This is a genomic window from Pedobacter sp. AC402 (genome assembly GCF_979252805.1).
The window spans coordinates 173,015-288,357 of record NZ_CEEDAI010000001.1 but is presented as its reverse complement, the minus strand read 5'-3'; the positions used below and the strand labels follow the sequence as shown (position 1 = coordinate 288,357).

The 115,343-nt window shown below is 36.7% G+C and carries 99 protein-coding genes and 7 pseudogenes (1 of these 106 cut by a window edge); 53 read left to right on the top strand and 53 right to left on the bottom strand.

The genetic code is table 11. The features are described 5' to 3' along the window. The 3 genes from AC0IWE_RS01255 to AC0IWE_RS01245 all read right to left on the bottom strand — a co-directional run. Positions 1-169, bottom strand: partial view of a FecR family protein gene (locus AC0IWE_RS01255; RefSeq protein ID WP_471791604.1) — the start only. Its footprint begins 854 nt before the window's first position; 169 of the gene's 1,023 nt are visible here — the first part of the coding sequence; it begins with the start codon at positions 167-169; the stop codon falls past the left edge of the window. A gap of 106 nt (positions 170-275) precedes the next feature. Next, entirely contained in the window at positions 276-362 is an 87-nt protein-coding gene (locus tag AC0IWE_RS01250; protein WP_471791690.1) for a hypothetical protein, read from the bottom strand. 46 nt (positions 363-408) lie between these two features. Beyond that, positions 409-837: an RNA polymerase sigma factor gene (locus AC0IWE_RS01245; protein ID WP_471791603.1), complete on the bottom strand. Its 429-nt coding sequence runs from the start codon at positions 835-837 to the stop codon at positions 409-411. A 260-nt stretch (positions 838-1,097) separates the two neighbouring features. Between AC0IWE_RS01245 and AC0IWE_RS01240 the strand changes: the two are divergent. The 3 genes and pseudogenes from AC0IWE_RS01240 (at position 1,098) to AC0IWE_RS01230 (ending at position 3,474) form a co-directional block, all read left to right on the top strand. Beyond that, positions 1,098-2,042 (top strand): annotated as a pseudogene (locus AC0IWE_RS01240) (NAD-dependent epimerase/dehydratase family protein). A gap of 73 nt (positions 2,043-2,115) precedes the next feature. Continuing rightward, a pseudogene (locus AC0IWE_RS01235) lies at positions 2,116-2,846 on the top strand (YebC/PmpR family DNA-binding transcriptional regulator). A gap of 151 nt (positions 2,847-2,997) precedes the next feature. After that, positions 2,998-3,474 (top strand): transposase, encoded by a 477-nt coding sequence (locus tag AC0IWE_RS01230; RefSeq protein ID WP_471791602.1) that lies wholly within the window; start codon positions 2,998-3,000, stop codon positions 3,472-3,474. A gap of 233 nt (positions 3,475-3,707) precedes the next feature. Here the strand turns inward: AC0IWE_RS01230 and AC0IWE_RS01225 are convergent, their stop codons facing one another. The 10 genes from AC0IWE_RS01225 to AC0IWE_RS01180 form a co-directional block, all read right to left on the bottom strand. After that, positions 3,708-3,998: a hypothetical protein gene (locus tag AC0IWE_RS01225; protein WP_471791601.1), complete on the bottom strand. Its 291-nt coding sequence runs from the start codon at positions 3,996-3,998 to the stop codon at positions 3,708-3,710. Positions 3,999-4,020: 22 nt separating this feature from the next. Next, positions 4,021-4,389, bottom strand: coding sequence for a carboxylesterase family protein (locus tag AC0IWE_RS01220; RefSeq protein ID WP_471791600.1), 369 nt, complete (start codon positions 4,387-4,389; stop codon positions 4,021-4,023). A 201-nt stretch (positions 4,390-4,590) separates the two neighbouring features. Further along, positions 4,591-6,888 (bottom strand): beta-glucosidase BglX, encoded by a 2,298-nt coding sequence (bglX, locus tag AC0IWE_RS01215; protein ID WP_471791599.1) that lies wholly within the window; start codon positions 6,886-6,888, stop codon positions 4,591-4,593. A gap of 147 nt (positions 6,889-7,035) precedes the next feature. Then, the gene (locus AC0IWE_RS01210; protein ID WP_471791598.1) at positions 7,036-8,781 is read right to left on the bottom strand and encodes a discoidin domain-containing protein; all 1,746 of its coding nucleotides are present in this window, start codon (positions 8,779-8,781) and stop codon (positions 7,036-7,038) included. Positions 8,782-8,796: 15 nt separating this feature from the next. Beyond that, positions 8,797-10,176: a glucoamylase family protein gene (locus AC0IWE_RS01205; RefSeq protein WP_471791597.1), complete on the bottom strand. Its 1,380-nt coding sequence runs from the start codon at positions 10,174-10,176 to the stop codon at positions 8,797-8,799. Between the two features lie 64 nt (positions 10,177-10,240). Next, on the bottom strand, positions 10,241-11,713 hold the full coding sequence (locus tag AC0IWE_RS01200) for a RagB/SusD family nutrient uptake outer membrane protein (protein WP_471791596.1): 1,473 nt from the start codon (positions 11,711-11,713) through the stop codon (positions 10,241-10,243). 11 nt (positions 11,714-11,724) lie between these two features. Next, positions 11,725-14,736 (bottom strand): SusC/RagA family TonB-linked outer membrane protein, encoded by a 3,012-nt coding sequence (locus AC0IWE_RS01195; protein ID WP_471791595.1) that lies wholly within the window; start codon positions 14,734-14,736, stop codon positions 11,725-11,727. A 355-nt stretch (positions 14,737-15,091) separates the two neighbouring features. Next, entirely contained in the window at positions 15,092-17,971 is a 2,880-nt protein-coding gene (locus AC0IWE_RS01190) for a triple tyrosine motif-containing protein (RefSeq protein WP_471791594.1), read from the bottom strand. A 265-nt stretch (positions 17,972-18,236) separates the two neighbouring features. Beyond that, positions 18,237-19,172: an oxygen-dependent tRNA uridine(34) hydroxylase TrhO gene (gene trhO, locus AC0IWE_RS01185; protein ID WP_471791593.1), complete on the bottom strand. Its 936-nt coding sequence runs from the start codon at positions 19,170-19,172 to the stop codon at positions 18,237-18,239. A gap of 192 nt (positions 19,173-19,364) precedes the next feature. Further along, a complete protein-coding gene (locus AC0IWE_RS01180) occupies positions 19,365-21,812 on the bottom strand; it encodes a DUF5686 and carboxypeptidase regulatory-like domain-containing protein (protein WP_471791592.1) in 2,448 nt (815 codons plus the stop codon). Positions 21,813-22,058: 246 nt separating this feature from the next. On the opposite strand from AC0IWE_RS01180, the gene kbl reads away from it, so the two are divergent. The 4 genes from kbl (at position 22,059) to AC0IWE_RS01160 (ending at position 25,423) form a co-directional block, all read left to right on the top strand. Next, entirely contained in the window at positions 22,059-23,246 is a 1,188-nt protein-coding gene (kbl, locus tag AC0IWE_RS01175) for a glycine C-acetyltransferase (protein ID WP_471791591.1), read from the top strand. 149 nt (positions 23,247-23,395) lie between these two features. Beyond that, positions 23,396-24,436, top strand: a complete 1,041-nt coding sequence (gene pheS / locus AC0IWE_RS01170; RefSeq protein ID WP_055912403.1) for a phenylalanine--tRNA ligase subunit alpha — start codon at positions 23,396-23,398, stop codon at positions 24,434-24,436. Continuing rightward, the gene (locus AC0IWE_RS01165; protein WP_235526166.1) at positions 24,436-24,846 is read left to right on the top strand and encodes a Rieske (2Fe-2S) protein; all 411 of its coding nucleotides are present in this window, start codon (positions 24,436-24,438) and stop codon (positions 24,844-24,846) included. The genes pheS and AC0IWE_RS01165 overlap by 1 nt, the downstream gene beginning before the upstream one ends. Position 24,847: 1 nt before the next feature. Then, positions 24,848-25,423: a TetR/AcrR family transcriptional regulator gene (locus AC0IWE_RS01160; protein ID WP_029274048.1), complete on the top strand. Its 576-nt coding sequence runs from the start codon at positions 24,848-24,850 to the stop codon at positions 25,421-25,423. Positions 25,424-25,582: 159 nt separating this feature from the next. On the opposite strand, the gene AC0IWE_RS01155 is transcribed toward AC0IWE_RS01160, so the two are convergent. From AC0IWE_RS01155 to carA, 5 genes are all read right to left on the bottom strand, one after another. Further along, positions 25,583-26,266 (bottom strand): XAC2610-related protein, encoded by a 684-nt coding sequence (locus tag AC0IWE_RS01155; protein WP_055912399.1) that lies wholly within the window; start codon positions 26,264-26,266, stop codon positions 25,583-25,585. Positions 26,267-26,321: 55 nt separating this feature from the next. Further along, positions 26,322-27,278 carry a Fic family protein gene (locus AC0IWE_RS01150; RefSeq protein ID WP_471791590.1) on the bottom strand — a complete coding sequence of 319 codons (957 nt, stop codon included), beginning with the start codon at positions 27,276-27,278 and terminating at the stop codon, positions 26,322-26,324. Positions 27,279-27,406: 128 nt separating this feature from the next. Next, a complete protein-coding gene (locus AC0IWE_RS01145) occupies positions 27,407-28,528 on the bottom strand; it encodes an ABC transporter permease (protein WP_471791589.1) in 1,122 nt (373 codons plus the stop codon). Positions 28,529-28,603: 75 nt separating this feature from the next. Next, complete coding sequence (locus AC0IWE_RS01140; protein WP_055912395.1) at positions 28,604-29,368, bottom strand: ABC transporter ATP-binding protein; 765 nt, start codon at positions 29,366-29,368, stop codon at positions 28,604-28,606. 228 nt (positions 29,369-29,596) lie between these two features. Next, entirely contained in the window at positions 29,597-30,709 is a 1,113-nt protein-coding gene (carA, locus tag AC0IWE_RS01135; protein ID WP_055912393.1) for a glutamine-hydrolyzing carbamoyl-phosphate synthase small subunit, read from the bottom strand. A 35-nt stretch (positions 30,710-30,744) separates the two neighbouring features. On the opposite strand from carA, the gene AC0IWE_RS01130 reads away from it, so the two are divergent. The 4 genes from AC0IWE_RS01130 (at position 30,745) to AC0IWE_RS01115 (ending at position 33,180) form a co-directional block, all read left to right on the top strand. Beyond that, complete coding sequence (locus tag AC0IWE_RS01130) at positions 30,745-30,939, top strand: hypothetical protein (RefSeq protein ID WP_471791588.1); 195 nt, start codon at positions 30,745-30,747, stop codon at positions 30,937-30,939. Between the two features lie 91 nt (positions 30,940-31,030). Continuing rightward, positions 31,031-31,846: a 3-methyl-2-oxobutanoate hydroxymethyltransferase gene (gene panB / locus AC0IWE_RS01125; protein WP_463496528.1), complete on the top strand. Its 816-nt coding sequence runs from the start codon at positions 31,031-31,033 to the stop codon at positions 31,844-31,846. A 103-nt stretch (positions 31,847-31,949) separates the two neighbouring features. Next, positions 31,950-32,636 carry an RluA family pseudouridine synthase gene (locus tag AC0IWE_RS01120; RefSeq protein ID WP_108198402.1) on the top strand — a complete coding sequence of 229 codons (687 nt, stop codon included), beginning with the start codon at positions 31,950-31,952 and terminating at the stop codon, positions 32,634-32,636. Between the two features lie 115 nt (positions 32,637-32,751). Beyond that, entirely contained in the window at positions 32,752-33,180 is a 429-nt protein-coding gene (locus tag AC0IWE_RS01115) for a hypothetical protein (RefSeq protein ID WP_471791587.1), read from the top strand. 115 nt (positions 33,181-33,295) lie between these two features. Here the strand turns inward: AC0IWE_RS01115 and AC0IWE_RS01110 are convergent, their stop codons facing one another. The 13 genes and pseudogenes from AC0IWE_RS01110 to AC0IWE_RS01050 all read right to left on the bottom strand — a co-directional run bounded on the left by AC0IWE_RS01110 (position 33,296) and on the right by AC0IWE_RS01050 (position 46,265). Then, complete coding sequence (locus AC0IWE_RS01110; RefSeq protein WP_471791586.1) at positions 33,296-33,769, bottom strand: hypothetical protein; 474 nt, start codon at positions 33,767-33,769, stop codon at positions 33,296-33,298. A 118-nt stretch (positions 33,770-33,887) separates the two neighbouring features. Then, entirely contained in the window at positions 33,888-35,336 is a 1,449-nt protein-coding gene (locus AC0IWE_RS01105) for a glycoside hydrolase family 30 protein (RefSeq protein WP_471791585.1), read from the bottom strand. Positions 35,337-35,597: 261 nt separating this feature from the next. Further along, a complete protein-coding gene (locus AC0IWE_RS01100) occupies positions 35,598-37,013 on the bottom strand; it encodes a RagB/SusD family nutrient uptake outer membrane protein (protein WP_471791584.1) in 1,416 nt (471 codons plus the stop codon). A gap of 11 nt (positions 37,014-37,024) precedes the next feature. After that, positions 37,025-37,219 (bottom strand): hypothetical protein, encoded by a 195-nt coding sequence (locus AC0IWE_RS01095; protein WP_471791583.1) that lies wholly within the window; start codon positions 37,217-37,219, stop codon positions 37,025-37,027. Between the two features lie 74 nt (positions 37,220-37,293). Then, positions 37,294-38,025 (bottom strand): TonB-dependent receptor domain-containing protein, encoded by a 732-nt coding sequence (locus AC0IWE_RS01090; RefSeq protein ID WP_471791582.1) that lies wholly within the window; start codon positions 38,023-38,025, stop codon positions 37,294-37,296. Continuing rightward, a complete protein-coding gene (locus AC0IWE_RS01085; RefSeq protein ID WP_471791581.1) occupies positions 37,931-39,880 on the bottom strand; it encodes a SusC/RagA family TonB-linked outer membrane protein in 1,950 nt (649 codons plus the stop codon). The genes AC0IWE_RS01090 and AC0IWE_RS01085 overlap by 95 nt, the downstream gene beginning before the upstream one ends. Before the next feature lie 345 nt (positions 39,881-40,225). After that, the gene (locus AC0IWE_RS01080) at positions 40,226-40,360 is read right to left on the bottom strand and encodes a hypothetical protein (protein ID WP_471791693.1); all 135 of its coding nucleotides are present in this window, start codon (positions 40,358-40,360) and stop codon (positions 40,226-40,228) included. Between the two features lie 174 nt (positions 40,361-40,534). Further along, a pseudogene (locus AC0IWE_RS01075) lies at positions 40,535-40,582 on the bottom strand (hypothetical protein); the annotation flags it as partial. Positions 40,583-41,004: 422 nt separating this feature from the next. After that, positions 41,005-42,033: pseudogene (locus AC0IWE_RS01070) on the bottom strand (7TMR-DISM family protein); the annotation flags it as partial. A 159-nt stretch (positions 42,034-42,192) separates the two neighbouring features. Then, on the bottom strand, positions 42,193-43,497 hold the full coding sequence (locus tag AC0IWE_RS01065) for a sensor histidine kinase (RefSeq protein WP_471791580.1): 1,305 nt from the start codon (positions 43,495-43,497) through the stop codon (positions 42,193-42,195). A 60-nt stretch (positions 43,498-43,557) separates the two neighbouring features. Then, entirely contained in the window at positions 43,558-44,235 is a 678-nt protein-coding gene (locus AC0IWE_RS01060; protein ID WP_055912373.1) for a response regulator transcription factor, read from the bottom strand. Positions 44,236-44,334: 99 nt separating this feature from the next. Continuing rightward, positions 44,335-45,525, bottom strand: coding sequence for an aspartate aminotransferase family protein (locus AC0IWE_RS01055; protein ID WP_471791579.1), 1,191 nt, complete (start codon positions 45,523-45,525; stop codon positions 44,335-44,337). Between the two features lie 29 nt (positions 45,526-45,554). After that, on the bottom strand, positions 45,555-46,265 hold the full coding sequence (locus AC0IWE_RS01050; RefSeq protein ID WP_471791578.1) for a LytR/AlgR family response regulator transcription factor: 711 nt from the start codon (positions 46,263-46,265) through the stop codon (positions 45,555-45,557). A 241-nt stretch (positions 46,266-46,506) separates the two neighbouring features. Here AC0IWE_RS01050 and AC0IWE_RS01045 point away from each other — a divergent pair, with 241 nt between their 5' ends. From AC0IWE_RS01045 to AC0IWE_RS01025, 5 genes are all read left to right on the top strand, one after another. Further along, complete coding sequence (locus tag AC0IWE_RS01045; RefSeq protein WP_471791577.1) at positions 46,507-46,740, top strand: hypothetical protein; 234 nt, start codon at positions 46,507-46,509, stop codon at positions 46,738-46,740. A 227-nt stretch (positions 46,741-46,967) separates the two neighbouring features. Then, positions 46,968-47,738 (top strand): GLPGLI family protein, encoded by a 771-nt coding sequence (locus AC0IWE_RS01040; RefSeq protein ID WP_471791576.1) that lies wholly within the window; start codon positions 46,968-46,970, stop codon positions 47,736-47,738. Next, a complete protein-coding gene (locus tag AC0IWE_RS01035; RefSeq protein ID WP_471791575.1) occupies positions 47,738-48,268 on the top strand; it encodes a peptidase associated/transthyretin-like domain-containing protein in 531 nt (176 codons plus the stop codon). The genes AC0IWE_RS01040 and AC0IWE_RS01035 overlap by 1 nt, the downstream gene beginning before the upstream one ends. Before the next feature lie 176 nt (positions 48,269-48,444). Further along, a complete protein-coding gene (locus AC0IWE_RS01030) occupies positions 48,445-49,806 on the top strand; it encodes a TonB-dependent receptor (protein ID WP_471791574.1) in 1,362 nt (453 codons plus the stop codon). Further along, positions 49,803-50,378, top strand: a complete 576-nt coding sequence (locus tag AC0IWE_RS01025) for a hypothetical protein (protein ID WP_471791573.1) — start codon at positions 49,803-49,805, stop codon at positions 50,376-50,378. Before AC0IWE_RS01030 ends, AC0IWE_RS01025 begins: the two co-directional genes overlap by 4 nt. A 43-nt stretch (positions 50,379-50,421) precedes the next feature. Here AC0IWE_RS01025 and AC0IWE_RS01020 read toward each other — a convergent pair whose 3' ends face one another. The 9 genes and pseudogenes from AC0IWE_RS01020 to AC0IWE_RS00980 form a co-directional block, all read right to left on the bottom strand. After that, positions 50,422-50,862: a hypothetical protein gene (locus tag AC0IWE_RS01020; protein ID WP_055912368.1), complete on the bottom strand. Its 441-nt coding sequence runs from the start codon at positions 50,860-50,862 to the stop codon at positions 50,422-50,424. Between the two features lie 85 nt (positions 50,863-50,947). Further along, a complete protein-coding gene (locus tag AC0IWE_RS01015; RefSeq protein WP_471791572.1) occupies positions 50,948-51,604 on the bottom strand; it encodes a hypothetical protein in 657 nt (218 codons plus the stop codon). 33 nt (positions 51,605-51,637) lie between these two features. Beyond that, positions 51,638-52,199: pseudogene (locus AC0IWE_RS01010) on the bottom strand (RNA polymerase sigma factor). 91 nt (positions 52,200-52,290) lie between these two features. Then, on the bottom strand, positions 52,291-53,247 hold the full coding sequence (locus AC0IWE_RS01005; protein ID WP_055912362.1) for a transketolase family protein: 957 nt from the start codon (positions 53,245-53,247) through the stop codon (positions 52,291-52,293). Between the two features lie 76 nt (positions 53,248-53,323). Continuing rightward, a complete protein-coding gene (locus AC0IWE_RS01000) occupies positions 53,324-54,169 on the bottom strand; it encodes a transketolase (RefSeq protein ID WP_471791571.1) in 846 nt (281 codons plus the stop codon). Positions 54,170-54,225: 56 nt separating this feature from the next. Then, positions 54,226-54,690: a thioredoxin-dependent thiol peroxidase gene (gene bcp / locus AC0IWE_RS00995; RefSeq protein WP_055912357.1), complete on the bottom strand. Its 465-nt coding sequence runs from the start codon at positions 54,688-54,690 to the stop codon at positions 54,226-54,228. A 136-nt stretch (positions 54,691-54,826) separates the two neighbouring features. Then, positions 54,827-56,308: a M23 family metallopeptidase gene (locus AC0IWE_RS00990; RefSeq protein ID WP_471791570.1), complete on the bottom strand. Its 1,482-nt coding sequence runs from the start codon at positions 56,306-56,308 to the stop codon at positions 54,827-54,829. Between the two features lie 256 nt (positions 56,309-56,564). Then, positions 56,565-57,176 carry a fumarylacetoacetate hydrolase family protein gene (locus AC0IWE_RS00985; RefSeq protein WP_471791569.1) on the bottom strand — a complete coding sequence of 204 codons (612 nt, stop codon included), beginning with the start codon at positions 57,174-57,176 and terminating at the stop codon, positions 56,565-56,567. A gap of 75 nt (positions 57,177-57,251) precedes the next feature. Continuing rightward, complete coding sequence (locus AC0IWE_RS00980) at positions 57,252-57,734, bottom strand: T9SS type A sorting domain-containing protein (protein WP_471791568.1); 483 nt, start codon at positions 57,732-57,734, stop codon at positions 57,252-57,254. Positions 57,735-57,962: 228 nt separating this feature from the next. Between AC0IWE_RS00980 and AC0IWE_RS00975 the strand changes: the two genes are divergently transcribed. After that, entirely contained in the window at positions 57,963-59,942 is a 1,980-nt protein-coding gene (locus AC0IWE_RS00975; protein ID WP_471791567.1) for a KUP/HAK/KT family potassium transporter, read from the top strand. A gap of 195 nt (positions 59,943-60,137) precedes the next feature. Here AC0IWE_RS00975 and AC0IWE_RS00970 read toward each other — a convergent pair whose 3' ends face one another. Together AC0IWE_RS00970 and AC0IWE_RS00965 are read right to left on the bottom strand one after the other, a co-directional pair. Continuing rightward, the gene (locus tag AC0IWE_RS00970; RefSeq protein ID WP_471791566.1) at positions 60,138-60,692 is read right to left on the bottom strand and encodes a transposase; all 555 of its coding nucleotides are present in this window, start codon (positions 60,690-60,692) and stop codon (positions 60,138-60,140) included. Between the two features lie 4 nt (positions 60,693-60,696). Further along, positions 60,697-62,646, bottom strand: a complete 1,950-nt coding sequence (locus AC0IWE_RS00965; RefSeq protein ID WP_471791565.1) for an amino acid permease — start codon at positions 62,644-62,646, stop codon at positions 60,697-60,699. A gap of 290 nt (positions 62,647-62,936) precedes the next feature. On the opposite strand from AC0IWE_RS00965, the gene AC0IWE_RS00960 reads away from it, so the two are divergent. After that, positions 62,937-64,154: an MFS transporter gene (locus AC0IWE_RS00960; protein ID WP_471791564.1), complete on the top strand. Its 1,218-nt coding sequence runs from the start codon at positions 62,937-62,939 to the stop codon at positions 64,152-64,154. Positions 64,155-64,157: 3 nt separating this feature from the next. Here the strand turns inward: AC0IWE_RS00960 and AC0IWE_RS00955 are convergent, their stop codons facing one another. From AC0IWE_RS00955 to yihA, 4 genes are all read right to left on the bottom strand, one after another. Then, positions 64,158-66,581 (bottom strand): TonB-dependent receptor, encoded by a 2,424-nt coding sequence (locus AC0IWE_RS00955; protein ID WP_471791563.1) that lies wholly within the window; start codon positions 66,579-66,581, stop codon positions 64,158-64,160. Positions 66,582-66,952: 371 nt separating this feature from the next. Further along, entirely contained in the window at positions 66,953-68,659 is a 1,707-nt protein-coding gene (locus AC0IWE_RS00950) for a M3 family oligoendopeptidase (protein WP_471791562.1), read from the bottom strand. An 81-nt stretch (positions 68,660-68,740) separates the two neighbouring features. Next, a complete protein-coding gene (locus AC0IWE_RS00945; protein WP_471791561.1) occupies positions 68,741-69,598 on the bottom strand; it encodes a UbiA-like polyprenyltransferase in 858 nt (285 codons plus the stop codon). Between the two features lie 241 nt (positions 69,599-69,839). Next, positions 69,840-70,463, bottom strand: coding sequence for a ribosome biogenesis GTP-binding protein YihA/YsxC (yihA, locus tag AC0IWE_RS00940; protein ID WP_471791560.1), 624 nt, complete (start codon positions 70,461-70,463; stop codon positions 69,840-69,842). A 350-nt stretch (positions 70,464-70,813) separates the two neighbouring features. On the opposite strand from yihA, the gene ubiE reads away from it, so the two are divergent. The 14 genes from ubiE to AC0IWE_RS00870 all read left to right on the top strand — a co-directional run bounded on the left by ubiE (position 70,814) and on the right by AC0IWE_RS00870 (position 85,285). Further along, the gene (gene ubiE, locus AC0IWE_RS00935; RefSeq protein ID WP_200912327.1) at positions 70,814-71,545 is read left to right on the top strand and encodes a bifunctional demethylmenaquinone methyltransferase/2-methoxy-6-polyprenyl-1,4-benzoquinol methylase UbiE; all 732 of its coding nucleotides are present in this window, start codon (positions 70,814-70,816) and stop codon (positions 71,543-71,545) included. After that, positions 71,542-72,339 (top strand): type IX secretion/gliding motility protein PorT/SprT, encoded by a 798-nt coding sequence (porT, locus tag AC0IWE_RS00930; RefSeq protein ID WP_471791559.1) that lies wholly within the window; start codon positions 71,542-71,544, stop codon positions 72,337-72,339. The genes ubiE and porT overlap by 4 nt, the downstream gene beginning before the upstream one ends. A gap of 90 nt (positions 72,340-72,429) precedes the next feature. Next, complete coding sequence (locus AC0IWE_RS00925) at positions 72,430-73,191, top strand: SDR family NAD(P)-dependent oxidoreductase (protein WP_471791558.1); 762 nt, start codon at positions 72,430-72,432, stop codon at positions 73,189-73,191. A 99-nt stretch (positions 73,192-73,290) separates the two neighbouring features. Further along, positions 73,291-73,737, top strand: a complete 447-nt coding sequence (locus AC0IWE_RS00920; protein ID WP_471791557.1) for a GatB/YqeY domain-containing protein — start codon at positions 73,291-73,293, stop codon at positions 73,735-73,737. Between the two features lie 182 nt (positions 73,738-73,919). Then, complete coding sequence (locus AC0IWE_RS00915; protein WP_055912324.1) at positions 73,920-74,684, top strand: alpha/beta fold hydrolase; 765 nt, start codon at positions 73,920-73,922, stop codon at positions 74,682-74,684. Continuing rightward, positions 74,684-75,346, top strand: a complete 663-nt coding sequence (locus AC0IWE_RS00910) for a CBS domain-containing protein (RefSeq protein ID WP_471791556.1) — start codon at positions 74,684-74,686, stop codon at positions 75,344-75,346. Before AC0IWE_RS00915 ends, AC0IWE_RS00910 begins: the two co-directional genes overlap by 1 nt. 9 nt (positions 75,347-75,355) lie before the next feature. Beyond that, complete coding sequence (locus tag AC0IWE_RS00905; protein ID WP_055912320.1) at positions 75,356-76,237, top strand: NAD kinase; 882 nt, start codon at positions 75,356-75,358, stop codon at positions 76,235-76,237. 2 nt (positions 76,238-76,239) lie between these two features. Beyond that, positions 76,240-77,037 (top strand): type IX secretion system protein PorG, encoded by a 798-nt coding sequence (gene porG, locus AC0IWE_RS00900; RefSeq protein WP_463496502.1) that lies wholly within the window; start codon positions 76,240-76,242, stop codon positions 77,035-77,037. Between the two features lie 19 nt (positions 77,038-77,056). Next, a complete protein-coding gene (locus tag AC0IWE_RS00895; RefSeq protein WP_055912316.1) occupies positions 77,057-77,797 on the top strand; it encodes an isoprenyl transferase in 741 nt (246 codons plus the stop codon). Positions 77,798-77,949: 152 nt separating this feature from the next. Beyond that, positions 77,950-80,493: an outer membrane protein assembly factor BamA gene (gene bamA, locus AC0IWE_RS00890; RefSeq protein ID WP_471791555.1), complete on the top strand. Its 2,544-nt coding sequence runs from the start codon at positions 77,950-77,952 to the stop codon at positions 80,491-80,493. A gap of 98 nt (positions 80,494-80,591) precedes the next feature. Continuing rightward, a complete protein-coding gene (locus AC0IWE_RS00885; protein WP_055912314.1) occupies positions 80,592-81,122 on the top strand; it encodes an OmpH/Skp family outer membrane protein in 531 nt (176 codons plus the stop codon). A 62-nt stretch (positions 81,123-81,184) separates the two neighbouring features. Beyond that, positions 81,185-81,763, top strand: coding sequence for an OmpH/Skp family outer membrane protein (locus AC0IWE_RS00880; RefSeq protein WP_055912311.1), 579 nt, complete (start codon positions 81,185-81,187; stop codon positions 81,761-81,763). Positions 81,764-81,987: 224 nt separating this feature from the next. Further along, on the top strand, positions 81,988-82,803 hold the full coding sequence (gene murI / locus AC0IWE_RS00875; RefSeq protein WP_471791554.1) for a glutamate racemase: 816 nt from the start codon (positions 81,988-81,990) through the stop codon (positions 82,801-82,803). A 580-nt stretch (positions 82,804-83,383) separates the two neighbouring features. Next, positions 83,384-85,285, top strand: a complete 1,902-nt coding sequence (locus AC0IWE_RS00870; RefSeq protein ID WP_471791553.1) for an amidophosphoribosyltransferase — start codon at positions 83,384-83,386, stop codon at positions 85,283-85,285. Between the two features lie 365 nt (positions 85,286-85,650). Here AC0IWE_RS00870 and AC0IWE_RS00865 read toward each other — a convergent pair whose 3' ends face one another. Further along, complete coding sequence (locus AC0IWE_RS00865; protein WP_055912305.1) at positions 85,651-86,277, bottom strand: LysE family translocator; 627 nt, start codon at positions 86,275-86,277, stop codon at positions 85,651-85,653. Positions 86,278-86,420: 143 nt separating this feature from the next. On the opposite strand from AC0IWE_RS00865, the gene AC0IWE_RS00860 reads away from it, so the two are divergent. From AC0IWE_RS00860 to AC0IWE_RS00835, 6 genes are all read left to right on the top strand, one after another. Beyond that, complete coding sequence (locus AC0IWE_RS00860; RefSeq protein WP_055912303.1) at positions 86,421-87,857, top strand: MFS transporter; 1,437 nt, start codon at positions 86,421-86,423, stop codon at positions 87,855-87,857. A gap of 63 nt (positions 87,858-87,920) precedes the next feature. Beyond that, a complete protein-coding gene (locus tag AC0IWE_RS00855; RefSeq protein ID WP_471791552.1) occupies positions 87,921-88,379 on the top strand; it encodes a deoxycytidylate deaminase in 459 nt (152 codons plus the stop codon). A gap of 219 nt (positions 88,380-88,598) precedes the next feature. Further along, a complete protein-coding gene (gene guaA, locus AC0IWE_RS00850; RefSeq protein WP_055912301.1) occupies positions 88,599-90,128 on the top strand; it encodes a glutamine-hydrolyzing GMP synthase in 1,530 nt (509 codons plus the stop codon). Positions 90,129-90,238: 110 nt separating this feature from the next. Beyond that, complete coding sequence (locus AC0IWE_RS00845; RefSeq protein WP_471791551.1) at positions 90,239-91,450, top strand: ABC transporter substrate-binding protein; 1,212 nt, start codon at positions 90,239-90,241, stop codon at positions 91,448-91,450. Between the two features lie 27 nt (positions 91,451-91,477). Beyond that, positions 91,478-92,371, top strand: a complete 894-nt coding sequence (locus tag AC0IWE_RS00840; protein WP_471791550.1) for an RsmB/NOP family class I SAM-dependent RNA methyltransferase — start codon at positions 91,478-91,480, stop codon at positions 92,369-92,371. Then, positions 92,337-92,648, top strand: coding sequence for a hypothetical protein (locus AC0IWE_RS00835; protein WP_471791549.1), 312 nt, complete (start codon positions 92,337-92,339; stop codon positions 92,646-92,648). Before AC0IWE_RS00840 ends, AC0IWE_RS00835 begins: the two co-directional genes overlap by 35 nt. A 391-nt stretch (positions 92,649-93,039) precedes the next feature. Here the strand turns inward: AC0IWE_RS00835 and AC0IWE_RS00830 are convergent, their stop codons facing one another. The 4 genes from AC0IWE_RS00830 to AC0IWE_RS00815 all read right to left on the bottom strand — a co-directional run bounded on the left by AC0IWE_RS00830 (position 93,040) and on the right by AC0IWE_RS00815 (position 98,950). Then, positions 93,040-93,606 carry a MarC family protein gene (locus AC0IWE_RS00830; RefSeq protein ID WP_029274105.1) on the bottom strand — a complete coding sequence of 189 codons (567 nt, stop codon included), beginning with the start codon at positions 93,604-93,606 and terminating at the stop codon, positions 93,040-93,042. A 79-nt stretch (positions 93,607-93,685) separates the two neighbouring features. Then, complete coding sequence (locus AC0IWE_RS00825) at positions 93,686-95,035, bottom strand: porin (protein WP_471791548.1); 1,350 nt, start codon at positions 95,033-95,035, stop codon at positions 93,686-93,688. A gap of 78 nt (positions 95,036-95,113) precedes the next feature. Next, positions 95,114-96,589, bottom strand: coding sequence for an amino acid permease (locus tag AC0IWE_RS00820; RefSeq protein ID WP_055912294.1), 1,476 nt, complete (start codon positions 96,587-96,589; stop codon positions 95,114-95,116). Between the two features lie 114 nt (positions 96,590-96,703). After that, positions 96,704-98,950, bottom strand: a complete 2,247-nt coding sequence (locus AC0IWE_RS00815) for a sodium-translocating pyrophosphatase (protein WP_471791547.1) — start codon at positions 98,948-98,950, stop codon at positions 96,704-96,706. A gap of 248 nt (positions 98,951-99,198) precedes the next feature. Here AC0IWE_RS00815 and AC0IWE_RS00810 point away from each other — a divergent pair, with 248 nt between their 5' ends. The 15 genes and pseudogenes from AC0IWE_RS00810 to AC0IWE_RS00740 all read left to right on the top strand — a co-directional run bounded on the left by AC0IWE_RS00810 (position 99,199) and on the right by AC0IWE_RS00740 (position 113,968). Continuing rightward, positions 99,199-100,644 (top strand): APC family permease, encoded by a 1,446-nt coding sequence (locus tag AC0IWE_RS00810; protein ID WP_471791546.1) that lies wholly within the window; start codon positions 99,199-99,201, stop codon positions 100,642-100,644. Positions 100,645-101,624: 980 nt separating this feature from the next. Further along, positions 101,625-102,185, top strand: coding sequence for a hypothetical protein (locus AC0IWE_RS00805; protein ID WP_471791545.1), 561 nt, complete (start codon positions 101,625-101,627; stop codon positions 102,183-102,185). Between the two features lie 6 nt (positions 102,186-102,191). Then, on the top strand, positions 102,192-102,803 hold the full coding sequence (locus AC0IWE_RS00800; protein ID WP_471791544.1) for a hypothetical protein: 612 nt from the start codon (positions 102,192-102,194) through the stop codon (positions 102,801-102,803). Between the two features lie 143 nt (positions 102,804-102,946). Further along, the gene (locus AC0IWE_RS00795; protein ID WP_471791543.1) at positions 102,947-103,993 is read left to right on the top strand and encodes a contractile injection system protein, VgrG/Pvc8 family; all 1,047 of its coding nucleotides are present in this window, start codon (positions 102,947-102,949) and stop codon (positions 103,991-103,993) included. Then, positions 103,878-104,753 (top strand): phage baseplate assembly protein V, encoded by an 876-nt coding sequence (locus tag AC0IWE_RS00790; RefSeq protein WP_471791542.1) that lies wholly within the window; start codon positions 103,878-103,880, stop codon positions 104,751-104,753. Before AC0IWE_RS00795 ends, AC0IWE_RS00790 begins: the two co-directional genes overlap by 116 nt. Before the next feature lie 2 nt (positions 104,754-104,755). Then, complete coding sequence (locus AC0IWE_RS00785; RefSeq protein ID WP_471791541.1) at positions 104,756-105,694, top strand: hypothetical protein; 939 nt, start codon at positions 104,756-104,758, stop codon at positions 105,692-105,694. Next, positions 105,691-106,647 carry a hypothetical protein gene (locus tag AC0IWE_RS00780; protein WP_471791540.1) on the top strand — a complete coding sequence of 319 codons (957 nt, stop codon included), beginning with the start codon at positions 105,691-105,693 and terminating at the stop codon, positions 106,645-106,647. The genes AC0IWE_RS00785 and AC0IWE_RS00780 overlap by 4 nt, the downstream gene beginning before the upstream one ends. A gap of 171 nt (positions 106,648-106,818) precedes the next feature. Next, positions 106,819-107,403 (top strand): DUF8188 family protein, encoded by a 585-nt coding sequence (locus tag AC0IWE_RS00775; RefSeq protein ID WP_471791539.1) that lies wholly within the window; start codon positions 106,819-106,821, stop codon positions 107,401-107,403. Positions 107,404-107,654: 251 nt separating this feature from the next. After that, entirely contained in the window at positions 107,655-108,026 is a 372-nt protein-coding gene (locus AC0IWE_RS00770) for a DUF8188 family protein (protein WP_471791689.1), read from the top strand. Then, entirely contained in the window at positions 108,023-108,601 is a 579-nt protein-coding gene (locus AC0IWE_RS00765) for a DUF8188 family protein (protein WP_471791538.1), read from the top strand. The genes AC0IWE_RS00770 and AC0IWE_RS00765 overlap by 4 nt, the downstream gene beginning before the upstream one ends. An 86-nt stretch (positions 108,602-108,687) precedes the next feature. Next, complete coding sequence (locus AC0IWE_RS00760; protein ID WP_471791537.1) at positions 108,688-109,197, top strand: DUF8188 family protein; 510 nt, start codon at positions 108,688-108,690, stop codon at positions 109,195-109,197. A gap of 341 nt (positions 109,198-109,538) precedes the next feature. Further along, positions 109,539-110,486: pseudogene (mnmL, locus tag AC0IWE_RS00755) on the top strand (tRNA modification radical SAM protein MnmL/YtqA). A gap of 345 nt (positions 110,487-110,831) precedes the next feature. Next, positions 110,832-112,240, top strand: a pseudogene (locus AC0IWE_RS00750) (ammonium transporter). A 37-nt stretch (positions 112,241-112,277) separates the two neighbouring features. Next, positions 112,278-113,297, top strand: coding sequence for a porin (locus AC0IWE_RS00745; RefSeq protein ID WP_471791536.1), 1,020 nt, complete (start codon positions 112,278-112,280; stop codon positions 113,295-113,297). Positions 113,298-113,389: 92 nt separating this feature from the next. Further along, positions 113,390-113,968 carry a DUF4468 domain-containing protein gene (locus tag AC0IWE_RS00740; RefSeq protein WP_471791535.1) on the top strand — a complete coding sequence of 193 codons (579 nt, stop codon included), beginning with the start codon at positions 113,390-113,392 and terminating at the stop codon, positions 113,966-113,968. 10 nt (positions 113,969-113,978) lie between these two features. Here the strand turns inward: AC0IWE_RS00740 and AC0IWE_RS00735 are convergent, their stop codons facing one another. Together AC0IWE_RS00735 and AC0IWE_RS00730 are read right to left on the bottom strand one after the other, a co-directional pair. Continuing rightward, positions 113,979-114,446 carry an SRPBCC family protein gene (locus AC0IWE_RS00735; RefSeq protein ID WP_055912805.1) on the bottom strand — a complete coding sequence of 156 codons (468 nt, stop codon included), beginning with the start codon at positions 114,444-114,446 and terminating at the stop codon, positions 113,979-113,981. 296 nt (positions 114,447-114,742) lie between these two features. After that, positions 114,743-115,216 (bottom strand): ribonuclease H-like YkuK family protein, encoded by a 474-nt coding sequence (locus tag AC0IWE_RS00730; RefSeq protein WP_055912259.1) that lies wholly within the window; start codon positions 115,214-115,216, stop codon positions 114,743-114,745. Positions 115,217-115,343: the final 127 nt, after the last annotated feature.

The following is a 115,343-nucleotide window of genomic DNA, read 5'->3' as shown; positions in this document are numbered from 1 at the left end:
TGTTAAGCCAAACATTCGTTTGCATTTCTTCAAGTGCTGTAGAAGAAAGATCCTTAAAGTTTTTATGATTCAAATTATGATACCATTTATCTACCCAGTGCTTTTCGGCTTCTGTACAGTTTCCGTTTTCATAACGGCTGAGTAAATCGTAAAATGATTTTTGGTTCATAAGAAAGAATATTTGGCTTTATACAATACAAGTAACACTGTGGAGGGGAACCCCTAAAGCTAATCGACAAAAAAGAGGAAATTAAATGTAATTAACTGATAATCAGTTATAAAAAGATATAAAAGTTTTTGATATATTCTTTTATCCGCTTAATTGAGCGGGTAATGTGGTATTCGACCGCTTTTTCTGAAATGTTTAACCCGTTAGAAATATCTTTAGTGGATTGATGTTGGTAGCGGCTAAAGTCTGAAAACTTCCTGTGTTTTTTCTGGTAACGAATTGATGCCTTTTTCGATGATGGAGGATAAATCGTGCAGATCTACAAGGTTCGCTGTATCCTGGTGGTTTTCTGAGTAAGTTAGGGTTTGGTACGCCATGTATTTATTTTCCATCACCATACTTCTGATGTGGTTGATCACACTTAATTTTAAAGCACCAAATAAATAAGCCTGCAAGTTGTTGATATGTGCTTCCTGCCGTTTTTCCCAAAGGGAAATGAAAATATTTTGCACAAGCTCCTCTGCGATTACCCTATCGCCTGTTTTTTTGTAAGCCGCCAATAATAATTCTTTACTGTAGGTAAAATATATTTTTTCGTAAGCCTGCTTGTCGCCCTTTTTTAGGCGGCTCAGTAAATCAGAAGATTTTTCAGGCTCAAAGGGAGTCATTGGTTATTTGGTTATGCAGGTACGTGTAGTAAATGTATAAAATTAATGTCGAAATGTTTAAAGCCGGTTTGCAGTTACTCCATTCAGTTGATCGTTAGCAATTCTCAATTAATCATTTAAAAACAATTAACCTGTACCGTTTACAGTTTGCAATTCACATGCATCAATTTATCCAGTTAACCTGCTCTTCACATACTAAGTATAAATATTTTAGTGCGTTTTATCTCATTTTTTTACCTTTGCTCAATCTCATAAAAAATATGCAAGAAAAAATTGTTGTTTTAGGCTCTAACGGGCAAATTGGTACCGAATTGGTAACGATGTTACGCAAAATATATGGAGATGATCATGTAGTTGCATGCGATATACGCAGGCCGGATTACGACATTAAAAATTCTGCTCCTTTCGAATTTGTGAACGTACTTGATAAAGAAATGATCAAGGGTATTTTTCACAAATACAAACCTACTCAGGTATATCTTTTAGCCGCATTATTATCGGCTACAGGAGAGCAAAACCCAAAGCTGGCCTGGGATTTAAACATGAATGGTTTGCTGAACGTTTTGGATCTGGCATTAGAATATAAAACAGCCAAAGTATATTGGCCAAGTTCTATTGCTGTATTTGGACCGAATTCTGCCAAAAGATAATACCTCACAATATTGCATTATGGACCCGAATACAGTTTACGGAATCAGTAAATTGGCAGGGGAGCGTTGGTGCGAATATTATAATCAAAAATATGGATTGGATGTGCGCAGTATCCGTTATCCGGGTTTAATTAGCTGGAAGGCTGCTCCGGGTGGTGGAACTACAGATTATGCGATCCACATTTTCCACGATGCATTAAAAAAAGGCAGTTACCAGAGTTTTTTAAACGCAGAAACAGAATTGCCAATGATGTATATGGACGATGCCATCCGCGGAACCATCGAACTGATGGATGCACCTGCAGATCAGATTTCGGTTAGGAGCAGTTATAATTTTGGAGGCGTGAGTCTTACCCCGAAGTATTGGCCGCAGAAATCAGAAAACATATTCCAGATTTTACATTAACTTACGGCACTAATGATCCACGGCAGCAAATTGCAAACAGCTGGCCACGTTCTATAGATGATAGTTATGCAGTAAAAGATTGGGGTTGGAAACCAGAGTTCGATTTATCGAAACTGACAGCTGACATGTTAAATAATTTAAAAAAATAATATAAAGGTAGGGGGTTTTAAGGTTGAAGGCGTAAGGTCTCATATCTCATACCTCATATCTCAATACTACAAAATGGGAAGAGCATTCGAATTTAGAAAAGAGAGAAAATTTAAGCGTTGGGCCAAAATGGCGGTTCAGTTTACGCGTATTGGTAAAGATATTGTAATGGCAGTTAAGGAATCGGGGCCTCACCCTGAAACCAACTCGCGTTTACGGACAGCTATGACAAAATGCGAAGGCTGTAAATATGCCAAAAGATAGGGTAGAGGCTGCTATTAAGCGTGCTTCTGATAAATCGATGGCCAATTATGAAGAAATTGTTTACGAAGGTTATGCCCCTCATGGCGTTGCAGTTTTAATTGAAACGGCCACTGATAATACCAACCGTACCGTAGCAAACGTGCGTAGTTATTTTAACAAAACTGACGGAAGTTTAGGTAAAACCGGATCATTAGACTTTGTTTTTAACCGGAAATCTGTTTTTCGTTTTGTACCTGCAGAAGGTTTGGATCTTGAAGAATTGGAATTCGAATTAATTGACGCTGGTTTGGAAGAACTATATGTTGAAGCTGATGAAGAAGGAAACGATATCGCAGTTGCACAAGGTGCTTTCGAAAACTTTGGTTCTTTGCAAAAAGCATTAGAAGAGAAAGGCATTGAATTAAAAAGTTCAAAATTAGAGCGGATCGCTTTATCTCATCACGAGGTTACCGAAGAGGCAGGCAGCTGATGTATTGAAATTAATCGATAAATTAGAGGAAGATGACGATGTACAGGCGGTATATCATAATATGGCTGAGTAACAGCATCTGATAATTATTAAACAAAGTCCCGTTTGCATATAACGGGACTTTTTTATTTTCTTGGCAAGTTGATACCTCGCAGGTTTTTAAAACCTGCGAGGTCTGAGTATATTGGTATTTGATTTTTCTGAGAATTTATTTAAGTTTAGGAATGATTAAGACAATTCCTTTAGAATGTGAAACTTACTATCATGTATATAACAGAGGGAATAATCGTGAGATCATTTTTCGGGAGGAATCAAATTACCTTTACTTTCTGAAATTATTAAGGAAGTATATTTTACCTGTAGCAGATGTTTTTGCCTTCTGTTTATTAAATAATCATTTTCATCTTTTAATTAGGATAAAAGAAGAACATAAAATTACTGTGAGCATTGAAAAGAGTTTTTCTAATTTATTCAATGCCTATGCCAAAGCCTTTAATAAACGATTTGATCGTACTGGGAAACTTTTTGAAGAAAGGTTTAAAAGGAAGAAAATTGAGGACGAATCTTATATCACCGAACTGATCTATTATATTCACTCTAATCCTCAAAAGCATAAATTATTAAAAGATTTTAGAGTCTATCCGTATTCATCATACAATATTATTTTGTCGGATAAATTTACTGCCTTAAAAAAGAAATGATGTTGTTGATTGGTTTGGAGGATTATCTTTTTTAAAGAATATCACGAAAGGAAACATCAACAATTAATCGATGAACTTGAGGATTAAAGCTATTTTAGACCTCGCAGGTTTTAAAAACCTGCGAGGTTGCTTCCTATTTCTTATGCGAAAACAACCAACTTAACAATTCAGGTTCGGCAAAGGCACTATCCCAACTATTGTGGTTTGCGTTAGGGTAAAGCGTAAATTTCACTTCATCTCCCACTGTTTTTAAACGTTCGGCAATGGCAATTGTCAATGCGCCGGATCAACAATATCATCTTTTGCACCATGGAAGATCCAAAGTGGTATTTTTTGGTATTTTTTAATGTTATTGGTGTTGTCGCCACCACAAATGGCAATAGCAGCGGCAAATTTACGGCGTCTCTTCTTAAAAGTTCGTAAGTGCCCATACCGCCCATTGATAAGCCTCCCACATAAACCTGCTCTTTATTTACATAAGGCTTTTTAAGGAAATCTTTAACCATTCCCTGCAGTGCATGCATAATTTTGGTTGGTTTTCCACCTTCAACAAAAACTTATTTTCCTTTTGCCACTGGCATCTTTATCGAAATTGGCATTTGCCCAAAAATCGTTTGATGGGCACTGAGGAAAAACTACAATGGCAGGGAAGTTTTTACGTACATCATTTTTTAAGAACAATTTACCACCATGCACCAGCTGACTGTCATTATCATTACCTCGCTCTCCGCTTCCATGTAAAAAGAAAATAATCGGATATTTTTGATCGGGATTAAAATTTTCGGGAAACAGAACTCTGTAATAAATCGAATCCTTTCCTTTTATGAAACTCCCCCTGTCGTATTTTTTTAAGTCTTGAGCGTTTAAAAAAAGTACTGAAAAAAGAATGCAGATGGTAAAAAATATCTTTTTCATCCGTTTAGTTATTAATGCGTTGCTAATTATTTTTAATGGGATAATGGGTTGCAAGCCGGGCTTGATTTTAATGGTAATGACTTCATCATAACTTGTTATTCCATGTATATTTTGGAAAACTATGATGGTTTCATTCAACAAAAATAAAAAACCCTGGCTACTTTACAATAGCACAGGGTTAATAAACAAACCTAATTATTTTTATTTCAGGCTGAAAGATGCTTCTTTTACATCTTTTGAATTTGTGCCTATAAATACTTTAAAATCACCGGGTTCTGCTGCGAATTTTAATGCAGAATTGTAAAATTTAAGGTCATTTTCTGATATGTTAAAAGTGATCTTTTTGCTTTCTCCAGCTTTTAAACTCACCTTTTGGAATCCTTTCAACTCTTTAACCGGACGGGTAATACTGCCCACTAAATCCTGAATGTACAACTGAACCACCTCTTTACCATCATATTTACCTGTATTGCTTAAGGTAACCGATGCAGTGATTGATTTTCCTTTGCTTAAGCTGTTCGAACTTAGCGTAATGTTGCTGTAGCCAAATGTGGTATAGCTTAAACCAAAACCGAAAGGATATAATGGATCGTTGCTTACATCTAAATAGTTAGAACGGAACTTTTCGAACCATTTACCTTCTGCCAATGGCCTACCGGTGTTTTTATGTGCATAATATAGCGGTACCTGACCTACATTTTGAGGAAAAGTTGCACTTAGTTTTCCTGATGGATTAACATCACCAAAAAGTACATCTGCTATGGCACTTCCAGCTTCGCTACCCGGAAACCAAACATTCAATATTGCTGGAATATTTTCCTGTTCCCAGTTTAAGGCCAGCGGGCGACCTGTAAATAGCACCAAAACAATTGGTTTACCTGTTTTTGCCAACGCTTTTAAAAGGTTTTTTTGTGTTTCAGGAATCTGGATATCAGTTACGCTGCTGCTTTCGCCGGTAAATTCAGAACCTTCACCAATTGTGGCCACAATAACATCTGATTTTTTGGCAACCTCTAAAGCTTCTTTAATCATTTCGGCCTCAGTGCGGGGATCGCGTTTGTAAGTAGGGTTGTGGATGTTTACATAACGGTGCTCCATTGTAGAATCTGCAAGGAAATTTGCACCACGAGCTGTTAAAATTTTCGCATCGTTACCTAAGGCATTTTTTAAACCCTGAAGCACAGTTACCGATTTATCAAAAAGTGCTGCCACACTCCAGGTACCATACATATTGGCTGTGTTATCTGCTAATGGACCGATTAAACCAATTGTACCTGATTTTTTTAATGGAAGTAAATTGTTATTGTTTTTAAGCAATACAAAACTTTCTGAAGCAACTTCACGCGCAATCTGACGGTTAGCCGCACTAAAAACCTCTTTTTCTGCTCTTTCAGGGTTACAGAATTTATAAGGATCGGTAAACAAACCCAATTTATATTTGGCCTGAAGCACCAATCTGCAAGCCCTGTCTATCTGGGCAAGAGCAACTTTTTTCTCAGCCAGCGATTTCTTTAAAGTTCCCAAAAACCCTTCGCCTACCATATCCATATCAACACCAGCATTTAAGGCCAGGGCAGAAACAGTTTGTAAATCGCCCATTCCGTGCGCAATCATTTCAGGTATACCGGTATAATCGGTTACCACAAAGCCTTTAAAACCCCATTGGTTACGTAGAACATCGGTCATTAACCATTTACTCCCTGTTGCCGGAATACCATCAACCTCATTAAAAGATGCCATTATACTGGCCGCTTCTGCATCAACCGCAGCTTTGTAAGGAGGGAAATATTCGTTGTACATGCGTACTTTACTCATGTCGGTGGTATTGTAATCTCTACCAGCTTCGGCAGCACCGTAAAGTGCATAATGCTTTACGCAAGCTAAAATTTCATTGTTTGCCTGCAGTTTCCCTTGATAACCTTTTACCATGGCTGCGGCAATTTGTGACCCAAGGTAAGGATCTTCTCCACTTCCTTCTGAAATGCGGCCCCAGCGTGGATCTCTGGAAATATCAACCATCGGAGAAAATGTCCAGTTGATGCCACTTGCACTAGCTTCAATGGCGGCAACCCTGGCTGATTTTTGAACTACATTCATGTCCCATACGCAGCTCATTCCCAAAGGAATTGGAAAAACAGTGTTGTAACCATGGATAACATCCATTCCAAAAAGTAATGGAATTTTCATGCGACTATTTTCAACCGCAATTTTTTGAACAGCTTTAATCTTATCTACACCTTTGATATTAAATAAACCACCAACTTGGCCGGCCTTAATTTTTTTAGAAATGTCGCTGCTGTTGGCTTGTCCGGTAGTGATATCACCAGAACTTGGTAAGTTCAACTGACCAATTTTTTCATCAACAGTCATTTTCGCCATCAGGTTGCTGATGAAAGTATTCATCTTTGCATCTTCTGCCGAAACAGGTTTTTTGTTTTGTGCCGATCCGTTCAGCACAAGCAGGGTTAAAAAAACAACCAGGATATTCGCTCTCTTCATTATATGTGTGTTTTACTCTTTATTAATCAAATTTTACTGATCGTTTAAAAAGATTGGTTATTTCCAAACCGTTTAAAACGATTGTGGGTGATTTCTTATTAATTTGCTGGTATGTGTTTCCAGCGTTGCCTAAATAAAAATGTTTATTTAATCAACTTTTTTTACTTCAGTTTTTGCCGATACACCATTCTCATTTATGGCCTCAATAGAAAAATAATAAGATTTTTGACTGTCCATTGCTTTAAACCAGTATTCGTTAAAATCGTGTATCATGATACAATTGTAAAGCTTATCTGGTGCTGTGCCATAGTAAAGGTTGTAGGCAAAGGCATTATCTACAGGTTCCCATTTAATGTAGGCACTGCGTTTATCTTTTTCTGTGCGGAGTACAATCAGATTTTTCACTTTAGTTGGTTTTTCCCCGTTTCCGTTACCAAAAATGCGTAAACCGCTAATGGCAAATTTTCCGGTAGGCATATGGATGTTAACCATTTTGATAAACCTCGTTTTTACAGGGTTTGGGAGCTCAATGTAATCATGTGGTACATCGGTTTTATTTTGGCTTTTATCTACCAGGGTTGTCCATTTTTTACCATCAGTGGAGGATAGGATTTTATATTGGTGAAAAATCCCGGTCTGTTTACCAAGAAATTCTGCATCCTGATCGGCATAATTGATCTGGATGGCATTAACTGTTGCCAGGCTACCCAAATCAGTCTGAATCCATTCGCCGTTGTTTGCTGTTTTAGCGCTCCAATACGTTTTAATGTTTTCATCAACGGCATAATTGGCATTAAAACTTCCCAATGTTGAAGAAACGGTTACTGGCTTTTTATAGTTGATGAGCATCCAGCCTGGGCCTGCCGGGTCACCTTCTTTTCTTTCGGCAGGTAAATAAAGTGGGTAATCGCCAAATGCGGTGTTGGTCCACATTACATCATCTTTATCAAAACCAGTCGGCCAAATGCCAATTCTGCGTTCCCAGGTGTTTTTTACACAGATGATACTGGTAGAAATGTGCCAATAATTTTTGCTATTGTCTTGAAATGTGGCGCCATGACCAGCACCTCTTGAAAAACCACCTCCTTTATAGCTCAAGGGATCGGATTGTGGAGTAGATGGATTGTCGTAAAACAAGGGTTTGTTGCCCACTACCACTTCGTCAGAATATCCACTAAATTCCGTTCCGGGTGCACCATATTGAAAGTAGTATTTACCATTATGTTTAGTCATCCAGGCACCTTCTGCAAAAGGATCAAGGAAGGTATTGTCCATATATTCTCCAAAACGTTGCCAGCCATACCGCCAGCTCTCCAGTAAATACATTGGTGTACGGGTACCCTTTGGCTGGAAAGTTTTGCGGTCTAATTCTACTCCATACATAGGATAATTGTTGCTGCTTCCGTTGTACATGTAAAATTTGCCATCATCATCGGTAAAGAATGATGGATCCCAACCTCCAATTTCTAAAGAATCTACCAATGGGAACCATTTATTGCCTTTAGGATCTGTACTTCCCCATAAGGTGAAGTTTTTGGTATACGTGCTGCCAAAAACAACCATGGTATCGCCAACAATGCCAACACCAGGTGCGCATAGTTCATCTTTAGTTTTATTCCATGGGCGAAGGAATTTTCTTTCATGAAATTTCCAGTTCAGCATATCGGCACTGTGCCAGTAGCCCCATTGGTTGGTACTAAAAAGATAAAAATCCCCTTTATAATTTACAATTACAGGATCGGCAGTTGCGCGATGTTTTCCCCACTCGGTGAAAGATTCGAAAGGTGTATAACCGTAATCGATATTAATCGGGTTACAATAGGTTTTCTGTTTTTGAGCAAGTACCGCTAAAAATGAAGTGAAAAAGAAAATTGTAAGTATAGTTTTTCTCATTTTATTGGCTTTAAATTATTTTATTTCCGGGCTTTCAAAGCCGAGTTTGGTTAAGCCATTTTTTACATCGGTATTTTTCATAAATAACTTCCAAAGCAGCCCTGATCTGTAATTTTCGATCATCACTACCATTGGTCCCTGATCTATGCCTAAATATCTTTTTGGGTACCAGTTGTCGGTTTCAGAAAAGGCATCATAAAAGCCATATTTACCCCAAACTTTATCGCCCAGGTCTTCATAAAGGTGTCTGATTACCTTCATCGATTCTTTAGGAGTATAAGGTATGGATGAAATTGCAGCAGTAGGAGAAATAACGCCCAAATCTTCCTGAAGGCTATGGGCTGCATAACCTTTTACTGAATAACTAGCGGTTAAACCCCAGTTATTTTCACCATAACCTTTAAATTTCTTCGGATTGGCCACACAGTAATCGTGGATAGCCAATGTTTGATTTACATTATTTTGCCAATAATCAGCATAACGATCTTTTAAACCTTTCGGGTTTAAGCCTAAATATGAGTAATGTGCCCAAAATAACGGACCCACAGAATTTTTTGCACCTTGATAATCTAATGGAATATGATGACCATACAGATCGAAATTCGCTTTAATTGCGCCACTCCTTGCCCAACCTTCGTGGTATACTTCGGCAGGAACGCCATGGGTAGGGGATGAGACTGCCATAACATACATAATTAAACATTCATTATAGCCTTTTACAGGAAAGTTCATTTCCCAGTTGTATTCTGGCGACCAATGCCAGTACAATACATTTTGCCCATTGCGGAACCAGTTAAAATCGATGCCTTTCCAAAGCTCATCTGCTTTTTTTGCCAGGGCTTTTTCGGGTTCGGTTCCATTTTTATAATATTCGTTGATGCAGATTAAAGCCTGCGCCACAAATGAAGTTTCAACTAAGTCGCCTCCATTGTCTTTTTGTCCGAATGGACGTACTTTTCCAGTCTCGCCATTTATCCAGTGAGACCAGGCTCCATGAAAACGATCTGCTTTGGATAGGAAATCCAATATTTTGTTTAATCTTTCCAAACCCTCTTGTTTGGTTACATAGTTTCTGTCAATACCACTTAAAATAGCCATCAACCCAAAACCTGTTGCCCCTGTAGCAACTGTGTTTTTATCATTTTCAGGATAAACGTTATCTACGTGAAAACGCTCCCTGCCAGCACCTGATGTTGGCTCGGCTCCATCCCAAAAGTATTGGAAGGTTTGTTTCTGAACGAGATCCAATAACTCAACATCTGATAGGTTTTTCTTGATGGTGAGATCAGGGGTATATTTGCTGTTTTTATGCTTTGAACAAGCACTTACAAGTAAAAAAGAGCCTAATGTGGCTGCAAATATTAAAGTAATTTTTTTTAGGTATGTTTTTGACATGGTACGGAACAAAGGAAATAAAGGCTGTCGGTTTTAGCCGACAACCTTTATTTAGATTTAAGTTTTAATAGCCAGGATTTTGTTTTAATAATCCACCGCTTAAGTCAATTTCATTCTGAGGAATTGGCCAAACTTCATTTTTATTTGCTTTCCATCCTTTAGGACCAAAAACTGTTGCTGCTCTTCCCTGACGTATAACATCAAAGTAACGGTCGTTTTCCATTGCAAGTTCAACCTGTCTTTCTTTCCAGATCGCTTGACGCAATGCATCCTTATCTGTGGTGGTTACATTTGGAAGGATATTATTATTTCCACCTCTTGCACGTGCACGTACCTTGTTTAGTGAGGTTAATGCTTGCGAAGGATTGCCCAATTCATTGGCAGCTTCTGCGTTCATTAAAAGAACATCGGCGAATCTCAATACCCTGAAATTCTGTTGCGCACCTTCGTTAAAGCCAGATACCCGTGTTGCAAATGGAACATACGATTTTTGATTGTATCTTTCGTTTGGTACAGTAGTAGGGACTAAATCGCCTTGAGGGGTAGTTTCTCCTTTAAATAAAATAGTTGCATCTCTGCGTGGATCTCCTGGTTCAAAAGCATTTGCTAGTGCCTCAGATGGTGTATTGAAACCCCATCCCATAACACCGGCTACACCCTGAACCTGGCTATATTGCGAATTTGAAGCATCTGCATTACTCTGTAATAATTCTGCCTGTACTTCAAATAAAGACTCAATATTATTTTCATTTTGTGTTCTGAAACCTTTCTCAAAATCTGGAAACAGATCATATCCTAAGCCCATTACCTGGTTGGTAAGTGCAAGTACATCTGCCCATTTGTTTTGATACATGGCAACTTTAGCTTTCATGCCAAGTGCTGCACCTTTTGTAGCCCTCCCTAAATCTGCAGAACCGTATGATTGTGGTAATACAGCAGCTGCTTCTGTCAGGTCTTTTTCAATTTGAGCATATACCGCAGCTTTCTCAGCTTGTGGAATATTAAATTCTGTATTTTCTTTAGGCACTGTTAGTCTTAAAGGAACTCTTCCATAAGCTCTTACAAGTCTAAAGTAAGAATATGCCCTGATAAATTTTGCTTCAGCTAAATATCTGGCTTTAAGTGCGGCATCCATATTGATATTTGGAACATTATCTAATACCTGGTTGCAAAGATTAATGTTTTGATACTGACCTGTCCAGAAATCCTGTAAGGTGCCATGTGTAGCGGTAACCGTAAACTGATCATACAAATTGAAAAAGGTTGCATCTGTAGGTGTACTACCTTTATCGGCTTCGTCAGATCCGGTACTTTCTATAGCAATTGCATTAAAGGCCACATTGTTCCAGCTGCGTAAATTGGCATAAATTGCATTTACACCTTTTAAGGCATCATCCTGGTTTTGCCAAAACGTAGCAGAAGGCTGTTGACCTTGAGGGGGAACATTTAAAAATTCCTTTTTACATGATGCTGTAAAGAGCATTGCGCCAAGCGCGGCTGCAATTACGCATGATTGTATATTTATATTTTTTTTCATTTTGATGTCGATTAGAAAGTTACGTTAACGCCGAAATTATACGTTGCGAATAATGGATAAACGTTAGTATCTATGCCTGCATTTGTAGGTGCTCCACCAACTTCAGGGCTAAAGCCTTTATATCCGAAGATGTTAAGTGCATTTTGGGCATTTGCAAATACTCTTAAACGCTGCATTTTCATTTTACTGCTTATGGCGCTTGGTAATGTATAACCCAGTTGGATATTTCTTAACCGGATATAGTCACCTTTTTCTACATAGAAAGAATTTGGTGCATTATTTAATCCACCAGCTAAATCAGCAGATGAATATGTATTAGATGTTCCAGCACCCGTCCAACGGTTGTTGATAAAATCTTTAGTGAAATTCTCATTACCAAAACGGTTACCCAAGTTCGCGTTATATACACTAACATCAGCAACGCCTTGAATATCTAATGTTAAATCGAAATTTTTATAGGCAAAATTAGTGTTTACACCATAGGTAAATTTAGGATTTGGATTTCCAAGTACTACCCTGTCTCTTAAATCAATCACGCCATCGCCATTAGTATCAGCGTATTTAAAATCGCCTCTTTTAAAACCTGGCCAAGCTGCGGCTTCAGCATCTGTTTGGAAAACTCCTTCAACTTGATAACCATAAAACTCACCAATCGGACGATTATTCACTGTTCTGGTTGATAAGTATCCACTGGTTAATCCTGCGCCTCCTCTGTAAATTGGATTTGCTCCAGATGTTACGTTGATCACTTTGTTTTCATTCATGCCAACATTTCCACTGATGGAATAAGTAAACCCACCGTCTGTTTTATCAGCCCAAGTTGCAGAAAATTCAAAGCCTCGGTTTTGGATATCTGCTTGATTTGCAATAAGAGTTGGGGTTTCAGCACCTGTATTTCCTAATATTGGAATATCAAATATTGATTGCTCAGTTTTTCTGTTATAATAATCTGTTTCGATGGTTAATCTGTTATTCAGAAAACCCATTTCTAAGCCAATATCAGTACCTGCACTTCTTTCCCAATATAATGTTGGTGGAACAAATGAATTAATACTGGCACCGGTATAAGGAATGCCATTAAAAAAGGCAATATATCCAGGACTCTGATCTACTCTTAATACAGTAGGGTTAATTGGAACACCAGCATTTCCTACTTTACCCCAGCTTCCTCTAAGTTTTAAATTACTGAATATTTTTTGATCTTTCATGAATTCCTCATTACTGATCACCCATCCTGCACCAATAGAAGGGAAATTCCCCCATAAGTTATTCGTGCCATAAAACTGTGAAGCACCATCTCTTCTTATAGAGGCATTTAATAAATACTTGTTTTTATAAGAATAATTAACTCTTCCGAAATACGAAGCAAAGGTTGATAATTCACCTAGATCTGTAACGTTTCTGGTAGACGCATCGCCAAGTGCTAAATACAAATCTCCTTCTGATGAATAAGGAACGTTTAATGCATCTGCATTGATCGTATACATTTTATTACGCTGGGCAGTTTGTCCTACCAACACTGTTAAACTGTGGTCGTTCCACTTTTTATCGTAAGTTAAAGTGTTTTCTATAATCCAGTTTCTGTTTTCAACACGATCAATATCCAATTTACTATTGGTATTTTGTTGGGTATTGCTTGCTTTGTACACCGGAATATAACCTCGAACTTCGTCCTGACTAAAATCACCACCAAAGCTTGTTTTAAATGTGAAGTCTTTCAAAAACTTCAACTCTGCAAATATATTTCCGGTAACCTTGTATTTTGTGGTTTGCTGATTAAAGAAATCCAATGTAGCTTGAGGATTCATGTTACTGCCATTACCCAAGTTAAATGCATTAGGATCGCCATAAGTTCCATCAGCATTAAATACCGGAACAACAGGAGAGGCTGCGTATAAGGCCCTGAATATAGATGATGGTGCATCTTTAGACTTGCTTGAAGCTGCTGTTACATTATATCCAATTTTTAATGGTTTGAAAATCTGGAAGTCGTTTGATAATCGGGCTGTATACCTTTTATAATTGTTGTTTTTAACAATTCCGTCCTGATCCAAATAACCTAAAGATAAGTTATAAGTAGATTTTTCGCTTCCACCACTAACAGAAAGCTGGTGATTGGTAATCAAAGCATCTCTTAAAACTACATCATACCAGTTGGTTCCTTCTCCAAGGTTGGTATTTGAAAATAATGGAGCAACAGCAGGGGTTTGAAGTGCATAGGCCTCATTTACTGCAGTAGCATATTCTGAAGCATTTGCCATCTCAACCTTGTTAGTCACCTTCTGGAAACCCACGGTACCATTGTAATTGATTACAGCATCACCTTTTTTACCTTTATTTGTTGTTACCAGAACTACACCATTGGCAGCCCTGATACCATAAATAGATTGCGCAGAAGCATCTTTTAAAATACTAATATTTGCAATGTCAGAAGGGTTTAAAAAGTTAATATCATCATACCATACACCGTCTACTACATATAATGGTACTGTTTTACCATAAATGGTACCGGTACCTCTGATGGTGATGGTTGGTGAACCGCCTGGCGTACCAGTATTGGTAATGGAAACACCTGCTACTTTACCTTGTAATGCACCAACAGGATTTGTTGAAATCTGTTTTGAAATATCTTCTCCCTTTACTGAAGCTACAGATCCTGTAACATCAATTTTTCTCTGCGTACCATAACCCACAACCACAACCTGCTCTAATTGTTGTGTTGATGATGCTAGGGATACATTAAGGGTAGTTTGATTATTTACAGCCTGCTCAAGTGCTGTATAGCCTACAAAGTTAAATACTAATGTGGCATTAGCCGGCGCGCTAATGGAGTAGCCGCCGTTTACATCTGTTTGCGTGCCAGTTTGTGTGCCCTTAACTAAAATAGTTACGCCAGGTAAAGGTGTTTTATCACCCCCATCAATTACCTTACCTTTTATGGTAATGTTTTGCGCAAATGCTACGTTAATTGTTAGCAAACAAAATGCAGCGAGAACAGAAATTCTTGTAAAGATTCTTTTCATGCTTTATTATAAATTTAGTTTAATTGTTAGTTAAATGTGAGGTTGTTTTTGATGATGTGCAAGTGTTTCTACCTCTACATTAATACATCATGAAAACCAATTTGGTTTAGTTAACGATTAAACCAAATGCCATTTTAGGTCAAAAACACAGTTTTATTGGATTTTAACATAATATTAACATATGGTTAAGTGTATAAATAACACTAAGTGATTTGTGGGGCATAGAAACCCGGTATGAGAGGTAATGATGTAGTGCTGATTTGATGTTTAATAGCAAATAATCCGCAAAAAGCGTTTTTCGCACAAATTTTTCCGTGCTACTCTGATTAAGTTTTTGCTTTTAAAATGAGGTAAATTAAAGCTCCATTAAAAACTCAGTTAAGTTTTTATCATGTGGCACTTCGAGCTTTTTACGCAAACGGTAGCGGCGTATTTCTACACCTCTTAAACTGATATTAAGTAGTGACGACATTTCTTTGCTACTCATATTCATCCTTAGGTAGGCGCAAAGTTTTAAATCGTTCGGAACAAGATCCGGGTGCTGTGCTTTTAATTTTTTAAAGAAACTTTCGTGTGCTTCATTAAAGCTGTTTTCGAATAAATGCCAATCCCGTTCATCATTCATTCCATCGTTAATAACCTTCTGGATTTTTCGGGTTTGATCATCCGAAAGCTTTTTGCCATTTTCGTCTTTAAGTTTGGTTATTTCATCACTTAGTTTCTGTAGCAACTCATTTTTGTACACTAAAGTCATGGCAGAGTTGGCCAATTCTCTGTTTTTGGAAGCCAGTTCGGCCTGTAGTTTCTCCGTTTGCAACTTAATGATCTGCTTTTCATTAATTTCAGCTTCTTTTCTTAATTTCTCTTCTTGCTCAGCTTGTAAACGGTCACTTATTTTTTTACTATCCCTATTAAGTTTTCGCTCGTAAAGTTTTTTGCCTAAAATCAACACGATTACAAATAAGATAGTGTAGCTCAATAATGCCCAGTTATTAAGGTACCAGGGGCGCAAAATGGTAAAAGAATAGGTTGTTTCCTGGCTTACTGTATTATCATCTATTTTGGCCCTAACTTTAAAAACATAATTACCTGCACTTAAATTGGTAAAATCTTTCTGTGTGGCGTAACTCCAGTCAGACCATGATTTTGAATAACCTTCTAAATAAAATTGATATTTAACCTTAGCCTGGCGGTAATATGGCAATGCATAAGAAATTCTGATGTTATTTCTGCTGTTTTGAATCTCCGTTGTTTCCTCATTATTTCCTGATTCGCTTATGAGTGAAAACTTATCGGTAATGTCTTCAACACGACGGATCAGCACAGCCGGAAGCTTCTGCTTCTGCATATTCAGCTGGGCAGTTGGATTATAAATCACAAAACCATCATCAACACTGATCAGGTAAATTGAATTGCTAATTCGGCTGATGTTTTCATAATATTGTACCATCCGGCCATCTAAAATGCTAAACTGGTTCGAATCTATCTCTACCTTTCCAGGCTCGCTAAAATTAACGAGGGCCGTTTTTCCATGGTTAATAAACCAATATTTTTTACCACCAGCATTAATAATTTTATTGGAAGATTGAAAAGAGCCTAGTTCCTTATTTAACGCTTCATATTTGGTAAATTTATTGCTCAGCTCATCGTAGGTGTAAAAACCTGCATCAGAAGAAAAAACAATCTTATTTTCTAAATTGAAAATGTTGATGTTATAATTACCCGGCAAACCATTCTTTTCATCGAAATATTTAGTACTCGTTACACTGGTATAATTTGCACTTAAAGTTAGTTTAAATAAACCTTTGTACGCATGTGCAACCCAAATATCTCCTTTATTATCTTGTTCAACATACCTGGATGGAGCATCAAATCCTGTAACATTCGTCACAAATTTTAAACCCGATGCCGAAGATTCTGTAAAAAGCGAAAGCCCGGTGTAAGTACCCTGAACCAGGTAATTTGGATTTGTATTGAGTTTTTTAATCGTCCAACCGCCGGCAGATCTTGAAAGCCAGTCGATCTTATCTCCGTTTACTTTAAATGTACCACTATTATGCCCGCAAATGAGTTCATTGTCAATAATGGTGAGTTCCCATACCTGGCCCTGCGAATTGGGAATTAACCGGAAATTAAAAGGTAAAAGATTATCCGGCGACCAATCACTATAAAATAAACCCTGGTTAGTACCCAGATAAATTTTATTGTTGAAAATAATACTGGAATACACGGTACCGAACTGACCAGTTTTATCAAAATAGAAATATAAAGGCGAATTAAGTTCAATCCTGTCGATCCCGTTATCCAATCCCGTCCAAAGATTCTGTTCATTATCTGCGTATAAACTTAAAACAGTGTTGTTTTGTAAACCGCTCGATTTATTAATGCGTTGTACAACCCTTCCATTTTCGTCAATAATGATCAATCCGTTCAGAATGGTGCCGTAAGCAAAGTATTTACCCAGCAAGCTAACACCATTGTTGAGTTGATAAGTTTTAAGGTAACTGTTGGCAGGAGTGTTCAATGGTGTAAAATCTTTCCCGTCATAAGTAAAAAGCCCATTTTTACTGGTGCCGATTATCAATCCATTGGTTTTATAAGGAAGGATGGACAGAATCCCTTCTTTGCCAAGTTTTTCACTATTTGGGATATGAATCAGTTTATTTCCAACAAGTTCGAAGAGCCCTTTTTCAAGTACCTCTATAAGGTATCGGTTATTTATTTTATGCAGAAAGAGAAATGAAGATGGCGATTTTACCACCTCGATTTTGTTATTTTTATAGATGAAAATTTTAGAAAAGGATTGAAAGATCACCCGATCCTGATCTACATAAATTTTCCATACCTCATCATTTATTTTTATGCCTTTAGGTAATAAACTGATAAGCGAGTTATAACTTAATTTATTGTTTTTAATGGCCCAGTAGCCAAATTCGCCAAAGCTACCTGTGTAAATACGCCCCTTATTATCAGTAGCTACCGATCTTACAATCTGCCTGTTGGGCATCTGGTATTTTTGCCAATAGCGGCCATCAAAAGTTAAAAGTCCTTCAGCGTTACCAAAGTACATTACGCCATTTTTATCTTTTGTGATGCTCCAGTTTTGGTTTCCTGATGAATAAACCGATTTGGGATAATTTTCTATATAGGGTACGCCAATGCTTTTAATCTCTGAGGCATAGCAGTTAATCGTAAAACTGGATAAAAGTATTAGGAACCGGAAATAGTTTAGCATAAAATGGCAATTGGGTAAACCCATTATTACACAAAGTAAATGAAAAATTGTTTAATAAGGGCGATACACCGCACAATCGTCTTGCTGAATTTATTTCAGCATCTATTGTTAAGATATGCTCTAAAATGAATTCAGGTTAACAACACTAAAAACCAATACAACCGTCTTGCTGAATTTATTTCAGCATCTCTTGTTAGGATATGCTCTAAAATGATTTCAGGGTAACAACACTAAAAACCAACACAAGCGTCTTGCTGAATTATCTTTAGGCCTTAACCGCTACCGGCTGAGGAACCTTCACATAATAGCCAGTACCATCATATGGGCGTTTACGAGGATTTGTAGTGCACGCTGTTGAGCAGCAACCCTGAAGTTCTTCTCCGCATTCATCACATTGAGTAATGTGCTCATTACATTCCGGATTGGCACAATTGATCATTTTTGGGGTAGTTTTACCGCAATTATAGCAAACCGAAACTATGGTTGGATTTACTTCATTTACATCAACAGCAATACGGTTATCAAAAACATAACATTTACCTTCAAAATCTTTTCCACCCGCTTCTTTACCGTATTTAATAATCCCGCCATGCAATTGGTAAACATCATTAAAACCGTGATGTAATAGTAATGCAGAAGCTTTTTCACACTTAATGCCACCAGTGCAATAAGTCAGTATTTTCTTGTCTTTATATTGTGCAAGCTGATTAATCTGCTCCGGAAAATCTCTGAAATTCTCGATATCTAGTGTTACTGCGTTTTTGAATTTCCCGAGGTTATGTTCATAATTAGAGCGTACATCAAGGATAATAACATCCTCGTCATCTTTCATTTTCATGAAATCAACCGGTTCTAAATGTTTTCCTGTTTTTTCATTGGGATTGATAATCGAAGTATCCCTTAAACCCGAATGCACAATTTCAGATTTATAACGGCAGTGCATTTTAAGGAAAGAAGGCTCTTCAACATCGTCTATTTTGAATTCGGTTTTAGCGAAACGCTCATCCGCATGTACCGCTTTCATGTAAGCTTCGCAAGCTTCAGCCGTTCCCGAAACGGTTCCGTTCAAACCCTCATCAGCAACGATAATGCGGCCAACTAAATCCAGAGATTTACAAAATTTAAGGTGATCGGCAGCAAATTGTTCTGCCTCTGCTATGTAACTATAGCAATAGTAAAGTAGTGTTTGATATTTTTTCATAACGCTGTTGATACCGTTGCAAACGGCGTTTAAAGCGGGGCAAAGATAGTAAAAAAGGATGAAGATAGAAAGGCTGAAGGCAGAAAGGTTGAAGGCATTTATGCCCTAAACTCTTCATCAACAAACTTATCATCGATTTGAAAATTTAGGTGTATTTGCGCTAAAATTTCCTGCCCTCTACCTTCAACCTCATTAAAAGCCGTAAGAAATTCTAAATCCTTGCGTTAATTTGGTGCCGCCATCATAAGCAAAACCATAACTTGCCCTTAAAACCAAGCGTTGAATACCAAAATAAAACTCTTTATAATTCCTTTTTTCAGGAGAGGAAAGATAACCCCCACCAATAAATTCTTCCAGTTTAGCTTTACGCAACAATGGAATTTTGTTCATGAAAAAACCTGCAAAATTATGCTCCAAATGTGCTTCAAAATATTGCTGGTTGGTACTGAACTGGTAAAAATCCAAATATTGGAACTTTCTTAAGTTAGGAGGGAAAATTGTAGAAATATTACCCGCAAAGTGTTTAAAATCAGGGTAATACATTTTATCATTATTTAAGAACTTGCCAACACCTGCCAGAAAAGATGTATAACCCCATAATCCCAATCCGATTCTGTCTTGAGAAACCTCCAGCTTAACAAAATCATAGTCAATATCGCTATTTAAGACACCATGAAATCCCTTTTTATACAATACCGTAATTTTAGGAAAGCGCGATTCTGTATAAAACTTACCATCAGGGCGTGTAATGTATTTTTGCCCCATGGTATAAGTTAAACTTGCGGTTGCACTAAGTGAATTATAAGTTGGGAAAAGTGGTGTCTCAACAGTCGGACTAAAAGGATTGTTCGAAGTAAACTCCCTGTCTTTTGCATCTATAAACTTAAATGTAGTGCTATTACTTAAATTCTTGTTATGGCTGTAATCAACACTTACACTTGCTTGTAAACCTGTGGCCAATTCGCGGGTGGTGTTGATGTTGATGAAATTCTTTTCGTAAAATTTAGAGAAGTTTTTCTCATAAAACAAGGAGTTGATAGAATTACCCAGAGCCGTCATAGAGCCCAGGTTGTTCAAGTCGAAAATTCCGTTTCCGAAAGATGCACCTACACTGGCTCTTTTAAGTGGGTTGTAATAATAACTTCCTGTTAAACTTCCTGTAAGTTTTTGATTTGCAAAGCCATACCTCAATTCTGGTCGTATGGAGTAAGATCGTCTATTGGCGAATTCTTTACGGTAAGTAACGCCATATTTAACGGCAAACCCTTCTACAGTATTGTAAAATATTGCCCTAAGCACAGGGTCGAACGACCAATATTCTTTATCATAACGATCGTTAATGCTATATCCCCTGAGCAACAGTTTGCCAATTCCGAATTTGTTGTTGTCTTTTTCTAATGAATCAAGATACTTTTTCGATTCTTTAAGTTTGGCAATACTATCCTTTTTAACATAATTAAGCTTTTCATCACCTGTTAACGGAATAGGCCGGTTATTGGCCCAGTAAGCAGAATCTTTCTTGTTTACCATTTCGGTAATTTTCAAAATTTCGCCACTGAAATAGTTTTTAGGGAATTTTGGATCAATGTTGTAATTGTTATATATCCCAACGTAATAGCCAGCAATTTTAAAGCCCAATACATTACCGGCAAATTGAAAGTTAATGGCCGTTGGCATATAAAGATCTTTAACCTTGGTAAACTGTTGACTGATGTTTAGAGTGTCAATAAAGTTGATGCCGGCGTTTTTGGTAAGGTAAACATCGGTGTTGTATATTCTCCAGCTTTCATCTATAATGTAAATAATCCCTCTAAAAACAGGATCGTTTTCACGGCGTGGAATTACCTCAATTTTATGAATAAGCTCCCCATTTTCTTTGCTTTCGCCAAGCAGCTTATATTTATAATAAAATAGTGCATTATCTGCAATCGGAGAAATAAATCCCCTTGCACTCAATTTATTTTCGAGCAGGTAATTGTCGTAAAAATTAATAATCAGATCCGATGCTTTGTTAAAGCTAAAAGCATTATTCCTTCCAGCAACTTTTGACGAAATCATTTCTTCATGTACATCATTTGGTCTTCTGAAATTAAACTTACTCTGTGATTCTGAAAGATAAATAATCCCTTTTCTATTGGTGTCGAGTTCTAACACTTTTTGAATATCCTGACCAAAGAATTTTTTTGGAGCACCCTTTAAGCGTTGCACACCTTTAATATAAACATCGCAACTAAAGGCCTTAACTTCTTCTAAATGTGTTTTTCTTTGTTTAATTGCCTTACGGATAATGGCATAAGCAGGATCTTCGGCATTTGCCCTGATATTTACATTTTCTAAAGTATAACTTTCGGATGTAACGGTTACATTAAGGGTTAAATCATCCTTAAGGTTAATAATGTGATCCTGCTGCTTGTAGCCTACTGCCCTGAAACTTAAGGTATATTCTCCGCTTTTTAGCTTCATCGAATATTTTCCATCAACATTTGCAGAAGTTCCGGTAGTGGTGTTTTTTAGATAAACAGAAGCAAAAGGAACAGGCTGACCGCTGCTATCTTTTACTGTTCCTGTAATGGTAAATTGTTGAGCTAAAACAAAATTGGTGAGGCCACAAAAAAATAGGAGCGCGCAAATTTTTATCATAAGTTAGATTAGTAAGCTATAAATATCGAATAACTTTTAAGACTATACATATAGGGGTGTGTTAAAGTTTGTTAAGATCGAAAAAAAATAATTTGCATAAACCGATTTACTTACCGACTTAAAATTTTCACAGATTATACAATCGATCAAACGTTTGTGTGTAAAATATAGGGATAAAATTGCGTTTTTAGGTCGGAGAAGACTTTTTTTTATAACTTTGGGCATAAAATCAACCATAAAAAGGCCATGTATAAAACATTACAACCTGTTCTTCAAAAAGAACTTGAAGAAATCGAAAACGCTGGATTATTTAAACGCGAACGTATTATTATTACCCCTCAGGGTGCCGATATTAAAGTAAGTGGCGGTGCTGAAGTAGTTAACTTTTGTGCAAATAATTATTTAGGGCTTTCTTCTCATCCAAAAGTGATAGAAGCAGCTAAAAAAGCAATCGACGATCATGGTTACGGAATGTCTTCAGTGCGTTTTATCTGTGGTACACAAGATGTGCATAAAGAACTGGAAGCAAAGATTTCTAAATTTTTAGGTACAGAAGATACCATTTTATATGCAGCTGCATTTGATGCAAACGGCGGTGTTTTTGAGCCATTGTTTAATGCAGAAGATGCCATTATTTCTGACGAATTAAACCATGCATCGATCATTGATGGTGTAAGGTTATGTAAAGCACAGCGTTTCCGTTATAAAAATGCGGATATGGAAGATCTTGAAAAACAATTAATTGCCGCTAAAGATTGCAGACATAGAATTATTGTTACCGATGGAGCTTTTTCGATGGATGGATCTGTAGCCCCATTGGATAAAATTGCTGATTTGGCTGATAAATATGAAGCTTTGATCATGATTGATGAATCGCATTGCACTGGCTTTATCGGTAAAAATGGTCGCGGAACGCACGAACATTTTAAAGTGATTGACCGTATCGATATCATTACAGGTACATTGGGTAAAGCTTTAGGTGGTGCATCAGGAGGTTTTACCTCTGGAAAAAAAGAAATCATCGATATGTTGCGTCAGCGCTCACGGCCTTATTTATTTTCCAATACATTGGCTCCGGCAATTGCAGGCGCATCTATCGCCGTATTGGATATGTTGAGCGAAACCACTTCTTTAAGAGATAAATTGGAAAACAATACCAAATATTTCCGTGAGAAAATGACGGCAGCCGGTTTTGATATTAAACCTGGCTTTCACCCGATTGTTCCGGTAATGTTGTATGATGCTAAAATTGCGCAACAATTTGCAGCAAAAATGTTGGAAGAGGGTATTTATGTAATTGGCTTTTTTTATCCGGTTGTACCGCAAGGCAAAGCAAGGATCCGTGTGCAGTTATCTGCCGCTCATGAACAACACCATTTGGATAAAGCGATTGCCGCTTTTACCAAAGTTGGTAAAGAATTAGGTGTGATTTAAAACTTATAGATCTAACGTAAACAACAAAAGCCGCTTTATGTGGCTTTTGTTGTTTACGGGTTCATTTTCTTTTATAAGGATATTGTAAACAGATTATTTGAACCCGGCAACTTTAAAAATATTAGATAATTTGCCGTATATTTGAAGCCATGTTACAGGACAAAATAACACTATATACCGATAAAATTAATGCTTTCGTAACCGAAAAAGCAGACGAGTTAGAGCAATTCCGCATTAAATACTTAGGAAGCAAAGGCATTATCAAGGAGATTTTCGACGAATTTAAATCTGTTTCTGTTGAAGAAAAAAGATCATTAGGAAAGGTTTTAAATGAGTTTAAACAACTTGCCGAATCTAAATATTTAACATTAAAGGAATCTACAGAAAGTACTGAAACCAATACAGAAAGCGCTCAACTGGATTTAACTTTACCAGGTGAAGGTTTCGAAATTGGTTCGCGCCATCCATTGGCCCTTGTGCGAAGAGAGATTGTAGAAATATTTGCCAAATTGGGTTTTACGGTAGCAGAAGGTCCTGAAATTGAAGATGATTGGCATAATTTCTCCGCTTTGAACTTCCCTGAAGAACATCCGGCAAGAGATATGCAGGATACTTTCTTTATTAAAAAAGGTGGCGAAAAAGGCGATATTGCTTTGCGTACACATACTTCTTCCGTACAGGTACGGATGATGGAGCAGGGCCAACCACCATTCAGGGCAATTATGCCTGGTCGCGTTTACCGTAACGAAGCCATTTCGGCACGTGCACACTGTTTTTTTCATCAGGTAGAAGGTTTGTATGTTGATGAAAATGTTTCATTCGCAGATTTAAAGCAAACCTTGTTTTATTTTGTTCAGGAGTTATATGGAGAAGGAACCAAAGTGCGTTTCCGTCCATCATATTTTCCTTTTACAGAACCATCTGCAGAGATGGATATTTCTTGTACCATTTGTAAAGGAGCCGGTTGCCAGTTTTGTAAATATAGCGGCTGGGTAGAGATCTTGGGCTGCGGTATGGTAGATCCTAATGTATTGGAAAACTGCGGTATAGATTCTAAAAAATACAGTGGTTTTGCATTTGGAATGGGAATAGAGCGTATTACCAACCTAAAATATGAAATTAAAGATTTGCGTTTATTTTCAGAAAATGATTCACGTTTTCTGAAGCAATTTAAATCGGCTTTAATTTAATGATGAAGCATTTATACAGCATATTGTTTGTGCTTGTTTTTGCCACAGCTTGTGGTAAAGATGAAGGTTACATTCCGGATGTGCCTGTTAATTATAATGTTACCTTAACAGAATTCAGTATAAAAGCTGTAAATAATGTATTGGTGGTTTCTAATTATGGTGTTGGTGGCTTGTTAATTGTTAAAACGCCATTGGGTACTTACGTAGCCTTTGATCGTTGCAGTACTGTAAATCCAGAGAAAATTTGTAAGGTAGCTCCGGATGAGAGTGGCGTAACGGCTACTGATGCATGTTCGGGTGCTAAATTTTCACTGCTTGATGGCAGTCCGCAGAAAGCACCAGCCGAAAGAAGCTTAAAAGCATACAATATTTCGTTGCAGGGCAACACACTATTACACGTAAGCAATTAAAATGGAAGCTGAAAAAATAAAAGAAACAGTAAAAAAAGCTGCCAAAGAACTATTCAGAAAGTATGGTTATCATAAAACCAGCGTAAACGAAATTGCTAAAAAAGCGCGTATAGCAAAAGCAACCATTTACAAATATTTCGAAAGTAAAGAGCAGGTTCTGGATAGCATCCTTATGGATTATCTTGATCAGAACCTTCACGAAATTCTGCATAATAAATTAAGCTATGCTTCAGAAGAGGAGCATTTAAAGGCCTTAGTGATGAAAACCAGCCGTTTATCGTTTACAGCCTGTAATGAGTTTATCGGTTGGGATTTTGTACGCGAAAATGCCAATTCACAAGAGTTTTTAAAGCATCTTTCTGATCAGTTGGAGGCCTTATTATTGGCCGCTTACCTTCAGTTGGATAACTTTAAGAATAATCCTGCAAGGAGAGAAGGGTTAGCCTTTTTGCTAAAAGCGAGTAAAAGCATTGTATTTTCGTTCGCATTTACTTCGGTGAGTGACTCGGATGTGCGCAAAAACTTTGTAAGCTTTCAAAAAGAGATTTTGCCATTTTTGGTAAAAGCTGCACTTTAAACTATTTAGCTAGATAAGCTGATCGTTATGCTGAATTTATTTCAGCATTTTTTTTGCGATATAGACTCTGAAATATATTCAGAGTGAGCACTTTAGGTAATACATCTTTAGAGAGTTTTTTCTAAAAGCGAGCTTTAATTTGAAACGAGGTTAATAGATTTACTGATTATAATAATCTTTCATTTTAAACTTTTGCACAGTTCTTTTCATTTTGCCATCAACCAGTTTTTGCGTAATTACGGTAACATTATCGGCAATACTTGAGTCTTCAATTACCGATGAATCTTCGTAAAGCAAGCTTTTAGCATCATATTTATAATTAATGGTTTTGTCAAAACAGCATCCATCTTTTTGGTGTGTGGCAATCTGTTTGGCTTTTTTATCTACATCAAACATGCCCAGGTTTTCGCTTGCAAGTTTGGTGAGTTCGCTATTCAAAACAAACTTGTTGTCTTTTGAGGATAAATAAACATTATACGAGGGACTGGAATAAGCACCATTGTTTCCATTTCTAATGGCGATATCTTCAAATCCATCAAAGTTAAAATCGCCAAAAATAAGTGGAGTTTGGTATTTACCAAGTTCAAGCCAGCCAAGTTTCGCGTTCTGTGTTTCCGTTAAGCCAAAATCAAGGTCTTCTGAATGGAAAGTATCAATTTCCCTGTCTGATATTTTATCATAAATGATAACAGTTGCTTTTCCGCTGCAAGCGTTACCTTCGCATTTATCTACGAAAATTTTTGCCTTATACTGATTGGAACTGTTGTTAGCTAAAAACTTAAATTGGGCTTTCGAGGTACTGGCAATCAATAAAATACTGCAAAAAATGATTAAATTTTTCATTAAATATTTTTTGGTAAAATTACATCAATATCACAGGGTAAAAAGTTAAAAAAGGTTAACGTTTTCTTTTACGCGTTTTGATATAACTTTGCACTGCCGACTTTGTTGTAAGCCAATCTTTTCCTTCCTTATAGGCATCTATTTTACCTTGCCTGGCCAATAAACTCACGTATTCTTGCCCATATGGAACATCAGGCTCTGAAACAATATGTGATATCGGCTCATAATCTCCGTAAGTGTTTCCAGGCAAAGCATTGATGTAAATGTTAAGTGAACGTTCTAAAGCTTGTAACATCAATAAGCAAAGTTTATAATAACTGCCTTTATTTGCCTGGTTAAGTGCTTCGTAGTATTTTTTTCTGTCGTTTTTAAGGATAATTGCAGGAGGGAAGCCATTTCTCATAAGCAATAAATTCATGGCTAACCTTACTGTACGGCCATTCCCATCGAAAAAAGGATGGATCCAAACAAGTTTATGGTGAAAAATAGTAGACAATAGTACATCGCTTAAGCTTAAAGTGTTATGGTTTATAAAATCGATTAATTGATCCAATAAATCAGAAACCTTATTTGCATTTGGCGGAGTAAAATTTGCCCCAACAATACGAACCCCACCATTTCTTAAGCGGCCGGCAAAATCATCTTCGATGCTTCTCAATACTAAGCCATGCAGCGATAAAATATCAATACTTCTAAGCGTGTAGTTTTTATTGATTAGGGTATAAAGGTAATCTATCGCTTTTTCGTGATTATAGGCTTCAAAATGCTCCCTTAACGATTTTCCTTTAACAGTCATTCCTTCCTGTAAAACCATTTGGGTTTCTTTTAAGCTCAAAGTATTGCCTTCTATACTATTTGAGTTATACGTCCACTCTAAGGTAAGGTCTTGTTTAATGCGGTGTAGAGCGCTATTTGGCAATGGCCTGGAGGTTTCTAGCCGTGCCTTTTTATTATAAAGCCTGTTTATCTGCGGTTGCAGCTCTTCTAAATCCCTTAAATCAAATTCCCACATATTCAAATGTATTAAATATCGGTAGGATATAAAAATAAACTTATCCGATATTAACAACTTTTTAAAAAGTAGGTATAACACAATCTTAAGCCTCCGCTGAAAATTGCTTTACATAAACTTAAGATAGGCTATTCCCATTTAAATACCTTTATTGCTACAGCATAGATTCCGATGCCCCAAAGCAATAAAATCATAATCTGGAATTTCACATCCCACAAACCCGAACCTTCGAAAGCTACCTTACGCATGGCATCGTTTAAATAGGTAAGTGGTAGGGCTCTGCTAATGGGTTGTAACCAGCTTGGAAAAGCCTCAATGGAAAAGAAAGTACCCGATAACAAGAATTGAGGTAAGGTAACAATGTTCGAAATAGGAGGTACCATACTTTCGCTTTTGGCTATGCCAGAAATGATAAAACCAAAACCCATAAATACAATAATACCAAGCGTGGCCAGTATAAGCATATTAATGACCGTTATGGCACCATTTACGAGTGTAAAGCCAAAAAAGAAATGACCAATCAGAATAATAAACAATGCGCCCAGCAAAGCAAAGCCGATACGGGCAATACCCTCGCCAATTACAATACTCGAACGTTTTACCGGAGTGGCAAAAAAGCGTTTAATTACCAGGGTTTGGCGCAAGCTTAAAAATACAAATGCTGTTCCGAAAACCCCCGTGCTTAATAGAGAAAAACCCAATTGCCCTGGGAGAATAAAATCAATGGTTTTATATTCGCGGCCTGTAATGGTGCTTTCTTTTATCTCTGCAACTGTTGATTTTAGGTTTTTATCATAAAAAACATTGTTCAAAACCGATTTTAAAATTCCGCCTTTATCTCTTGATGCTGAAGTGTAAACCACATTTACCGAATAAGCTGTAGAATTTACTTTTTTATGCACATCAATCATTGCATCAACATTACCTTTTTCGAGTAATTTATCAAAATCCGCTTTCGTTTTATCCTTGATGAGCCTAATCATACCCGTTTTCGCTAACATCCCAATCACAGGGTTGTTAATGTCAGATCCTGGCGTAACACCCACATCGATATGGGTGCCACCACCGCCTAAAAACCCAAATACAAGGATAAATATTAAAGGAAATGCAAGCGTAAATACCACTGCCGAAGGGCTCCGCATAATGGATCTGAAACTTGCTTTGGCAAGGGCAAGTGTTGCTTTGGTATTGCTATATCGCCCAACCGCTGTTGCGGAGTTTGAATCTCTTTCTTGTATATCTTTTTGCATGTTGGTTCTGCTGGTTTTTTTTAAAAATGTTTTAAGCACTGGATTTCGGGTTCCCGATTAAGAATTTACAATGAATTATTCTCTCCATTCCTGTCCGGTAAGGTTAATGAAAACGTCTTCCAGATTGGCTTTTTTAACTTCTTTTTTACGTTCGAAACCACTGCTTACCAGTTTATCAATTAAATTATCAGGGGTATCGAGAGCGATAATCTGTCCGCGTTCTACAAAAGCCACACGATCGCATAATTGCTCGGCCTCATCCATGTAATGGGTGGTAATTACAACTGTTGTGCCTGCATTTCGTATTTCGATAATCAAATCCCAAAGGTTTCTTCTCGCTTGTGGATCTAAGCCTGTTGTAGGTTCATCAAGAAAGATGATTTTAGGTTGGTTGATTAGTGTGGTGGCGATAGAGAAACGCTGCTTCTGGCCTCCTGAAAGTGCCTTATATTTCGCTTTTGCCTTATCCTGAAGGTTTACTTTCTCCAGCATTTCCATCGGTTTGATATTAGCGCCATATAAACCGGCAAAAAGTTCGATCAGTTCAATCAGGTTTAAATTTGGGTAATAGCCCGCTGCCTGTAACTGTACTCCAATAATCTGCTTAATGTTGTGTGGTTGTTTATCCACAGAAAAACCGTCAACAATAATTTCGCCTGAGGTTTTTTCCCGTAAGGTTTCGATAATTTCGAGCGTGGTGGTTTTGCCAGCACCATTTGGTCCGAGTAAACCAAAAATCTCATGTTCGTATACCTCAAAACTAAGGCCTTGAACAGCCACAAAATCATCGTACTTTTTTACCAGATCTGTAACACTGATAATGGCTTTTTTTGTTTCCATATTGCGAATGTAAGGAGCTTTACATGAATTGAAAATGAATTATGAAAGAATAAATGAAAATGTCGGTAAAATGATGTTTTAAGCAGGCGAAAAATGGTAAAAAAACAAATCTGCGGACCGGCAGCCTTAATTTTGCCGCAAATCCGCAGATTATATTATTGATTTTTGTTAATTGTTAAAATGCTTTGATTTAAGCTTTAGCTCCAAATCTCAGTATTTTATATCAATCTACCAGCTTAATTCACCTTTCATTACTTCAACAAAATCATCGAATAGGTAACGAGAATCATGTGGGCCTGGAGAAGATTCAGGGTGATATTGAACAGAAAATGCTTTTTTACCTTTAACACGGATACCTTCGATAGATTTATCGTTTAAATTAACGTGTGTAATTTCTACTTTATCTGAGTTTCTAACTTCATCCGGAATTACACCAAATCCATGGTTTTGTGAAGTAACCTCGCAGTGGTTTTTGATGATGTTTTTAACAGGGTGGTTTAATCCACGGTGGCCGTTAAACATTTTCATTGTACCAATATCATTGGCTTCTGCCAGTAACTGGTGACCTAAGCAAATTCCGAACAAAGGTTTATCTACAGCTAAAATATCTTTTATAGTTTCTACTGCATAAGGCATTACTGATGGATCGCCGGGGCCGTTGGAAATAAAATAACCATCTGGATTAAATTTTTCCATTTCGGTAAAAGTAGTTTTTGCAGGGAAAACCTGCACATAAATATCACGGTTTTCGAAACTGCGTAAAATGTTCTTCTTAATGCCCAAATCTAAAGCTGCAACTTTTAAGCTGGCTTCAGGGTTACCATAAAAATAAGGTTCTGTTGTACTTACTTTAGAAGAAAGTTCCAGCCCATCCATTGAAGGCACCTCAGAAAGTTTTTGTTTTAATTCGTCAAGATCAGTAATTTCTGAAGAGATAATCGCGTTCATGGCACCTTTATCTCTAATGTGGCGAACCAATGCACGTGTATCAATGTCGGATATGGCTACAAGGTTATCATTCTGGAAATAATCCTGAATAGATTCTGTTGCCTCTTTACGGCTATAAGTGATGTTGTAATTTTTACAAACTAAACCAGCAATTTTAATCGAACCCGATTCGATTTCATCTTTATGGATTCCGTAGTTACCAATATGCGCATTGGTGGTAACCATGATCTGTCCGAAATAACTTGGATCAGTAAAAATTTCCTGGTAACCTGTCATCCCGGTATTAAAACAAATTTCGCCAGTAGTAGTGCCAATTTTTCCGGCCGCTTTGCCGTAAAAAACCGTGCCATCGGCCAGTAATAAAATCGCAGGTAACTTGGTGTAGTTAGTCATAGTGATTACAATATGGATTTTGATTTAAAAAAGAGTTGAAAAAAGAATGGCTTCCGGCATTAAAGCCGTTTTTGCTGGATGCAAAAAAAGATGAATATATCCCTTCCATTTCGGGGTACAAAGATAGGCGTTTAGATTGGAAATGTAAAGAGAAAAGTGAAATAAGGTTGAGCAAAAAAGCTCAGAGACCAATGCTGAAAGCGATGAAACCAAATTTGCATAAAAAATGATTTTAGTTTGAGATTGCTTTGGTGTTTTACCTTTGGTGTTTCGGCTTAATTAAAGAAAAAACAATACTTTTGGCAACACAAAACAAATCCCATGTCGGTACATAAAGAAATCAAACGTATCACCACACACATTTTACAAGAAATGAAACAACGTGGTGAAAAAATATCTATGCTAACAGCTTACGATTATTCGATGGCTACTATTTTAGATGATGCAGGATTGGACGTTTTATTGGTTGGCGATTCGGCTTCTAACGTAATGGCTGGTCATGAAACTACCTTGCCAATTACGCTGGATCAAATGATTTACCATGCTGCATCTGTAATTAGGGCAGTTAAGCGTGCTTTTGTTGTGGTGGATCTTCCTTTCGGATCATACCAGGGGAACTCTAAAGAAGCATTAAATTCAGCTATTAGAATCATGAAAGAATCTGGAGCTCATGGTGTGAAGCTGGAAGGTGGCGAAGAAATAATCGAATCTGTTCAGCGGATTATTACTGCCGGGATTCCTGTAATGGGCCACCTGGGTTTAACTCCGCAATCCATTTATAAATTCGGAACGTATACCGTTCGTGCAAAAGAAGAAGAAGAAGCGAACAAATTGAAAACTGATGTGCTGGCTTTACAGGCTGCAGGTTGCTTTGCCATTGTTTTAGAGAAAATTCCGGCTGCTTTAGGTAAAGAAGTTACAGAAAGCCTGCATATTCCAACCATTGGTATTGGTGCAGGCCAGGCCTGTGATGGACAGGTTTTGGTAGTTAACGACATGATCGGTTTAACAAAAGGATTTAAACCACGCTTTTTACGTCAGTATATTAATTTATACGACGATATTTTGGGTGCTGCGCAAGCATATATCCGTGATGTAAAAGGAAACGATTTCCCGAACGAAAAAGAACAATATTAACCCCAAACCCCTAAAGGGGCTTTATTACATGAGGTTAATATTTGAAAAAATAAATCAATATATAATTAAAATTTAAGTTCCCCTTTAGGGGCGGAGGGGTTAAATGCCAATTACCGATAACGACATTCTCTTTGAAGATAATCATTTAATCGCCATTAATAAACGGGCTGGTGATATTGTACAAGTGGATGAAACCGGCGATGAGCCTTTGGATGAGCAGGTAAAAAAGTACATCGCTAAAAAATACAATAAACCAAATGGTGCTTTTTTAGGCGTTGTGCACCGTTTAGATCGCCCCGTAAGCGGTGTGATTTTGTTTGCCAAAACCAGTAAGGCGTTGGAACGGATGAATGCGGTTTTTAAAAACAGGGAGGTAAAAAAAACCTATTGGGCAGTAGTGAAGAATAAACCAGAGAAAGAATCTGCAACTTTAATTCATTGGCTGGTTAAAAACCCTCAAAAAAATGTAGTTTCTTACTACAATACAGAGGTCACTGGTAGTCAGCGTGCCGAGCTTTCTTATAAAGTAAAGGCCAAAGTTGGTGATTATTACCTTTTAGAGGTTGATCCGCTAACGGGGCGTTCGCATCAAATCAGGGTGCAGCTATCATCAATGGGTTGCCCCATTATGGGCGATAATAAATACGGTTACCCTCGCGGAAGCCGAAAGGGAAGTATTTGTTTACATGCACGCCGTTTACAGTTTATACATCCTGTTAAAAAAGAACCTGTAAATATTTTTGCCAAATTACCAGTGGATGGTTTTTGGGAGCGTTTTGAAGACTTATAAAGCGTTAAACATATAAACAAAGAGAACATCCGGTTACAATATTTTTTATTTGACCGGATTTTTTTATGATTTGGCATCATATTTCGTCTATCCCAGACTAAAAACCAAATTAATCATGAAAAACACAATTTTATCTATTGCTGCCGCAGGTTTATTGGCATTGGCATTGGTTTCGTGCGAAAGCACCAAAAAAACTGAAACGACTAAAGATTCAAGCGAAATTTCTGCTAATGGAGACACCATTATAAAAACTACAACGAAAACAACTGAAATAGTTAAAACCGGTGTACCAACTTTTTCAAGTGAAGAGGTAAATAAAGGGCTCGCAGATTATGTAAAACTTAAGGATGAGTACGTTGCAGCTGTAAAAAGTAAAAATGCTACCGAGATTAAAGCAATTAATGATAAATATACTGCCTGGGCGAATAAAGCTACGGGTTGGGCCAGCAAGTTAAAGCCGGATGAAATACAGAAATATTCTGATTATGTGCTAAAACTAACTGAAGATTGGAGCGCTGCAGCAAAGGATGCTGTGAGTAAATAAAAGCTAAGAAAAGTCGTCATTTTGAATGAAGCAGCGAAACGGAGAAATCTTTTAACTATTTGAAAGATTTCTCCAGTGCCGTCGAAGTGACGATTTATGGACTGAAGACGATGTATTATTTACAATCTATTTTGTCAAAAACCATCGAGCCATCAAATTTTAGCTTACTCAAATCCTTGTATTTTGTTTCTCCATTAATCTCATGTATATCGCCATAACCTTCTTTTAACTGATCGCCCTGCTTCAAAAAAACAACCTCTCTAACTGATTTCTGGCCTTCAGATTGAAAAGTATAACTCGCAATAATGGTGTCGCCTTTCACTAAACCGGCAATGGTGCCTGCGTTTTTATCTTTTTCGTATAGGTTGTAACCTAAATCACCTGTTACCTTATTGGCTTCTGTTTTAAGCGTGAGCGTAGCCGTATCACGGTTTTTAATATACTTATAGCATTGAACAGCATCTGGCCTTGCTGTGCTATTGGTTATAATTGTAGAATCTATTTTGGCTTGTGTTTTTTTTGCTGTACCGCCTTGGCACGAAGCCATAAATAATGCGGCAACTCCTAATAGTGGAAAGATGTTTTTCATTTGGATTGGTTTTCTTAATGGATTTGATTTTAATGTGTACTGCAAAGTACCTGCCAAAATTGTTGTAAAATAGAAAACCCCGCAATGCGGGGCTGACTAAACAATTAAACTATAAATTTTACCAAACATAAGTACCAACAGCGCCTTTATCTAAACTGCTGGTTACTGTTTTTCCATTATATTTGATATTAAAAGCTGTTTCTGCATTGTTGTTATTACAAACAATAAGTACATTTTTGCCTTCAGGCGTTTTAAAAGCAACATTCTGTAGGTTACTGGTAATGTTTGAGGCAATTCTTACCGAACCAGGCTTAACAAATTTAGAAGCATGGGCAATTACATAATAAGCCACATTTCTGCTTACTGCAGGCGAAATTGTAATTGCACCTAAACAGCTTGTACAACCACCTTTATCGGTATGTGGATTGTAATTTTGATCGGCAGCTAAATTCCATTCCAAAACATTACGGCTCCAGTTACGTGTTGCACCAACAATCAGGGTAGATACATGCCATTTTAAATCTTCAGCAAAATTGCCTGGCCCACCAACCCATTGTTCAGTAAAATAAACATTGCGATCGGGATGTGCATCATGCACCTGGCTAAGCGCAGTAATAGGACCTGCATAAAGGTGGAATGCGGAGCCATCAACATATTTTTTAGCCTCTGCATCATTCAAAATTGTGATTGGATATTCGGGTTTATCCGCATTATGATCATAAACAATAATTTTTGTTTTAATCCCATTGCTTTGAAATATTGGTCCCAAAGCAGTTTTAATGAATGCTGCCTGATCCAAAGCAGTCATGTACATACTTGGGTTGTTTCCAGGATGAAGTGGCTCATTTTGAGGAGTTATTGCGTCTATTACAATGCCTTCTGCTTTCATGGCCTGAATGTACTTCACAAGGTATTTCGCATAAGTTTGGTAGTATTCAGGTTTTAAACTGCCACCGATAAAACTTTTGTTTGTTTTCATCCAGGTTGGGGCTGTCCAGGGTGAACCTAAAAATTTTATTGAAGGGTTTATGGCTACAATCTTTTTTAATACCAGAATTAAATCTGCCTGTTCTTTAGCGATAGAGAATTTTGTTAAAGTCTCATCCGTTTCTCCATCTGCCAGGTCGTTATAAGTAAAGGGCACAGCACTTAAATCTGAAGCACCGATGCTGATCCGAAGGTAACTTACAGCAATGGCATCATTTGTGGCTGCAAAAAGTTCTTTTAACAGTTTATCCTGTGCTGCGGCTGGTAAAGCATTAATTAGGCTTGCGCTTCCGCCAGTTAAGGTATAGCCAAAGCCATCAATACTTTGAAAAGTGGTTGCAGGATCAACTTCGATTGTTGGGTAATTATTAGTTGCTGCTGAAAAGTTTAATGAAACATTTTGTTGTTTTAAAAGTTGCGACTGATCACCCTTGGTTAGCCAAAATGCAACGTCGGTTTTAACGGGCTGGGTAGATGGTGGGTTTTCTGAAGTACCACTGCCTGCCTCCGGGCTTTTACTGCATGCACAAGCAACAATTAAGATGCTCAGCGCAGTGCCAAGGTTATAAAAAGGTTTCATAATTATGGTTTTGGTTAGTGTTTTCAAGGTATTTCGCATTGTAAAAAAAGGGTAGTTAAAAGAAGCAAAATCGTTTAAGTAAAATCATCATTATCAATTTTCCAATTCATTAAATAATGTGGTATAAATGCTTTGATGATTTTTCTATAAATCAGGATGGCAATTGTATACAATAAAGGATTGTCGATTCGCCGCTTCTGTTATTTTTTAAAAAAATGATTTTATAACAAAGGCGACCGTAGCCGCCTCTGTTTTAATAAATTAACGTACGTTAGGGTTTTTGTCTAACTCATCTTGAGGTATTGGGAAGTATAATTTTGAAGCAGATATGTTGTAATTCAGGTTTGCACCTGTACCATCAACTTGTGCGTTCATTACCGGAATTACCCTGTTTGTTCTCAATAAATCAAACCAACGGTGACCTTCAAAGGCCAATTCTAACCGGCGTTCGTTTTCGATAGCTAAACGCATCGATGCCTGATCAGTAGCTGTTGTTGCTCCTAAATTAACACGACTTCGAACCTGGTTAACCAAAGTTGCTGCAGAAGACCATCCTGATGCACTTAATTCATTCAATGCTTCTGCTTTCAAAAGAATGATATCGGCCAATCTTAAAATATAGTTGTCAGATTTATCGTCTGCACGGTATTTATTGATGTAAGGATAACTGGTTTTTGACCAATATGAATCACTCCATCCTTCAGATACTACGTTGTTAAATTTAATGCTAGAGGCTTTACGCACAGCATCACCAGCATCATCGAATGCTTTTGATAAGCTGTTGGTAGGAGTGTTAAATCTTTTCCATCCTGTACCTACCAATACGCTTGGCATCCAGTTTCCGTGCAAACCACCATAGCCATCATATTGCATTTCCCAAATGGCTTCTGTATTGTTTTTGTGGTTAGAATCCCATAAGAAATCGTAGTTTGATACCAGACTATATCCTCCGTTTATTACTGCATCGCAATAGGTGCTAACCTTGGTCCAATCTGGAGTAGTTTTGCTTGCATATACTTTAGCCAGTAGAGCATTAGCCACGCCTTTTGTCATAATACCTTTGTTTGGAGCAGTAGCGCGGGCATTTGTTGCGCCATACTCTAAATCGCTGATGATTTGTGCGTAAATTGCATCTACACTGGCTTTCGCAGGATAAAATTCGGCATCGGTTGTAGGTACTTTAACAACTAATGGAACCGAACCCCAAGTTCTTACCAGGTTAAAATACATGTAGGCTCTTAAAATACTGGCCTCGGCAAGAATTTGTTTTCTTCTGTCGCCCACATCAAGTTTGGCATCTACAATATTTGGAACGTTGGTTAAAATCAGGTTACAGTTTTTAATATCACTGTATAATGCATTCCAATCCCTTGTTACGTTTCCATTGGTAGAAATTACGGTGAATAAATCTAACTGAATGTTTGCAGGATTGTCTCCTCCAGCATAAGCATTGTCTGATCTTACGTCACCATTGGTCATGTAATCCCAGATGTGGTAATCGTTGTACATACCATCGTAAGCACCTTGAATTAATTTTTCTGCAGCAGCTGCATCAGCAAAAGCTACATCAGGACCAACTTGCGTAATTGGATTTTGATCTAAGAAATCTTTTTTGCAGCTGCTTAATGCTAAGGTAAGGGTACCTGCTGCGATTAATGAATATATTTTAAGTCTCATTTTTGTCTGAATTAAAAGCCTACGTTAACACCAAATAAGAAAGTTCTCGATTGCGGGTAAGTACCGTAATCGATACCCATTGATGGTCCGTTTGCAGAGTTTTGGTTAACCTCAGGGTCGAAACCTGAATAATTGGTAAAGGTTAACAGGTTATAAGCACTGGCATAAACCATAAATTTGCTCATTTTAAGTTTGCCTAATGCCATGCTGCCAAAATTGTACGATAATGTGGTTGTTTTTAAGCGCAGATAAGAACCATCCTCTACAAAACGGCTGGATGTTAAGGTATTGTTATGTTGTCTTTTATCGCTTTAGGTACATCGGTAATCTGTCCTGGAGTAGTCCATCTGTTTAGTACAACTGCCGACTGGTTTTTCGAATCGTTCATTCCTTCAAGTTCCATTCTTGAAGCATTAAACATTTGGTTACCCTGCACACCCTGGAACAAGAAATTTAAACCAAAGTTGCCATAAGTAAAAGTGTTGTTTACACCATAGGTGAATTTCGGTTGTGCAGAGCCGATAAATGTTCTGTCGGAGGCATCAATTGTTCCATCACCGTTTAAATCCTGGTAAACAATATTTCCGGTTTGAGGGTTAACGCCATTTGACACATAACCATAGAAACTGCCCAGCGGACGGCCCGGAACCACTCTAATAGCTGCATCACGCTCATAAATATCACCAAAATTAATTGAACCTACTTTGTCGCCTAAACTGGTTACTTTATTGCGGTTTAAAGTAAAGTTGATATCGGTAGTCCAGGTAAATTTATCTTTAACAAAGTTTTTAGTAGTTAAAACAAACTCCAAACCTTTGTTTTCCATATCACCAACGTTAGATGCGATACTTCCAAAACCAATTGAATTTGGTAGTGGCTGGTTAATCAATAGGTCTTTTGTTTTTTTCAAATAAGCATCAGCAGTAAAAACCACGCGACTGTTGAACATTGATAAATCTAAACCGATATTGGTTTGTGTGGTTTCTTCCCATTTTAACCCTGGGTTTGGCAATTGAGAAAATACATAAGAACCTTGAGTCGTTGGTGTGTAAAGCTTCCAGGTATGAATAATCTCCAATTCCTTCATCATTACCTACTTTACCCCAGCTTGCCCTTAATTTTAAATCGTTGATTGATTTTACATCTTTTAGGAAATTTTCACCAGAAATTCTCCATCCAACTGATGCCGATGGAAAATAACCATATTTATTTTCAGGACCGAAACGTGATGAACCATCTGCCCTGAAATTTGTGCTGAATAAATATTTGCTGTCGTAAGCATAAGTTAAGCGGGCTAAATATGAACGTTTAGACCATTGAGAAGCTGTAGGAAGCTGTGCTGGAATTGACGTTCCGCGATCTAATAATTCGCCATTAGGGCCGATAAAATTCTGCTCGTTATAATTTAATTTATAATATTTAGATTCTTGCAAAGTCATACCACCTGTAGCGGTAAATGCATTTTTACCCCAGTTTTTGGTGTAGTTTAAAATGTTTTCATTTAGCCAAACGTGGTCGGTACTAAAGTTAGAGTTGATAATCCCTTTTTGCGTTCTGCCATAATCTGTAGAATATGGATCTAAGAAATAAGCATAACGGTTATCGTTATTGTTTGTGCTAATGCTCGATTTGAATGAAAAGTTTTGGGTAAATTTTACTTCAGCAGCAAATGCACCCAAGAAACGAAAATTTCTATTGTTATTTTTTGCTGCCATCGCATTGGCAACCGGGTTTTCTGATCCACCTTTGTAAGGGTTAAAGGCATAAGTTCCGTTTGCAGCATAAATACCAATGGTTGGTGGGGTAGTTAATGCCGATAAAATGGTTCCACCTCTTGCAACGTTGGCATTATCACTAACATCTACTGAGTTGCTTTGTGTAATTGCAGCATTTCCTGTTAGCTTTAACCATTTGGTTATGTTTTGCTGCCCATTAAAGTGGATGGTATATTTATCCAGTTTAGCTGGTGATACCACGCCTTTATCTTGTTGATAACCAGTTGATAATGAATATTGACCGCCTTTAACTCCGCCTGAAATTGAAGCCTGGTAGCTGTTTTGAGTACCTGTACCGAAAGTTAAATCTTGCCAATCGGTATTTTGATTACCCAGGCCTTGTGTATCATAACCAAGTTCTTTCATCAGGGCGATGTATTGATCTTTATTTAATACATCCTGTTTTTGCCAAAGGTTAGAAAAACCTGTAAATGCATTAAATGTTGCCCGGATTTTATCAGACGAACCTTTTTTGGTTGTAATCAGAATTACACCATTTGCACCGCTCGATCCATAAATGGCTGCCGCAGAAGCATCTTTTAAAATGGTTAAGCTTTCAATATCCGTCGGATTTAAAAAACTTGCATCGCGTGAAGTAACACCATCAATTACATAAAGAGGGCTATTTGATGCATTAATTGAAGTATTACCACGAATGGTAATTGCAACACCTGCCCCTGGTTTTCCTGATTGTGAACTGATCTGCACACCAGCAGCTTTACCTTGAATGGCTTGCAGTGGATTGGTTACCGGCTGGTTTTCGATATCTTTTGATGATAATGAAACTACAGCGGTGGTTAAATCTTTTTTGGTTGTAGTACCATATCCAATTACCACCACCTCATTTAATTGTTGGTTATCATCAGATAATGTTACGTTTACTGTTGTACGGTTATTAACTGCCTCTTCAATTGTTTTGTAACCAATAAAGGTAAATTCTAATGTCGCATTTTGAGGTGCGCTAATGCTGTATGCACCATTGTCTGTTGTGGAAGCACCCTGGTTAGTTCCTTTCACTTTTACAGATACTCCAGGTAATGGTAAACCTTGTTTGTCTTTTACCAGACCTTTTACAGTTATATTCTGTGCCATACTCAGAGAGATACCGCATAGCATACACACTATAAGCAATGTAAACTTTTGTCTCATAATTTTTGCTCTTGTTAATATTATGCCGTAAAGTTAACACTCATTTAATGTTAAATACAAGTGTTTTGGTTGATAATTTTTATGTAACTATCTGATATTTAGGTTTTTGTGATGATTTCGATACGCTTTAATACCATGGCCTAAATGGCTATTTTAAGCCTGATAATCAGCGCATAAGTAGCTAAGATGAGGCCAGGTACGGATAGAAAATGATACGCTTAAATACCTTAGAAATTTCTTTAATTAAAGCTTTAAACAAACAAATTTGTGACTGATAAAACCTCGGTTTTATTCAATTACGAGCTGACTCCAGCCGTTTTTAGCTGTTTTTTTCAAAGTTTTCTTGCGGTCATCCATCACTTTTTTAATCCGCGATCCGAATGTCCAGCAAGTACTTTGCCTGATGGAAAGAAGCTCTGACAATTTATGAGAAGATATTTTGCCTTTAGAAGAGTAAATCAGAAAAATCATGTAAAATGCCTTGTTAATCGGTATCCTGGTGTTATGGAAAATGGTATAAGTGGTTACCGATTCTTCATACCCGCATTTACTGCAGCGGCGGCTATATAAAATGTGTCCGTTAAAATAATGATCGTTGCTGCACTTCCGGCAATGGTAACCATTGCTCCATTTAAGCTCAGCCAAAAACTCGTAACAGGCTTCTTTGTCGGGTAAATTTTACTAAACTCTTCAAAATCTACCTCTGTAGACATTACGCGGTCTCTGGTAACCTTTTCTACACTTGTTTGCAGCTCTTCATTGTCATGCTCCAACAACACATTCATTCTCGAAATTTCTTCTGCCTGCTGCTGTAGCAAAGCATTTGCTTCTTCCAAAGCCTGATTTTTGCTTTCGATGATGAGCGATTTATGGTAAACCTCGCGTGTACGTTCTTCAACTTTACTTTCGAGTTCCTGGTTAATACTATCTTTAAGTTTGGCATTTTCAGCCATTTGCCTGATGATTTTCTGCTGTGCTTTATCCTTTTTTACTTTCAAAATCCGTACTTTATCGCCAATTGCAAACGATAAAAAGATCATTTCGAGCACAAAGCAGAAGCTCAAACTGTAATAACTAACTGCCCCAAAATTAAGCCAGCCTATGCCAAGCATGATCAAAAACTTTAGGGTAAAGCCAGCAAACAGGAAGCTATAGCCCAAAACAAAGAAGCGGGCAGGTTGATAGCCTTTTTTGTAGATATAAATGCCGGTAAAAAAAGCAACCGAGAGCGGCACAGCCTCAATAAACTTATAGCTGAACAGTGTTTGATCGAAAATGTAGCAGTACAGAAAAAACACAATCCTGCAAACAATAATCGTAATAATAAATTGGTTGAGTTTAGGTGCTTTTGCTTTAACATATAAAAGCTCGCGGGTAAAAAGCAGTGCAAAAATACTCGTGGCGCATAGTGCAAAAGCATAGGCAACCTGATTCCATGCAGGGTTATTGGGCCACAAATACTGATAGGCAATGCCATCGGTACTCATTTCGAAAAAACCTACACTGAGGTTGTAGAGCACATAATAGAGGTATTGCTTTTGCCTGATGGCAATAAACATAATAAGGTTGTAAAAACTGAAAACCAGGATCATTCCGTAAAAAATGCCGAAATAAAAATATTCATCAAGGGCATAAGAAATAAACCATTCGGTGGTTCTGAGCACAATAATTACATCGGCTATTTGTGAGGAACTGATTTTGAAATAATAGGTTTGCGTTCCATTTCCATCATTTTGCAACGGAATTTCAAAGTTTTTGTGGTGAATCAGCCTTTTGTCGAAATGGTTTGCATCGCCAAGGTTTTCAACCTTATATTTTTTATTATCCTGAGGAATGAATGCAGTAATATGATCGATAGTCTGATCAAAAAACTCTAGTAAAAACGGTTTATCTGCCTGATTGTTCTGTTTAATCTTTATCCTGAACCAGTATGTTTTATTGAGCTGTTTGGTTTGCGGGGTACTGCTCAGGCTTGCTTTAAATTTCTGATCGAATGCGCTGCTTTTAATTTCTTCGAAATTGTATTGATTGCTGGCATCCTCTAAAACTTCAATTTCTTTAAAGGTGAATATGTGCTGTGCCACGGAATCCTGCATTTCTACCACTTTCTGTGCCTTTAAGCCCGAAACAGAAAACAGTAAAATTAGCGCAGTAAAAAGTGGGAAACGCTTTAAATAAGTTAGTGCCAGCATGAATTACAAAGGTACAAATTTGTCTTCACGTGATACCGATCGGCTTATCAGCGAAATTTCATTTTAAAAATATAATGAAATACTGGTTCCTTTCTGTTCTTCAGATTGAATATCGATTTCGATTCTGTGAAACCTGGCAATGCTTTGAACAATTGCTAAACCTAAGCCAAAACCATTCTCATCCGTATTTCCTCGTTTAAAGCGGTCAAAGGCATCTTCAACAAGGGCCTTACTCATTCCCGAACCCGTATCACTAATGGTTAATACGTACTTTTCCAGTTCGGTTTTATCAGTTATTGCAATTGTACCGCCATCAACATTGTATTTAATTGCATTGTTAATGATGTTAATTAACAGCGTGTGGATCAATGCTTTATTGCCTTTAAAATGGAAATCTTTACTCAGGTTGGTGCTATAAATGATGTTTTTATCTGCAATACGGTCTTCCAAATCTTCGTAAATATCTTCAATTTCCTGTTTCAGGCTAATTTCTTCGGTTTTTAAATATTGATTATTTTCCACTTTCGAGATGAGTAACAAGCTGTTAATGATCACCTTTAAGCGGTTTAATGTTTTTAATGAAGCATAAATTTTATTTTCGTGCTCTACCGGAATGTTTGGTGTATTGAGCATATTCTCAAATCTTGTACTTAAAATTGAGATAGGGGTAAGCAACTCATGCGAAACGTTGGCAATAAACTGTTTTTCTAGTGCAAAAAGTGTATTTATTTTTCGCATTAACGAGTTGATGCTGTTATCAAGAATTTTGAAATCTTCGGTGCTGGTTGGTATATTCTGGTAATTGTAGTGCGAAGGATCGTCAACAAGGTTGATTTTTTTATCGATAATCAGGTAAAATGGCTTGAGCAAGAAATTAGAAAAGGCAAAATCGGTAACAAGCGTAATCAGCAAGGCGGCCACAAGCACAATGAGCACGTAAAAACGGATCGAATTTTTAATCGACTGCAGGGTGGTCATTGTTTCCCCAATTTCGAGGTTGTACCAGTTGGTGTGGTAGGAAAATTTATAGTTAAGTATGCGGTAAACTTCAATATCGCCTTCAATTTCCCGCTTTTCGGTAAACACTTTAGCTGTAGAATCTGGTAAATTGTCGGGTATATCGGTTAAAACGATAAATTCTTCTTTTAAAATGTTATAATCGGTAAAAGATTGTCCTTTATTTAAAAGGCTGTCAATTTCATCATCATTTAAGTTCTCAATAATTTTATTCTTTTTTTTGATTAAACGGTTATCGAGTTGATTGTAGGCAAGTTTATCTAGTGAAAATAAAATAATCGCTCCTAAAACCAGGATGATGGCAATTTTGGTTACCGCATTATATAATGATAACTTAACCTGTAATTTCATTTTGGTTTATTAGTTCGTTAGCCCTTAGTTATTTCCTTTAGCTTCCAATCGCCCAACGGGCTAACAATTGATTCTGTAACCAATACTTCTAACCGTTTCAAACCAATCAGTAGGACTAACCGCAGCTAGTTTTTTGCGTAGATTTTTTACATGCACATCAACAAAATTCGAATCAGAATTTACTTCTAAAATATCGCCCCAAACATGTTCTGTAAGACTCATCCGAGATACCACACGATTTTTATTCAGTACCAGGTAGTTAAAAATTTCGAATTCTTTTTTGGTCAGGTTTAATCTTTCTTCTGCAAAAGAAACCGTTCTATTTTGTATGTTGAGTAAAAAGTTATGAATGTTGATTTCATTTTTCTCCAGCTTGTGTTTTCGGCGGGTAATGGCATGCATTCTTGCTAAAAGTTCATTTAACGAGAAGGGTTTAGGTAAATAATCATCCGCACCTTCATCCAGTCCCTTAATCCGATCGTCTACAGCACTACGGGCGGTCAAAATTATTACAGCATCATCGCGATCTTTAGTGGCTTTCAATTGCTTCAAAATATCAAATCCATCACCATCAGGTAAGCCTAAATCCAATAAAATGAAATCGTAGTTGTTTACAAATATTTTTTCCTCCGCAGAAGATTTTTTCCATGCATGCTCTACAATAAATCCTTCTTTGCTTAAGAATTCGTCCATTTCCAGCGCAAGGCTTTTTTCATCTTCAACTATAAGTACGTTCATTCAGTTACAGTTTTCGGTTTGTAATTTTCGGTTTATGGCTTTTACAATTGATGTTTTTCTCAGCAGATTAGCTGCTTTTTTAAGCTTCGATTGATGCCATTACCCTGCAACTAAGTTAATATTTTTTAAGATGATCGCACATGCTTCTTCAATTTCTTCTTTGGTAATAATTAACGGAGGCGCGATACGCAAGGAGTTACTGCAATGTAAAAACCAATCTGACAATACACCATCGAGGATACAGGCATCGATAATTTTTTTGTTGATCTCAAAATTCTCAAATTCAACAGCGAGCATCAATCCTTTTCCCCTTATTTCTTTTATTGCATGGTGTTGGAGCAACTTTTTAAATACTTGTCCTTTTTCTTCAACTTCATCCACAATATGATTGTCGACCAAGGTGCGTAAAGTGGCCAAGCCTGCTGCACAACAAACCGGATGACCGCCAAATGTTGTCATGTGGCCTAAAATGGGTGTATGCGATAATACCGACATGATTTCCAGCGAACTGATAAATGCACCGATTGGCATACCGCCACCAATTCCTTTTGCCAAAAGTAAAACATCGGGTACTATATTGTAATGTTCGAAAGCAAACATTTTACCACTTCTGCCAAAACCCGACTGTATTTCGTCGAAGATTAATAAGGTACCAGTTTCAGTACATTTTGTACGCAAGGCTTGCATATAAATTAAATCAGCCACCCTGATTCCGGCTTCGCCCTGAATGGGTTCGATAAAAACAGCGGCAACTTCTGTGGTGATTTTATTGAGATCAGAAATATTGTTGTGCTCAATAAAGCTTACATGAGGCAAAAAAGGCCCATAACCAGACGAGTAGAAATCGCTTTCCATTAAACTTTCTGCACCTTGTGTGCTGCCATGGTAAGCATTTTTGCAAGCAATAAAACCTTTGCGGCCGGTATAGCGTTTGGCCAGTTTCATTGCACCTTCTACAGCTTCTGTACCCGAGTTTAAAAAGTAGGTACAACTTAAACTTTCTGGTAAAATATCGGCAAGTGCTTTAGCAAAATTTACCTGAGGCGTTTGTACATATTCGCCATAAACCATCAGGTGCATATAGGTTTCTGCCTGCTCATGGATTGCCTTAACCACAGCCGGATGGCAATGGCCTACATTACTTACACCGATACCGGCAATTAGATCCAAATGTTTCTTATCGGCAGAATCGTATATATAAACACCTTTAGCCCTTACAAATTCGAGCATAAGTGGTTCAGGAGAGGTTTGTGCATTGTGTTGTAAAAACAACTGACGTTGGGTAAGCATGGTACAAAAGTACGGAATTAAGGAGGATTCTACTTCTTCTTGTATATCTTATAATAAAAATCAAGGAATTTTCTTCCTATGGAAATCTTTAGATCATTAGTCAAAATGACATATGCTCTCTCTAAAATTTTAATTTGATTTTCTGCAATGATGAATGACCTATGGACCTGCGAGAAGCCTTTTTCAGCAGGTAAAAGTGCTAATACATTGGAAAAGCTAGATTTAGAAAAGACAGTTTCATGCTCTAGATATATCTTGGTCATTCTTTCTTGTGCTTCTACGGCATAAATTTTATCAAGCTTGATTTTAGTAAACCGATTTCTTTGTTCAATGCTTTTTAATAAAATAAAATCTTCTGTTTTTTTAATTTGAGAAGGTACCTTATTTGGAAATAACTTTTGAATCGTTTGATCAAATTTTGCCTGGGAAAATGGTTTTAGTAAGAAAGCATCTGCCTCTAGCTCATAAGAATGAATTGCATAACTCGGATGTGCGGTAGTAAAAACCAATTTCTGTGTTTTATGCCTGATTAATTTTGCCAGTTCAATTCCATTTAGCAACGGCATTTCGATATCAAGAAAAATAATATCCACGGTTTTCTTAAGGTTTTCGATTTCTTTAAGAGCGGCTGAGGCACCGTTGAACGCTTTTAATAATTTAAGTTTAGGTTGAAGCGCAATATAATCAGTTATAAGCTCAAGAGCTGAAAATTCATCATCAATGGCAAAGCAAGTATACATAATCCCTAAATATTTGAGCAGTTAATTATTTTATTTCGGGATAATTGTGCTAAAGTAATCGTTATGTTACCGTTTTCCAAATGAAAAAAAACTTGAAATATAAAAATGGTCGTTTATGTTGTTTTGACGGTTGTTCATGTCGATTAAACGGTAGTCGGCGCGAAAAATTTTATTTTAGATTTTTATTAATGAGGTTTGAGGGAATTAATCTAATTATTTTAACCTTAAATCTTTTTAAAAAATGAAGAAATTATTATTTATTGGAATGATGTGTTTGATGAGCATAGTTACGTTTGCTGAAAAGGACTTTTCAAGCTTAAAGGAGTGTACAGTACATTATACCGTTGTAGATGAAGATGGTGTTGTTATCTGGGGCCCAGCTGATGTGTCAGCTGATACATGTGAACATGCAGCAGGACTTGCGAGAACGTTTTACCACATAACTACTGGTGATAGTTCAGTTTTTCCTAAGTAAATGAAGATAAAAGGAGTTATCTAGGTGTTAGCTGATACACTTGAATATGCAGCAGTATATGCTTATTCTACTTAAAAGTTAATATTGATAGATCAGTTTTAACATTAAAATAAGTCTAAAGTAAATGGTTCGTTTATATTTCAACTCTCTACGACCGTTATCATAACTAAGATGTAATTGATTGTGATGTAAACGAACTAAATTGGCTATCAAATCTTAAATAATGTATGGTGCTTAGAAAATATTTATTAAATTTTTTGCCTCTAATTTTTGTTCTTCATTCTTTTTCTGCAAAAGCGCAAAAAGGGACTATTAGTTATAAACTGACTGTTAATGAGAAAAATCTCGGCAAAAAGATGCAGCAGAATTTAATTATCTATTTTGATAAATTAAACTCCATAGAATTGAGGATCAAATCAAAAGTTCTAAATGGAAACATTCCGGTCGATGATTTAAATCAAGTTAGGGTACTTAAATCAGGAAAACCAACCTTTGTATTCAAAGATTTCAGTAGGAAAAAAATATTATTGTCTGATTACATTGGCACTAAAAAAGTAATATTAATGGATTCTTTGAATAATTTTAGATGGAGGATTTCAAAGGAGAAGAAGAAAATAGGGAAATTTAATTGTAGAAAAGCAGAAACCGCATTTAGAGGAAGATTATATGAAGCTTGGTATACTGAAGACGTTCCTATTCAAAATGGACCATGGAAATTTTGTGGTTTGCCTGGCTTAATAGTTTTGGTTAATGATACGGAATCTGATTTTGTTTACGAATTAACTGGTGTTGATTTGAAGGCTAGATTTGAAAATAAAATAATTGGTGTTCCTGTAGCCTACCAAAAAGATAAAGCTTTTACTTATAAAGAATTTAGAATTTTTTATAAGAAAAAAATTGAGGATTATATTAGACTTGCTAGAGTTGAACAAACCACATCCGAAGGTATTACTGGAAAAATAAATATACAGATGCCCGAAAAACAAGAGAAATATTAATGTGCAAATATTTCATCTTTTTGCTTATTATTTTTACCGATAATCTCTCTTTAGCACAATCTGTACGGTTAACCGGTTCTGTAACATCGTGGGCTGATAAACTTCCATATGCCTCAATTCAACTTAAAAATTTTGAAAGCGATGATGTTTTAATTTATGGTTTTTCAAATGAAGAAGGAAATTACGAACTAAGCGGCCAAATAGACCGATCCGATAAATTCCTTCTAATTGTTGCTTATATTGGTTATAAAAGAGATACATTGATTGTGAGCCGGATTGATCTTTTGAAAGAATCTATATTTCAACACAATTTCATATTAATAGAAGACAAGAAACAGCTTGATGAGATTTACATTAAGGCGCCTAATGGTGTAAGCGTAGATAACGACACTACAAAATATAATGTACTTCGCTTTACGAGTCCTGATGACCAGAACCTAGAAAGTGTAATCAAAAAAATGCCTGGGATGGAGGTAAATAAGGACGGAACGATTTTTTTAAAAATAAAAAAATCAGCCGAGTATTATTAGAAGGCGACGATTTAACAGGGGAGGGTTACAAAGCCATTACTAAAAATTTAAAGCCTGTACTTGTTGAGGAAATACAAGCTTTAGAACATTATGTTGAAGATAATCTAGTCAAGGGTATTATAAACAGTGACGATATTGTTTTAAACCTCAAAATAAAGAATAAGCAAGCAAAAAAAATGATTGGGAGTATTGATGGTGGTTTGGGTACAATCGATCGAAGGATATTGTCTACAAATCTGATTGCTTTTTTTAATAAAACCAAGGCTTTTGTCTTTGCTAACCACAATAATTTAAGTACGGAGTCAAATGGAAATATTTTAGATCTCGTAGATGAGAATAGGGCTTTTATCGGAAATAATCAAATTATCAGTCATGGAGTTGGTACATACAATTCCTTTGATGCAACTTCATACACCCTTAATAATACCAGTCAAGGGAGTGCAAATTCTATTACAAGGATAACAGATAAGTTTAAGATCAGATATGCACTATTTTATTCTTGGAATAAACTGTATGGACAAACGTCTATTCAGAATATTTATTTTAAACCAAATTTGATAAATACTGAAGATAACGATAGTAGAACTAGTTCAAAAAAAACCTTACAAGGTAATTTCAGTGCCGATTATTTGGTTAAAAACAATGCTCGTTTTTGGGCCCAATTATCATACAAACAAGTGCCTGAGCGATTCAATAGTTCCGCTTTTTCTGTATATAATAATATGATTGGTGATAGTGTTTTGCAAAATCAAGTTGATTTAAATAGAAATTTTAATGCGCAGATAAAATATACTGTTAAGGCAAACCAAACCACAGCATATTTGTTTTCGGCTAGATTTTTAGCAGATGATATGAACCAAAACTATCAAACACGCTCAACGCTTTATCAAAATGTTCTCATATTTAACGGAAGCCAAAATTTACATCAAGTAGTAAATAATAATAATTTCAAGTTAAAAATCGATTTTGAAGGGTTAATGAGATATAATACCAGCTTTCTTTATTTAAATGTGGGCAATGAAATCAACCATTCTAAAATAAAATCAAATCTTTTTGGTGAGTTTCAAAATAATCAGGTATCAATTGGTGATGCTTTTGTCAACGATAATCTCTTTAAGTTAAATCAAATCTATATCACTGGTAAATATGTTTACGACAATCAACCTGTTAAGGTACTGGTACAATTAAAATCTACGGTTCAATTGTTAAAAAATATGGGTAAAGATAGTACCTATCTGATTTTGGAACCAAGTTTGTCTTTTTCTTATAAGTTAACTGATTTACAAAATATTTCTTTTAGTTATAATTATAAAAATTCTAATCCCCAGCCTATTGAATATTATGAAAATCATATCCTTACTGATCTACGTAGTTTAAATAGTGGTTTGACTAATTTTTTTAATTATAATTCTCATCAGCTTGGGATAAATTATAATTTAAATGACTTTGCTAATAGCTATTTTAACCTTAATGTTGCTGTAAATACTAGCTTCAGTAAATACGGGTTTCTATATACTAATTCTTCGAGAATTCTTTGAACTACTCTCGGAAAGAACCATTTCGAGGTGTAAAAACATTAAATTCAAATTTTTCTATTAAGAAATTTTTTCCGTTATTTTCGCTATCAATTACAGCAAACTATGTGCCTTCATATTCGTCCTATTATAGTAAAATAATAGATATAGCAAAAGAATACCGTGCTTTCAATCAAAATGCTTTATTAAAAATAAACACGGGCTTTAATCTGCCAATAAATTTTGGATTAGGGGCTGAACTCCAAATTAATTCTACTAGAAGTGAAGGAGCGCAAATCGCTAAAAATAAAGCTCATAAATATTCATTTGAGTATAAATATAAGATCAATGATAAAATTTTCAATCTATCATCCTATAATAGGTATCGTGTGAATAATAAACATTTTGATTTAGTGGATACAGAAGTTCAGTATAATCCCATCAAGGGGGATTTTAAATACAGTATTCAGGGTAAAAATCTGGCAAACCTTAAAGCTTTCACCAATTTAAATATTAATGAGGTATACTCTTCTAATTATTCATCTTCTATACTAGGCAGATATATAATGTTTAATGTATCCATGTCGATTAAATAATCCATCAAACAAAAAAGACCTACATTACTGTAAGTCTTTTTCTTTATTGCCTTTGGCCGCCTTTAAATCTATTGAGCAACTCCCGTTTAAAACCTTCCTGGGCCCTGTAAAACTTGCCTACAACTTTAATCGGTAAAGAAGATTTGAGCTTGTTGTAATATTTTTTATCCAGATTAAGGTCTTTTTGTTTAAAATCGAATTCGCTCGTAATTAAACTTTGTACTTGTGCATCGGTTAAATTATCAATCTCTGTGGTTTTGCGGAAAGAAATCATTTTCTGCATGCGCTCTTTACGCAATGCGCTTTGTTCTTCTTGCATATCGTTATAAATTGGCCAGAAAATTTTAGCCTCTTCGGGTGATAGATCCAGTTTTTGAGTAAAAAAAGCTATTTTAAGTGATTCTATTTCTTCTCCTTTTGGCCTTTGTGCTAAAAGGGTGGTAGGTAATAAAAACATTAAAGCAACAAAAAGTAAATTCTTCATTTTCATGTTTATTCTTGTTTTCAAATTTGATGAAGCTATCATGATTTCGATATGGTTTTTGTTATTGTTAATCATGATGGTTTCATTAATTATTTAATTCCTGAGAAAGATCGTTTGACGAGAAATTGCTCAGGATATAGTTTTCCATTTCTGTATCTGACGCAGAAGTAGTTTTTAGATTGGATGTTGTGGTATTTTCTGCCTCTAAGTGATCGATGATTGTGCTTTCATCAATATCATATAACAGTTGTTCGTTTACTGCTTCGGCAGATTGCGCTTGTATAACGGTTGCAGTGGTACTATTTTGGTAGAAATAAATGCCAAATGATGCCATTAACAAAAAGCAGGCTGCACTTGCGTATTTAACTAGGCTGCGTCTCCATAGAGGGATAACTTTAGCTTCTTTTTTAGGCTCTGCTAACCCAATTCTGTTTACAATTCTACTTTGTAAAGTATCGAAATAATTTTCTGGCACCGTAAATGCATTTTCTGCTTTCGGCAATGCTTCGATGGCAATCCTTGTTTGTATCCGTTCCGTTAAATCTTCGAAATAATTCTGCGGAACTTCAAAATTATTGTTGCTGGTTTTCTGTTTTAACTGATCAAAATAAACAGCAGAAGAAATGGCCTCATCACAATTTTCGAAATATCCATCAGGAATGGAGAATGGATTGCGTTTCCCCATTGTCGCAAGGATTGGAGCTTCATTTATCCAATCGTTATTTTCTATATTTTCGTTCATCACAGATATATGATTCAATTAAAGTGAAAAGGTTTAATAGTCTATTTCATCATTTGTAATAAAAGCTTCAATTTTTTTTGCAGCAATATGAAATGACGCTTTTAATGCACCTACAGATGTACCGAGTACTTCAGAAATCTCTTCATATTTCATATCATCAAAATACTTCATGTTAAAAATTATGCGTTGTTTTTCGGGTAAGGTAAGAATTGCTTTTTGTAGTTTAATTTCGAGTTTATCTCCGTTAAAATAAGATGAAGCAACCAGGTTATCGGCAAGCGCACCAGAAACCTCATCTAAAGGCGTGTTATTGCGCTGCTTTTGTTTATTTAGAAAAGTAATGGATTCATTGGTGGCGATGCGGTAAATCCAGGTATAGAGCTGAGAATCACTTCTAAATTTTTCCAGGTTTTTCCAAACTTTAACAAATACCTCCTGCAAAAGGTCGTCGCAATCATCGTGGTTTAAAACCAATCTGCGGATGTGCCAGTATATTTTTTGCTGATATTTTTTTAGCAACAGGTTAAAGGCTTCATTTCGCGTGCGCATCTACGGCAAACAGTGCAAGAATTTCTGAATCTTCAACTTGTTTCATTTATGATTATTATAAAACCACAAAGACACTAAGTACACAAAGTTTTGGTTATCCTCGGTGTTCTTGGTGCCTTTCTGGTTAAATTTAAATTTTATTTTTTTCTGCCAATTACTTTTTGTGCAGCTTCAACAATGTTAATAGCATCTAAACCATATTTAGACATTAACTGATCTGGTGTTCCGCTTTCGCCAAAAGTATCATTTGTAGCTACAAATTCTTGTGGGGTTGGCAATTCAGTAGTTAACAAACGTGCTACACTTTCACCTAAACCACCAAATTTGTTATGCTCTTCGCAGGTAACCACGCAACCTGTTTTTTTAACAGATGTTAAGATTGCTTCATCATCCAAAGGTTTAATGGTATGGATATTGATAATTTCTGCATCAATGCCCAATTCAGCTAATTTCTCACCAGCTTCAATTGCTTTCCAAACCATGTGGCCGGTAGCAATTATAGTTACATCTGTTCCTTCATTTACCATCCATGCTTTACCGATTTCGAATTTTTGATCAGGATCTGTAAATACAGGAATTACCGGACGGCCGAAACGTAAATAAACTGGTCCTTCGTATTCTGCAATGGCTAAAGTTGCTGCTTTGGTTTGGTTATAATCACAAGGATTGATCACTACCATGCCCGGTAACATTTTCATTAAACCGATATCTTCCAAAATCTGGTGGGTAGCACCATCCTCGCCAAGGGTTAAACCCGCGTGAGATGCGCAAATTTTAACATTTTTGTTAGAATAAGCTACCGATTGGCGGATCTGATCGTAAACACGACCGGTTGAGAAATTGGCAAATGTACCTGTAAAAGGGATTTTGCCACCAATTGTCATCCCCGCTGCAATACCGATCATGTTTGCTTCTGCAATACCAACCTGTGTAAAACGCTCAGGAAAATCTTTAATAAAAGCATCCATTTTAAGCGATCCAACTAAATCGGCACATAAGGCAACTACATTTTCGTTTTTCTTACCAGCTTCATGTAAGCCAGCACCAAAACCCGAACGTGTATCTTTTTTTTCTGTATATGTATATTTTTTCATACCCCAAACCCCTAAAGGGGCTTTATTTGTAGTTAAAATTAAAAGTTATTTACTCCCCCTTCAGGGGGTAAGGGGGTTAATAATCCCCTAGGGTTTCTGGTAACTGTGCCAAAGCCAAAGCCAATTGCTCATCATTTGGTGCTGTACCATGCCACTTATGCGAACCCATCATATAATCTACACCAGCACCCATTTGTGTGCTCATTAAATTTAAAATCGGTTTGCCTTTTCCTGTTAATGTTTTGGCATAATGTAAGCCTTCAACGATCGATTGCATATCATTACCATCAGTATTGATTACATGCCATCCAAAAGCTTCAAATTTTGCCTGTAAACTATCCAGCGAAAGTACTTTTTTAGTTGGCCCGTCAATTTGCTGACCGTTGTAATCCACACTGCAGATTAAGCGGTCTAACTCGTGGAAAGGAGCAAACATTGCCGCTTCCCAGTTCTGGCCTTCTTGTAATTCGCCATCACCGTGTAAAGTAAACACGTACGAATTATCTTTATTTAATCTTTTAGTTAAGGCAGCGCCAATGGCTACAGACATTCCTTGCCCTAATGAGCCAGATGCTACGCGGATACCCGGTAAATGCTCATGAGTGGTTGGGTGGCCCTGTAACCTCGAATCCAGCTTACGGAAGGTTGCCAATTCACTTTTATCGAAATAACCTGCATGTGCAAGTGTACTGTACCAAACTGGAGAAATGTGACCGTTGGATAGGAAGAATAAATCTTCGCCAATCCCGTCCATAGTGAAATCCTTATTGTGGTTTAAGACTTCAAAATATAGCGCAGTAAAAAAATCGGCGCAACCCGATGAACCACCTGGGTGGCCAGATTGACATCCGTGAACCATTCTTACGATATCTCGTCTGATTTGAGAGGCAATATCTTCTAGCTCTTTAATTGTATGTTTCATTAAATAAGAGGTTGTTGTTACATAGCAAAGGTAATATTTTACCCGCTATATCATAATTAGTTATTAATTAAATCGAGTACTTGTTGTGTTGAGTTTTTAGTGTCTACCTTTTTGATAATATGAGCAATTTTGCCCTCACCATCAATGATAAATGTGGTACGTACGGTACCCATGTATTTTTTGCCATACATGTTTTTCTCCGCCCAAACACCATAGTCATTTACAATTTTCTGATCGGTATCAGCAAGTAAAGTAAAGGGTAAGTTATGTTTGGTTACAAATTTATGGTGCGATTTTTCATCATCAACACTTACACCTAAAACCACAATACCTTGCGCCTGTAAGCCCTGATAGTTATCTCTAAAATCGCAGGCTTCTGCTGTGCAGCCCGGGGTATCATCTTTAGGGTAAAAATAAAGCACAACAGTTTTGCCTTTATAATCGTTTAAAGATACCTCGATGCCATTCTGATCTTTTGATGTAATTGCAGGTGCCTGATCACCCTCTTTTAACTCTGCCATATATATAATGATTGAATTTTGAATGCTTTAATTATTGAATGCATTATGCCACGTGCAATTTAAACAGTTAACTTATAAATGTGTTTATCATTGTTTAAAATATGACACTTTGAAGTATTTTAATTGTTTTAACATATTATATGGAAAACTCCACTGTATATTTCCGCGAATTTTCTTTCATATCTACCACAACTAAATCAAGCGTATGTTTGCCAGATGCTGTTCTCTCATCGAAACTGTGCCAAAGGGTTGCTGTTTTAGTATCAAATTCCATTAAAACCCATTTGCCATCAATGTAACCATTAAAACTTTTGATGCCAGACAAGTTATCACTTATTTTGAAAAAAATTTTCGATAAACCAGCCATGCTTTTACCCTGGGCGATGTTTACCGGCACAATTCGAGGCGCAACGGTATCGGTAGCAATATAAAAGCTCCCAAAGTTTTTAGGAGTTGCCTTAACATAGCCGTTTTCGAAAAAACCACCTTGTGACGATCCATTCGAATTTACAATCAGAGCCTTGCTTTTCAGGTATTCGGGAAGATTATCTGCCTTGATGGAAATTTCAAAACCGATATGCAGTGGAGTATAACGATTATGAATCTGGTGCACAGCCGACCAGGCATTTCCGGCAGGTTTAGGCAGCTTTTTATACGTGAAATTTAAATCGCTATACAATGTTCCGAGCGGAAAAACCACCTTAATATCATCAATATTAAATTCGTTTACTTTATTATAAGGGTAAATTATTCCAGCAGGAATAACCGGATTTACAATAGGTGCTGAGCCAGCATTAACAGTAAATGGCAATACCGATGAATTTCCCTTTGAATCGGTAATAAGATAACGCACTTGATGTGAAGCTCCATCATTAAAATTGATTCTGCCGCTATTTACCAAACTACTATAAATTTTTAAGGGGTTACCAGGCTCTACAAAACTTTTTTGGATACTCCTTTTGGTATTTAAATAAGTTGGGTAATCAATGTGTGAGTTAATGGCCTTACTATCTTCAAAAGCAAAACGCTCTAAAGCCGAAGTATAAACTTTTTTACCATCAACCTCTAATTGAATAGAATATACTCCGTTTGTGCCCGATAAGCCATTATGCCGATCAGTTACTACAATACCAAAGCCAACCTCTCCGGTTAAACTGATGGGCGCGGTGGTTTTGTAACTGCCGTTTGCGCCGGTAATACCAATAGCCTGTTTTGGAGTAGATTCATTAAAAGTTTTGCCATTTAGGCGATAAACATATAAACCATGGATCACAGGCGGAATGTTATCAGGAATGATGATTCCGAAAAACTGCGGATTTATAGTTTCTTCTGTTTTGGTATCACGAATTTCGAAATGTAAATGCGGACCGCCCGAACTTCCACGGTTACCAGACCAGGCAATAATTTCGCCTTTATGTACAGGGATTAAAGTAGCATCGGGAAATTCATCAATCTCGAATGATTTTTTTTCGTATTCAAGGTTTTTAACAATCGAGGCAATTTTAGGGGCAAATCGCTGTAGGTGACCATAAACGGTAGTAAAACCATTGGGATGATTGATGTACAGGGCCTGTCCGAAGCCACTGTTCTGCACCCTTAACCTCTGAAATGTATCCATCGGCTACAGCATATACAGGATAACCTTCGCGCTGGTTGGTTCTAAAATCAATACCGGAATGAAAATGGTTGCCCCGTATTTCACCGAATGAGCCTGCAAGGGCAGGAGGGGTAATATCAAGCGGTTGCCTGAAATCGGTAATCGGATATTTATTCGTACTGAAAATTTGTTGTGCCTGAACACCAATTGAGACAAATAAAAGGCAAATTGAAACGGATAATTTTAACTTGTAGTGGATCGGGTTTTTAATCATTCGTTACTTTACATCAAAATTTAAAAGTTGCTTTCCTTCCAACCAGGCTTCTAACTTGTCGCCTCTGTTTGTTTTGCCTACTCCCTGGGGTGTTCCGGTGAAAATTAAATCGCCTTTTTTTAAGGTGATGTATTGGGAAACAAAGCTGATTATCTTCTCGAACGAGAATAGTAAATCTTTAGTATGCCCAATCTGGCGGCTTTCTCCATTAATTTTCAGCTCGAAATTTAAATTGTAAAGATCTTCGTAATCGGTTTTAGGAAGAAAAATACTGATTGGCGCAGAGTTATCAAATGCTTTGGCAAGTTCCCAGGGCAAACCTTTTTCTTTGTGTTTTGCCTGAATATCGCGTGCGGTAAAATCGATACCTAAACCCACTTCATCATAATAATTGGCGGCAAATTTTTCGGCAATGTGTTTTCCTTCCTTACAGATTTTTAAAACCACTTCGAGTTCGTAATGAACATCATCAGAAAAATCGGGTAAATAAAAAGGTTTATTGTCTTTTAAAACTGCTGTATCAGGTTTCAGGAAAATTACCGGTGTGGTTGGAACTGGATTGTTAAGTTCTTTTGCATGTTCGGCATAATTTCTGCCAATGGCGATGATCTTCATTATTAAGTATATGAAATATGATTAAATAAACGGTTTTTAAATCCGCATCAATCAAAAATAGAAAAGAAAACGGGCTTATAAAACTGAGATGCGTTTTACCTGGCTTTCTGACCCTGCGATAACCCTTAAAAAGTAAATACCAGGGTTTATTCTGTTCGGAACGACGAAACTTTTGGTTTGTTCGCCGGCATTTAAGCGTTCGTTTGCCAGGGTAGCTACTTCATTTCCCAATAAATCGATAATTTTTATTGTGGTTTGTGTACCATCTTTACCAATTGATAAGATAATATTTAACTGATCTTCTACCGGGTTTGGATATATTTTTACGATGGTAAGCAATTTATCTTTTGCTGCAACCGTTGTGTTTTTTGGAGTTGTGGAGTAGGTGTTAAACATTCCTGAACCACCGATAGACATATAAAGTGGTTTGTAAGGGGTGATATTTGCCTTAATTTCGGGAATTTTATTAACTTTTTTGGTTCTGTTTTTTAAGCTAATGTGAATACTATCAGCTTGTTGCGCCCAAGAATTTATTCCGCATAAAAGAACAATGCACAATGTGCAAGCTAGTTTTGTGAGGAACGTTATCTTAGCGTAGAGTTTCATCAAATTGGTATAGCAAATGTATTAATTTAAAACAAAGAAATTAAACATTTTGTTTAAAAGCCATAATTTAACACAATTTAACAATAATATTAAATTTTAATAGTGTTAAAAATACACAATAATTTGGTTGTTAAATTGTTATAGTTAGTTTACTTTTGCCGCACTAAAATAATCAACGAAGTGTCAAATCATAAAAATGTCAACGCGTTAACCGCCGGCGGTGTACTAATTAGTTTAGGTATTGTGTTCGGTGACATTGGTACATCACCTCTATACACACTCAATGCAATTTTTACAAGCATATTAGGCGTAAAAGAAGGACTGGTAGGAAATCCGGGATCGATAACTACTGATGTTGTTCTTGGCGTACTTTCCTGCATCATCTGGACGCTTACCCTGCAAACTACCATTAAATACGTAATTATTACCTTAAGGGCCGATAACAAAGGAGAGGGGGGAATATTCTCTTTATTTTCTTTGGTAAGAAAAAAGGCTAAATGGCTAATTGTACCAGCGGTTGTTGGTGGCTGTGCGCTGCTTGCTGATGGCGTAATTACCCCAAGTATTACCGTTACATCGGCAATAGAGGGCTTAACCAATAAGTTTGATATACCTGTTGTTCCTGTAGTAATCGCAATTTTAACTGTTCTTTTCATTATTCAGCAGTTTGGAACAAACCTGGTTGGGAAGCTTTTTGGTCCGGTTATGTTTGTTTGGTTTACTGTTTTGGGTATAGCCGGACTTTTATTCATTGTTAAGGATTTTAGCATCTTAAAGGCACTTAATCCATACTATGCCGTACATTTACTGGCTACCAATAGTAAGGCATTTATTATTTTGGGAGGTGTTTTTCTCTGTACAACAGGGGCAGAGGCACTCTATTCGGATTTAGGACACTGCGGGCGTAACAATATCAGAATCAGTTGGATTTTTGTGAAATTAACCCTGATTTTGAATTATTTAGGTCAAGGTGTATGGATTTTGCAGAATGAAAGTACTTTCATTCCGAGTTCAAAAATGAATCCTTTCTTTCAGATCATTTCAAGTCATTTCCAGGTTCCAATGGTAATTCTGGCAACTATGGCTGCGGTTATTGCAAGTCAGGCTTTAATTAGCGGTTCGTTTACCTTAATCTCAGAGGCCGTTCGCTTAAACCTTTGGCCGAAGATTAAAATTGTTTATCCTTCAGTACAGAAAGGTCAATTGTATGTGCCATCTATCAACTGGATGCTTTGGTTAGGCTGCTGTAGCATCGTTTTTTTCTGGAAAGAATCCTCCAAAATGGACGCCGCCTATGGTCTTTCGATTACCATAGCAATGTTGATGACCACAATTTTAGTTAGTGTTTATTTAAGAAGCAGGCGTTTCCCTAAATACCTTATCGCTATTTTCATCTCGGTTTATGTAATTATTGAGGGTACTTTCCTCTTCAGTAACCTGCACAAGTTTTTTGATGGAGGCTGGTTAACTGTATTGATTGGTTCGGCACTTTTTACGGTAATGTGGAGTTGGTTTGTGGCCCGTAAGATTAAAAACAGGTTTGTAAAATATGTTGAGATTGAAGATTATTACGAAATTTTAAGTGAACTCAGTAATGATGAATCAGTGCCAAAGTACTCATCTCAGCTTGTTTATTTAACAAGTGCTAATTTTAAAACGGAAATTGAATCGAAAATTATTTATTCCATTATTCAAAAGGAACCAAAACGTGCCGATGTATATTGGTTGGTGCACGTTGATGTAATGGATGAGCCTTATACATTAGATTATAAAGTTGAATTCCTGATTCCAGGCAAACTGATACGAATTGATTTTAGGTTAGGATTTAGGGTAGAGCAACGTGTAAATTTATTATACCGTAAGGTGGTTGAAGAACTGGTAAAAAATGGTGAAATAGACATTACAAGTCAATACACTTCATTAAATAAACATAAGATTGCAGGGGATTTCAGGTTTGTACTCTTAGAAAAACATTTATCTAAATTCACTAAGTTGAGTTTTTATGAGCGTCAGATTATGGATTATTACTTTATCCTTAAGAAATTAAGCTTGTCTGAAGAGCGGAGTTTCGGATTGGATAGCAGTTATGTGGATGTTGAAAAAGTTCCATTGATTTTTGTTACACCTGATGATATCGAATTGCATAGATTGCCGGTTTAACAAATGAGAACGGCGATTTTGATATTGGGAATCTGCTTATTTATAGCGGGTCCTGTTGCAAAAATATACCACCTCAATCATGGCAATAATTATATGATTGCTTCTGGTTTAGGGCTAATAGTGATAACTGCCATGGCTTTTATAAAGAAAAAATAAAATTGAATCCTCTTTCTGCTAAAGAAAGGGGATTTTGTTTTATAAATGGAATTTATCTTTGCTCCATTTGCTGGGATTGTTGATGATGTAATTTGAGATGTTTTGATAGGCTCTTTCATCACGGATGATGTGCTCGTAGTAATTCCGCTGCCATAACCTGCCCATTGTTTTATCGTGCGATTTGAATAATTGCAGACATCCATTCGAAACTATTGATTTATATGCACCAACGATGTTGGCAATAGTCGGGGCTACCCTTGCGGTCGCCTTTGTTAGCTCGTTTTCTTCATGTGCGACCGCAAGGGTAGCCCCGACCGCATTTAGATCAGACAATACTATTATGCCGTGCATATGATTCGGCATAATCTGAAATACATCGAGTTCGAAATTTGAATATCTATCAGATAAATTAATCCATTCGTTGTAAGCAATAGATCCAGATTGATTTAAGATCATTTCATCGCTTTCAACTTTTCCAAATCTATGGATTCTATCTTCACAGCAGATTGTAATGAAATAAGCTCCAGCTTTTGAATAATCGTAACCCTTTAACCTGATCGATCGCCGATGATGTATTAAAGGGTTGTATTTCATAATCTTAAACCTCCGGATTTGCTAATTTACTATGCCTGTAGCCGTAAGCAAAATAAACAACCAAGCCAACAACCAGCCAGATGCCGAAGCCAATCCAGTTTGAAATACCAAGTTCGCACATCATATACAAGCAGCTGATCAACCCTAAAACAGGAATTAATGATAAGTTTTTAGTAATACAGTAATAGGTAATCACTACGCAAATGATTAAGAAAATCCACATGGGTATCTTGTGTTTAAATAAACCCCAGCCACTTTCGTATTTCTTCTCAACAGGTATTTTGGATGCTGAAATAAATTGCTCGTAACGATCGGCAGGTAGTGCACTTAAATACGATTCTGCATCAACTTTATCTGCCAGGATAATTTGCGGAGCTGCATTTTTTACAATTTCTTCTTTAACAATTTTAAGCTCATCGCCACTCAGAGAAGTTACAAAACTTATTGTTTGGATTGTTTTAGGAGAATTAAAAAAGAATGCTTTTGTCTCCTTTCCATATTTTGCAAAGGCAAAAATAATTGTGGCAATTAAGGCAATCGGGATAATAAATTTACTGTTTACATAAGGGATTTTAAATTTTCCTCTTTGTACATCAGGCCTGTTCTGTAACACCAAAACACCGGCACAAACCAATACGAAAGCGAAAAGTGTTCCTATCGAACAAAGATCAGTAACAATGGTAAGGTTCATAAACAACGATGGAACGGCTACAACGAAACCAACTACAATGGTTGCAAAAGAAGGTGTTTTATACTTTGGATGGATTTTTGAAAACGATTTCGGTAATAATCCATCTCTGCTCATGCTCATCCATATACGGGGTTGACCCATCTGAAAGACCAAAAGTACACTGGCCATGGCAAAAACTGCACTTACAGCAATAATACCACTCATTAGTTTCAAATTAATCTGATCGAAAACAAATGCAAGCGGATCGCCTACAGCCAGTGTATCAGATTTAACGATGCCAGTTAAAACTAACGCAATAGCAACATAAAGTATGGTACACACAATAATTGCCCACATCATTCCGCGTGGTAAATCGCGCTGTGGATTTTTACATTCTTCGGCTGTAGTAGAAATGGCATCAAACCCGATATAAGCAAAAAACACTGCTGAAACACCTTTTAAAACGCCTGCAACACCGTTCGGAGCAAATGGATTCCAGTTTTTTGTATCCACATAAAAAATACCAACAGCTAAAACCAACAGAATTACGGCAAGCTTAACAACAACCATGGCATTGCTGGCATTGCGACTTTCTTTCATACCGCGATAAATTAACCAGGTAATCAAAATGATAATGCCCAAAGCAGGAATATCTGCAACAAGGTGGAAACCTCCTATTGTTGGTGCCGTAAGCCATGCATTATTGGCCAAAGCTGTAGCTGAATCCAAATCAGCAAGGTTTTTGCCAGCTGCCAATAATGCTTCTGCATGTTTATGTCCGTTATAGGCACTTAAGTAATCCATTGTCATCCAGTCGGGTACATGGATTCCATCTATGCCAAGGGGAGGTATTTTTATGGTAGAAAGTAATCCGGTAAAGTAATCAGACCAGGATATGGCTACTGTGATGTTACCGATGGAATATTCCATAATAAGCGACCACCCAATTATCCAGGCCACTAATTCGCCAAAAGCTACGTAAGAATAGGTGTAAGCACTGCCCGAAACCGGAACCATAGAGGCAAACTCTGCGTAAGCAAAAGCTGCAAAACTACAGGCAACTGCTGTAAAAATAAATAAAAAGATTACCGCCGGACCGCCATCTGCACTTGCCTTTCCAATCGTACTAAAAATTCCTGCTCCAATAATTGCTGCAATTCCAAATGCTGTTAAATCGCGAACACCGAGTGTTTTATGTAGTGTATTTTCATGGTCGCCATAGCCTTTTGCCGCATCTTGTAATATCTTGGAAATAGATTTCTTTCTGAATAGCTTTTCGAACATTTTTTGCTTGATTGTTTCCTCAAACTTATAAAAAGTTTGGTTAAAAACGTTTAAAGCGGGATATAATTTTCATTACAGTCCATTTATGGTAGATAAATTCATCGTAAAAAGTCAAATTTATTGGTTTTAAGTAAAAATTTGTAATTATTTGGCTTGAATAATCCTTTGTTTGATTTGCATACTTTTCGGATAGATGTAAGTAGTAATTTTGCTGCCAATAATCAATCAAAGGAATAAAGTAATTAAATTCTTGTTTGATTGGAATATTTATAAACCATTACCATCATCCAATGAATGCTAATACAACTCAAGTGAAATATATAAAAGAAGGTAACCAGCGCTTAGCCACTATTTTAGCTTTTGCACTAATTCCACTTTCAGGTTTTGCAACCGATATCTACATTCCATCTCTACCTACAATGGCAGGTGAGATGCAGGTAAGCAGCGTACAGGTGCAACTTACCTTAAGCATATTTTTAATCAGTTACGGTGTTTCACAACTTTTTATTGGCAGCGTACTCGATAGCTTTGGCAGATATAAGATTTGTTTATATGCACTGCTGATTTTCGCTGCGGCCAGTATTATTATTGCCACCACACATAATATTTACCTGATTTATGTAATGCGTGTTATCCACGGACTTACGGTGGGTGCAATTGTAGTGGCAAAAAGAGCATATTTTGTCGATCTTTATGAAGGCGACCAGTTGAAACACTACCTCAGTATGTTTTCTATCATCTGGTCTACCGGACCAATTGTTGCCCCGTTTATTGGAGGTTACCTTCAAACAGCATTTGGCTGGGAATCTAACTTTTATTTTCTGGCTGGTTTTGCATTGGTGTTTGCTTTGCTCGAACTATTGTTCAGTGGCGAAACATTAAAACAATTTACTGATTTTCAACTGAAAAAAATTACTCGAATCTATCTTGAAATGATCAAAACTACAAGTTTTACCTTGGGCATTGTGATGTTAGGTTTAGCTTATTGTATGGTAATGGTGTATAACATGACAGGTCCTTTTATCATAGAGCACCATTTTAATTTTTCTCCTGTTATTGCAGGTTACAGTTCATTGTTTTTGGGCTTCGCGTGGATGGTTGGTGGTTTTATTGGTAAAGCAACCATTAATAAGCCTTTTTTTAGAAGATTGATGATCAATTCGCTTTTCCAGGTGGCTTTTGTAATCCTGATGATATTGAGTTTAAATTTTGTATCTAATTTGTGGTCGTTAATTTTCTTTGCATTTCTTATCCATGTTGGTGCTGGCTTTACCTTTAACAATTACTTCACTTTCTGTTTAAGTAAATTCCCTAAAAATGCAGGAATTGCCGGTGGCTTAACTGGTGGCATTACCTATGTAATTGTTTCTTTCCTGAGTTATGGTATTGTAAACCTTATTCCGGCTAAAGATGAACGTAACCTCAGCTACAGTTATCTCATTATGATCCTGATTTCAGTTTTAGTGATGTTTGTGATTTTAAAACTCAGGAAAAAGGAAGAAGTATAGTTATTATTTAATTCGGCCTTCTACGTCACTTAAACTTGTCTTACGGTCCCGGTTTCCTTTGATACTGCTGCTGCCGAAAATATAATTTAGGCTTAACCTGTAAACCCTGCTTTCTAGTTTTTGTACGAGGTTATAATTTAAACCAGATAATGCGCTGTTTATTCTTGATTTTCTGGTATCAAAAACATCATTAATGGCAAATTTAACGCTTAACTTTTTATCGAGTAATGATTTTTTAATCCCTAAATCTACACCATAATAAGGTTTAATAGCATATGTGCCATAAATTTGAGAGGAGGCATATTCTCCTGAAAACTCTGCAGATGTTGAGGGGCTAAGTGTAAAAGTTTGATTGCTGTTGATCATAAAATTTACTTTCTTCCTGTTATATATACCATTACCCAAGTTTGCGGTTTTTATCTGGTTATAGGTGCTCGTGAGCGTATTGTCCATACTCCAAAATTTGGTTATGATAGTAGGATAGCCGAACGATAAGTCGTAGGCGTATTGTTTATCAAGATTTTGCACAGTTTGGTACAAAGTTTTCTTTCCATTGTCGGGTAATAAAACATCTATAATTAAGTTATTGGTAATGCTGTATCCCAGCGAAATATTTAGTGTTTTTTTATAGTTGTATGTGAGTTGAAAAGTATTGGTATATTGTGGATTAAGAAATGGATTTCCCTGACTGAAAGTATAAAGATCAACAAAATAAACAAATGGATTAAGCGATTTATAATCTGGCCGATCTATTCTTCTGCTGTATGAAAAACCAAGTTCATGATTTGGTGTTAAGTTTTGGTTAACATTAATATTTGGAAAAAGATCAAAATAGCTGCGCTTTACAATCCTATTATCTTCAATGGAGTTGCCCTTAGAATTGGTTTGTTCCATTCTTAAACCAATTTCTAAGCTGGTCGACTTAAATTCGTGCTTTAATGTAGCGTAAGCTGCATTTATATTTTCTTTATAGGTAAAACGGTTGCTTCTGCCCACATCATTCTTCCAATCTTTTCCTATTAAGTTTTCGAATCTAAAATCATTGTCTGTATTTACCCAACTGCTTTTTAAACCTAAAGCTAATTTAGTAGTAGTGTTAAGTGGAAGTACATAATCAATTTTGGCAGCTTTGATTGTGATAAAAGAGGGAGTGGAATTTCGAAAAATGGCAGGTAATTTATACATTGAACCGTTTTGATCGAAAAAGGAGTTTTGGTAAACGGTATTTTCTTCACTGTGGTATCTCGCATAATCCAAATCGATCAATAGCTCCTGGCCTAGAGTATCAATTATACTTTTGTAATTGAGGTTATAAGCTTGATTACGGTATTTATTCTGTGCAGGGTTCTCGGCAACGATCGATGAGTCGATCTGTGCAAAACTTCGGCCAATAGCAGTTAGGCCATTAGATGCATCATGGCCATTGTTAAAATAACTCGTAGTGAGGAAACCTAAAGTATTTTCATTGTTGATAAAATAATCAATCCCAGCTTTATAATTGTTGTTATGTGTAGATCTTGTTTGCGTATTCGATTGATGGAAATAAGTATTTTGATCACTTCCATTTACTATCCTTAAAATATCCAGGTTTTCGGTAGCTTTATTGTTGTTATTGGCGAAACTGCCAAAAATGTTTAGGTTTTTATCCCGATGGTTAACGGATATTCCGGCATCGCTTTTTAAATTCTTGCCATAACCAAAACCTACATCAACATTTCCATTGGTACCGTAACTGGCGTTTTTTTTTAGTTTGATATTGAGCAAACCTGCGGTTCCTTCAGCATCATATTTGGAAGAGGGATTGGTTATCAGTTCTATCGTTTTTATTTCATTGCTATTTAAAGATCGCAATCTGGTAGCCAACTGTTCGGCAGATAAATAAGTAGATTTTCCATCGATGAGCACATTTGCACCCGATCTTCCTTTTATGCTTATGATCCCATCTTGGTTAACGGATACACCGGGCATTTTAGCAAGCACTTCGAGGGCAGTATTTCCGGTAGAAACAATGCTGTTTTCAACATTCATTACTGTTTTTTCGTTATGGTGCTCTATTAATGCTTTCCGGGCAGCTATCACAACACTTTCAAGTTCTTTTACATCAGGTTCCAGTCTGAAGCTTAAATCGAGATTTGTTTTTCCAGTAAAAGCTTCATGTATTTCTTTTATAGGTTGATAACCCACAGCCTTCACCTCTACGATGAATTTATTTGACGGGAAGTTTGCCAACACATATTTTCCTTCTTCATTGGTAGTAACTGTTTTAATAAAAACAGGATTTGTCAAACTGGTAAATTTAAGGCTAGCGGAAACTTTAACACCATTTTTATTCATTAATGTGCCTGTAATGTTAATTTTTATAGTCTGCGCAGAAACTACATTTAAAAATAACAGCGAGAGCACAAAATACGGAGCGAATATTTTCATTTTAATTAGGGAGCTGATGATTGGTATTTCCTCTTATCTGATTAGGAATTAGAACGAAACTAAATCATTAGGTGCATTAAGCCGTGTATTTTAACAATGTTTAACCCAATTAACATTTTTTTACATTCGTTTAGTTCACAGGTCATCTGTTCATTGGTATTACCAGTAGTTCAGCATCTGTTGTAAAGTTAATCGTTCAGAAAACGCGCTTAAGGCCTAGCATGCTGAGTGGCTTCGAAGCATATTTACAACTACCGTGTATTCTATGTTTCAGTGGCAAAACAAACAACAAAAAAAGCCGTGGCAATTTTGCCACGACTTTCATTTATTAAACTTTAAGCAGAAAAGCCTTACAGCCCCCAACCTTCTAGTTAACATAACTTTTCCAGTTCAGTTTTCACAAAATCTGCAAGTTCTTTCACATATTCTGCACTGAAATCAAATTTGATACCTGCGGTTTCATATATTTCATTCATCGGTTTGGTATAACCCAAAGAAAGTGCAGCAAGATATTGTTCTAAAGCCTTTTCGGGATTTTCTTTATAGTTTTTCCAAACAGCTATGGCTCCTAACTGTGCAATTGCATATTCTATATAATAAAAAGGAACTTCGAATAGATGCAATTGTTTTTGCCATCCGTTTCCAAATTGTTGTTCCAAATCTGTCCAATCGGCAAAGCCTGCACCAAAACGGTTAAAAATCTGTTTAAAAGTTTCTTCGCGGTCAGCAGCGGTATGGTTCGGATTGGTATAAATCCAGTGTTGAAACTGGTCGATAACTGCTACCCATGGCAATGTTTTTAAAACATCAGCCAATTGCTCTTTCTTAGCGCGGTTTAAATCTTCTTCATTATCGAAATACACATTCCAGTTATCCATGGAGATAAGCTCCATACTCATCGAAGCCAACTCGGCAACTTCAGACGGGCAATGTTTAAAATCGTTTAATTCTAAATTTGCCGTTAAAAATGTATGTACCGCATGACCGCCTTCATGAACCATTGTGGTTAAATCGCGCAATGAATTTGCCGAGTTCATAAATATAAAAGGTGCTCCAGTTTCTGCTAAAGGATAATTATATCCTCCAGGTGCTTTACCTTTTCTGCTTTCCACATCAAAAAGGTTATTGGCTTTCATTGTCGCTAATTTTTCGCCTAATTTTTCATCAATGGCGTTAAAACAGGCAATACTTTTATCAATCAGCTCTTCACCGTTGTTAAAAGGTTTCAAAGCAGGTTTGCCGCTTATGCTTACTTCTAAATCCCAAGGTTTTAATACCTCGAGTCCTAAGGCTTCGCGGCGTTTTTCTGCTTGTTCTTTTAAAATGGGTACAATCTCTTTTTCAATGGCATTGGCAAAATCATAACAATCCTGTGGTGTATAATCAAAGCGGCCCAAAGCCTGAAACATATAATCGCGGTAGTTCTCAAAACCAGCATTTAAAGCTACCTGGGTGCGGAGTTTAATAAGTTCATCAAACAGGATATTTAAATCATCTTTATCTATCAAACGACGTTGTTGAATGGTTTTCCAAGCATTTTCGCGCACTTCGCGGTTTAAATCTTTGATGAAAATAGAAGCTTGCTCCAGGGTATATTCCTGTCCGTTTAGCTCAACACTCATTGCGCCTGTAGTGCTTTGGTATTTTTGTTGTTTTACCTGTAATTCGGTAAACAGTTCGATATTTTCATCACGGTAAAGTTCCAATGCTTTTTTAATGGCACGGCTGTATACGAAATATTTCTCCTTATCAAGATCATCCATAAATGGACTTTCAACAAACTTTTTATTTAGTTCGTTAGCCAAGGGAGAAATTTTTGGTTCGATTTCAGTAGCAAAATATTGGAAATTTTTTACCAATTCTTCATTTGCCGTGTCGCAGCTCATTTTAATATACCTCCAGGCAAAATCTTCTTCTAAAGCCGCCTCAAGTTCCGAACGGTCTTTTAACCATTGTTCCAATTCAGCTGAGCTGTTAATTTCGCGATTTTGTAATTCGGTAAAAAGTGGTTCCAGATTTTCCCAGCTAATGTTGAGTTCCTGTGGGATATATGTTCTCGGTTTTTTAGTTATTATCATTAGTTTAATTATTGAATTATAGACTTACAGAATGGTTTTTATTTAAATCCCCTCAGTCAAAATTTAATTATTCACTTATTTTTACTTGTGTCTTAAATACGCATCAATTAAAAAGCATACTGCAAATACCACCGATGCATAGCCATTTAAGGTTTGAAAAGCCCTGTTTACTTTGCTGATGTCGTTTGGTTTTACCAATAAATGCTGATAAACCAACATCGAACAGAAAAACACAATACCTATATAGTACACCCAGCTAAATGAAGTGAAAAACACTGGTAAAATTACACACGTGGCCGACAATATATGCAACAGTACAGAAACATTTAAAGCATTTTTAATGCCAAGTGCCGATGGTATGGAGTGTAATTTTTCTTCACGATCGAATTCTTCGTCTTGTAGTGCATAAATAATATCAAATCCACTCACCCAAAACAATACCGTTAAAGAATACAGTACAGGAACGAGCGCAAAATGCCCGGTTACGGCAATGTAAGCACCAATAGGAGCAAGAGATAAGCCTAAACCCAACACCAAATGGCAAAGCGCGGTAAATCGTTTGGTATAACTATAAAACAGAACTACAAATAAAGCAACGGGCGATAGGTAAAAGCACAACGGATTAATAAAGTATGTAGTAATGGCAAAAAGTACACAATTGGCGATTACAAAAATCAAAGCTTCATTTGCCGAAACTTTACCCGCAGGAATATCGCGCGTTTTGGTGCGCGGGTTTTTAGCATCGATATTTCTATCAAGGTAACGGTTAAAGGCCATGGCCGAATTCCGCGCAAAAACCATACAAAGTAAAACCAAAATCAGTTTATACCATGAAAATGGATTTTCTGTAGTGGTAACACCCAAAAAGAAACCAATCATAGCGAATGGTAATGCAAAAACCGAGTGGGCGAATAATACGAGTGAAAAGTATTTTTTCATTTATTGGAAATGGGTTAACTGTATAAATCGGTTAACTGGTTAATTGTTTAGTTGGGTTGATGGCTAATAATTAAATGGTTAATAGGTAAGATGCGTTAAATAAATTATGATATCAGTATCACTAAAAATCTTCGATTAAATTTAACTTGCATCATACTATCGACAACTAAACCATAAACTATAATCTATCCAACTATGAACTATATGCTATTATACTATGGTCTATAAACCATTAAACTATCTAAAACTTCTTATAATCTGTTGGTACAACAAAATCTTTGTTTACTTCATAGATGAAATCTAAAACCTCATCTTTTCCTGTTCCTTTTTCTGCCGACGAAATAAACGTTGCAGGAATCTCTTCAAAAAACTCACCTAATTTTTTCTTAAACGCAGCTACATTTTTCTGTGTGGTTGTCATGCCTTGTTTATCAGCTTTGGTAAAAATCAGCGAAAAAGGAATCTGTTTATCCCCTAACCAGTAGCAAAATTCAATGTCAATTCCCTGAGGTTCTAAACGGCTGTCTATCAAAACAAAAACACATTGCAGGCTTTCTCTTTTGGTAATGTAGGCGCGGATAAATTTCTCCCATTTTTCTCTGCTTGTTTTCGAAACTTTCGCATATCCATAACCCGGTAAATCGACAATGTACCATTTCTCATTAATCAGGAAATGATTTATCAACTGGGTTTTACCGGGCCGCTGAGAGGTTTTGGCTAATCCATGTTGATTAACCAACATATTGATTAATGAAGATTTACCCACATTAGAGCGGCCGATAAATGCATATTCGGGCATTGTTGGTACCGGCAGGGCCGAAATTTGGGTGTTGCTGCAAACAAATGTTGCCGTTTTGATAATCATAGTGCAAAGGTAACAATTAGTTTTGAGTTGAGGGTTTGGAGTGCGGGGTAGAAAAGCTACCGTCGTCAGCAATTCGTAAATTTTAATGCAATCGCTAAACTCCAATAACAAAAATTAGTTTTGAGTTGAGGGTTTAGAGTGTGGGGTAGAAAAGCTACCGTCGTCAGCAATTCGTAAAGTTTAAGGAAAATGCTTAGTAGCAACTTCAAAAAATAGTTTTGAGTTGAGGGTTTGGAGTGCGGGGTAGAAAAGCTACCGTCGTCAGCAATTCGTAAAGTTTAATGCAAACGCTAAACTGAAAACGCTAAACTCCCAACTGCAAACTCTTTTCTATATCTTTGCCATATATCATGAATCAGAATATCACTCCATACCAGGTAAACGATGCAACTAAAAAAGAGCAGGTTGCAACCATGTTTAATAATATCTCAGGCACTTACGATTTTTTAAATCATTTTCTGTCTTTAGGCATTGATGTATTGTGGCGTAAGAAAGCAATTAAAGAATTGGTTTCCATCCATCCAAGAACTTTGCTTGATGTAGCAACAGGAACTGGTGATTTCGCTTTCGAGGCAATTAAAAAACTTCATCCCGAAAAAGTAATTGGTGTAGATATTTCTGAAGGCATGTTGGATGTTGCAAAAAAGAAAATCAACGAACGCAGCTTAAACGAAGTTTTTAACGTTCAGTTGGGCGATTCAGAAGGTTTGCACTTTGAGGATAACACTTTTGATGCAATTACCTGTGCTTATGGTGTGCGTAATTTCGAAAACCTCGAAAAAGGGTTAACAGATATGTACAGGGTGTTAAAACCCAATGGCAAAATGGTGGTATTGGAGTTTTCGAAACCCAAAGTATTTCCGGTTAAACAGCTGTACAGCTTTTATTTTAAACAGGTAACACCTTTTTTTGGGAAACTTTTTTCTAAAGATCATAGGGCCTATTCATATTTGCCAGAATCAGTTGCTGCTTTTCCCGACGGGGAGGATTTTACCAATCTGATGGAAAAAGTTGGCTTTAAAAGTACCAAACAACGAATTTTAACGTTTGGAATAAGTTCGATATACATAGGAACCAAATGATCAGAAAATTAAGCCTCATTCTTTCTCTTTTCGCTATTTCTACAACTGCCTTTGCACAAAACTGGGGTGGTGGAATTGACGATGAAGACTGGAGTTTTGGTTTTAATTTTCAATACATATCCGCCGAATATAAAATATTAAAAAATGCCAATTGGAGACCACCTTTTTATGAGGTGCCAAACTCGCTTGGTGTTTCTTACGATCCAAATTCGGGTGTTCCGGTTACTTCAAAATTAAATTCTATTTCGAGTACGCCATCACAGGGTTTCGGTTTGGGCTTTGTAATGAACCGGATGATTTCTGATAATTTTGATATCCGGGCAACCCCGTCCCTGATTTTTAGCGATAGAACTGTTACTTACGAATATGAACCAATGGCCCCGATTAATGTGGGTAACGGACAAACGAAAAACTTTCAAACGGTGGTGGAGCGAAAAGTACAGGCCACCATGTTCGAATTTCCTTTGGGTTTGAAGGTAAAATCAGACCGGTTTAAAAATCTTCGCGTGTATTGGTTAGGTGGTGCAAAATATTCGATAGATATTGCCTCCAAAAAGAAAACCTTCGATGAGGGAGAAACAGCAGTGAACAAGCTGCTAAAAAACCAAAGAAACTACCTCTCTTATGAAACTGGCGTTGGTTTCGATATTTATTTCGAGTATTTCAAAATGTCTCCAGAGATTAAATTGTCTTATTCAAACAACGATTTGCTTCAACACGATAATACAGCTTATGCCAATCCGATAGATAAGTTGAAATTACGTCAATTAACATTCAGTTTGATTTTTCAATAGTCAAGCATTTCAAAAAAACTTACCTTTGTTGGTGTAGGGAAATCGCAAAGATGATAGCTTAGGGATTACCGAGACTTAAAATTCATAAACATGTCTAAAATCGCGTTAATTACAGGTGCAACTTCTGGTATTGGTGAAGCTTGCGCACATACATTTGCACAACAAGGATACAATTTAGTTTTATTGGCACGTAGAACAGACCGTTTGGCTAAAATTGCACATCATTTAGAAGATAAATATGCCGTTTCCATTAAACAGGTTGTTGTGGATGTACGCGATAAAGAAAACCTTTCGGCAGTTTTGGAAGTTTTACCAATAGAATGGAAAAAGATTGATGTGCTGGTAAACAATGCAGGTTTAAGTCAGGGATTAGATCCGATAGATAAAGGAGACACCAATGATTGGGATACCATGATTGATACAAACGTAAAGGGTTTGCTTTATGTAAGCAAAATTGTTTCCAACTGGATGATTCCAAACCAATCGGGCCATATTGTTAACATCGGATCTATTGCCGGCAAAGAAGTTTATCCAAATGGAAACGTATATTGTGCAAGTAAACATGCTGTTGATGCTTTAACCAAGGGCATGCGTATCGATCTGCTTGCCTATGGTATAAAAGTTACGGCGATTAATCCAGGAATGGTAGAAACCGAATTTTCGGTAGTCCGTTTTAAAGGTGACGAAGCGCGCGCTAAAAAGGTTTATGAAAACTTCGAACCCTTAATAGCAGATGATATTGCAGATGCCATTTGGTATGTGGTAAGCAGACCAAAACATGTAAACATTAATGATATGCTGATTATGCCAACAGCACAGGCCACAGCAACGATTATAAATAAAACCCCCTAGCCCCCTGAAAGGGGAACATAAGATTGGGAGGGAAATAACAAAATAATTTTTATTTTAAACTAATGAAAGGAAAGCCCCTTTAGGGGTTTGGGGTTAAAAATGATATCAAATACAATAGATCAGGAAATAAAAAAGGCCATGTTGGCCAAAAACAGTGCACAGTTACGAGGTTTAAGGGCCATCAAGGCAGCCTTACTTTTGGCTAAAACCGAAAAAGGTTCTACTGAAGAAATTACAGAAGAAACTGAGCTTAAAATACTTCAGAAATTAATTAAACAACGTCGCGAATCTGCTGATATTTATAAACAACAAAACCGCGAAGATTTGTACCAGGTAGAGGAAGAAGAAATTGAAGTAATCAACCAGTTTTTACCTAAGCAATTGGATAGGGCAGAGGTTGCTGCAATTATTGAGGCCGTAATCAAACAATCTGGTGCCACATCGGTTAAAGATATGGGTAAGGTAATGGGCATGGCGAACAAAGAACTTGCTGGTAAAGCTGATGGAAAACTAATTGCCGAAATTGTTAAAGAAAAACTGGCCTAAGCAAGGTAAAAGTAGGAGCGCAGAAAGGTTAGCGGCAATTTATTGCCATCAACATAGTGCTCTGCGCAATGCAAATAGTGTTTTTATACCGTTTTCAGTTTTATTTCAGAAAAATGGCTTAGAAATGCATAAATTTAATTTTACTCTACTAACTTAGTAGCACAATACCATCTAGAATATATATGACTTACCCGATAATAGAAGAAGACGGATTTAAATACATCGAAGCTGGAACAGGCGAGACACTGGTATTGCTGCATGGCCTAATGGGCGAACTAAGCAATTGGGAACTGGTTATTGAGCAGTTTAAAGATCGCTACCGTGTAATTATCCCGATTTTACCCATTTACGATCTGCCTATTTTAACATTGGGGGTAAAAGCACTTTCACGATACCTTCACCGCTTTTTAAAGTTTAAAAATTTAAATCAGGTTGTGCTTGTTGGTAACTCACTTGGTGGGCATGTTGGGCTTGTATTTACGGTTGCACACCAGGAGTTTGTTAAGGCTTTAGTGTTAACTGGTAGCTCGGGTTTGTATGAAAATGCGTTTGGCGGTTCTTTTCCACGTAGAGAGAGTTACGATTATATAAAAGAAAAAGTTGAATTTACTTTTTACGATCCTGCAACAGCTACAAAAGAGCTGGTTGATGATGTATTTAAAACCGTTAACGACAGATCGAGGGTTATCAGGATTTTAACCATGGCCAAATCGGCAATACGCCACAACATGGGAAAAGAATTATCCAAAATTACAATCCCTGTTTCGCTTATCTGGGGGAAAAATGATAAAGTTACTCCACCAGAAGTGGCAGAAGAATTTCACCAGTTATTGCCTAATTCTGAATTAAACTGGGTAGATAAATGCGGACATGCACCTATGATGGAACATCCCGCAGTATTTAACGCGTATTTAGAGAAATTTTTAGATAGAATATTGTTAAAATAATGTTTGCTGCAGAAATCATATCAGATGCAATTCCATCATTAAGAACCGATGACACGGTGCAAAAGGCTTTAGATCGCATGAACGATTTTAAAGTTAAACATTTGCCTGTTGTTAACGAAGTTACTTTGCTGGGTTTAGTTTCTGAAGATGATCTGTTAAATATTGCCAATCACGATACCCTTTTAAACGATGCTGCGGTAAGTATGTTAAATGTATTTGTGCTGAATAATGCACATACGTACGATGTAATCAGATTATTGAGCCAGCTTAAATTAACTACTGTACCCGTATTGGATCAGCAGAAAAACTACCTCGGCCTAATTTCCATCAACAACATGGTAAATGCCGTTGCCGAACAATATGCTGTTAATGAGCCTGGCGGAATTATTGTACTGGAAATTAGCAACCGCGATAACTCTCTGGCACATATTGCGCAGATTGTAGAAGCCGATAATGCACAGGTACTTTCTTCTTATGTGAACGCTTTCGAAGATTCTACACGTTTAGAAGTTACATTAAAAGTAAATAAAACCGAAATTACTTCATTGGTAGCTTCTTTTGAAAGATATGATTATCTGGTAAAAGAAGTATACAATAACACACAGATTGATGATGGATCGCAGGAGCGTTACGATTCTTTCATGAACTATTTAAATGTATAAACCTACTTTATGAGGATTGCAATTTACGGTAGAGATTTTAATGATACGGTTTTACCATACGTTCAAGAGGTTTTTAATCATCTGGCCGAGCACAATATTCAACCTGTTTTATATTCAAAATTTAAAACTTCGCTTCATGGCAAGATAAAACTGCCTGCCAACACCATTATTTTTCATAACCATGCCGAATTAAAAGAGCGTGCCGATGTATTATTGAGTTTAGGTGGTGATGGAACTTTGTTGGATACTCTATCTTTAATCCGCAATTCGGGCATACCTGTAATCGGAATTAATTTTGGCCGCCTGGGCTTTTTGGCCAGCATCAATAAAAATGAGATCGGATCAGCTTTGCATGCCTTAATTAATGAGGAGTATACCTTAGATAGTCGATCATTGCTCATTTTAGAATCTGATAACGGCCTGTTTGGTGAAGAAAACTTCGCGCTCAATGATATTACCATCCATCGCCGTGATAATTCGGCGATGATGATTATACATGCCTCGATGAATGGTGAGTTTATTAACTCCTACTGGGCTGATGGATTAATTATTGCTACACCAACAGGTTCTACCGCTTACTCATTAAGCTGCGGTGGTCCTATTATTTATCCCGATTCTGAAAATTTTGTAATCACACCAATCGCCCCACATAACCTAAATGTTAGGCCAGTGGTGGTATCCGATGGTAATAAACTCTCTTTTGAAGTGGAGGCAAGGGAATCAAAATTTCTGGTTTCTTGCGATAGCCGTACAGTAACCGTAGAGCGATCGGTAAAAATCAGTATAAAAAAAGCAGATTTTTGTGTTAATCTTATCCGCCTTAACAATGAAACTTACTTAAACACGTTAAGGAATAAATTATTATGGGGCATTGATACCCGTAACTACTAAGTATGACGCCAAACAAACTCCTCTTAATTGTACTATTCTTCATTTTTGGTAAACAGATTTCGTTTGCCCAGGAGGGTACTTGGGAACTTGGTTTGATGGGTGGAGTTGCAGGTTACATGGGCGATCTTAACCAGAATAACCCTTTGCAGATTAGTGGTCTTTCAGGAGGAGCTTATGTAAAGCGGAACTTTAATCAGTATTTGGGTGTTCGTTTAAATTATACTTACGGCCAGGTTAAGGCTGATGATTCTTATTCCAGCAATGAGCAATTTCGGGAAAGAAATTTACGTTTTAAAACAATGCTGAACGAATTTAGCGGCTTGATTGATTTTAATTTTTTTAATTTCAGGATTGGCGGCGGAACCCGACAGTTTACCCCATATTTATTTACAGGTGCTGGCCTGGTAATTTTTAAGCCCACAGTAAAAATCGACGGCGAAAGGTACAGGTTAGACCAACTGGCAACCGAAGGTCAGGAAAATGGATACCCAAATGCTGTTTTAACCATTCCATATGGTTTAGGGCTAAGGTATAATTACAAAGATACCTGGAGTGTGTTTACCGAAATTGGTTATAGAACACCACTTACCGATTATATTGATGATGTAAGCGGTCGGTATCCGGTTAACCCTGCATTTGTAGGAAATGGGCAAAATCAGGTTAATTTATCAGATCCTTCACGCTATCAAATCGGTGAGCCGGGAACACAAAGAGGCGATTTTCGAAAAAGGGACACTTATCTATTTGTTAGTGTTGGCATATCTTTTACCTTTGTATCCTCAAAATGCTATTCCTTTTAAGCTGATTTTGACATAATTAATGGGATTTAAAGAACAAATAGACTATAGCCGCCTGCCAAAGCACATTGCCGTTATCATGGATGGCAACGGAAGATGGGCAAAAGGCCAGGGTAAAGTGAGGGTTTTCGGCCATGAACAAGGTGTACTTTCGGTAAAAGACATTGTAGAGGGTTGCGTAGAAGTGGGTATTGAATACTTAACATTGTACGCATTTTCTACCGAAAACTGGAATCGGCCAAAAGAAGAAGTAGACGCATTGATGCAAATTCTTATTTCTACCATCAATAAAGAAACGGAAACACTTAATAAAAATAATATAAAGCTTAATGCGATTGGCAATATTGCATCCTTACCTCAAGAGTGTATCGATGATTTAAAGGAAGCCATGGCAAAAACAGCCCACAATGAAAAATGTACTTTAACTCTTGCGTTGAGTTATAGTGCAAAGTGGGAAATTTTAGAGGCTGCAAAAAAAATTGCCTCGGCTGTTAAAGATAATATCATATCGTTGGATGACATTGATGAAGACCTGTTTTCATCAAAATTAACAACAGTAAATATTCCCGATCCGGAACTGATGATCAGAACAAGTGGAGAGCACCGAATCAGCAATTACTTGCTTTGGCAAATGGCTTATACGGAGTTTTATTTTACTGATGTTTTGTGGCCGGATTTCAGACGGGAAGATCTTTTCGAGGCTATTGTAGACTATCAAAAACGCGAACGCCGTTTTGGTAAAATTAGCGAACAATTAAACTAATTTTTCTTTTAACACTTTTTAACAAGCGTTTAAACTAACTTAGCACCACTTTTATACGATAAATGAAACCATAATAAGGGAAACAGAATAAAGAAAATTTTGCTTTATAAAACATTGTTACCTTCGTGGCCATTACTGAACAAATTATTTTAATGAAAAGAATATTTCAAGTTTTAATTCTACTAGTTTTAGCCGCTCCGGCCTTCGCTCAAATACGTCCACAAGGTCAGGCACCGGCAACCCCTTCTTTAAAGGTTGGTGGCTTAGATCTCGATTATTTTAGTCCAAAAGAATATATCATTGGTGGTACAACAGTAACAGGAACCCAATATTTAGATAAAGAAGTATTAATTACACTATCTAAATTAACCAAAGGCGACAAAATTGTACTTCCTGGTGAGGCAACTTCTGATGCAATTAAAACGCTTTGGGCACAGGGATTGTTTGATGATGTTAAACTTAATATCGAAAAGTTTGTTGGTGATTCAGTTTATTTTGAAATTGAAGTAGCAGAACGTCCGCGTTTAAGCTCAATTGATTTAAAAGGTATCCGTAAATCTGAAAAAACAGCCATTCAGGAAAAATTGAATGATAAAACAGGTAAAATCGTAAATGATAACTTATACAATACCACTTCGGCCATTGTAAAAAAATATTTGTTGGATAAAGGTTTCTTCTTCACGCAGATCGATTATAAAACACGTAAAGATCCAAATGCGGAAAACAGTGTGGTTTTAGAAGCCAATATCAATAAAGGTCATCGTGTTAAAGTTCAGCACATTGATTTTACCGGCAACAAAGATTTTAAATCAGCAAAACTCAGAAAATACTTAAAAAGTCCTAAACAGTTTGCATGGTGGCGTTTTTGGGGTTCAGGAAAATTTGCGAAAGAAAAATACGAAGAAAACAAAGTAAAAATGATTGCCAAAATGCACGAAAAAGGCTATCGTGATGCGGAGTTATTAAAAGATACCATCTACCAGTACAATAAGAAAAAAGTTAACATTAGAATGGACCTTTACGAAGGCAAGAAATATTATTTCGGTAATATTACCTGGGCCGGTAATGCGATCTACCCTGACAGTATTTTGAAAAAAGTATTGACCATTGAAAAAGGTGATGTTTTTAGTGAAGAAAAATTAAACAAAAAGTTAAATGGCGGCGGCGAAAACGGTGGCGACATTAACAGTATGTATACCGATAACGGATACTTAACTTTTAACATCGATCCGGTGCAAACCAAAATTTACGGTGATACAGTTGATGTGGAATTACGGATGTACGAAGGACCTCAGTATACAAATAACCGAATTACCTTAAAAGGAAATACCATTACAAATGATAAAGTTGTATTGCGTGAGATCCGTACTAAACCTGGACAAAAATTTAACAAAAGTGATTTAATCCGTACCATCCGTGAAATTGGTCAGTTAGGTAACTTTGATGAATCTAAAACAGTGCCAACTCCTCGTCCTAATCCGGCAGATGGTACAGTGGATATTGAATATGCAGTAGAAGAAAAACCTTCAGATCAGATTGAGCTATCAGGTGGTTTCGGTGGTGGCCGTATCATTGGTACATTAGGCTTAACCTTCAACAACTTTTCACTACGTAACCTGTTCAACTTAAAAGCTTATAAACCACTACCAAAAGGAGATGGACAAAAATTAAGCTTACGTGGACAAACGAATGGTAAATACTACCAATCATATAGTTTCTCTTTCTCACAACCTTGGTTTGGCGGCGAGAAACCGGTAAGTTTAGGTGTGAGTGCATTTACCTCACTACAATCTAATGGTTTAAGCAATGGAGATGCTTTATTTCAGAAAATCCGTTTAAATGGTGTAACGGTTAGTTTAGGAAGAAGATTGAACTGGCCAGACAATTATTTTCAGTTAAGCCATGCATTTAGTGTGCAACAATATATATTAAATAATTATACAGGGTATTTATTCAAAACAGGTACATCATATAATATCAGTCTATCGCAAGAAATCAGTCGCGATTCAAGAGATTCGCCTATTTTTCCTAAATCAGGATCATTTTTACGTTTTACCATTCAGGCAACACCTCCATTTTCATTGTTAAACAAAACAAACTATGCTACGGCATCTGATAAAGAAAAATACCGTTTTACAGAGTATCATAAATGGAAATTCGATTCGCAATGGTATCAGCGCGTAGCTGGAAATCTTGTAATTAAAGCACAGGCACAGTTTGGGTTCTTAGGACAATATAACAAAGCAGTGGGTCAATCAGCATTTGAGCGTTTTAAACTGGGTGGTGATGGTATGCAGGGATTCGATTTCTTACAAGGTTCGGAGTTAATTGCAATGCGTGGTTATGCTAATAATACAGTTATTCCAAATGGTTCTGATCCAAATGTTGCACAACAATCTGGTAGTCCGATTTATACAAAATACGTATTAGAGGCACGTTATCCGGTAATTGCTAGTCAGCAAGCTACGGCATTTGTTTTAGCATTTGCAGAGGCAGGTAATACCTGGAATAGATTTGGTGATTTTAATCCTTTCAATGTGAGGAGATCAGTTGGTGTAGGTGCACGTATCTTTTTACCAATATTTGGTTTATTAGGTATCGATTATGGACATGCATTTGATAGAATTCCTGGAATAGCTGATGGTGGTAAACAAAACTTCACCTTTAGTATCGCACAACAATTAGGTGGATTTTAATTGTTAAAGAACAAAAATTTAATTAATTATGCAATAAATCATCGCAAGATGAGTTTAAAGAAAGCTTAGGTTATTAAAGTATCATTAACACACACACAATGAAAAAGTATCTTTTTATCGCATTTCTACTTTGCACTTCTTTCGGTGCCTTTGCACAGAAGTTTGCTTATGTAGACACGGAGTATATTTTGAAACATTTGCCAGAATATAAGTCGGCATTGAGTCAGTTGGATGTTGCCTCAAAACAATGGCAGCAGCAGGTTGATCAGAATTTTTCTGAAATCGACAGGATGTACAAGGCTTATCAGGCAGATCAGGTTTTACTAACAGATGATATGCGCAAACGCCGTGAAAATGAAATTATTGAAAAGGAAAAACAAGCTAAAGAATTTCAGCGTTCGAAATTTGGTCCTGATGGCGATCTTTTCCAAAGCAGAACAAAATTAATCAAACCTATTCAGGATAAAGTAGCTGAGGCAATTAAACAAATTGCAAAATCTAAATACTTAGATTTTATTTTCGATAAGAGCAGCGAAGCCACCATGATGATTTATGCAAGCAGCAGTTACGATGTTAGTAATGATGTAATTGTAAAATTAGGTTACAAGCCAGGGACTGTAAATAATTAGTATATTCGCCCCTGATTTTTAGAAAAAACAATTAGAAAAAAATAAAAAAGTAAAATAGAACGATGAGAAAGTTAATTAACGTATTCTTTGTAGCAGCAGGTTTATTGTTTACAGCGAATATGGCAAGTGCACAACAAAAATTGGGTCACATTAATTCTGAAGAGGTATTCGCAAATTTACCAGAGGCTAAAGCAGCTCAAACAACTTTAGAGACCTTAGGTAAACAAAAACAAGCTGATATTGATGCAATGATCAAAGAATATCAGGGAAAATTGGCAGCAGCTCAAACCAAAGAAAAAACTTTGAGCGAAGCCAACAAAGAATCAGTAGGAAAAGAATTGCAAGTTGCTGGTCAAGAATTACAGGATTTAGAAAAACGTATCACTGATGCCCGTACTAAAGCTTCACAAGATATAGGTACTAAACAAGGTGAATTGTTTCAACCAATCCAGGCTAAAGTTGCAACTGCAATTTCGGCTGTAGCTAAAGAAAAAGGATTAGCTTACGTTTTCGATATCGCAAACGGACAAGGTGGTAACAATTTAGTTTTCTGGGATGGTGGTGATGATATTACTGCTTCAGTAAAAACTAAATTAGGCATTACTGCAACTGCTGCAAAACCAGCTGCTCCTAAAAAGTAGTCTTGAGTTCGGAGTCGCGATTCTCCTTAACAGTACAAGATATAAAGCGGAATTAAGTTTAACTTAGTTCCGCTTTTTTTGTTTTTAGGATTTTCGTCATGCTGATTTTATTTCAGCATCTTTAATGCCTGGCTTTACTGTTAGTAAGATCCTGAAACAAGTTCAGGAAGACGAACATTTTAACGATTTTACTTTTCAATATTTATCAATAACTTCCCAACACAATGCGTACATCCCCAATAGGTATTTTCGATTCAGGTTATGGTGGGTTAACCGTATTCCGTTCTATAGCAGATAAACTGCCCGATTATAATTATATCTACCTGGGCGATAATGCGCGTTCGCCTTATGGTGATCATTCTTTTGATACCATTTATAAATATACTTTAGAATGTGTTGAATGGCTCTTTGCGAAAGGTTGTCATTTAGTTATCCTTGCTTGTAACACCGCTTCTGCCAAGGCCCTACGCACGATACAGCAAAAAGATCTTCCGGCAAAATATCCGGATAGGAGAGTCTTGGGTGTGATTAGGCCTACTGCAGAAGTTATAAACGGATATACCAGTACCAAACAAGTTGGTGTAATGGGAACAAGAGGAACGGTGAATTCTCAATCCTATCTTTTAGAAATTAATAAGTTTTTTCCCGAAATTGAGGTCTATCAGCAAAGCTGCCCGATGTGGGTGCCTTTGATTGAAAATAACGAACATTTACAACCAGGGGCAGACTTCTTTATTAATGAATATTGCAGTCAGTTACTTAGTCAATCCGAAGATATCGATTGTGTATTATTGGCCTGTACACATTATCCTTTGTTAATGCCAAAACTGAAAAAAGTATTTCCCGATCATATCAACGTTCTAACACAAGGTGAAATTGTAGCTAAGAGTTTGGTCGATTATTTGGAAAGACATCCTGAAATCGAACAAAAACTAGCTAAACAAGGAGAAAGACAATTTTATACCAGTGGTGATCCTGCTGCTTTTGATGAACACGCTTCGATTTTTTTTGGAGAAGCACTAAAATCGGGTAAAATGTAGTGCAGTTAATCGGTAAATTCCCTATATGCGTCCTGCTGAACTTGTTTCAGCATCTATTTTGCTTATTTCCATCGGCTAACTGTTCTTCTGATCTGCATCCTTCTAAACTTTTATCTTTATCTATTTTGTTAAATGTCCCTGCTAAATGCTATCCTAAGTACGTCCTGCTGAACTTGTTTTAGCATGTATTTTGATTACTTCCATCGGCTAACTGTTCTTCTGATCCGCATCCATCTAAACTTTTATCTGTATCTATTTTGTTAAATGTCCCTGCCAAATGTTAACCTAAGTACGTCCTGCTGAACTTGTTTCAGCATCTATTTTTCTAGATTAAATTACTAATCCAAATCCTGTTTAACTGGTTATTAAGTCAATATGCTTTAACATTAGTGTCAATTTTACACTAACTATGCGCTTTATTTATTAATATTATAATAATGATGCGCGATATTAAGTTACAAACGCAACTTAGCCTACAATTAAGGCATCTGTCAGTTTAAACTCATCATCTTAAAAGAAAGCATTTTTGTTTAGGTTGTAATGGTTTAAAAGGATAACTTTGCGGCTTCAAACCCACACAATGAGTGATCAGATAAAACACGAATGCGGAATCGCTTTTATTCGCCTGTTAAAACCACTTTCTTACTACCAGCAAAAGTACGGTACAGCACTTTACGGCCTTAACAAATTATACCTTTTAATGGAGAAACAGCATAACCGGGGCCAGGATGGCGCGGGTATTGCCACCATTAAACTGGATATGAAACCCGGCAGTAGGTACATTAGCCGATACCGGAGCATGGCATCTAATGCGGTAGCTGATATCTTCGAATATGTGCAGAACAAATTTGTCGATATCCAAGAAAATACCCCTGAATTAATGCAGGATACAGAATGGCTCAAAAACAACGTAAGCTTTATAGGCGAGGTGTTAATGGGCCATTTGCGTTATGGTACACATGGTAAAAACAGCATCGAAAATTGCCACCCTTTTTTAAGGCAAAACAACTGGATGACACGTAACCTGGTTATTGCAGGTAACTTCAACATGACGAATGTTGATGAATTATTGGAGCAATTGTACGAGCTAGGACAGCACCCGAAAGAAAAAGCAGATACTGTAACCGTATTGGAAAAAATCGGTCACTTTTTGGATGATGAAAATCAGGAGCTTTTCGATCAGTATAAAAAAGAAGGGCATGATAATGTTGCGATCACACATAAAATATCTGATAATTTAGATATTGCTAACATTCTTCGCCGCTCAGCCAAAACATGGGATGGAGGTTATTCGATCTGTGGTATGGTGGGTAATGGCGATTCGTTTATCATGCGCGATCCGGCAGGTATCCGTCCGGCATATTATTATTATGATGATGAGATTGTTGTAGCGGCTTCAGAAAGGCCAGCATTACAAACTGCATTTAATATTCAGTTTAAAGATGTTAAGGAAATCGATCCAGGGCATGCTTTAATTATTAAGAAAAACGGCGAGGTGAGCATGGAGCAGTTCCGGGAGCCTACCGAAAGATTATCTTGTTCGTTTGAGCGCATCTATTTCTCTAAAGGAAGTGATGTTGAAATTTACCGCGAACGTAAACAGCTGGGCCGTTTGTTGAGTGATAAAATTCTTCAGGCTGTTAATTACGATTTAAAAAATACGGTATTCTCATTTATTCCAAATACGGCAGAAGTTGCCTTTTTCGGAATGGTTGATGGTGTACAACGTTATGTGCGCAATCATCAAAAAGAAACGTTATTACATAGAAAAGCACAATTAACTGATGAGCAGTTAGACGATTTATTGTCGCTTGCACCACGGGTTGAAAAACTTGCAGTTAAAGATGTTAAACTGAGAACATTTATTACCCAGGATGCTGACCGTAGTGAAATGGTAGCTCACGTTTATGATACTACTTATGGCATCATCAACAACCATCAGGATACTTTAGTGGCTTTAGATGATTCTATAGTTCGTGGTACTACGCTTAAGCAAAGTATCATTAAAATTGTAGACCGTTTACACCCTAAAAAGATTATTATTGTTTCTTCGGCACCTCAAATTCGTTACCCTGATTGTTATGGTATTGATATGAGTAGAATGGGTCAATTTGTGGCTTTCGATGCAGCTATTCAGTTGCTTACCGAACGTGGCATGTGGCAGGTTATCGAAGATGTTTACACCAAATGTAAAGCTTCGTTACTTTTACCCAAAGAAGAAATTGTAAACCACGTTAAAGATATTTACAAACCCTTTACACCTGAAGAAATTTCAGCAAAAATTGCACAGATTATTACGCCTAAAGGTACCGTAGCAGAAGTTGAGGTGATTTACCAGAGCTTGGAAAATTTACATGAGGCTTGTCCGAAAAACAAAGGTGACTGGTATTTCTCAGGGAATTATCCTACTCCAGGTGGTAATAAAGTAGTAAACAAAGCTTTCGTTAACTGGAAAGAAGGAAATAACCAAAGAGCTTACTAAGGGATTCCCTAAAAAGCACTTAGATCACAAATAGCTCATATTTATATGGGCTATTTTTTTTTTTTACCACTGAGAACAACGAGTTTGCACAGAGGAAAGAAGAATTCCGAGCCACTATTTAGCGCTATGAGCACGAAGACACAAATTGCAGTCCTTCGACTCCGCTCAAAGTAACCATCAAAAAAGGTAACAATCTTTTCCTACCTAAACCTGACATTAGCGGAAAGCCCGGAGGTAAATTCTTCATTTGCCGAGGACTTGTAGCATTGGCAGGACTAACGATAATAGTGGTACTGCACTTGCTTTTCTAAAAATATTAGACCACCTAAATCTTATAGGCAGATCCAAGCTGAGAACGCAATATATTATGCGTAAAACTTTAAATAAGTTTTAATAATTAACCAGAAGGCAAAGAAGATAATAACCACACCGGCAATTTTGTTCAATTTTTTTAATGCGTCTTCTTTGATTTTATAACGGAGTTTACTAGAGTAGAAACTCTTTGCGCCATCAATACTAAGTTGTGTGGCCATGGCAATAAAAAAGCATACCAATTTCTCGTTAAGCATGTTATTCAGCTTAACTGAGATAATTCCACTTACAATTATCCAAAACATTAAGGTAGAAGGAGTAAGGATGCACATCAGAAATCCTTTAATCACATACCCGCGTTTGCTTACCTTTTGCAGGGTAGAGCTGTCGTAATTTACAGTAATTTTAGAAACGAGGTAATAAATGCCTACTGCTAACAAAAAAAGGCCCCCAATGGTGCCCACATATTTATCAAATTCGGCTTGATAATCCAGAAACTGGCTTCCAAAAAGCACAAGTGCGATGAGGATTATATCACTGATAATCACGCCAACGGCTAAAGAAAATCCAGCTTTGAAGCCTCTCTCTATGCTGGTTTTGATCATTGCAAAAAATACCGGCCCTGTTAAAAACGACGAAATAATCCCTGCTCCTATTCCTAGTAATATGGCTTCAAACATGCATTGTATTGTTTATAATATGCGAATATGCAATTTTATACCTAAACATATAACATTTATTTTTGTTGCACGGGTTGCATAAAATTTACTGGTTTTCATTTTTTTTTATTTATGTTTAGAGCCACTAAAACTAGATTTAAAAAATGAGTTCAGAACAAACACAAACCAAATGGGGGCAATTTATTCCTTTGGTCACGGTATTCTTTTTCTGGGGCTTTGTGGCCGCCAGTAACGATATTTTAATACCGGTATTTAAAAAAGCTTTTGATTTATCCCAAGCAGAAAGCCAATTGGTATCGTTGGCATTTTATATTGCCTATACCGTGGGTGCTTTAATTTACAACGGTATTTCTGTACTTATCGGGCAGGATATTGTAAATAAACTTGGCTATAAAAATTCGCTTGCGCTTGGCTTGGTTATTTCTGCACTTGGAACATTATTGTTTTATCCGGCAGCAAATCTGCATTCGTTTCCTTTAATGCTTTCGGGCTTGTTTATTGTGGCACTGGGTTTCTCTTTACAACAAACGGTGGCCAATCCATTGGCAATTGCATTAGGGCCGATTACTACGGGTTCGCAACGTTTAACTTTGGCTGGCGGTATTAATAATTTTGGTACTACTATCGGGCCGCTTATTGTAAGTTTTGCCATTTTCGGTTCTGCTGCCAATGCTACAACCAATATAAGTATAGAAAGTGTTAAAATTCCTTACCTGATTTTAGGGGTTGCGTTTATTGCAGTTGCTATTTTCTTAAAAATGTCGTCGTTACCTGATAAACCTGCATTAGTAGAAGCGTCAGTTGATGATACTAAATCGATTAAGGGGTCAGCGTTGAAATATCCACAGTTGGTTTTAGGTATGATTGCCATCTTCGTTTACGTTGGTGTTGAAGTTTCTACTGCCAGTAACTTACCTGCTTACATGGAGAAAGATTTAGGCTTTGCGATTAAAGATATTGCTCCATATATCTCTTTATATTGGGCAAGCATGATGATTGGCCGTTGGACCGGTGCTGTTGAAGCCTTTACCGATAACATCAGTACGCAAAAAGTGTTGCGTTTTATTGCACCATACCTGGCTTTTGGTATTTTCTTAGCGGTTAACGCCATTGCAAAACATGATCTTGCACCATTTTATGTGTACGGTTTAATTATTTTAGTGTTAATTGGTGCCGATATGGCCAGTAAAGGCAATCCGGCGAGAATGTTATTAATTTTCTCTGCTATTGGGATTACTGCTTTATTAATCGGGATGTTTACCACTGGGATGACAAGTGTTTATGCAATTACCAGTGTAGGTTTGTTTTGCAGCACCTTATGGCCTTGTATTTTTACTTTAGCCGTAAGCGGATTAGGCAAACATACCAGTCAGGGTAGTAGTTTTCTAATTATGATGATTATGGGCGGTGGTATTATCAGCTGGGCACAGGGTGCTGTATCTGAATTTACAGGAATCCAATACAGTTATGTTGTGGGTATAATTTGTTTCTCTTACCTGGCTTTTTATGCCTGGAAAGTAAGTGGTATTTTAAGATCACAGGGAATATCTTTCGATAAGAAACTTTCTGGCGGACATTAATTTATAATAAACTAATTTTGCAGCCACAGCGATTCACTTGCTGTGGCTTTTTTGATTTTATACATGACAGATAAACCAAGCTTCGATACCATCTTTATGAACCTAGCCACCGATTTGGCTGCCCGCTCACATTGTGTGCGTGCACATGTAGGTGCCGTTTTAACGAAAGATACCCGCATTATTTCCATTGGCTATAATGGGCCGCCAGCTGGTACGCATAACTGCGACGAGGAATGGCCAGAAAATGGTTGCGCCAGAGACAGTAAAGGAAGTTGTTCCTTAGCCTTACACGCTGAGGAAAATGCTATTCTTTATGCCTCAAAAAATGGATCGAAGATAGAAGGTTGTACTTTATATACCACTTTGTCGCCTTGTATTGCCTGTGCACGGTTAATTTTGTCTTCCGGAATTAAACTCGTGTACTATTCGAAATCGTACGCAGCTTACAAAGGCTTGCCAAGTGATGAAGGAGTAGATTTTTTAAGGAAATTTGGGGTGGAAGTCGTTTTGATGGAATCGTAGGGGTTTTATTGGTTCATTTGTTATTGGTTATTTGGTTAATCGGTTTAACTGCTTAAACTGATTAACTGGAGCTAAACGCCAATTGTTCAATTCAAACTGTAGTTGATTTATTTTTTACGTTTAATTACCGCCAAGCTCCACGCGCTAATCTCTTAGCTTTTCCTCTAAAAATCTCAAATCTCCCCTCTCAAATCTCGTATCTAATTGCTACCTTTGCGGATGCAAGAAAAAATCATTATCGTCGATTTTGGTTCGCAATTTACACAACTCATCGCTCGTAGGGTTCGCGAACTAAATATTTACTGTGAAATATATCCATATAACAATCTTCCTGAAATTACGCCTGATGTAAAAGGGGTTATATTTTCAGGTAGTCCTTATTCTGTCCGTCAGGAAGATGCTCCTCAAATCGAATTAGCTAAATACCACTTAAAATATCCATTATTGGCTGTTTGTTATGGTGCACAATACATTGCCCAACATTCTGGTGGCGATGTACAGGCCTCGTCAACCCGCGAATACGGCCGTGCAAATTTGAATTTCGTAAACCAGGAGAATAAATTATTTAAAGGCATCAATATCGATTCACAGGTATGGATGAGTCATGGCGATACAATTACCGATATCCCTGAGAATTTTGAGCTGATTGCCAGTACCGATAGCGTTAAAGTAGCAGCTTACCATATTAAAGATTCTGATACTTATGCCATCCAGTTTCACCCTGAAGTAACACACAGTACCGATGGAAAAATCCTTTTGGAAAACTTTTTGGTAGATATCTGTGGATGTAGCCAGGATTGGACTTCTGCTGCTTTTGTTGAAACTACAATTGCTGATATTAAAGCTACAGTAGGTAACGACAAAGTTGTTTTAGCACTTTCGGGCGGTGTAGACAGTAGTGTTGCAGCGGTACTTTTGCATAAAGCCATCGGCACAAACCTTCACTGTATATTTGTAGATAATGGTTTATTGCGTAAAAACGAATACGAAAGTGTTTTAGAACAGTATAAAGATTTTGGCTTAAACATTAAGGGTGTTGATGCGAAGGATAAATTCTTAAGTCAGTTGGCTGGCGTAGAAGACCCTGAAACAAAGCGTAAAATTATTGGTCGGGTGTTTATTGAGGTTTTCGATGAAGAATCTCATCTGATTCAAGACGTAAAGTGGTTGGCACAAGGTACAATCTATCCTGATATTATCGAATCTGTTTCGGTTAAAGGTCCGTCGGCTACCATTAAATCACACCATAATGTAGGTGGTTTGCCAGATTTTATGAAACTTAAGGTTGTAGAGCCGCTTAAAACTTTATTTAAAGATGAAGTAAGAAGAGTAGGTACCACTCTAGGTTTAGAATCATTTATTTTAGGCCGTCACCCGTTTCCTGGTCCCGGTTTAGGTATCCGCATTATTGGAGAGGTAACGCCCGAAAAAGTGGCTATTTTACAAGATGCCGATAAAATTTATATCGATAATTTAAAAGAAGCAGGTCTTTACGATCAGGTATGGCAGGCCGGTGCAATCTTTTTACCGGTACGATCAGTAGGTGTAATGGGCGATGAACGTACTTACGAAAATGTAATTGCTTTAAGAGCAGTAGAATCACTTGATGGTATGACTGCTGATTGGTGCCATTTGCCTTATCCGGTATTGGCTAAAATCTCTAACGAAATCATTAATAAAGTTAAAGGAATTAATAGAGTAGTGTACGATATCAGCTCTAAACCACCTGCAACAATCGAGTGGGAATAATTTAGTGGTGAGTTTTTAGTTTGGAATTTCAGTCTAAACTGCATAAAATAAATGTAATGCTAGCAAGGTGGAATAAACTTTGCTAGCATATTTTGTTAAAAATGATAGGTATGAATTTTAAAAAGGTTTATTGGTTGCCAATTTTGTTTACTGTAATTTTAAGTGCTTGTTCACCTAAGATTAGGACTCCCAAACCAGAAACTAAAAAACCTGAAGAAAAAGAAAAGCCTGCCGATAAAAAGCCGATCAAAAAGTTTTCGCAGGCAAGTGTTTCCTTACTTGTTCCTTTTAAGCTCGATGAACTGAATTTAAAAACCGCTACAAAAGCTGATATTGAGAAATATGCCATGCCTATCGATTTTTATCAGGGCTTTAAATTGGGGCTCGATTCTGCAGCTGCCCAGGGCTTAAATTTTAAACTGAATGTTTTCGATACCCAGGATGATAACGCTCATATTTCTACACTGTACAAAAACGAAAGGTTTAAAGAGAGCAATATCATTATCGGCCCCGTTTTTCCTGAGGGTTTAAAATTTATTTCTACCTATTCAAAAGAAAATAATGCGCTTATCGTATCGCCTTTAGCCGCTACTGAACCTAATGAATTTAATAATCCCAACCTGGTTTCAATTGTAAATAATATTGGCTTGCATGGAAAGAAAGTAGCCTCTTACATTGCTAAAAGTTTTAATCCAGCCAATACTATAGTGGTGATAATTAACCCTAAAAAATCGGAAGATGAACAGTTTGCAGCTCCGGTAAGAAATTATTTTAAAAACAGTACAAAGTTTGTGGTGCAGGAATATGCCTCAGCTTATACCTTTGAAACGAAAATGATTAAAGGCAAGCAATATGTAGTTGTGGTTACATCATCCGACCGCGCTTTTGTGCTGCCCACTATCGAAAAACTTTATAAATTAAAAAATCTGCCAACAGGAGGATATAATATCAATCTATTTGGACATCCAAATTGGGTGAAACAGAATTATCCTACTGATAAATTGCAAAATTTAAATACCATTATAAGTTCATCTTACAAAATAGATTATAAAAGCAATGCCGTAGTTACTTTTATCAAAAAATACCGGTATAAATATGGTTTCGAACCTGGTGAATATGCTTTTAAAGGTTTCGATATCGGCTATTATTTTGCTAAGCTATTGGCGAACCATGGAGAAGAATATAAAGACTATATCGTAAAAGATAAATATAAAGGGCTACATAATAATTTTTCATTTATTCATGATGAAAAATTAGGTTATATTAACACCAGTTTAATATTACTGAAGTTTAAAAACTTCGCGCTAAACCCAGTTGAATAATCTACATTTATTCCATTTAATTATTGCATGAGAGCAGACCATCAGTTAAGAGCCTTTGAACAGATTTTAAATAATTACGATGGCAGTTTGCCCTTGCATCGCTTTTTGCCTGCTTATTTTAAACAGCATAAACAGATGGGTTCATCAGATAGGAGATGGGCAACCCGTCATATATATAGCTTTTTCAGGCTTGGGAAGGCTTTATCAACCCTTCCGCAGGAAGAGCGGCTAAGTATTGCCGATTTCTTATGTCATGATACCCTTAGCCTGATTGTTGAGAAGAATCTGCCTCAGCTAAAAGAACATATTACATTACCTCTTGGGCAGAAATTAACCCTGGTTAAAAGCAAATATCCAGATTTTGAGCTGGAACAGGTTTATCCTTTCTCTACAGCACTTTCAGGAGATATTGACAAAGAAGCATTTTTTACCTCCTTTTTTAAACAACCTGATCTTTTTATCAGGGTGGCAGCTGAAGATGCTACAGAGGTTATTACTAAGCTGGAAAATGAGAGTATTACTGTTAATGCGATTTCTGAAACTGCCCTGGCTTTACCCAATGGAACTAAATTAGAAACTGTTTTAAAAGAGGGGAGTTACCAGGTTCAGGATTTATCTTCACAACATACCGGCGAATATTTTAAACCAAATAAATGGGATAAATGGTGGGATTGCTGCGCAGCATCAGGCGGTAAAACATTACTTCTCCATAGTTTTGAGCCAGTAATTGAGCTTTTGGTTTCTGATTTGCGTGAAAGTGTACTTTTGAACCTCGATGAGCGTTTTCGCCTTGCGGGAATTAAAAAATACCATAAAAAAGAATTGGATCTTTTACAAAATAACGATCAGGTGTTGCACCATTATCAGTTTGACGGGATCATTTTAGATGCCCCTTGCACCGAGCTCGGGTACCTGGGGTAGAACGCCAGAAATGCTCAGTTTCTTTGAAGAACGTAAAATCAATCAATTTGCTGCCATTCAGAAAGGTATTGTACAAAACATTGTGAAATACTTAAAACCGGGCAAGCCTTTAATTTATATTACCTGTTCTGCCTTCGAGGCCGAAAATGAGGCAGTTGTACAGCATATGATCGATACCTTGCCTTTAGAATTGGAAGAAATGGAATTGATTAAAGGCTATGAAAAAAATGCTGATACAATGTTTGTAGCCAGGTTAATTAAGAAAAGCCAGGATTAATCACTCGGTTCGTCACCCTGAATTTATTTCAGGGCCTTAAAATATAGATGCTGAAATAAATTCAGCATGACGATCGTTTTAGAGACGCTAGGTATGTTCAAACCAGGATTTGAAATTCTTTTTGAAGTATTTCACCGCTTCTATTAAAAGGGCAATGGCTCCAATAATTAAGGTATATTCTTCAAAGCTGTTCATAATATAAGCTTTATTGTTAGATGAATATACGGAATTATTGTTACAGATTGATTGAGGGATTGTCATTTTAAACATTATTTCCCTCGATCTTCATGCTGAATTTCAGCATCTTTTCTGCCAGATTGACCCTGAAATAAATTTACTGCGTAGCTTTCCGCTGCGTTACAGCTCAGGATGACGAATCTTTGAATAATCCCTAAAGCCCTGTATTATTTCTAAACAACTTAATCGCGATAGCCAATAAAATTACGCCAAAGGCTTTACGTAGAATATTTAATCCAGATTTGCCGAAAAGCTTTTCCAGCCTGTTGGTATTTTTTAATACAAAATATACAAACAACATATTAAGAATTATACCCACCAATATATTCTGCGTATGGTATTCTGTTTTTAGCGAAAGTAGCGTGGTCATTGTACCAGCTCCTGCAATTAGTGGAAAAGCCAATGGAACAATAGACACCGTTTCTGGAGCCTCTTCCTTGAAAATGGTAAGACCCAAAACCATTTCCATGGCAATAAAAAAGATCACAAATGAACCTGCAATGGCGAAAGATTCTACATCTAATCCGATTACCTTTAATAAAGATTCGCCAACAAATAAGAAGAGGATCATTAAGCCTGTAGCCACAAGTGATGCTTTTTCTGATTCGATATGACCTGCTTTTCTGCGCAATTCGATTACCACAGGAATGGCTCCTAAAATATCTATAATAGCAAAAAGTACCATCGTAGTAGATAGGATCTGGCTTAAGTTGAACGTCATAAAATCGAATTTCATAGCGGAGCAATTTTAAGCAAAGGTAGCGGAATTTGTTTCAATTCCTCAATTGTGTAAGTATTTATTAGAAATAGAACTGTGTTCTTAAAGTGAGCACATTGTCTTTTCTATCAGCGGTATAGCCTTCTATTTTGGTCGATTCGTTTTTAATGATATCGTAATATAGAACAGCTTTAAAATGTGGATTAAAATGATGCAGAAAGCCAAAACCAAAAGTATCAAAACGCACATCAGCAGGAGATAGGCCACGATCGCTTGAAATATCGAGTCCTTTTACTTTCGAATTCGGATCGTACCAATCGTATTTTAAAATAATTTGATTATCGGTACTATTAAGGGTTTGCACAAAAGTAAGGTAAGCACCATTAAAGGTTCTGGTATAGTATGGCAAAGCAATCGATTTATTGTCCACAGGATAAGAGCCAGGGGTAGTTGATGTTGTTGAAGTACCTGTTTGTAATCCAGATACCACCTCGGCTCTTAATTCCGATTTCCAGCTTTTGGTTTTGGTCGCCAATTGGATGTCGGCACCATAATATCTTCGTGGGGCAACTTTATTAACGGTATTAACCGACGAATCTTTCACCATTCTCCATTGATCATTAATTTGGTTCATTTTATAACTTACAGGCAAGCGGTGGTTTAACCCACCTTGTAGGGTACTTATACCACCAGCTATGGTAAAAGTGTTAAATGCATAGGTTTTATGGCTTAACCTAAAGATAAAATCTTTGCTGTTATCAAATTCTCCTGCACCTGCGAGGCCCTGCCCATTGTAAATACCGAAATCAAATACAAAATTTTTAAGCCTGGCATCCTTCCAGCGGGGATTTAAACTAAACGTTACACCAAGATCGCGTTCAGTTTTCATTAAAATCTGCGACATCCGGCCACGTTCTGGTGCTTCCCTAACGGAAGATGACAGTTGAAGCTCGTTACCAAAAGGACGACCGGAAAGGCCTAAAGTTACCGCTAAAATTTTCCATTCATTCTCATAATAACGTCCCCAAAAATCCCGAATGGCAACCCCTTGTTCAGTTCCATCAAACTGGAGTACAAAATAAGTAGAAGGACTGCCATCATCAGTTAACATCATATAATCGGCCCTTAGTCGGCCCCTTCTCAGTCTGAATCGGTTATTGGTAAACTCTCCAAAATTTCCACCCTGATATTCTGCCTGCGTACCGTTTGATTGAGCAACCTGAAATTGCGGTTGTAAATATCCGCTGAAAGATAATGAGCCGTATTTTTTTGATATAATGAGCAAATGGTTAACTGTTGTAGAATCCATTACATCGTTAATTGTTCTTTGGCCATAACTTATTGACGAAAACAGCGGCAGGAATGCAACGATCAGAAAATATACCTTTTTATATCTGGCAAAATGGCGGTTCATGTTATCGATTTTTTGCAAAGGTAGTTTTATTAACAATTATTTAACATAAAAAAAGCCCCGACTTTCATCGGGGCTTGTAATTTTTTAGAAAAATTTTTATTTAACGTCTCTCAAATGAGAATTTTTTCTGCTGTATCCAAAATAAATAATGAAACCTAAAGCTAACCAGCCAAATAACCTTAGCCAGTTGGTCCATCCTAAGCCAAGTATCATTAAACCGCAGGCAGCAACACCAAGAATTGGAATTATAGGTACCCAAGGAGTTCTAAACTGACGTGGAAGATCCGGATCTGTTTTTCTTAAGATGATTACCGCAACACAAACCAGCATAAAGGCAAATAAAGTACCAATACTGGTCATATCACCAACAACATCACCAGGAATAAATGCGGCAAATAAACCCACAATTACCAAAATAACAAGGTTGGCTTTAAAAGGTGTTTTAAATTTAGGGTGAAGATCGCTGAACATTTTAGGTAATAAACCATCTTTACTCATCGAATAAAATACGCGGCTTTGGCCCAATAACATCACCAGGATTACAGAAGAAAAACCTGCTAAAATAGCTACAGTAACCAATTTAGATAACCAGCTATAACCAGTCATGTATTCACTTATTGCAGCAACAACTGAAGCTTCGCCACCTTTTGTTCTGAAAAATTCTACCGGAGCAATACCTGTTAAAACGTGTGCAAATAAGATATATAATATTGTACAAACTGCTAATGAACCTAAAATACCAATTGGCATAGCTGTTTTAGGGTTTTTAGTTTCCTGAGCTGCGGTACTTACGGCGTCGAAACCGATGAAGGCGAAAAACACTGTTCCGGCTGCACCAATAACTCCCCAGAAACCACCAAAACTATGGCTGATACCTGCATGATCTACATAAGTTGTAGCCTCTGGAATGTATGGATGGTGGTTGGCTTCGTGAATAAAGCCCCAACCTAAAACAATAATTAAAATTACGATACCTACTTTAGTGATTACGATAATACCGTTTACAAAAGCAGATTCTGAAGTTCCTTTAATTAAAAGTAAACTTAGCAAGCCTACAATAAATAAAGCCGGAAGATTTAGAATACCGTTAACGGTACCATCAGGATGCGACTGAAAAGGGGAGTGACACCATTCGTAAGGTATGGGAGACATATGCAATACCTCTACCAAAAGTTTATTTAAATATTCACTCCATGCAATACCTACTGTTGCTGCTCCAACTGCATACTCCAATACCAAATCCCAACCAATTACCCATGCCATCAACTCGCCCATTGTAGCATAAGTATAAGTATATGCACTACCTGAGATTGGAATAGAAGATGATAGTTCAGCATAGCATAATCCAGCTAAGGCACAGCCTATTGCCGCTATTATGAATCCGATTGTAACCGAAGGACCTGCATTTTGGGCGGCTGCAGCTGCAGTACGCACAAATAGACCAGCACCAATGATTGCGCCAACACCCAGAGCTACTAATGCTCCTGCACTAAGTGTACGCTTTAAGCCTTTGCCTGAATCACCTGCTTCTTCAAGCAATAGATGCATTGGCTTTTTAGTAAATAAACCCATATTATAGTTTTTGTTTAGATTAATTCAGCTCCAAACGTAATTAAAAATTACGGAAAGTAAAAGGGATTTTGGTTAAAAATCCCTTTTACTGTTATTATATCTATGATTTTACAACTAATGGCTTAAAGTATCGGTTGTATTTAATAAAGTGTCGGTTTTTAGGTTGCCCAAAGCATCGGTTTTTTGTTCAATCCGGATTTCTTTGCGAACTTCTTGTTTATGATCGCTTGCAATTGCCTTAACTGCGATGTATGGAGCAATAACTAGTGAAACGATAGACATTAATTTGATCAAAATGTTCATAGAAGGCCCCGAAGTATCTTTAAAAGGGTCGCCAACTGTATCTCCGGTTACAGAAGCCTTGTGTGGCTCTGATTTTTTATAGTGCATTTCTCCATTAATCATTACACCTTGCTCGAAAGATTTTTTGGCGTTGTCCCATGCACCGCCCGCATTGCTTTGGAAGATACCCATCAACACGCCTGTAACAGTTACACCTGCCAATAAACCGCCTAAAACTTCGGGGCCAAAAGTAAAACCGATAATAATAGGGGTGATCAAAGCAATTGCACCTGGCATCATCATTTCGCGGATAGATGCTTTGGTTGATATGGCTACACACTTCTCATACTCAGGTTTCGCTTTATACTCCATAATGCCTGGAATTTCCCTAAACTGGCGGCGAACTTCCTGAACCATATCCATGGCAGCTTTTCCAACAGCCTGGATACAAAGGGCAGAAAAAATGAAAGGAATCATCCCTCCAACAAATAAACCAGCCAAAACAGGTGCTTTATAGATATCTATTGCGGTAATACCGGCAATGCCTACGAAGGCGGCAAATAAGGCCAGCGAAGTTAATGCAGCAGATGCGATGGCAAATCCTTTTCCGGTAGCAGCTGTTGTATTGCCCACAGCATCTAAATTATCCGTACGTTCGCGAACTTCTGGCGGTAACTGACTCATTTCGGCAATACCACCTGCATTATCCGCAATTGGTCCGAAAGCATCAATAGCCAATTGCATGGCTGTTGTGGCCATCATTCCTGCTGCGGCGATGGCAACTCCATATAAACCGGCAAAATGGTATGATAACATGATACCGCCTGCCAAAACCAGAATTGGGATAACTGTCGATTTCATTCCAACAGCCAAACCTGCAATAATATTTGTAGCATGCCCTGTTGAAGATTGTTGGATAATGGAATTTACCGGCCCTTTGCCCATTGCAGTAAAATATTCGGTAACAATGCTCATAATTGTACCCACTACTAAACCAACAATAATGGCATAAAATACATTTATGCTCGAAAACTCATATCCGCGGAGATTAAGTGTTTCTGGCAACATCCATTTTACAATAAAAAAGGAAGCTATTGCAGTAATCAGGATTGATGACCAGTTGCCTAAATTTAATGCTGTTTGTACGTTTGATTTTTCATCTTTAATGGTTACAAACCAGGTTCCGATAATCGAAAATAAAATGCCCAATCCACAAATTACCATTGGCAATAAGATGGGCGACATGCCGCCAAATTTATCAGTTACAGTAATTTCTTGTCCTAAAACCATTGTGGCCAAAATTGTGGCTACATAAGAACCGAATAAATCGGCACCCATACCAGCAACATCACCAACATTATCGCCTACGTTATCGGCAATTGTTGCAGGGTTACGTACATCATCTTCAGGAATTCCAGCTTCAACTTTGCCCACTAAATCGGCACCAACATCGGCAGCCTTAGTATATATACCGCCACCAACACGCGCAAATAAGGCTATTGATTCGGCTCCTAAAGAGAAACCTGTTAACACTTCAATAGCGGTTCTCATTTCCACACTATTGGCACTGGTAACATGAAATAGCTGTAAAAAAACGATAAATAATCCACCTAAGCCTAAAACAGCAAGTCCGGCAACGCCTAGGCCCATTACCGTACCGCCGGTAAAAGAAACTTTTAATGCTTGTTTTAAACTGGTTCTGGCCGCTTGTGTGGTTCTTACATTGGCTTTTGTGGCAGATTTCATGCCTATATAACCTGCGGTTGCAGAAAATACGGCTCCAATAATAAAAGATATGGAAATTATCCAGCTCGAGTGCATCGGTACACCTTTAATTTCGGTAATTGTTCCGGAATAAGCCAATAATGCTGCTGTAAAAACGGCAAAAATGCTCAATACCCTCCATTCGGCTTTTAAAAAGGCCATTGCACCATCAGCAATATAGCCGGCAAGTTCCTGCATGTTTTTATCGCCGGCATCCTGCTTATTTACCCAGGCACTTTTAACCATCATAACTATAATTCCAACAAGGCCCAGTGCCGGAATACAGTAAATTAAATTGTTTTGTAAAAAATCCATAGTTAATAATTGATTTATATTTGGTTAGTTGATTGTTGTTTATTTAGTGAACTGTTTAAATAAGGCAATTGTTTCACCCTTCATAATCACTTCGCTTTAAGCTATGCACTTATATCTAGCAAGTTAATAAAATATTTTTCTTGTGATAAAATTTTCGCCACACAAGTGAATAAAAATTTGCTGGCATAAAAATGCCTTACAATTTCGTTTTTTTAAATAAATTAGCCACAAACTAAACTTAAACTAAAATGGAAATTCAAAAAGAAGATGAACCTTCTAAAAGAAAATTAAGTCTTTTCGATGCCACAATGCTGGTAATGGGCTCAATGATCGGAAGTGGGATCTTTATTGTTAGTGCCGATATCATGCGGAATCTAGGCTCTGGTTACTGGTTGATTGTGGTTTGGATTATCACCGCAGTAATGACAGTTGCAGCTGCGATTTCTTATGGAGAACTTTCTTCTATGTTTCCTAAAGCTGGCGGACAATACACTTACCTGAAAGAAATTTTCGGTAAAATGATGGGGTTTCTTTATGGTTGGGGTCTCTTTACCGTAATTCAAACTGGTACTATAGCTGCAGTTGCTGTTGCATTTGGCAAATTTACAGCCTATCTGATCCCTGCTTTAAATGATGCAGCTCCCATTTTTCAAAGTGGTGGATATAAAATTACCTGGATACAGATTGTAGCCATAGGGGTAATTCTGCTTTTAACGTATATCAATACTAAAGGTGTGGAAAGTGGCAAGTGGTTGCAAAATATTTTTACAGGATCGAAAATTATCGCTTTAATTGGTTTAATAATTTTGGGCTTTCTTTTAGTGAAAAACAGTTTTTGGGCAGATAATATGAAATTTGGGTGGAGCGCATTCAGTAACCTGAAAACAGATCCAAGCGGTAACTTTTTGAAATCTGGTTGGGAATCTATTTCCGGAATGACAATAATGGGTGGAATTGCTGCTGCTATGGTAGGATCTGTATTCTCTAGCGTTGCCTGGGAGAATGTAACATTTGTTTCCGGAGAAATAGAAAACCCAAGAAAAAACGTAGTACGCTCAATGGTTTTAGGTACTTCGGCGGTAATGATTCTTTATTTATTGGTGAATTTTATCTACCTGAACACTTTAAACAGAGATAGCATTGCTTTTGCACTTAACGACCGTGTTGCTGTTGCAGCTTCTGAACAAATTTTTGGTAATGGAATTGGAACGATTGTAATTGCCTTATTAGTAATGATTTCTACTTTCGGTTGCGTAAACGGAATTGTGCTGGCTGGTGCAAGGGTTTTTCAAACCATGGCAAAAGATGGGATGTTTTTTAAAGCAGCACTTAAAAATAACAAAAATGGCGTGCCTGAAAAATCACTTTGGATGCAGGGAATCTGGGCATCGGCATTATGCTTAAGCGGTCAGTACGGCAATCTTTTAGATATGATCTCTTTCGTAATCGTACTCTTTTATATGATAACCGTTTTTGGCGTAATTTATTTAAGGATAAAACAACCTGATTTAGAACGGCCATATAAAACCTGGTTATATCCGGTTACACCAATTATTTATTTATTAATCGGTGCAGCTTTTTGTGTATTGCTTTTAATTTATAAGCAACAATATACATGGCCTGGGCTTTTGATTGTATTACTGGGCGTTCCGGTTTACTTTTTTATAAATAAGAAAGAGCAGCAAATAGATTAACCTAATTAACTTTATATTTTTATATCAGCCTCGCAGGTTTCAAAACCTTGCGGGGTTTTTTGTTTTCGGAGTATAAGGTTTGGTGTGAATCAACTATCTCCAGTCTCATTTTTTAGGTTTTGAAAATCAGGGTTCGGTTGCAATCGGTTCCGGTAGTCCCGTTATCCGCTTTACGCTCCTGATAAAAAAATCAGGAGTGTGCCCGCTGCTACCGGGTTTAGGTTAGTCGGTTTTGTGCGGCAAACGCTCAATCCTAAACCCGACATTGCGGATACCGGCCTGTGCTTAAGGCCTGAAGGTGTATGAGCAAATGGCGGGACTAACCTTGCCAAGCACCACAGCCTTTGCTTTTCTAAAGAAAGTAATGGATTAAGTTTCCGTATAAGCCTAAAAACTTTTTTAAACCTGGTATATAAATTCAAATTGTACCAAATAGTGCAGGCTTTAACTCAATCAAACGGTTTCAAAGATTAATCAAATATCACGTTATTGTATAATTTTTTACTTTTTAGTATGACATAAATGTAAATTTTAATCCTCAATATTTTGAACTTTTCCACATGTTGATAAAGTTTAATCTTAGTCGTATTGTTCCTTTGCGCGTCATTTAAAATGATTTTCGCCCAATTACTGATTTTAACAATCCACAATTAAATATATTTTATTTTGTTGGCCTGATATTTGGTTTGCAATAATTGTAGTTGTTAACTACATCGCAACAATTAGATTTAAATTATGGCTCTCACAACTGAACACAATTTTCCTGACAAAGATTTCATGTTAATTTATTATGTCAACGTTTTTTACTGTGATGTAAATAATTTTGAAGTTCCTTTTTTACAACGCGCGGTACCAAAATTATAAGAAAAGCGAAAAATTTGATTATTACAATGCTTAATTGAAGTGTTGGATTAAATAATCTTCCTGCTTACATCAATCGCTATTCTCCCTGCAATTTTTAAACCTCTAACATGTAAATTATGCCGTTATATTTCCGTTTTAATATACTTTTTGTTTTATTATATGCATTATCTGCCTGTTTTGTAGGTTGTAATGGTGATCATCAACAGCATAAAACAAATAATAATCAGATAGCAGGAAAAATAAATGTTACTGATCTATTTCTTTCCTATACTGATTCAGTGGCAAAGATTCCTTTAAACAGATTTAACGAATCCAGTATCATATCATTAAACAAATCGTTCGCAAATAAATTACCACTCAGTATTTATAAGGGTGAACAGAATAAAAATGCTCAAAATATCATCGTTCAATCATATCAAAATAACAATGCAAGCCATATAGGTGCTGGAGTTATATTGTTGCTGCCAAAATTTATTAGCGATTCATTACGTATAGGTGATTTTACACGTCATTTTGGGAACATTAAAAAAGAAAAACCTACAATCGGCGTAACTGAACAGCCGCTTCCCGTTGAGATAAATCTAAATGCCTATACATCGATAAAGTTAACCTTTAACAATAACGAAAAGCTTGAGTCTGCCCAAGTAACCATGGTTGAGGTTTTAAAATATAGATAAACAACAATGAATACGCTCGTAAAAATTAAAGAATATGATGCACATGGCGGCCCTTCTAATGTTAAAATGGGAGACGATGGTCATTCACAAACCTCTACAACCGCTGGCAGGTTTGTCATCAAAAGCATAGAAAAACATGTTAGTTATGGTCGCTATGCCATGTGGTCAGGCATAGCCTGGGGAACCGAAATTAAAATAAGTGGAAACATCGTGATGGTGAAATATATGGGTATCTGGAAAAAGTTAACTGATGTAAATGCACAATGGGGAAAATATAAAAATGATCAGCATGGAGTTACAAATGCAGTGCTCAAATACCAGCGCGATCTTTATCCCAATTCTCCCATCCCAACCAAATGGTTGTTTAATGATTTTGGACATGTATCCATAAAGTATTTCAAGGATATGAACAACGATCGGAAAATGAACGGAAAAGAATATGTTATGGGTGATTTTATCCATACCACCCCGCCTGATGAAGCTGCAACTTCTTCAGGAAGGATCTTCCAACTGGCAGAATCACACGGCTGTATCCATGTACGGCCCAACGATATCGATGCCATGATCGGTAATGGTTATCTAAAAAGAAAACACTATAGAAGTACATCCTTACACTAAAAAAACCATAGAGGCTTCACCTAAAAGAAATGCAGCAGGAAAGCAATTTGAAGTGCACTTCTATCCTGGTCTTTTTAAAATTGCGATATATAAAAAAATGTAGCCAATTACGCTACCATTACAGTAAATGAATACACTACACTATGGAAAACAAACTTATCGTAGAAATCAGTATAGAAGATACAGCAATAGCTCATTTTACTTCTTTTAATCTTTTACAATCTTTCAATCAACACCATTATTTTGAGCTTCATTTTAACCACGATCAATTGGGTGCCCCAGGTTTGATCAGCTTGGATGACAGCCGCAATTTCGTGGGCAAAACCCTAACTGCATCTTTTGGGCACTCTCCAGAAAACCTGCAATATTTTACTGGCCTGGTTACCAAGGTAGAGCTTTCTCAGAGCCATGGCTATCATGGCGTTTTAATTATAAGTGGCTATAGCCCAACTATATTAATCGACCGCGGACCGGATCTGGGTTCTTACCTCGATAAAGACCTAGATACTATTGTAAAACTCGCTACCAAAGATACACCTGTTAACGACCTGGCAATTGTAACCAACGCTTCCAGAAAAGCGGCGATTGATTACCTTATACAATACCGGGAGAGTGATTTTGCATTTTTAAACCGCCTTTCAGGTGAATACCATGAGTGGTTTTATTATGATGGCAGGCAGCTTAATTTTGGCAAGCCTGACGATCAGAAAGAAATAGCGCTCTTTTATGGTCGCGATGTGCATAACCTGCAATATGCCATGGAAGTTTCGCCGATAAAATATAAGCGTTTTGCCTATAATCCTAAGCAGGATGAAATGCTGCATAGTGAAAGTAGTGGTAAAGCTGACGGAAATCCAGATCTGGCGCATGCCATTAAGGCCTCCAATTCGATGTACAGCAAAACCTTTAATCAACCTTCATTAATTCGGGTTGATAATGGCAATGATATCAAAAGACATGTAGAAAATGAGGAAAAGGCCCATATTAGCGAACTATTAAAGATAAATGCAGGTGGCGATAATGCGTTACTCAGTATTGGAAGCATTGCCGAAATAACCATGAGTATCAGGAAAGATGCTGGCTTTTGCAACAGAGAGCCTAGGGAAGTTTTTAATTACCTCCATCAATCACCAAATAGATGGAACAGGCAAATACAGCAACACTTTCGAAGGCTTAGTAGCTACAACTGAACGTTTGATGGTTAAAAATTATGAGAAACCACATTCGGATATGCAGCTGGCAGATGTGGTTGATAACGACGATCCGCAAGGGCAGGGCCGGATTAAAGTGAAATTTAAGTGGGAATGCCAAACCAACGACCCTACTGAATGGTTAAGGGTTGTTAGCCCTAATGCAGGTAGTGGCGATACCGGAAAAAACAGGGGTTTCCATGTCATTCCTGAAAAAGGCGACCAGGTGGTAATTGCATTCGAAGAAGGTAATGTAGCCAGGCCTGTAGTAATGGGTAGTGTTTACCATGGAAAGAGTGGGGATAGTAAAGGATTTAAAAATAGTAACATTAAGGGCATGACTTCAAGAAAGGGAAGTGCTTTAAGTTTTGATGATCTAAACCATGCACTGAACCTGGGTACAAATGCGGCAAACTTTGTGAAGATTGAAAACGAACCAGGATTGATTACAGCAGAATCTGCTGAGACCATAATAATTAAGACGGGTTTAAGTAGTATTATGATGAAAAAGGATGGAACGATTGATATTATTGGTAAGGTGATCAATATTCAGGGTACGCAGGTGATTAACGCAAATGCAGGTGAGAAGCCGGGCGATGCTGTTAACATTGGTAAAAATGCCACCACTGTGGTAACAATAGATACGAAAAATATAGATTCGAAAGCGAGCAATGGCATTGTGATTGATTCTAAAACAACCATTTCGCAAACATCAACTGGGGTTCAAACAATAACAGGTAGTCAAGTAGATATTAATTAATTATGAGCAGATTTAAATTTTTTGATGATGAGCAGCCAAATGAAATTATTGATAAAGTAGAATCAAAATCTCATATGGAAGTAAATACAGAGCAAAAGGAACCTATTTACTTAAAATATCGTTGTGAACAAACAGTCGCAACTAAATTTAATAATGTTATTACTAATCACGCGACAACTAAAAGAGAATTTCATGTAAAAAATATTATTGATAGTGGGAATCTAATTGTAGAGGTCTCACTTTTCGATAATATAATTCAAATTAATCCATCTAATTTATCTGATGCAATGGATTTGTTTGCATCTTTAGATGCAATAAAATGTAATGTTAGGGTACAGATTGATCAAGATACAGGAAAAATAAATAAAATACTCAATTATAATGAGGTATTGAATAGTTGGGATAACTTTAAAGCTGTTTTAAAAGACAGATATTCGTTTTTGAGATCTAATAATGCTGAAATTGAGCTCAATAAATTTATTTACTTAGCTGAGGCACAAATTAAAGATGAAAAACTTCTTATTGAAGATATACACACCAAATTATTTTTTGATCTTTTTTTTGATAGATATTTGGTTAATTTATCTGAGGTTTTTAAACCATTCACACTAAATTATCACTCGCAACTTTTTGAAGGGATTGCAGTCCCTTTGCATATTTCCTCTGAAATTATTTTTGAACAACCAGAATTTGTTGAAATAAAGAAGCAAAGTAAGATGAATATTAGCGAAATAAATATTGGGGAAGTAAAAAAGCAATATGATCAAAAATTTCAACCTATCGTTGGATATAAATTTTCTAGCTATGACTTTCAATATCAGGTACGGCAGATAATTAATACAGCTCAATCATTAATTCAGGAGGCTGATGTTTTTATAATGGAGGAAGTTAAAAATAATGTAGAAGTAATTATTGATTACAAATTGAGGAGGATAGAATGAGTTATTCTTATGTGCATGAAGGTGCAAATGTGATATGCACTAATATGACAAATGGCAAGCCGCTACAAATTGGTATTACCAGGGTTTCAACGGTTATTTTAACGAGTAAGAAAACACCACTTTTAAATGTTAATGACAGAAAAATAAGTGATACTTTTTCGTGTAAGGTTGCAGGTAAATTTTGGGGTGGTCTTCAGATTCTTACTGCTGTAATTGCTGTGGCTGCTTTAGCTGTAGCTACCGTGGCTACAGGAGGGCTTGCCTTGGTAGCTGCAGGTGTTATGCTTGCTGCGGCAGCTACCAGTATTGGGGCTGGTGTTACTGGATTTTATAAGATGGCGCATGATTGTGATGCTACATTAGAAGGGCAGTGGATGCTGCCACATGGTGCTGTAAAAATTGATAAAGCAAAAGCACTACTCAGTCAGTCATTAATGAATTGTCCTAAAGGTGGTGTGGTATCCATTATTATAGATCCGGTAATCGCATTAGCCGCTGCTAAAGAAATAACAAGCAATAATAATGCAGAAATTAACGCCCACTTAGCGTCTCAAGCAGTAATTGGTGTCATTACTGCTGCAACAGCCTTTTCACCAATAGGTTTGTTAGTTGCTGCACCTATTGCAGTCTATGGTTATGTAGATGGTGAAAACAGCAAGGAGGAAGCAGCAAAAAAGAATCTTCCTATTTGGAGGTGGAGCGATGTGGGTGATGCAGCAAAAACTGAAGGTCTGGTAAATCAGCCTTTGGGAGTAAGTGGGGCAATGGTTGAAAGTGGAGTGAAATTAACTATTGAAAATAAAGCTATTACCCAAGAAATTGCCCAACATAATTTACAGGCAGCCTTATTGAGAGCAGAAGGGAATATAGCTGGAGTTGGAAGCTGCGGAGCTAACTGCAATGCGTTTATCGAGGATGTATCCAAGCGCCAGAACGGCTTTTATAGGGCCTGAGTTTTGGAAAGGTTTAGCAAAGGGAGTAGCTGGAGCCATAGCAAATTATCTGGTTGATAGAGGATCGGATAGTTATGAATTGGCTAAGGCTGATGAGTCATATTTTGCAGCATCAGATTTTAATAAACAAGATAATAAAAATAACATAGGAATTATAGCACTTAGACCATAATGAATAAGCAAATATCACAAGCCCTTGGCTGGGCTATCGGCGTACTGGTTGTATTTCCTTTAATAATTTATGGGATTAGCTATATTTTTAAACCAAATAAAAATAATGCTTCTCATGCGATTATTGCTTACGTGTCAAATTGTGAAAATATAAAATTACATTTTCCTGTCTATCCTGAATATACAACTTCATTTAAGCATTATTCTACATCCCTATTAAATCCAAAAGAAAGTATATACAAAATTTTATTTAAAGAACCATCTTTGAATAAGTACTTAGAAATAACTTTTTTTAACTACCCATTAATAAAATCAATGTCTTTTAGCGACGCGTTGGATAACAAAAAAATAATTATTTCTATAAATAAAGATGATTTAAAAAATTTAAAATATGGAACAAAGGCCAATCCAGTTCCGGTTTTCAGGGTAGTTGAAGATCTACCAGATTCGATAAGTAGAAATCGAGGTTCAGAAGATGGATGGAATGTTGATATTACTGAAAATCAATTTAAATATAATGTAGAACAGTACTTAACTTACATTATGCCGAAAGAAGAATTTCAGGAGAGGTTTGAAAAGAAATAATATTTTCAATTTATAATGAATAAGCAAATATCACAGGTGATTGGTTGGGCTATAGGCGTATTAGTCATAATCCCTTTAATAATCTATGGGGTTAACATTTTGTTCAAATCCAAAACGAATGAGGCAAAAGAACATATAAATGAATATTTGGAGAGATTTGTACTTATTTGTACAAGTTTTCCTAAATATACAGATCTAAAATTATCATATTCTCAATATTCTACTTCATTGGCAAAGTCCTGTAGGGTAGTATATATAAAATATCTTTTTTTGATAGTATACTGAATAAGCATTGCCAGATTATGTTCTTTAATTATCCTGACTTTGAAGCGTCTAAGTTTACCACGGTATTGCATAACAAAAAAATAATTATTTCTATCAATAAAGATGATTTAAAAAATTTAAAATATGGAACAAAGGCCAATCCAATACCTGTTTTTAGAGTAAGAGAAGACCTTCCTGATTCAATCAGTAAAGCCAGAGGTTCAGACGATGGATGGAATGTTGATGTTACCGAAAATCAATTTAAATATAATGTAGAACAGTACTTAACTTACATTATGCCGAAAGAAGAATTTCAGGAGAGGTTTGAAAAAAAAATAATAGTTTCAATCTGTAAATGAATAAGCAAATCTCACAAGCAATTGGCTGGGCTGTAGGTGTATTAATCATATTTCCCTTAATAATTTATGGAATTAATTATTTTTTTAAAGATAAATTTAATAATGGTAGTAAGGCTATGTCAAAATACATACAAAACTGTTCCGAGTACAGGCTATTTATCCCTAAATCTTTAAATCTAAAAACAACAAGCTATACCTCTTCACTTCTGGCTCCAAAAGAATCTATCTACAATTTGACCTTTAAGGAATCATCTATGAATAAATTTCTTGTGATAAAATTTTTTAACTTCCCAATGGACAAAAGACTTGCTTTTCGTTCTGTGATGAAAGAAAAAATTGTATTGTTAACTATAAATAAAGATGATTTAGATGATCCTAAATATGGTACCCCCGACAATCCAATACCTGTTTTTAGAGTAAGAGAAGATCTACCAGATTCGATAAGTAAAGCCAGAGGTTCAGAAGATGGATGGAATGTTGATATTACTGAAAATCAATTTAAATATAATGTAGAACAGTACTTAACCTACATTATGCCGAAAGAAGAATTTCAGGAGAGGTTTGAAAAGAAATAATAGTTTCAATCTGTAAATGAATAAGCAAATCTCACAAGCAATTGGCTGGGCTGTAGGTGTATTAATCATATTTCCATTAATAATTTATGGGGTTAACTATCTTTTCAAAAAAAGATAATGATTCAAAAAATGCGATTCCTGTATATATAGATAATTGTGTAGAACTAAGGATTTTATTTCCTGAACAATTAGATTTCAGAGATACTCAGTATAAAGCATCTTTATTATCTCCACAAGAGAGTATTTACAAAATTTTTTTTAAAGAAAAATCTATGAAAAAATACCTAGAGATTACTTTTTTTTATTATCCTGATGATAAAGGATTTGCCTTTCCGACTTCTTTACGCGGCAAGAGAATAATAATAACAATCAATAAAGATGAACTCAATAGTAATCATTATGGTACTCCTAATAAACCAATACCTGTTTTCAGGGTAAGGGAGGACCTTCCTGATTCAATCAGTAAAGCCAGAGGTCCAGAGGACGGATGGAATGTTGATATTACTGAAAATCAATTTAAATATAATGTTGAACAGTACTTAACGTACATCATGCCTAAAGAAGAATTTAAGGAACGTTTTGAGAAAGGTAAATGAGGTGGTTAAAGAATATGGGTGAGGTTTTATTATGAAGTACCCGATAAAAGGAATAGCTTTTACAGCCTAATAAATGACGAGGGTAAATCTAAGTATAGCAACGAAGCTGAATTCATAGTTTATATTTCTAATTACAATATAAGGAATTACTCATCTTACATAAAAAGCAAAGCAGATTTCGAAAAGATGTTTGGTGAGCAGCCTGATAAATGAAAAATATAATTCAAAATTTATAGAACTAATCGTTACCAACCACAAATAGTACGCCCAATCTCAAATCTTACATCTAATCTCTCAAATCTAACCCTGCGTATCCAACAAAAACCGTATTTTTGCAAATAATGGGAACACTAGTAGATTCAGGGATAAAGGGTTATAAAAATTACGGAACGCATTTACGCGAGAAGTATAAAGGGCAACGTGTATTTAAGGTTATTGTAGATGGCGGCTTTACCTGTCCTAACCGTGATGGAAGCAAGGGTTATGGTGGATGTACATATTGTAATGTAGATTCTTTTACACCTGAGCCTTCCCGTAAAAATCCAAATATTAAAGATCAGCTTGCCGAAGGCATGTTAAGGGCTAAAACTTCATATCGAGCTGATAAGTATATCGTTTATTTTCAGCCAAATACCAATACCTATGCGCCTGTACATTATTTAAAAATGATGTACGATGAAGCATTATCTGTCAATACCGAAGATATTGTCGGTTTTGCAGTAGGTACACGTCCGGATTGTATCGATGCAGAAAAAGTAGCTTTATTAGAAAGCTATACTGATCGTTTTGATGTGGATTTAGAAATGGGCATGGAATCTATCTATGATGAAACCCTCGATCAGATAAACAGAGGCTGCAGTCATGGCGAATTTGTTGCAGCTGTAGAACTATTGAAAGATAGTAAACTCGATTTGTGTGTGCATACCATTTTTGGCTTCCCCTGTGGAAACAAGAGAGCAGATGCGGGGTTATATTCATGAGATCAACCGTTTTCCTCAAATTAAGTTTGTTAAATTTCATCATCTTCATGTGGTAGAAGGTTCTATTATGGGGGCAAAGTATAAAAAAGAGCCCTTTAAACTGTTTTCTCTTGAAGAATATACAGATTTACTTTGTGAGTTGATTCCGCTTCTACGGCCTGATATTGTAATTCAGCGACTTTTTGGTATTTCTGATTGGGATTTATTAATTGCACCCAATTGGGACTTAATAAATCAGCAATTCAGACCTATATGGATAAAGAAATCGAAAAAAGGGGGGTAATTCAAGGTTCTGCATATTTTTCTTAAAAAATTAAATTTTATAATAATTATTTTAAAAACTCATGAAATTTCATGGGTTTTTTCTTTTTATAATCATTTTCAGGCTAATTTTTTATAAATTTTAGGTAAAATCATATAAAACATGGTTAATATGTGATTTTGTTTTTATTAAAAAGTTGCATTGAAATCTGTCTAAATTTTTATTATTTTTATTTTTGGAGGTCTTTTTTGCTTTGTTTTATAAAAATCATCTGTTTTTATTAGAATATTTCAATTTTATGGTGTAAAAATTACATTAAGTCGTATTTTTAGAAAAATAAATAACCAAAAAATCGATTATTTAAACACTACTAACAAATTAAACTAAAAACTATGAGTAAATTCTCCTTTAAACAGTTTGCGCCCTTTGCGATATTAATGATCGTCGCAATTTTCGCTCTATTTATTCCACTTCTTCCAAATTTCGACGAAGGCAAGTATAGTGGGCCAGATATCGCATTCATATTAATCGCTTCTGCGCTTGTATTTTTAATGACACCAGGCCTTGCATTTTTCTATGGTGGTATGGTTCACCGTAAAAATGTATTGTCTACCATGATTAAAAGTGTTGTAGCGGCTGGAGTAATTACGGTTTTATGGACAGTTGTTGGTTTTAGTTTAGCTTTTGGTGATACCATTGGCGGTTTTATCGGAAATCCATCAACATTTCTGTTCTTTAAAGGTGTAAACTCTGGAGCACCACATTTACAAGGTGGAGCAGATTTAACTATCCCGCTTTCTTTATTTGCTGTGTTTCAATTCAATGTTTGCCATTATAACACCAGGTTTGGTGGTTGGTGCTGTTGCAGAACGTATCCGTTTTACATCGTATATCTTATTTATTGTTTTATTCGCAATCTTCGTTTATTCGCCATTGGCCCACTGGACATGGCATCCACAGGGTTTCCTGTTTAAAATGGGTGTTTTAGACTTTGCAGGAGGTACGGTAGTTCACATTTCTGCAGGTATGGCTGCTTTAGCTGGTGCATTGGTTTTGAAACGCAGAAAATCTCACCTGGAGCATAAAGAAGTTCCGCCAGCAAATATTCCATATGTATTAATAGGTACTGGTTTACTATGGTTCGGTTGGTTCGGTTTTAATGCGGGTTCGGCATTAAGTGCAGGTAGTTTAGCTGTTTCAGCATTTTTAACTACAAATACTGCTGCAGGTGCTGCGGGTTTATCATGGATGTTTTTCGATGTAGCAAGAGGTAAAAAACCTTCAGTTTTAGGTTTCTGTATCGGTGCGGTAGTTGGTTTAGTGGCCATTACCCCTGGTGCTGGTTTTGTAAGTATTTCATCAAGTATATTCATTGGTGCCATTGCTGCGGTAATTTCAAACCTTGTGGTTTCTTGGAAACAAAAAACAAGTTTGGATGATACTTTGGATGTTTTCCCTTGCCATGGTGTTGGAGGTATTGTTGGTATGTTGTTAACTGGTGTTTTTGCAACCAAAACAGTGAATGCTGCTGGTGCTGATGGCTTGTTTTACGGTAACCCGAACTTTCTTTATCACTCAGTTAAAAGGTGCTGTAATCGTAATCTTGTTCAGTTTTGTGGTATCATTCGTGATTTTCAAATTGGTTAACCTTATCAATCCGATCAGGGTTTCTGAAGAAGAAGAAGAATTAGGACTTGATGCTTCTCAACATGATGAGAAATACTCTCAAGGTACATTGTTGGTTGAAGAAAAAGCCATCTATGTAGAAAGAAACAGTCCATTAACAGAATCAATTTCTTAAGGATTATATAATATCTAAACTCAAATCAAGCTCAAACATGAAGAAACTTTTAACTGCTATTTTCGCAATGGCCAGCGCTAGCTGTGCCATGGCACAGGAAACCACCACATCACCACTTGAGATTTCAGGGTCGGTTGATACCTATTTTAAATATGATTTCGCGAAGAACCCAAAAAACATTACCACATCATTTGCGTCAGACCATAATTCGGTTTCACTGGGAATGATAGATATTGCGCTTAAGAAAAAAACAGGTAAAGCCTCATTTGTTGGGGAGCTCTCTTTCGGGCCAAGAGGTCAAACTCAATCCATTCTGGATGCTGCTGCAGGAGGCTCATCATTTCACATACAAAATTTATATGTGAATTATGATTTTACCGATCAGTTTTCAATGACTGCCGGATACATGGGAACCTTTATTGGTTACGAAGTAATTTCTCCGGTTGGAAATTTTAACTATTCTACATCATATCTGTTTACCAATGGTCCATTCCAAAATGCAGGTATTAAGGCTACTTATAAATTCTCTGATAAAGTAAGTTTAATGGCTGGGGTATTTAACGATTGGAATGTTTACAGCGCAAGCCGTGGTGTATCTGCTGTAGGTGGCCAGTTAATGGTAGCTCCGGTTGAAGGCTGGACAGCTTACCTTAACGTGTTATCTGGTGCGGGTGCAGGTGGTTATGGTACTATCGAAGATTTAACAACTTCTTACCAAATTACAGAAAAATTTAAGTTGGGATTAAATGCCGCAAACTATGATATTGACAATGATGGTGGCGGTTATGCGGGTGCTGCACTTTATCCTCAATATGCTGTTGCAGATGGTGTAACTTTAGGTTTAAGAGGCGAATATTTTAAGTTTAAAGATGCAGGTCCGGTTCAGGGAGTAAAATATACTGCTGTAACTTTTACCGCCAACATTAAATCAGGTGGTTTAACTTTTATTCCAGAAGTGAGATTAGATCATAGTGGAGATAAACCCTTTTATAACAAAAGTGGCGCTGCTGCACCAAATGCTGGTCAGTTCTCATTAGCAGCTGTTTATGCTTTTTAAGGAAATATATTTGTAATATTAAGCCGTCCTGTGGTAAAACCCGGACGGCTTTTTAATATCTTTAAACGCTGTTTGCCCATTAATCCATTCTGATGAAATACATTATTCTTGTTTTTTTTATTGCATTTTCAATTGATCTTTCTGCCCAGCAAAAACAATTTATAAAAGATGATAACGGTAAGTTTATTTACTATAAAGTTGTCGATTCGCAATTGCTGAGTAAAGATACCCTTGTTCAAAGGGCTAAATCTTTTATTAACCTTGCCAATAAAAAAACGATGTTGCAGCAAAGCATCACTGATTCTTCTGTGTTGGCTAAAGGAACTATAATTGTTGATAAGACCGTGTTGGTGGTGGGCCATCCGAGTGGAGAAGTGAGCTATAATTTTGTGTTTGAAGCCCGTAATGGAAAATATAGATTTTGGTTAACCGATTTGTTGTTTATTCCATACAAGCGCGACCGTTATGGAAATTTTGTTGCCTCAACAAAAATAGGCACACCTTTAGAGCGCACGTCAGGTAAACTTAGTGCAGGCGCATGGAAAGATATTGTAAATAGTGCCTACAACAAAATAGAGAAATTTGGTGATGATTTTAAAAAATATTTAGCTACTAAAAGGGTAGAAAAAGCCAGCAAAAAAACTGAAACCATTTCTACCAAAAAATGGTAATTTATAAAAGCTAAAACTTGCCAAATAACTCTTCAACTTTCTGATAACGGAATTTAAAAATTTCGTTTATTTTATTTTCAACAATTATTGCATTCGCAACTAAACCAAGTGGTCCCCAACCTACACTATAGTGTAAAGTATCGTGCATCAATACGCCACCATCTACTTTTTCGAAACGGTGCTGGTGATGCCAAAATGCAAAAGGACCAAAACGCTGCTCATCTATAAAGTATTCTTTATCTTTAACATGCGTAATTTCAGTTACCCAATTTAATTTAATCCCGAATAATGGTGAAACCTTATAGGTGATAATCAGGCCAGGGTACATTTTAGTGTTGCGCATGTTTGGCGTGGTAACATCAAATGTCATATCCTTGGGTGTAATTTCTGCCAGGTTCATTGGCGAGGAAAAAAAATCCCAGGCAGCATCCAAATCAATTGGAAGTTTTTGGGTAAATTCTAGTCTGTACGTTTTCAAGTTCTTATTTTGAGAATACAACAGAAAAGATGCTATTTTGTTGTATTTAACCGCAAAGAATGCAAAGAAAAAGCGCAAAGGTCACGGAGTTGGGTACAAAGACATCATTAATCCCTATCGGAATGCAATGAAGGTCTATAAGCCACAGGAATCTATCAATAACCTGCTTACAGATTCTTGTCGATATTTGACATGAGGGCCTTTTGGCTCCTGACCTCTAACCCCAAACTTATTGCCTAAAATGATCAGCTTTGACAAATTTCTAGCATTCTGACAGAATTTGTCAAAGCTTTTCGCTAATGCACCATTTTATCAGCGCACGTAGAGCTGGCAAAAGCTTCTGGTTTGGCTTTAAAGATGAATCCCATACTTAAAATATAACCCATAGCATCGTTAAGTGCTTTGTTAGATTTAAATGATGGATTGGTGTTGATGTCTGCATGGACTTCTAAAGCCACATCATAAATATCGAGCAAATCGCAGATAGAATAGGCAGTTTCAATAGATTTCTGCACTTCCATTAACATTCTTTCTTTAATACTTACCTGTTGAGTGCTCTTTTCCTGATGGATGTACATAAAGCCACCATGATGTTCTCTTAACAATACAATTACGGTTGCAAAATCGGTTACAGTGCCTTTTACCTGCGAATCTGTACCGATGCAAACTTTAAGCTTATATCCGTTTTCACTTTCTCTGATAATCGCATTTTCTACTTCTTCGAGGATTGAAGATTGAATAATTTCACCACTAAATTTTTTCCACGTCATACAGTTGTGTTTTTGAGGTTAACGAATGGTAATCAGGTTTTTATAAAAATAGGTGCTATGAATTAAATATATGTTAAGTGTAGGTTGTTTATTTGCTAACAAAAATTTAGTTATCAACAAGTTAGTT

Coding starts and splice junctions, on each gene's coding strand:
- AC0IWE_RS00920 (WP_471791557.1), top strand. CDS start 73,291: ATGATATCAAATACAATAGATCAGGAAATAAAAAAGGCCATGTTGGCC.
- AC0IWE_RS01055 (WP_471791579.1), bottom strand. CDS start 45,525: ATGCTTACCCAACGTCAGTTGTTTTTACAACACAATGCACAAACCTCT.
- AC0IWE_RS00895 (WP_055912316.1), top strand. CDS start 77,057: ATGGGATTTAAAGAACAAATAGACTATAGCCGCCTGCCAAAGCACATT.
- AC0IWE_RS01105 (WP_471791585.1), bottom strand. CDS start 35,336: ATGAAACCTTTTTATAACCTTGGCACTGCGCTGAGCATCTTAATTGTT.
- AC0IWE_RS01220 (WP_471791600.1), bottom strand. CDS start 4,389: ATGAAAAAGATATTTTTTACCATCTGCATTCTTTTTTCAGTACTTTTT.
- AC0IWE_RS01155 (WP_055912399.1), bottom strand. CDS start 26,266: ATGAAAAATTTAATCATTTTTTGCAGTATTTTATTGATTGCCAGTACC.
- AC0IWE_RS00785 (WP_471791541.1), top strand. CDS start 104,756: ATGAGCAGATTTAAATTTTTTGATGATGAGCAGCCAAATGAAATTATT.
- yihA (WP_471791560.1), bottom strand. CDS start 70,463: ATGATTATCAAAACGGCAACATTTGTTTGCAGCAACACCCAAATTTCG.
- AC0IWE_RS01035 (WP_471791575.1), top strand. CDS start 47,738: ATGTGCAAATATTTCATCTTTTTGCTTATTATTTTTACCGATAATCTC.
- AC0IWE_RS01065 (WP_471791580.1), bottom strand. CDS start 43,497: ATGAAATTACAGGTTAAGTTATCATTATATAATGCGGTAACCAAAATT.
- carA (WP_055912393.1), bottom strand. CDS start 30,709: ATGACTAACTACACCAAGTTACCTGCGATTTTATTACTGGCCGATGGC.
- AC0IWE_RS01210 (WP_471791598.1), bottom strand. CDS start 8,781: ATGAGAAAAACTATACTTACAATTTTCTTTTTCACTTCATTTTTAGCG.
- AC0IWE_RS01165 (WP_235526166.1), top strand. CDS start 24,436: ATGATGAAGCATTTATACAGCATATTGTTTGTGCTTGTTTTTGCCACA.
- AC0IWE_RS00775 (WP_471791539.1), top strand. CDS start 106,819: ATGAATAAGCAAATATCACAAGCCCTTGGCTGGGCTATCGGCGTACTG.
- AC0IWE_RS01195 (WP_471791595.1), bottom strand. CDS start 14,736: ATGAAAAGAATCTTTACAAGAATTTCTGTTCTCGCTGCATTTTGTTTG.
- porT (WP_471791559.1), top strand. CDS start 71,542: ATGATCAGAAAATTAAGCCTCATTCTTTCTCTTTTCGCTATTTCTACA.
- AC0IWE_RS00845 (WP_471791551.1), top strand. CDS start 90,239: ATGAATTTTAAAAAGGTTTATTGGTTGCCAATTTTGTTTACTGTAATT.
- AC0IWE_RS00795 (WP_471791543.1), top strand. CDS start 102,947: ATGGAAAACAAACTTATCGTAGAAATCAGTATAGAAGATACAGCAATA.
- AC0IWE_RS00960 (WP_471791564.1), top strand. CDS start 62,937: ATGAATGCTAATACAACTCAAGTGAAATATATAAAAGAAGGTAACCAG.
- panB (WP_463496528.1), top strand. CDS start 31,031: ATGTCGGTACATAAAGAAATCAAACGTATCACCACACACATTTTACAA.
- AC0IWE_RS01115 (WP_471791587.1), top strand. CDS start 32,752: ATGAAAAACACAATTTTATCTATTGCTGCCGCAGGTTTATTGGCATTG.
- porG (WP_463496502.1), top strand. CDS start 76,240: ATGACGCCAAACAAACTCCTCTTAATTGTACTATTCTTCATTTTTGGT.
- AC0IWE_RS00760 (WP_471791537.1), top strand. CDS start 108,688: ATGGGGTTAACTATCTTTTCAAAAAAAGATAATGATTCAAAAAATGCG.
- AC0IWE_RS01200 (WP_471791596.1), bottom strand. CDS start 11,713: ATGAAAAAAAATATAAATATACAATCATGCGTAATTGCAGCCGCGCTT.
- AC0IWE_RS01160 (WP_029274048.1), top strand. CDS start 24,848: ATGGAAGCTGAAAAAATAAAAGAAACAGTAAAAAAAGCTGCCAAAGAA.
- AC0IWE_RS00885 (WP_055912314.1), top strand. CDS start 80,592: ATGAAAAAGTATCTTTTTATCGCATTTCTACTTTGCACTTCTTTCGGT.
- AC0IWE_RS00905 (WP_055912320.1), top strand. CDS start 75,356: ATGAGGATTGCAATTTACGGTAGAGATTTTAATGATACGGTTTTACCA.
- ubiE (WP_200912327.1), top strand. CDS start 70,814: ATGAATCAGAATATCACTCCATACCAGGTAAACGATGCAACTAAAAAA.
- AC0IWE_RS01230 (WP_471791602.1), top strand. CDS start 2,998: ATGATTAAGACAATTCCTTTAGAATGTGAAACTTACTATCATGTATAT.
- bglX (WP_471791599.1), bottom strand. CDS start 6,888: ATGAAGAGAGCGAATATCCTGGTTGTTTTTTTAACCCTGCTTGTGCTG.
- trhO (WP_471791593.1), bottom strand. CDS start 19,172: ATGAAAAAATATCAAACACTACTTTACTATTGCTATAGTTACATAGCA.
- AC0IWE_RS00925 (WP_471791558.1), top strand. CDS start 72,430: ATGTCTAAAATCGCGTTAATTACAGGTGCAACTTCTGGTATTGGTGAA.
- AC0IWE_RS00915 (WP_055912324.1), top strand. CDS start 73,920: ATGACTTACCCGATAATAGAAGAAGACGGATTTAAATACATCGAAGCT.
- AC0IWE_RS00820 (WP_055912294.1), bottom strand. CDS start 96,589: ATGGGTTTATTTACTAAAAAGCCAATGCATCTATTGCTTGAAGAAGCA.
- bcp (WP_055912357.1), bottom strand. CDS start 54,690: ATGGCAGAGTTAAAAGAGGGTGATCAGGCACCTGCAATTACATCAAAA.
- AC0IWE_RS01030 (WP_471791574.1), top strand. CDS start 48,445: ATGATTGGGAGTATTGATGGTGGTTTGGGTACAATCGATCGAAGGATA.
- AC0IWE_RS00815 (WP_471791547.1), bottom strand. CDS start 98,950: ATGGATTTTTTACAAAACAATTTAATTTACTGTATTCCGGCACTGGGC.
- AC0IWE_RS00855 (WP_471791552.1), top strand. CDS start 87,921: ATGACAGATAAACCAAGCTTCGATACCATCTTTATGAACCTAGCCACC.
- guaA (WP_055912301.1), top strand. CDS start 88,599: ATGCAAGAAAAAATCATTATCGTCGATTTTGGTTCGCAATTTACACAA.
- AC0IWE_RS01040 (WP_471791576.1), top strand. CDS start 46,968: ATGGTGCTTAGAAAATATTTATTAAATTTTTTGCCTCTAATTTTTGTT.
- AC0IWE_RS01205 (WP_471791597.1), bottom strand. CDS start 10,176: ATGTCAAAAACATACCTAAAAAAAATTACTTTAATATTTGCAGCCACA.
- AC0IWE_RS01095 (WP_471791583.1), bottom strand. CDS start 37,219: ATGGCATTAGGCAAACTTAAAATGAGCAAATTTATGGTTTATGCCAGT.
- AC0IWE_RS01120 (WP_108198402.1), top strand. CDS start 31,950: ATGCCAATTACCGATAACGACATTCTCTTTGAAGATAATCATTTAATC.
- AC0IWE_RS00985 (WP_471791569.1), bottom strand. CDS start 57,176: ATGAAGATCATCGCCATTGGCAGAAATTATGCCGAACATGCAAAAGAA.
- AC0IWE_RS00970 (WP_471791566.1), bottom strand. CDS start 60,692: ATGAAATACAACCCTTTAATACATCATCGGCGATCGATCAGGTTAAAG.
- pheS (WP_055912403.1), top strand. CDS start 23,396: ATGTTACAGGACAAAATAACACTATATACCGATAAAATTAATGCTTTC.
- AC0IWE_RS00945 (WP_471791561.1), bottom strand. CDS start 69,598: ATGAAAAAATACTTTTCACTCGTATTATTCGCCCACTCGGTTTTTGCA.
- AC0IWE_RS01180 (WP_471791592.1), bottom strand. CDS start 21,812: ATGATAAAAATTTGCGCGCTCCTATTTTTTTGTGGCCTCACCAATTTT.
- AC0IWE_RS00835 (WP_471791549.1), top strand. CDS start 92,337: ATGCCCCTTGCACCGAGCTCGGGTACCTGGGGTAGAACGCCAGAAATG.
- AC0IWE_RS01245 (WP_471791603.1), bottom strand. CDS start 837: ATGACTCCCTTTGAGCCTGAAAAATCTTCTGATTTACTGAGCCGCCTA.
- AC0IWE_RS01020 (WP_055912368.1), bottom strand. CDS start 50,862: ATGAAGAATTTACTTTTTGTTGCTTTAATGTTTTTATTACCTACCACC.
- AC0IWE_RS01000 (WP_471791571.1), bottom strand. CDS start 54,169: ATGAAACATACAATTAAAGAGCTAGAAGATATTGCCTCTCAAATCAGA.
- AC0IWE_RS01060 (WP_055912373.1), bottom strand. CDS start 44,235: ATGAACGTACTTATAGTTGAAGATGAAAAAAGCCTTGCGCTGGAAATG.
- AC0IWE_RS00955 (WP_471791563.1), bottom strand. CDS start 66,581: ATGAAAATATTCGCTCCGTATTTTGTGCTCTCGCTGTTATTTTTAAAT.
- AC0IWE_RS00765 (WP_471791538.1), top strand. CDS start 108,023: ATGAATAAGCAAATCTCACAAGCAATTGGCTGGGCTGTAGGTGTATTA.
- AC0IWE_RS00730 (WP_055912259.1), bottom strand. CDS start 115,216: ATGACGTGGAAAAAATTTAGTGGTGAAATTATTCAATCTTCAATCCTC.
- AC0IWE_RS01140 (WP_055912395.1), bottom strand. CDS start 29,368: ATGGAAACAAAAAAAGCCATTATCAGTGTTACAGATCTGGTAAAAAAG.
- AC0IWE_RS00910 (WP_471791556.1), top strand. CDS start 74,684: ATGTTTGCTGCAGAAATCATATCAGATGCAATTCCATCATTAAGAACC.
- AC0IWE_RS00860 (WP_055912303.1), top strand. CDS start 86,421: ATGAGTTCAGAACAAACACAAACCAAATGGGGGCAATTTATTCCTTTG.
- AC0IWE_RS00810 (WP_471791546.1), top strand. CDS start 99,199: ATGGAAATTCAAAAAGAAGATGAACCTTCTAAAAGAAAATTAAGTCTT.
- AC0IWE_RS00990 (WP_471791570.1), bottom strand. CDS start 56,308: ATGGATACATTTCAGAGGTTAAGGGTGCAGAACAGTGGCTTCGGACAG.
- AC0IWE_RS01145 (WP_471791589.1), bottom strand. CDS start 28,528: ATGCAAAAAGATATACAAGAAAGAGATTCAAACTCCGCAACAGCGGTT.
- murI (WP_471791554.1), top strand. CDS start 81,988: ATGCGTACATCCCCAATAGGTATTTTCGATTCAGGTTATGGTGGGTTA.
- AC0IWE_RS01045 (WP_471791577.1), top strand. CDS start 46,507: ATGAAGAAATTATTATTTATTGGAATGATGTGTTTGATGAGCATAGTT.
- AC0IWE_RS01100 (WP_471791584.1), bottom strand. CDS start 37,013: ATGAGACTTAAAATATATTCATTAATCGCAGCAGGTACCCTTACCTTA.
- bamA (WP_471791555.1), top strand. CDS start 77,950: ATGAAAAGAATATTTCAAGTTTTAATTCTACTAGTTTTAGCCGCTCCG.
- AC0IWE_RS01050 (WP_471791578.1), bottom strand. CDS start 46,265: ATGTATACTTGCTTTGCCATTGATGATGAATTTTCAGCTCTTGAGCTT.
- AC0IWE_RS01015 (WP_471791572.1), bottom strand. CDS start 51,604: ATGAACGAAAATATAGAAAATAACGATTGGATAAATGAAGCTCCAATC.
- AC0IWE_RS00780 (WP_471791540.1), top strand. CDS start 105,691: ATGAGTTATTCTTATGTGCATGAAGGTGCAAATGTGATATGCACTAAT.
- AC0IWE_RS00865 (WP_055912305.1), bottom strand. CDS start 86,277: ATGTTTGAAGCCATATTACTAGGAATAGGAGCAGGGATTATTTCGTCG.
- AC0IWE_RS00950 (WP_471791562.1), bottom strand. CDS start 68,659: ATGATAATAACTAAAAAACCGAGAACATATATCCCACAGGAACTCAAC.
- AC0IWE_RS00805 (WP_471791545.1), top strand. CDS start 101,625: ATGCCGTTATATTTCCGTTTTAATATACTTTTTGTTTTATTATATGCA.
- AC0IWE_RS00840 (WP_471791550.1), top strand. CDS start 91,478: ATGAGAGCAGACCATCAGTTAAGAGCCTTTGAACAGATTTTAAATAAT.
- AC0IWE_RS01225 (WP_471791601.1), bottom strand. CDS start 3,998: ATGCATGCACTGCAGGGAATGGTTAAAGATTTCCTTAAAAAGCCTTAT.
- AC0IWE_RS01085 (WP_471791581.1), bottom strand. CDS start 39,880: ATGGCACAGAATATAACTGTAAAAGGTCTGGTAAAAGACAAACAAGGT.
- AC0IWE_RS00800 (WP_471791544.1), top strand. CDS start 102,192: ATGAATACGCTCGTAAAAATTAAAGAATATGATGCACATGGCGGCCCT.
- AC0IWE_RS00870 (WP_471791553.1), top strand. CDS start 83,384: ATGAGTGATCAGATAAAACACGAATGCGGAATCGCTTTTATTCGCCTG.
- AC0IWE_RS00790 (WP_471791542.1), top strand. CDS start 103,878: ATGCTGGCTTTTGCAACAGAGAGCCTAGGGAAGTTTTTAATTACCTCC.
- AC0IWE_RS01005 (WP_055912362.1), bottom strand. CDS start 53,247: ATGAAAAAATATACATATACAGAAAAAAAAGATACACGTTCGGGTTTT.
- AC0IWE_RS00965 (WP_471791565.1), bottom strand. CDS start 62,646: ATGTTCGAAAAGCTATTCAGAAAGAAATCTATTTCCAAGATATTACAA.
- kbl (WP_471791591.1), top strand. CDS start 22,059: ATGTATAAAACATTACAACCTGTTCTTCAAAAAGAACTTGAAGAAATC.
- AC0IWE_RS00740 (WP_471791535.1), top strand. CDS start 113,390: ATGAAATACATTATTCTTGTTTTTTTTATTGCATTTTCAATTGATCTT.
- AC0IWE_RS00745 (WP_471791536.1), top strand. CDS start 112,278: ATGAAGAAACTTTTAACTGCTATTTTCGCAATGGCCAGCGCTAGCTGT.
- AC0IWE_RS01150 (WP_471791590.1), bottom strand. CDS start 27,278: ATGTGGGAATTTGATTTAAGGGATTTAGAAGAGCTGCAACCGCAGATA.
- AC0IWE_RS00880 (WP_055912311.1), top strand. CDS start 81,185: ATGAGAAAGTTAATTAACGTATTCTTTGTAGCAGCAGGTTTATTGTTT.
- AC0IWE_RS01110 (WP_471791586.1), bottom strand. CDS start 33,769: ATGAAAAACATCTTTCCACTATTAGGAGTTGCCGCATTATTTATGGCT.
- AC0IWE_RS01190 (WP_471791594.1), bottom strand. CDS start 17,971: ATGCTAAACTATTTCCGGTTCCTAATACTTTTATCCAGTTTTACGATT.
- AC0IWE_RS00830 (WP_029274105.1), bottom strand. CDS start 93,606: ATGACGTTCAACTTAAGCCAGATCCTATCTACTACGATGGTACTTTTT.